The 112,660-nt window shown below is 45.0% G+C and carries 130 protein-coding genes and 5 pseudogenes (2 of these 135 only partly in view); 43 read left to right on the top strand and 92 right to left on the bottom strand.

Features of this window, described 5'->3' with window-relative positions:
* From JSY36_RS05390 to JSY36_RS05380, 3 genes are all read right to left on the bottom strand, one after another.
* On the bottom strand, window positions 1–116 hold the start of the coding sequence (locus tag JSY36_RS05390; protein ID WP_205165570.1) for a hypothetical protein. The gene continues 439 nt to the left of window position 1, outside the view; 116 of the gene's 555 nt are visible here — the first part of the coding sequence; the start codon lies at window positions 114–116; the stop codon falls past the left edge of the window.
* A gap of 220 nt (window positions 117–336) precedes the next feature.
* The gene (locus JSY36_RS05385; RefSeq protein ID WP_205165569.1) at window positions 337–1,191 is read right to left on the bottom strand and encodes an anti-sigma factor; all 855 of its coding nucleotides are present in this window, start codon (window positions 1,189–1,191) and stop codon (window positions 337–339) included.
* Complete coding sequence (locus tag JSY36_RS05380) at window positions 1,188–1,745, bottom strand: RNA polymerase sigma factor (protein ID WP_205165568.1); 558 nt, start codon at window positions 1,743–1,745, stop codon at window positions 1,188–1,190. Before JSY36_RS05380 ends, JSY36_RS05385 begins: the two co-directional genes overlap by 4 nt.
* Window positions 1,746–2,005: 260 nt before the next feature.
* Here JSY36_RS05380 and JSY36_RS05375 point away from each other — a divergent pair, with 260 nt between their 5' ends.
* Entirely contained in the window at window positions 2,006–3,400 is a 1,395-nt protein-coding gene (locus JSY36_RS05375; RefSeq protein WP_205165567.1) for a copper amine oxidase, read from the top strand.
* Between the two features lie 58 nt (window positions 3,401–3,458).
* Window positions 3,459–4,460 (top strand): class F sortase, encoded by a 1,002-nt coding sequence (locus JSY36_RS05370; protein ID WP_205165566.1) that lies wholly within the window; start codon window positions 3,459–3,461, stop codon window positions 4,458–4,460.
* 231 nt (window positions 4,461–4,691) lie between these two features.
* Here the strand turns inward: JSY36_RS05370 and JSY36_RS05365 are convergent, their stop codons facing one another.
* Window positions 4,692–4,910, bottom strand: a complete 219-nt coding sequence (locus tag JSY36_RS05365; protein WP_205165565.1) for a hypothetical protein — start codon at window positions 4,908–4,910, stop codon at window positions 4,692–4,694.
* Window positions 4,907–5,176: pseudogene (locus JSY36_RS05360) on the bottom strand (DnaB-like helicase C-terminal domain-containing protein); the annotation flags it as partial. The pseudogene JSY36_RS05360 and the gene JSY36_RS05365, both read right to left, overlap by 4 nt.
* A gap of 38 nt (window positions 5,177–5,214) precedes the next feature.
* Between JSY36_RS05360 and JSY36_RS20620 the strand changes: the two are divergent.
* Both JSY36_RS20620 and JSY36_RS20925 read left to right on the top strand, forming a co-directional pair.
* Window positions 5,215–5,346: a hypothetical protein gene (locus tag JSY36_RS20620; protein ID WP_272873252.1), complete on the top strand. Its 132-nt coding sequence runs from the start codon at window positions 5,215–5,217 to the stop codon at window positions 5,344–5,346.
* 241 nt (window positions 5,347–5,587) lie between these two features.
* Window positions 5,588–6,144, top strand: a pseudogene (locus JSY36_RS20925) (DEAD/DEAH box helicase family protein); the annotation flags it as partial.
* Window positions 6,145–6,472: 328 nt separating this feature from the next.
* Here JSY36_RS20925 and JSY36_RS05350 read toward each other — a convergent pair.
* The 6 genes from JSY36_RS05350 to JSY36_RS05325 form a co-directional block, all read right to left on the bottom strand.
* Window positions 6,473–7,480, bottom strand: coding sequence for a proline racemase family protein (locus tag JSY36_RS05350; protein WP_205165564.1), 1,008 nt, complete (start codon window positions 7,478–7,480; stop codon window positions 6,473–6,475).
* Window positions 7,481–7,502: 22 nt separating this feature from the next.
* On the bottom strand, window positions 7,503–8,783 hold the full coding sequence (locus JSY36_RS05345) for a TRAP transporter large permease (RefSeq protein ID WP_205165563.1): 1,281 nt from the start codon (window positions 8,781–8,783) through the stop codon (window positions 7,503–7,505).
* A gap of 1 nt (window position 8,784) precedes the next feature.
* Window positions 8,785–9,294: a TRAP transporter small permease gene (locus JSY36_RS05340; protein ID WP_205165562.1), complete on the bottom strand. Its 510-nt coding sequence runs from the start codon at window positions 9,292–9,294 to the stop codon at window positions 8,785–8,787.
* Between the two features lie 11 nt (window positions 9,295–9,305).
* Window positions 9,306–10,340: a DctP family TRAP transporter solute-binding subunit gene (locus tag JSY36_RS05335; RefSeq protein WP_205165561.1), complete on the bottom strand. Its 1,035-nt coding sequence runs from the start codon at window positions 10,338–10,340 to the stop codon at window positions 9,306–9,308.
* Window positions 10,341–10,365: 25 nt separating this feature from the next.
* On the bottom strand, window positions 10,366–11,082 hold the full coding sequence (locus JSY36_RS05330; protein ID WP_205165560.1) for a GntR family transcriptional regulator: 717 nt from the start codon (window positions 11,080–11,082) through the stop codon (window positions 10,366–10,368).
* A gap of 738 nt (window positions 11,083–11,820) precedes the next feature.
* A complete protein-coding gene (locus tag JSY36_RS05325) occupies window positions 11,821–12,987 on the bottom strand; it encodes an NAD(P)/FAD-dependent oxidoreductase (RefSeq protein WP_205165559.1) in 1,167 nt (388 codons plus the stop codon).
* A gap of 220 nt (window positions 12,988–13,207) precedes the next feature.
* Between JSY36_RS05325 and JSY36_RS05320 the strand changes: the two genes are divergently transcribed.
* The 5 genes from JSY36_RS05320 (at window position 13,208) to JSY36_RS05300 (ending at window position 18,861) form a co-directional block, all read left to right on the top strand.
* Window positions 13,208–14,245 carry a hypothetical protein gene (locus tag JSY36_RS05320; protein ID WP_205165558.1) on the top strand — a complete coding sequence of 346 codons (1,038 nt, stop codon included), beginning with the start codon at window positions 13,208–13,210 and terminating at the stop codon, window positions 14,243–14,245.
* 45 nt (window positions 14,246–14,290) lie between these two features.
* Window positions 14,291–15,703, top strand: a complete 1,413-nt coding sequence (locus JSY36_RS05315; protein ID WP_205165557.1) for a sodium/glutamate symporter — start codon at window positions 14,291–14,293, stop codon at window positions 15,701–15,703.
* Window positions 15,704–15,742: 39 nt separating this feature from the next.
* Window positions 15,743–16,777: a GntG family PLP-dependent aldolase gene (locus JSY36_RS05310; protein WP_205165556.1), complete on the top strand. Its 1,035-nt coding sequence runs from the start codon at window positions 15,743–15,745 to the stop codon at window positions 16,775–16,777.
* Between the two features lie 47 nt (window positions 16,778–16,824).
* Window positions 16,825–17,865, top strand: a complete 1,041-nt coding sequence (locus JSY36_RS05305) for an ornithine cyclodeaminase family protein (RefSeq protein ID WP_205165555.1) — start codon at window positions 16,825–16,827, stop codon at window positions 17,863–17,865.
* A 138-nt stretch (window positions 17,866–18,003) separates the two neighbouring features.
* Window positions 18,004–18,861, top strand: coding sequence for a MurR/RpiR family transcriptional regulator (locus JSY36_RS05300; RefSeq protein ID WP_205165554.1), 858 nt, complete (start codon window positions 18,004–18,006; stop codon window positions 18,859–18,861).
* A gap of 255 nt (window positions 18,862–19,116) precedes the next feature.
* On the opposite strand, the gene JSY36_RS05295 is transcribed toward JSY36_RS05300, so the two are convergent.
* Window positions 19,117–19,293 carry a hypothetical protein gene (locus JSY36_RS05295; RefSeq protein ID WP_205165553.1) on the bottom strand — a complete coding sequence of 59 codons (177 nt, stop codon included), beginning with the start codon at window positions 19,291–19,293 and terminating at the stop codon, window positions 19,117–19,119.
* Between the two features lie 96 nt (window positions 19,294–19,389).
* On the opposite strand from JSY36_RS05295, the gene JSY36_RS05290 reads away from it, so the two are divergent.
* Window positions 19,390–20,373 (top strand): HNH endonuclease domain-containing protein, encoded by a 984-nt coding sequence (locus tag JSY36_RS05290; RefSeq protein ID WP_205165552.1) that lies wholly within the window; start codon window positions 19,390–19,392, stop codon window positions 20,371–20,373.
* A 179-nt stretch (window positions 20,374–20,552) separates the two neighbouring features.
* Window positions 20,553–21,434 (top strand): AbaSI family restriction endonuclease, encoded by an 882-nt coding sequence (locus tag JSY36_RS05285; protein ID WP_205165551.1) that lies wholly within the window; start codon window positions 20,553–20,555, stop codon window positions 21,432–21,434.
* Between the two features lie 233 nt (window positions 21,435–21,667).
* Here the strand turns inward: JSY36_RS05285 and JSY36_RS05280 are convergent, their stop codons facing one another.
* From JSY36_RS05280 to JSY36_RS05270, 3 genes are all read right to left on the bottom strand, one after another.
* Complete coding sequence (locus tag JSY36_RS05280; protein WP_336511445.1) at window positions 21,668–22,573, bottom strand: branched-chain amino acid transaminase; 906 nt, start codon at window positions 22,571–22,573, stop codon at window positions 21,668–21,670.
* 888 nt (window positions 22,574–23,461) lie between these two features.
* The gene (locus tag JSY36_RS05275) at window positions 23,462–24,031 is read right to left on the bottom strand and encodes a hypothetical protein (protein WP_205165549.1); all 570 of its coding nucleotides are present in this window, start codon (window positions 24,029–24,031) and stop codon (window positions 23,462–23,464) included.
* Between the two features lie 199 nt (window positions 24,032–24,230).
* A complete protein-coding gene (locus tag JSY36_RS05270; RefSeq protein WP_336511444.1) occupies window positions 24,231–25,136 on the bottom strand; it encodes a branched-chain amino acid transaminase in 906 nt (301 codons plus the stop codon).
* 263 nt (window positions 25,137–25,399) lie between these two features.
* Between JSY36_RS05270 and JSY36_RS05265 the strand changes: the two are divergent.
* Window positions 25,400–25,870, top strand: a pseudogene (locus tag JSY36_RS05265) (DinB family protein).
* A gap of 172 nt (window positions 25,871–26,042) precedes the next feature.
* On the opposite strand, the gene JSY36_RS05260 reads toward JSY36_RS05265, so the two are convergent.
* The 6 genes from JSY36_RS05260 to JSY36_RS05235 all read right to left on the bottom strand — a co-directional run bounded on the left by JSY36_RS05260 (window position 26,043) and on the right by JSY36_RS05235 (window position 34,258).
* The gene (locus JSY36_RS05260) at window positions 26,043–27,128 is read right to left on the bottom strand and encodes a methylated-DNA--[protein]-cysteine S-methyltransferase (RefSeq protein ID WP_205165547.1); all 1,086 of its coding nucleotides are present in this window, start codon (window positions 27,126–27,128) and stop codon (window positions 26,043–26,045) included.
* Window positions 27,129–27,599: 471 nt separating this feature from the next.
* Complete coding sequence (locus JSY36_RS05255) at window positions 27,600–28,214, bottom strand: TetR/AcrR family transcriptional regulator (RefSeq protein ID WP_205165546.1); 615 nt, start codon at window positions 28,212–28,214, stop codon at window positions 27,600–27,602.
* Between the two features lie 97 nt (window positions 28,215–28,311).
* Complete coding sequence (locus JSY36_RS05250; protein ID WP_205165545.1) at window positions 28,312–29,700, bottom strand: MFS transporter; 1,389 nt, start codon at window positions 29,698–29,700, stop codon at window positions 28,312–28,314.
* The gene (locus tag JSY36_RS05245) at window positions 29,678–32,281 is read right to left on the bottom strand and encodes a PEP/pyruvate-binding domain-containing protein (protein WP_205165544.1); all 2,604 of its coding nucleotides are present in this window, start codon (window positions 32,279–32,281) and stop codon (window positions 29,678–29,680) included. Before JSY36_RS05245 ends, JSY36_RS05250 begins: the two co-directional genes overlap by 23 nt.
* Window positions 32,282–32,480: 199 nt before the next feature.
* Complete coding sequence (locus JSY36_RS05240; protein ID WP_205165543.1) at window positions 32,481–33,539, bottom strand: ABC transporter permease; 1,059 nt, start codon at window positions 33,537–33,539, stop codon at window positions 32,481–32,483.
* On the bottom strand, window positions 33,536–34,258 hold the full coding sequence (locus JSY36_RS05235; RefSeq protein WP_249414139.1) for an ABC transporter ATP-binding protein: 723 nt from the start codon (window positions 34,256–34,258) through the stop codon (window positions 33,536–33,538). Before JSY36_RS05235 ends, JSY36_RS05240 begins: the two co-directional genes overlap by 4 nt.
* A gap of 197 nt (window positions 34,259–34,455) precedes the next feature.
* Here JSY36_RS05235 and JSY36_RS05230 point away from each other — a divergent pair, with 197 nt between their 5' ends.
* Window positions 34,456–35,061 carry a TetR/AcrR family transcriptional regulator gene (locus tag JSY36_RS05230; protein ID WP_205165542.1) on the top strand — a complete coding sequence of 202 codons (606 nt, stop codon included), beginning with the start codon at window positions 34,456–34,458 and terminating at the stop codon, window positions 35,059–35,061.
* 712 nt (window positions 35,062–35,773) lie between these two features.
* Window positions 35,774–35,941, top strand: a complete 168-nt coding sequence (locus tag JSY36_RS20920) for a hypothetical protein (protein WP_205165732.1) — start codon at window positions 35,774–35,776, stop codon at window positions 35,939–35,941.
* 136 nt (window positions 35,942–36,077) lie between these two features.
* Here the strand turns inward: JSY36_RS20920 and JSY36_RS05220 are convergent, their stop codons facing one another.
* Window positions 36,078–36,401: a nucleoside triphosphate pyrophosphohydrolase gene (locus JSY36_RS05220; RefSeq protein ID WP_205165541.1), complete on the bottom strand. Its 324-nt coding sequence runs from the start codon at window positions 36,399–36,401 to the stop codon at window positions 36,078–36,080.
* Window positions 36,402–36,516: 115 nt separating this feature from the next.
* On the opposite strand from JSY36_RS05220, the gene JSY36_RS05215 reads away from it, so the two are divergent.
* A complete protein-coding gene (locus JSY36_RS05215) occupies window positions 36,517–36,786 on the top strand; it encodes a hypothetical protein (RefSeq protein ID WP_205165743.1) in 270 nt (89 codons plus the stop codon).
* A gap of 191 nt (window positions 36,787–36,977) precedes the next feature.
* On the opposite strand, the gene JSY36_RS05210 is transcribed toward JSY36_RS05215, so the two are convergent.
* Window positions 36,978–37,817 (bottom strand): MBL fold metallo-hydrolase, encoded by an 840-nt coding sequence (locus JSY36_RS05210; protein WP_205165540.1) that lies wholly within the window; start codon window positions 37,815–37,817, stop codon window positions 36,978–36,980.
* A 532-nt stretch (window positions 37,818–38,349) separates the two neighbouring features.
* Between JSY36_RS05210 and JSY36_RS20915 the strand changes: the two are divergent.
* The 3 genes and pseudogenes from JSY36_RS20915 to JSY36_RS05195 form a co-directional block, all read left to right on the top strand.
* Window positions 38,350–38,484 (top strand): annotated as a pseudogene (locus JSY36_RS20915) (KGG domain-containing protein); the annotation flags it as partial.
* 143 nt (window positions 38,485–38,627) lie between these two features.
* The gene (locus JSY36_RS05200; protein ID WP_205165539.1) at window positions 38,628–38,774 is read left to right on the top strand and encodes a hypothetical protein; all 147 of its coding nucleotides are present in this window, start codon (window positions 38,628–38,630) and stop codon (window positions 38,772–38,774) included.
* A gap of 406 nt (window positions 38,775–39,180) precedes the next feature.
* Window positions 39,181–39,783 (top strand): hypothetical protein, encoded by a 603-nt coding sequence (locus JSY36_RS05195; RefSeq protein WP_205165538.1) that lies wholly within the window; start codon window positions 39,181–39,183, stop codon window positions 39,781–39,783.
* 150 nt (window positions 39,784–39,933) lie between these two features.
* Here the strand turns inward: JSY36_RS05195 and JSY36_RS05190 are convergent, their stop codons facing one another.
* Window positions 39,934–40,779: an AraC family transcriptional regulator gene (locus JSY36_RS05190; protein ID WP_205165537.1), complete on the bottom strand. Its 846-nt coding sequence runs from the start codon at window positions 40,777–40,779 to the stop codon at window positions 39,934–39,936.
* A gap of 233 nt (window positions 40,780–41,012) precedes the next feature.
* Between JSY36_RS05190 and JSY36_RS05185 the strand changes: the two genes are divergently transcribed.
* Window positions 41,013–41,741 carry a class I SAM-dependent methyltransferase gene (locus JSY36_RS05185; protein WP_205165536.1) on the top strand — a complete coding sequence of 243 codons (729 nt, stop codon included), beginning with the start codon at window positions 41,013–41,015 and terminating at the stop codon, window positions 41,739–41,741.
* Between the two features lie 94 nt (window positions 41,742–41,835).
* Here the strand turns inward: JSY36_RS05185 and JSY36_RS05180 are convergent, their stop codons facing one another.
* From JSY36_RS05180 to JSY36_RS05165, 4 genes are all read right to left on the bottom strand, one after another.
* Window positions 41,836–42,045, bottom strand: coding sequence for a hypothetical protein (locus JSY36_RS05180; RefSeq protein ID WP_205165535.1), 210 nt, complete (start codon window positions 42,043–42,045; stop codon window positions 41,836–41,838).
* A gap of 63 nt (window positions 42,046–42,108) precedes the next feature.
* Window positions 42,109–42,564 carry a DUF2691 family protein gene (locus tag JSY36_RS05175; RefSeq protein WP_205165534.1) on the bottom strand — a complete coding sequence of 152 codons (456 nt, stop codon included), beginning with the start codon at window positions 42,562–42,564 and terminating at the stop codon, window positions 42,109–42,111.
* Between the two features lie 22 nt (window positions 42,565–42,586).
* On the bottom strand, window positions 42,587–43,174 hold the full coding sequence (locus tag JSY36_RS05170; RefSeq protein WP_205165533.1) for a hypothetical protein: 588 nt from the start codon (window positions 43,172–43,174) through the stop codon (window positions 42,587–42,589).
* Window positions 43,175–43,273: 99 nt separating this feature from the next.
* On the bottom strand, window positions 43,274–43,735 hold the full coding sequence (locus tag JSY36_RS05165) for a GNAT family N-acetyltransferase (protein ID WP_205165532.1): 462 nt from the start codon (window positions 43,733–43,735) through the stop codon (window positions 43,274–43,276).
* 121 nt (window positions 43,736–43,856) lie between these two features.
* Here JSY36_RS05165 and JSY36_RS05160 point away from each other — a divergent pair, with 121 nt between their 5' ends.
* The gene (locus tag JSY36_RS05160) at window positions 43,857–44,564 is read left to right on the top strand and encodes a polysaccharide deacetylase family protein (protein ID WP_205165531.1); all 708 of its coding nucleotides are present in this window, start codon (window positions 43,857–43,859) and stop codon (window positions 44,562–44,564) included.
* A gap of 1 nt (window position 44,565) precedes the next feature.
* Window positions 44,566–45,369 (top strand): nucleotidyltransferase domain-containing protein, encoded by an 804-nt coding sequence (locus JSY36_RS05155; RefSeq protein WP_205165530.1) that lies wholly within the window; start codon window positions 44,566–44,568, stop codon window positions 45,367–45,369.
* 121 nt (window positions 45,370–45,490) lie between these two features.
* On the opposite strand, the gene JSY36_RS05150 is transcribed toward JSY36_RS05155, so the two are convergent.
* Window positions 45,491–46,792, bottom strand: coding sequence for an amidohydrolase family protein (locus JSY36_RS05150; protein ID WP_205165529.1), 1,302 nt, complete (start codon window positions 46,790–46,792; stop codon window positions 45,491–45,493).
* Window positions 46,793–46,893: 101 nt separating this feature from the next.
* Between JSY36_RS05150 and JSY36_RS05145 the strand changes: the two genes are divergently transcribed.
* A complete protein-coding gene (locus tag JSY36_RS05145; protein ID WP_205165528.1) occupies window positions 46,894–47,769 on the top strand; it encodes a helix-turn-helix domain-containing protein in 876 nt (291 codons plus the stop codon).
* A gap of 230 nt (window positions 47,770–47,999) precedes the next feature.
* Here JSY36_RS05145 and JSY36_RS05140 read toward each other — a convergent pair whose 3' ends face one another.
* From JSY36_RS05140 to JSY36_RS05130, 3 genes are all read right to left on the bottom strand, one after another.
* On the bottom strand, window positions 48,000–49,754 hold the full coding sequence (locus JSY36_RS05140; RefSeq protein ID WP_205165527.1) for a M3 family metallopeptidase: 1,755 nt from the start codon (window positions 49,752–49,754) through the stop codon (window positions 48,000–48,002).
* Between the two features lie 402 nt (window positions 49,755–50,156).
* On the bottom strand, window positions 50,157–51,158 hold the full coding sequence (locus JSY36_RS05135; protein ID WP_205165526.1) for a DUF4003 family protein: 1,002 nt from the start codon (window positions 51,156–51,158) through the stop codon (window positions 50,157–50,159).
* Window positions 51,159–51,490: 332 nt separating this feature from the next.
* Window positions 51,491–52,060, bottom strand: coding sequence for a DUF3231 family protein (locus JSY36_RS05130; RefSeq protein ID WP_236784564.1), 570 nt, complete (start codon window positions 52,058–52,060; stop codon window positions 51,491–51,493).
* A gap of 256 nt (window positions 52,061–52,316) precedes the next feature.
* Here JSY36_RS05130 and JSY36_RS05125 point away from each other — a divergent pair, with 256 nt between their 5' ends.
* Window positions 52,317–52,937 carry a hypothetical protein gene (locus JSY36_RS05125; RefSeq protein ID WP_205165525.1) on the top strand — a complete coding sequence of 207 codons (621 nt, stop codon included), beginning with the start codon at window positions 52,317–52,319 and terminating at the stop codon, window positions 52,935–52,937.
* A gap of 116 nt (window positions 52,938–53,053) precedes the next feature.
* On the opposite strand, the gene JSY36_RS05120 is transcribed toward JSY36_RS05125, so the two are convergent.
* The 3 genes from JSY36_RS05120 to JSY36_RS05110 all read right to left on the bottom strand — a co-directional run bounded on the left by JSY36_RS05120 (window position 53,054) and on the right by JSY36_RS05110 (window position 54,648).
* Complete coding sequence (locus JSY36_RS05120) at window positions 53,054–53,620, bottom strand: DUF4256 domain-containing protein (RefSeq protein WP_205165524.1); 567 nt, start codon at window positions 53,618–53,620, stop codon at window positions 53,054–53,056.
* A gap of 229 nt (window positions 53,621–53,849) precedes the next feature.
* Entirely contained in the window at window positions 53,850–53,999 is a 150-nt protein-coding gene (locus tag JSY36_RS05115) for a hypothetical protein (RefSeq protein WP_205165523.1), read from the bottom strand.
* A 112-nt stretch (window positions 54,000–54,111) separates the two neighbouring features.
* Window positions 54,112–54,648 (bottom strand): GNAT family N-acetyltransferase, encoded by a 537-nt coding sequence (locus JSY36_RS05110; RefSeq protein WP_205165522.1) that lies wholly within the window; start codon window positions 54,646–54,648, stop codon window positions 54,112–54,114.
* 143 nt (window positions 54,649–54,791) lie between these two features.
* On the opposite strand from JSY36_RS05110, the gene JSY36_RS05105 reads away from it, so the two are divergent.
* Together JSY36_RS05105 and JSY36_RS05100 are read left to right on the top strand one after the other, a co-directional pair.
* Entirely contained in the window at window positions 54,792–55,277 is a 486-nt protein-coding gene (locus tag JSY36_RS05105; RefSeq protein ID WP_205165521.1) for a hypothetical protein, read from the top strand.
* A gap of 130 nt (window positions 55,278–55,407) precedes the next feature.
* The gene (locus tag JSY36_RS05100) at window positions 55,408–56,052 is read left to right on the top strand and encodes a hypothetical protein (protein ID WP_205165520.1); all 645 of its coding nucleotides are present in this window, start codon (window positions 55,408–55,410) and stop codon (window positions 56,050–56,052) included.
* Window positions 56,053–56,145: 93 nt separating this feature from the next.
* Here JSY36_RS05100 and JSY36_RS05095 read toward each other — a convergent pair whose 3' ends face one another.
* The 8 genes from JSY36_RS05095 to JSY36_RS05060 all read right to left on the bottom strand — a co-directional run bounded on the left by JSY36_RS05095 (window position 56,146) and on the right by JSY36_RS05060 (window position 60,926).
* Entirely contained in the window at window positions 56,146–56,688 is a 543-nt protein-coding gene (locus JSY36_RS05095) for a GrpB family protein (protein WP_205165730.1), read from the bottom strand.
* A 454-nt stretch (window positions 56,689–57,142) separates the two neighbouring features.
* Window positions 57,143–57,520 (bottom strand): hypothetical protein, encoded by a 378-nt coding sequence (locus JSY36_RS05090; protein WP_205165519.1) that lies wholly within the window; start codon window positions 57,518–57,520, stop codon window positions 57,143–57,145.
* A 19-nt stretch (window positions 57,521–57,539) separates the two neighbouring features.
* Complete coding sequence (locus JSY36_RS05085) at window positions 57,540–57,815, bottom strand: hypothetical protein (protein WP_205165518.1); 276 nt, start codon at window positions 57,813–57,815, stop codon at window positions 57,540–57,542.
* 140 nt (window positions 57,816–57,955) lie between these two features.
* Complete coding sequence (locus JSY36_RS05080; protein ID WP_205165517.1) at window positions 57,956–58,147, bottom strand: Rdx family protein; 192 nt, start codon at window positions 58,145–58,147, stop codon at window positions 57,956–57,958.
* Window positions 58,148–58,597: 450 nt separating this feature from the next.
* Window positions 58,598–59,194 (bottom strand): hypothetical protein, encoded by a 597-nt coding sequence (locus tag JSY36_RS05075; protein WP_205165516.1) that lies wholly within the window; start codon window positions 59,192–59,194, stop codon window positions 58,598–58,600.
* A gap of 399 nt (window positions 59,195–59,593) precedes the next feature.
* Complete coding sequence (locus JSY36_RS05070; protein ID WP_205165515.1) at window positions 59,594–60,085, bottom strand: GNAT family N-acetyltransferase; 492 nt, start codon at window positions 60,083–60,085, stop codon at window positions 59,594–59,596.
* 23 nt (window positions 60,086–60,108) lie between these two features.
* Window positions 60,109–60,387 carry a hypothetical protein gene (locus JSY36_RS05065; RefSeq protein ID WP_205165514.1) on the bottom strand — a complete coding sequence of 93 codons (279 nt, stop codon included), beginning with the start codon at window positions 60,385–60,387 and terminating at the stop codon, window positions 60,109–60,111.
* Window positions 60,388–60,398: 11 nt separating this feature from the next.
* Window positions 60,399–60,926, bottom strand: a complete 528-nt coding sequence (locus JSY36_RS05060; RefSeq protein ID WP_205165513.1) for a GNAT family N-acetyltransferase — start codon at window positions 60,924–60,926, stop codon at window positions 60,399–60,401.
* Between the two features lie 244 nt (window positions 60,927–61,170).
* On the opposite strand from JSY36_RS05060, the gene JSY36_RS05055 reads away from it, so the two are divergent.
* The 3 genes from JSY36_RS05055 to JSY36_RS05045 are packed head-to-tail and all read left to right on the top strand — an operon-like array spanning window position 61,171 to window position 62,064.
* Window positions 61,171–61,476 (top strand): hypothetical protein, encoded by a 306-nt coding sequence (locus JSY36_RS05055; protein ID WP_205165512.1) that lies wholly within the window; start codon window positions 61,171–61,173, stop codon window positions 61,474–61,476.
* A 17-nt stretch (window positions 61,477–61,493) separates the two neighbouring features.
* Window positions 61,494–61,802 (top strand): hypothetical protein, encoded by a 309-nt coding sequence (locus tag JSY36_RS05050; RefSeq protein ID WP_205165511.1) that lies wholly within the window; start codon window positions 61,494–61,496, stop codon window positions 61,800–61,802.
* Window positions 61,803–61,821: 19 nt separating this feature from the next.
* Window positions 61,822–62,064, top strand: a complete 243-nt coding sequence (locus JSY36_RS05045) for a hypothetical protein (RefSeq protein WP_205165510.1) — start codon at window positions 61,822–61,824, stop codon at window positions 62,062–62,064.
* 35 nt (window positions 62,065–62,099) lie between these two features.
* Here the strand turns inward: JSY36_RS05045 and JSY36_RS05040 are convergent, their stop codons facing one another.
* Together JSY36_RS05040 and JSY36_RS05035 are read right to left on the bottom strand one after the other, a co-directional pair.
* The gene (locus tag JSY36_RS05040; RefSeq protein ID WP_205165509.1) at window positions 62,100–62,447 is read right to left on the bottom strand and encodes a DUF4260 family protein; all 348 of its coding nucleotides are present in this window, start codon (window positions 62,445–62,447) and stop codon (window positions 62,100–62,102) included.
* A gap of 50 nt (window positions 62,448–62,497) precedes the next feature.
* On the bottom strand, window positions 62,498–62,968 hold the full coding sequence (locus JSY36_RS05035) for an NUDIX domain-containing protein (protein WP_205165508.1): 471 nt from the start codon (window positions 62,966–62,968) through the stop codon (window positions 62,498–62,500).
* Window positions 62,969–63,161: 193 nt separating this feature from the next.
* Here JSY36_RS05035 and JSY36_RS05030 point away from each other — a divergent pair, with 193 nt between their 5' ends.
* A complete protein-coding gene (locus tag JSY36_RS05030) occupies window positions 63,162–63,434 on the top strand; it encodes a hypothetical protein (RefSeq protein WP_205165507.1) in 273 nt (90 codons plus the stop codon).
* Window positions 63,435–63,482: 48 nt separating this feature from the next.
* Here JSY36_RS05030 and JSY36_RS05025 read toward each other — a convergent pair whose 3' ends face one another.
* From JSY36_RS05025 to JSY36_RS04925, 21 genes are all read right to left on the bottom strand, one after another.
* A complete protein-coding gene (locus tag JSY36_RS05025; RefSeq protein WP_205165506.1) occupies window positions 63,483–64,358 on the bottom strand; it encodes a S16 family serine protease in 876 nt (291 codons plus the stop codon).
* A 103-nt stretch (window positions 64,359–64,461) separates the two neighbouring features.
* Complete coding sequence (locus JSY36_RS05020) at window positions 64,462–65,148, bottom strand: SDR family oxidoreductase (protein ID WP_205165505.1); 687 nt, start codon at window positions 65,146–65,148, stop codon at window positions 64,462–64,464.
* 144 nt (window positions 65,149–65,292) lie between these two features.
* Window positions 65,293–65,748, bottom strand: a complete 456-nt coding sequence (locus JSY36_RS05015; RefSeq protein ID WP_205165504.1) for a DinB family protein — start codon at window positions 65,746–65,748, stop codon at window positions 65,293–65,295.
* A 29-nt stretch (window positions 65,749–65,777) separates the two neighbouring features.
* A complete protein-coding gene (locus JSY36_RS05010) occupies window positions 65,778–66,293 on the bottom strand; it encodes a VOC family protein (protein ID WP_205165503.1) in 516 nt (171 codons plus the stop codon).
* A 31-nt stretch (window positions 66,294–66,324) separates the two neighbouring features.
* The gene (locus tag JSY36_RS05005; RefSeq protein ID WP_205165502.1) at window positions 66,325–66,705 is read right to left on the bottom strand and encodes a VOC family protein; all 381 of its coding nucleotides are present in this window, start codon (window positions 66,703–66,705) and stop codon (window positions 66,325–66,327) included.
* A gap of 2 nt (window positions 66,706–66,707) precedes the next feature.
* Complete coding sequence (locus JSY36_RS05000; RefSeq protein WP_205165501.1) at window positions 66,708–67,130, bottom strand: VOC family protein; 423 nt, start codon at window positions 67,128–67,130, stop codon at window positions 66,708–66,710.
* 22 nt (window positions 67,131–67,152) lie between these two features.
* On the bottom strand, window positions 67,153–67,467 hold the full coding sequence (locus JSY36_RS04995) for a hypothetical protein (RefSeq protein ID WP_205165500.1): 315 nt from the start codon (window positions 67,465–67,467) through the stop codon (window positions 67,153–67,155).
* A gap of 98 nt (window positions 67,468–67,565) precedes the next feature.
* A complete protein-coding gene (locus JSY36_RS04990; protein ID WP_205165499.1) occupies window positions 67,566–68,015 on the bottom strand; it encodes an HIT family protein in 450 nt (149 codons plus the stop codon).
* Window positions 68,015–68,362 carry a VOC family protein gene (locus JSY36_RS04985; RefSeq protein WP_205165498.1) on the bottom strand — a complete coding sequence of 116 codons (348 nt, stop codon included), beginning with the start codon at window positions 68,360–68,362 and terminating at the stop codon, window positions 68,015–68,017. Before JSY36_RS04985 ends, JSY36_RS04990 begins: the two co-directional genes overlap by 1 nt.
* A gap of 17 nt (window positions 68,363–68,379) precedes the next feature.
* Entirely contained in the window at window positions 68,380–68,718 is a 339-nt protein-coding gene (locus JSY36_RS04980) for a VOC family protein (RefSeq protein ID WP_205165497.1), read from the bottom strand.
* A 27-nt stretch (window positions 68,719–68,745) separates the two neighbouring features.
* Window positions 68,746–69,123, bottom strand: a complete 378-nt coding sequence (locus JSY36_RS04975) for a nuclear transport factor 2 family protein (RefSeq protein ID WP_205165496.1) — start codon at window positions 69,121–69,123, stop codon at window positions 68,746–68,748.
* A gap of 132 nt (window positions 69,124–69,255) precedes the next feature.
* Window positions 69,256–69,966: a hypothetical protein gene (locus JSY36_RS04970; protein ID WP_205165495.1), complete on the bottom strand. Its 711-nt coding sequence runs from the start codon at window positions 69,964–69,966 to the stop codon at window positions 69,256–69,258.
* Window positions 69,918–70,301, bottom strand: coding sequence for a hypothetical protein (locus JSY36_RS04965; protein WP_205165494.1), 384 nt, complete (start codon window positions 70,299–70,301; stop codon window positions 69,918–69,920). The genes JSY36_RS04970 and JSY36_RS04965 overlap by 49 nt, the downstream gene beginning before the upstream one ends.
* A 25-nt stretch (window positions 70,302–70,326) precedes the next feature.
* Entirely contained in the window at window positions 70,327–70,722 is a 396-nt protein-coding gene (locus JSY36_RS04960) for an NUDIX hydrolase (RefSeq protein WP_336511443.1), read from the bottom strand.
* 26 nt (window positions 70,723–70,748) lie between these two features.
* Window positions 70,749–71,318, bottom strand: coding sequence for a nucleotidyltransferase family protein (locus JSY36_RS04955; protein ID WP_205165493.1), 570 nt, complete (start codon window positions 71,316–71,318; stop codon window positions 70,749–70,751).
* Between the two features lie 261 nt (window positions 71,319–71,579).
* The gene (locus JSY36_RS04950) at window positions 71,580–71,717 is read right to left on the bottom strand and encodes a hypothetical protein (RefSeq protein WP_205165492.1); all 138 of its coding nucleotides are present in this window, start codon (window positions 71,715–71,717) and stop codon (window positions 71,580–71,582) included.
* A 37-nt stretch (window positions 71,718–71,754) separates the two neighbouring features.
* Entirely contained in the window at window positions 71,755–71,952 is a 198-nt protein-coding gene (locus tag JSY36_RS04945) for a hypothetical protein (RefSeq protein WP_205165491.1), read from the bottom strand.
* A gap of 34 nt (window positions 71,953–71,986) precedes the next feature.
* A complete protein-coding gene (locus tag JSY36_RS04940; RefSeq protein WP_205165490.1) occupies window positions 71,987–72,247 on the bottom strand; it encodes a hypothetical protein in 261 nt (86 codons plus the stop codon).
* On the bottom strand, window positions 72,213–72,698 hold the full coding sequence (locus JSY36_RS04935) for an HIT family protein (RefSeq protein ID WP_205165728.1): 486 nt from the start codon (window positions 72,696–72,698) through the stop codon (window positions 72,213–72,215). The genes JSY36_RS04940 and JSY36_RS04935 overlap by 35 nt, the downstream gene beginning before the upstream one ends.
* A complete protein-coding gene (locus JSY36_RS04930) occupies window positions 72,679–73,392 on the bottom strand; it encodes a DUF1287 domain-containing protein (protein ID WP_205165489.1) in 714 nt (237 codons plus the stop codon). Before JSY36_RS04930 ends, JSY36_RS04935 begins: the two co-directional genes overlap by 20 nt.
* Before the next feature lie 113 nt (window positions 73,393–73,505).
* Window positions 73,506–73,835 (bottom strand): hypothetical protein, encoded by a 330-nt coding sequence (locus JSY36_RS04925; protein WP_205165488.1) that lies wholly within the window; start codon window positions 73,833–73,835, stop codon window positions 73,506–73,508.
* A 106-nt stretch (window positions 73,836–73,941) separates the two neighbouring features.
* Between JSY36_RS04925 and JSY36_RS04920 the strand changes: the two genes are divergently transcribed.
* The 4 genes from JSY36_RS04920 to JSY36_RS04905 all read left to right on the top strand — a co-directional run bounded on the left by JSY36_RS04920 (window position 73,942) and on the right by JSY36_RS04905 (window position 76,384).
* On the top strand, window positions 73,942–74,496 hold the full coding sequence (locus tag JSY36_RS04920; RefSeq protein WP_205165487.1) for a hypothetical protein: 555 nt from the start codon (window positions 73,942–73,944) through the stop codon (window positions 74,494–74,496).
* A gap of 431 nt (window positions 74,497–74,927) precedes the next feature.
* Window positions 74,928–75,248 carry an ArsR/SmtB family transcription factor gene (locus JSY36_RS04915; RefSeq protein WP_205165486.1) on the top strand — a complete coding sequence of 107 codons (321 nt, stop codon included), beginning with the start codon at window positions 74,928–74,930 and terminating at the stop codon, window positions 75,246–75,248.
* Window positions 75,249–75,252: 4 nt separating this feature from the next.
* Window positions 75,253–75,642 carry an SRPBCC family protein gene (locus tag JSY36_RS04910; protein ID WP_205165485.1) on the top strand — a complete coding sequence of 130 codons (390 nt, stop codon included), beginning with the start codon at window positions 75,253–75,255 and terminating at the stop codon, window positions 75,640–75,642.
* A gap of 34 nt (window positions 75,643–75,676) precedes the next feature.
* Window positions 75,677–76,384: an FAD-dependent oxidoreductase gene (locus JSY36_RS04905; protein WP_205165484.1), complete on the top strand. Its 708-nt coding sequence runs from the start codon at window positions 75,677–75,679 to the stop codon at window positions 76,382–76,384.
* A 127-nt stretch (window positions 76,385–76,511) separates the two neighbouring features.
* On the opposite strand, the gene JSY36_RS04900 is transcribed toward JSY36_RS04905, so the two are convergent.
* From JSY36_RS04900 to JSY36_RS04875, 6 genes are all read right to left on the bottom strand, one after another.
* Window positions 76,512–77,225 carry an AAA family ATPase gene (locus JSY36_RS04900; RefSeq protein ID WP_205165483.1) on the bottom strand — a complete coding sequence of 238 codons (714 nt, stop codon included), beginning with the start codon at window positions 77,223–77,225 and terminating at the stop codon, window positions 76,512–76,514.
* Between the two features lie 130 nt (window positions 77,226–77,355).
* Window positions 77,356–78,459, bottom strand: a complete 1,104-nt coding sequence (locus JSY36_RS04895; protein ID WP_205165482.1) for an ABC transporter permease — start codon at window positions 78,457–78,459, stop codon at window positions 77,356–77,358.
* Window positions 78,456–79,736 carry an ABC transporter permease gene (locus JSY36_RS04890; RefSeq protein WP_205165481.1) on the bottom strand — a complete coding sequence of 427 codons (1,281 nt, stop codon included), beginning with the start codon at window positions 79,734–79,736 and terminating at the stop codon, window positions 78,456–78,458. The genes JSY36_RS04895 and JSY36_RS04890 overlap by 4 nt, the downstream gene beginning before the upstream one ends.
* An 11-nt stretch (window positions 79,737–79,747) precedes the next feature.
* The gene (locus JSY36_RS04885) at window positions 79,748–80,680 is read right to left on the bottom strand and encodes an ATP-binding cassette domain-containing protein (protein ID WP_205165480.1); all 933 of its coding nucleotides are present in this window, start codon (window positions 80,678–80,680) and stop codon (window positions 79,748–79,750) included.
* Window positions 80,681–80,791: 111 nt separating this feature from the next.
* Window positions 80,792–81,427 (bottom strand): response regulator transcription factor, encoded by a 636-nt coding sequence (locus JSY36_RS04880; protein ID WP_205165727.1) that lies wholly within the window; start codon window positions 81,425–81,427, stop codon window positions 80,792–80,794.
* Window positions 81,420–82,562: a sensor histidine kinase gene (locus JSY36_RS04875; RefSeq protein WP_205165479.1), complete on the bottom strand. Its 1,143-nt coding sequence runs from the start codon at window positions 82,560–82,562 to the stop codon at window positions 81,420–81,422. The genes JSY36_RS04880 and JSY36_RS04875 overlap by 8 nt, the downstream gene beginning before the upstream one ends.
* Window positions 82,563–82,833: 271 nt before the next feature.
* On the opposite strand from JSY36_RS04875, the gene JSY36_RS04870 reads away from it, so the two are divergent.
* The 5 genes from JSY36_RS04870 to JSY36_RS04850 all read left to right on the top strand — a co-directional run bounded on the left by JSY36_RS04870 (window position 82,834) and on the right by JSY36_RS04850 (window position 87,235).
* Window positions 82,834–83,574, top strand: a complete 741-nt coding sequence (locus JSY36_RS04870) for a class I SAM-dependent methyltransferase (RefSeq protein ID WP_205165478.1) — start codon at window positions 82,834–82,836, stop codon at window positions 83,572–83,574.
* On the top strand, window positions 83,552–84,241 hold the full coding sequence (locus JSY36_RS04865; protein WP_205165477.1) for an HAD family hydrolase: 690 nt from the start codon (window positions 83,552–83,554) through the stop codon (window positions 84,239–84,241). The genes JSY36_RS04870 and JSY36_RS04865 overlap by 23 nt, the downstream gene beginning before the upstream one ends.
* Window positions 84,241–85,002, top strand: coding sequence for an alpha/beta hydrolase (locus JSY36_RS04860; RefSeq protein WP_205165476.1), 762 nt, complete (start codon window positions 84,241–84,243; stop codon window positions 85,000–85,002). Before JSY36_RS04865 ends, JSY36_RS04860 begins: the two co-directional genes overlap by 1 nt.
* 238 nt (window positions 85,003–85,240) lie before the next feature.
* Window positions 85,241–86,650, top strand: a complete 1,410-nt coding sequence (locus JSY36_RS04855) for a serine hydrolase domain-containing protein (protein WP_205165475.1) — start codon at window positions 85,241–85,243, stop codon at window positions 86,648–86,650.
* A gap of 153 nt (window positions 86,651–86,803) precedes the next feature.
* Complete coding sequence (locus tag JSY36_RS04850) at window positions 86,804–87,235, top strand: hypothetical protein (RefSeq protein WP_122900740.1); 432 nt, start codon at window positions 86,804–86,806, stop codon at window positions 87,233–87,235.
* Between the two features lie 19 nt (window positions 87,236–87,254).
* On the opposite strand, the pseudogene JSY36_RS04845 reads toward JSY36_RS04850, so the two are convergent.
* Window positions 87,255–87,645: pseudogene (locus JSY36_RS04845) on the bottom strand (VOC family protein).
* A gap of 21 nt (window positions 87,646–87,666) precedes the next feature.
* Window positions 87,667–88,134, bottom strand: a complete 468-nt coding sequence (locus JSY36_RS04840) for a DinB family protein (RefSeq protein WP_205165474.1) — start codon at window positions 88,132–88,134, stop codon at window positions 87,667–87,669.
* A gap of 142 nt (window positions 88,135–88,276) precedes the next feature.
* Between JSY36_RS04840 and JSY36_RS04835 the strand changes: the two genes are divergently transcribed.
* Window positions 88,277–88,924, top strand: coding sequence for a hypothetical protein (locus JSY36_RS04835; RefSeq protein WP_205165473.1), 648 nt, complete (start codon window positions 88,277–88,279; stop codon window positions 88,922–88,924).
* 299 nt (window positions 88,925–89,223) lie between these two features.
* On the opposite strand, the gene JSY36_RS04830 is transcribed toward JSY36_RS04835, so the two are convergent.
* From JSY36_RS04830 to JSY36_RS04820, 3 genes are read right to left on the bottom strand one after another with little or no spacing between them, the layout of a single operon-like run.
* Complete coding sequence (locus tag JSY36_RS04830; RefSeq protein ID WP_205165472.1) at window positions 89,224–89,526, bottom strand: hypothetical protein; 303 nt, start codon at window positions 89,524–89,526, stop codon at window positions 89,224–89,226.
* 13 nt (window positions 89,527–89,539) lie between these two features.
* Window positions 89,540–90,985 (bottom strand): sodium/pantothenate symporter, encoded by a 1,446-nt coding sequence (gene panF / locus JSY36_RS04825; protein WP_205165471.1) that lies wholly within the window; start codon window positions 90,983–90,985, stop codon window positions 89,540–89,542.
* A complete protein-coding gene (locus JSY36_RS04820; protein ID WP_205165470.1) occupies window positions 90,982–91,278 on the bottom strand; it encodes a YhdT family protein in 297 nt (98 codons plus the stop codon). Before JSY36_RS04820 ends, panF begins: the two co-directional genes overlap by 4 nt.
* 221 nt (window positions 91,279–91,499) lie before the next feature.
* Between JSY36_RS04820 and JSY36_RS04815 the strand changes: the two genes are divergently transcribed.
* A complete protein-coding gene (locus JSY36_RS04815) occupies window positions 91,500–92,717 on the top strand; it encodes a NupC/NupG family nucleoside CNT transporter (protein WP_122900730.1) in 1,218 nt (405 codons plus the stop codon).
* Between the two features lie 121 nt (window positions 92,718–92,838).
* On the opposite strand, the gene JSY36_RS04810 is transcribed toward JSY36_RS04815, so the two are convergent.
* Entirely contained in the window at window positions 92,839–93,489 is a 651-nt protein-coding gene (locus tag JSY36_RS04810) for an MOSC domain-containing protein (protein ID WP_419466028.1), read from the bottom strand.
* Window positions 93,490–93,592: 103 nt separating this feature from the next.
* On the opposite strand from JSY36_RS04810, the gene JSY36_RS04805 reads away from it, so the two are divergent.
* Both JSY36_RS04805 and JSY36_RS04800 read left to right on the top strand, forming a co-directional pair.
* A complete protein-coding gene (locus JSY36_RS04805; RefSeq protein ID WP_205165469.1) occupies window positions 93,593–93,937 on the top strand; it encodes a DUF3221 domain-containing protein in 345 nt (114 codons plus the stop codon).
* A gap of 127 nt (window positions 93,938–94,064) precedes the next feature.
* Window positions 94,065–94,574, top strand: coding sequence for a DinB family protein (locus JSY36_RS04800; protein WP_205165468.1), 510 nt, complete (start codon window positions 94,065–94,067; stop codon window positions 94,572–94,574).
* 11 nt (window positions 94,575–94,585) lie between these two features.
* On the opposite strand, the gene JSY36_RS04795 is transcribed toward JSY36_RS04800, so the two are convergent.
* On the bottom strand, window positions 94,586–95,755 hold the full coding sequence (locus JSY36_RS04795; protein WP_205165467.1) for an acyl-CoA dehydrogenase family protein: 1,170 nt from the start codon (window positions 95,753–95,755) through the stop codon (window positions 94,586–94,588).
* A gap of 255 nt (window positions 95,756–96,010) precedes the next feature.
* On the opposite strand from JSY36_RS04795, the gene mreBH reads away from it, so the two are divergent.
* Window positions 96,011–97,018, top strand: a complete 1,008-nt coding sequence (gene mreBH / locus JSY36_RS04790; protein WP_122900722.1) for a rod-share determining protein MreBH — start codon at window positions 96,011–96,013, stop codon at window positions 97,016–97,018.
* A gap of 138 nt (window positions 97,019–97,156) precedes the next feature.
* Here the strand turns inward: mreBH and nhaC are convergent, their stop codons facing one another.
* The 13 genes from nhaC to JSY36_RS04725 form a co-directional block, all read right to left on the bottom strand.
* A complete protein-coding gene (nhaC, locus tag JSY36_RS04785) occupies window positions 97,157–98,590 on the bottom strand; it encodes a Na+/H+ antiporter NhaC (protein WP_205165466.1) in 1,434 nt (477 codons plus the stop codon).
* A gap of 476 nt (window positions 98,591–99,066) precedes the next feature.
* Window positions 99,067–101,235, bottom strand: coding sequence for a YheC/YheD family endospore coat-associated protein (locus JSY36_RS04780; RefSeq protein ID WP_205165465.1), 2,169 nt, complete (start codon window positions 101,233–101,235; stop codon window positions 99,067–99,069).
* Between the two features lie 209 nt (window positions 101,236–101,444).
* The gene (locus JSY36_RS04775) at window positions 101,445–102,569 is read right to left on the bottom strand and encodes a YheC/YheD family protein (protein WP_205165464.1); all 1,125 of its coding nucleotides are present in this window, start codon (window positions 102,567–102,569) and stop codon (window positions 101,445–101,447) included.
* 455 nt (window positions 102,570–103,024) lie between these two features.
* Window positions 103,025–103,591 (bottom strand): class I SAM-dependent methyltransferase, encoded by a 567-nt coding sequence (locus JSY36_RS04770; RefSeq protein WP_205165463.1) that lies wholly within the window; start codon window positions 103,589–103,591, stop codon window positions 103,025–103,027.
* A complete protein-coding gene (locus JSY36_RS04765; RefSeq protein ID WP_122901400.1) occupies window positions 103,591–104,187 on the bottom strand; it encodes a carbonic anhydrase in 597 nt (198 codons plus the stop codon). Before JSY36_RS04765 ends, JSY36_RS04770 begins: the two co-directional genes overlap by 1 nt.
* Window positions 104,188–104,212: 25 nt before the next feature.
* Window positions 104,213–105,889 carry a SulP family inorganic anion transporter gene (locus tag JSY36_RS04760; RefSeq protein WP_336511440.1) on the bottom strand — a complete coding sequence of 559 codons (1,677 nt, stop codon included), beginning with the start codon at window positions 105,887–105,889 and terminating at the stop codon, window positions 104,213–104,215.
* A gap of 187 nt (window positions 105,890–106,076) precedes the next feature.
* Complete coding sequence (locus JSY36_RS04755) at window positions 106,077–107,210, bottom strand: MBL fold metallo-hydrolase (RefSeq protein ID WP_205165462.1); 1,134 nt, start codon at window positions 107,208–107,210, stop codon at window positions 106,077–106,079.
* Between the two features lie 385 nt (window positions 107,211–107,595).
* Entirely contained in the window at window positions 107,596–107,739 is a 144-nt protein-coding gene (locus JSY36_RS04750; RefSeq protein ID WP_205165461.1) for a hypothetical protein, read from the bottom strand.
* A 434-nt stretch (window positions 107,740–108,173) separates the two neighbouring features.
* Window positions 108,174–108,311, bottom strand: a complete 138-nt coding sequence (locus JSY36_RS04745) for a lmo0937 family membrane protein (RefSeq protein WP_122900711.1) — start codon at window positions 108,309–108,311, stop codon at window positions 108,174–108,176.
* Between the two features lie 277 nt (window positions 108,312–108,588).
* On the bottom strand, window positions 108,589–109,665 hold the full coding sequence (locus JSY36_RS04740) for a nitric oxide synthase oxygenase (RefSeq protein ID WP_236784621.1): 1,077 nt from the start codon (window positions 109,663–109,665) through the stop codon (window positions 108,589–108,591).
* A 24-nt stretch (window positions 109,666–109,689) separates the two neighbouring features.
* Window positions 109,690–110,055, bottom strand: a complete 366-nt coding sequence (locus tag JSY36_RS04735) for a thioredoxin family protein (protein WP_205165459.1) — start codon at window positions 110,053–110,055, stop codon at window positions 109,690–109,692.
* The gene (locus tag JSY36_RS04730) at window positions 110,043–110,471 is read right to left on the bottom strand and encodes a DUF1284 domain-containing protein (protein ID WP_205165458.1); all 429 of its coding nucleotides are present in this window, start codon (window positions 110,469–110,471) and stop codon (window positions 110,043–110,045) included. Before JSY36_RS04730 ends, JSY36_RS04735 begins: the two co-directional genes overlap by 13 nt.
* Before the next feature lie 266 nt (window positions 110,472–110,737).
* On the bottom strand, window positions 110,738–112,660 hold the 3' portion of the coding sequence (locus JSY36_RS04725; protein ID WP_205165457.1) for an NlpC/P60 family protein. Its footprint extends 396 nt past the window's final position; only the last 1,923 of its 2,319 coding nucleotides appear in the window; the start codon falls outside the window, past its right edge; the stop codon is at window positions 110,738–110,740.

The raw sequence follows: 112,660 nt of genomic DNA, 5'->3' as shown, positions 1-112,660 counted from the left end.
CTGATCGTACTCTCAATCAGGTCCTTATCCGCCCCCTGCAGATGGATTGTAATAAAGGCAATCACCCCAAGCAGCAGCGCAACCACGATCGTCCTCTTCCTTTTCGCCATCGCCATTCTCTCTTCCCCCTGGTCAGTGTCTATGAATATATTAACATATGAACCAGTTTTATCTATTTAAAATTCGTATGCCTGCCTTTTTCTTCCACCTTCTTCTGGTAGGCGGTGATGTGGGAGCTGAGGTCATTGTCTAGTCTGCATCGTTATAATGACCACGCGGGTAAACAATAATGGCTGTTGGGATTGCAATCCCAACAGCCAAACTGCTTTTTATATTTTACTGCCCTGACGATGCAAGAAGGATTTCTCCTTCAGGCAGTTCGTTGTTCGGCCGGGGCTCGAGAGTGATGGCAATTTGATCGACGTTGAGCTCTTCAAGGTCCTGCATGTTAAAAGCGACAGCGCCGTTACCGGTTTCGTCAATTTTAAAGCTTCCGGCAGGAATCGGGGTTTCCCCTTCGATAATCCATGCCTGATAAGCTTCGGTTCCTGAAAGCTCCGGCATATCACTTACCTGAATAACGAGCTGCACTTTATCCTGTTCGGTTATGAGCGTCGCAAATCCGTTGCTCGCTTCACCGAGGGTAGAGTCCAGTCCCGCTGACAGAACGACCTGTGCCGTTCCGGGGGCGGTTTCTTCATCAAGGGCGTCCCGGATCGCCGTCAGTTCCGTGACCAGTTCGTTGCGCTCTTCAGCCACCTGCTGAAATTCCCCTGCAAGCTGTTCGTTTTCCCCTGCCAATTCCCTGTTTTCTGTCCAGAGCCAGGTGTTGAGCCCGACAGAAAGCAAAAGTGATGCAGCGAGAGACCCTAAAAGGATTGGTGACTTTCTGCGGCTGGTGCCAGGTCCTGCAACAAGGTCGTTATTCTTTTCTTTATTATCCTCTCCTTCTTCACGGACGTTTTTTTCTTCATTTGCAAACACGTTGGCAAGTACACGCTTTTTCATATTTTCAGGAGGTTTCACCGGATCCGCAAGAAACGGAAGCTCGTCCGTCAATTCCCGCAATTCCATCAGCTCCTCCCTGCAATCCTCACACGAGGACAGATGCGATTCAAATTGTTTCTGCTCATTCTCACTCAGCTGCCGGTTGAAATAATCAATGAGACGATCACACTGACTGGTATTCATAGCTGGGTCCCCCTTTCCACTGAAAGCTCCTGGCGCAGATGTTTCAGCGCAAGCCGGATTCGTCCTTTGATCGTCCCAAGAGGCAAATTTGTTTTCTCTGCAATTTTTTTCTGTGAATACCCCTTGAAGTAGAAGAGCTCTACGATTTCGATCTGCTCCTTTTTCAGAGTCCGGATCGCTTTCTTTAATGTTTCTCCCTGTTCTTTCCACTCTATCATGTCTTCTACGCCGGTACCTGAGTCTCCCGGCTCCCACTCATTGGTTAAATGAACTTCCTGTTTATTCTGCTTACGGAGCTGGTCGATCGCCGTATTCCTTGTCATTGTCAGAAGCCACGAGGAGAATTTACCTTTCGTCTCATCATAGTGACCGGTTCCCCTCCACAGTTTCAGCATCACTTCCTGCACCACTTCCTCGGCTGCCTGCGGATGTTGAACCATTTTGAAGGCAAACGAAAAAAGAAGCTTTTCATACTTATCGTACAGTGCTTCAAGGGCAGCCTGATCCTGCTCCTGAATGCGCCTGTAAAGCTGTATATCATTTTTATTAGCCATTGGACGCCCCTTCCTGCCAAAATATACTCTCTTATTATAATTAACGGCTGTTTCAGGCAAATGGATCACTGTCATCTTCATTTTTTTTGCTTCCCACCGGCCAGACGTGGATTCAGTTTGAAAAAAACGCTGTCATAACAGGCCTTTCAGCTTACTCTTCAAAATAAATAATATTTTTTTCGAAAAAAGTGATCCATCCCTCGATCACTTCCGTTAGCTTGGGCAGAAACACAAACAAAAACAAAAAGGAGAGTTGAAACATGTTGAAAAGAAAAACAAAGGGAATTGCAGCTTTGGCGATGGCGGGGATGCTTCTCGTTCCGGGAAACGCACTTGCCCACGATCACAGCGATGACGGTCACGACCACGGGGACGGCTACAGTGAATACACCCCTCAGGTATCCACACCGGCTTCAGACCTGAGAACACATTTGGACCATCTTCTTTCCGAACATTACATTATTACCGTTGCTTTCATGCAGAAAGCCTTTGACGGCAGTGAAGACGCTGGAGAAGCGGGTGCGGCACTTGACGAAAACACGGCGGAACTCACCGCTGCCATCGAATCCGTTTACGGTGAAGAAGGCGCTCAGGAATTTGAGCGCATCTGGCAGAGCCACATCGACTTTTTCGGTGACCTGACAGTTGCCACTGCAGAAGGTGACATGGAAGCCCGGGAACAGGCGGAAATGAACCTCGAAAACTATGTAGAGGAATTTGCCGCATTTCTTGACGCAGCAACAGAAGGCGGCCTTCCGGCTGAAGCAGGGGAAGAAAATATCGCCGGTCACGTTGAGGACGTAAAAAGTGTCTTTGATGCTTATGCAGACGGGGAATTTGAAGAAGCCTACCACGGCATCCGTCACGGGATCCACCATATGTTTGATATCGGTGAAGCCCTGTCCGGTGCCATTGTCGACCAGATGCCAGAGGAATTCGACAATACAGAAGTAAGCACTCCGGCGGCGGATCTAAGAGCGGGTCTGAACCATCTGATGGCCGAGCACTTCGCTTTTGCGGTCCTGGAAATGCAGAAAGGCTATGACGGTGCGGAAGACTTTGATTTTGCCGGCTGGGCGCTTGATGAAAACACATCAGATCTCTCTGCCGCAATGGGATCCATTTACGGTGACGACGGCGCTGCAGCGTTTGAACCCGTCTGGCAGAGCCACATCGACTTCTTCGGTGACATGGTTGTTGCCACTGCAGAAGGCGACATGGAAGCTCGGGAACAGGCTGAGATGGACCTTGACGCCTATGTGGTTGAGTTTGCAGGTTTCCTTGATGAGGCAACAGAAGGACGCATTCCTGCTGAAGCCGGAGAAGAGAACGTTTCCTCCCACGTGGCTGATGTAACAAACACGTTTGACGCCTATGTGGATGAGGACTACAGCATGACGTATGATCACTTCCGTCACGGCTACCACCACATGTTCGCTCTTGGTGAAACACTGTCCGGCGCATTTGTGGATCAGTTCCCTGAAGAATTTAAAGCTGGCGACATGCCTGAAGAAATGCCGCAGACCGGTATGGGAGGCGGTGCCGGATCAAACACCGGCATGATGCTCTGGATAACAATCAGTGCCCTGCTGGCCGCAAGTGCCGCAGTATACTTCAAAAAAAAGAGCCGTACAGGCGTAACGGATTTTAAATAAATAGAAAAGGAAGAGGAGCCGCGTCTTCTCTTCCTTTTCCTGCTTTGGAGTGAGATACATGAAGCTGAGAATCTTCATCCTGTCATTGGGCCTCGCCATTCTGGCCGGTTTTACCTTCGTGTATGGAAGTAATGAAGGAATGACCGAAACAGAATGGAAGGCGGATCCTGAATTTGAAGGTGATCCTATTCAGAAGGATACTTCTGTCCCGGAAGAGGAAGAACCTGGCGCGATTGATCTGAACGACGAATTTGTCCGTCTTGGCGGTGAAGAGGACGATCAAGCAGACACTAAACCGGAACCGGCGCCTGAATATGGCATCGTACCTCTGAGCCTATCGATTCCCGCCATTGAGGTAGAAGCAGACATCGAACCTGTAGGCGTTTTGGATAACGGACAGATGGGCGTCCCGGCCGACGCAGAGGGTGTGGCCTGGTTCGAACCGGGCACAATGCCCGGAAACACCGGGAATGCGGTCCTTGCAGGTCACGTGGACAGCCGGACAGGACCCGCGGTTTTCTGGGACCTGAACAAACTCGAGCCGGGTGATGAGCTTCACGTGACCGGAGAAGACGGTGAACCCCTCACATTTGAAGTGCAGGTAACTGTCAGCTACGGCCGCAACGACGCCCCCATAGAAGAAATCTTCGGACCAACGGATAAAAAACGCCTGAACCTGATTACTTGTTCCGGCACGTTTGACCGCGCAGAAGGGACACATGATCAGCGGCTCGTCGTTTACACAGAACTGATCGAGCCTGAAGAACCGGCTGAAGAGAATACGGTTGAAGGCGAACCTCCTGCAGCTCCGGGAAACGTAACCGTCCAGCACAACCGTATTTCATGGCACGCAGTCCGTGATGAGGCGGTCATTGGTTACCGCATTTACCGTGAAAACAAAGAAACAGGGGCATTTGACCACATTGAAAGCGTATCAGCCCACGAAAGGAAATCCATCCAAAGCGAGGGGGCAGCCGATTACGCGTTTTATATTACGTCAGTTAACGGCGACGGACTTGAGTCAGATCCGTCTGAAATCGCCTCTTTTGGGGATGAATAACAACCAGGGAGGCTGCAGATTGAGCAGGAAGCGGCACTCCCCTGCTTCCCCTCTACGTCAAGATCCCGTATACAGCGGATTAATAAGTTGAGTGAGGCTTTTCATACAATTTACCTATAGAAGGCTTCCATGTTCAGAAGTCCTGCCTCTTGCAGGGCTTTTTTTGTGAGGGATCTGTCGATGCCCCACTGGGCCATCAGGTTGTTGCCGACGATACCTGACCCGTTTTATCTATTTAAAATCCGTATGCCTGCCTCTCTCTTCCACTTTTCTCTGGTAGGCGGTGATGTGGTGGCTGAGGTCCTTTCCGTAGGTTTCGAAGATGTAATCGATATTTTTGGCGTCCCGGTCCATGGAGATGCCTTGTTCATATCTGAGCCACTCGATCAGGTAAATCAGGCTCGTGTAGTTTCCGGCGATGGCAAAGTGATAGAGTTCCCTGATTGTCAAAGAGCATCGCCTCCCCTGCCTGACGGGCTTTCTTCTTTGTTTAAAAATAAGCTGTACTCTTTTTCGTAGGTAAGGGTGATTGTGCCTACGGGGCCTTCCCGCTGTTTGGCGATGATGATTTCCAGTTCTTTTTTTGGCGCGGCGGCCGGGTCGTAATAGTCGTCCCGGTATAACAGAGCCACGGTGTCGGCGTCCTGCTCAAGGCTGCCCGATTCCCTGAGATCGGCCAGGGTCGGGCGTTTGTCCTGGCGTGTTTCCACTCCCCTAATTACTTAATGGAAGAAAAGCGAAATGCTGAAGAAACGTGATCGGGCAGAACCTGAAAGGCTGGATCTTTAAGAAAGCCGAAGAGCTCTCAGAAGAGACGATGATGAATGTGAGCGGCAATGCTATGAGACGGTATCTCAAGAGTCTGATTACGTTGGAAGCGTTATAGCCATAGATAAATACCTTTGTATTGGATGGAGAATAACTTCTCCATCCTATTTTTGTTCAAATGAACCGCTGTAACCAACTCAACTATATATGGTAAAGTAGTAAAATATAATCATTGCATAAAATCCAGAACAGGAGGTTAGACAGTGTCCTATCAATCTGAAGCTAAACTCGAAGAAAACATGGTAAAACAGCATATCTATCAGGGCTAATAGCCTGTTAAAATACCAAGCTATGAATAACTGATTCATAACTTCCGAAATCAGATCAACCGCTTCAACGAAAAAAACCTTAACGGCACCCCGTTAAGCGACAACGAATTTAATCGGCTTCTCACCATCATCGATGGGAAGAGTATCTTTGATTCGGCCAAAATCCTTAGGGACAAACAAATCATCGAACGTGATGACGGCACACAGGTATACATAGAACTCTTAAACACCCGCGACTGGTGTAAAAACCTGTTCCAGGTGACGACACAAACCACCGTAACAGGTCGCTGGAAAATCCCTGAAGGTCATGAGGCCGTACCAGGTCTACGCCGTGGAAGCCCTTGTGAACCGGGCCCTTGAAACAAAAAACAACGGCTACATCTGGCACACCACCGGATCCGGAAAAACCTTAACATCATTTAAAACAAGTCAGATCCTCGCCAATGAACCGAGCATTAAAAAGGTGTTCTTCCTAGTGGACCGGCAGGACCCTGGACAGTCAGACAACAGAAGAGTTCAATAAATTCCAGGAAGGATCCGTTGAGGGGACCGACCGAACAGACATCCTTGTTGATCAGATCAGAGACCTTGTTGATTATGATACTTACCGCCTTAAAAAAACAATTGAACCTGAGTAACATTCTATAACAAAGAGTGCTGCGCAAATGATTCTTTTTCGCAGCACTCTTTGTTATTTTTGTCTTTATCTTCAATTACCTGCATCTTCGAGTTCTTCGTTTTCTTCATCTTCGGACTCTTTTTCCGATATATCTTCATTTTCTTCATCCAAATTGGGGTTTTTACTATACAGAGAACTATCCAGTTGTTAAGTCATCCTACATTCGAATTCATTAACTTGATGTCAAAAAGATAACCTGAAAACAATTTGAATTGAAAAATGCCTTAAAGATCTTACTAGTCTACAATAAATCCATGTTTAAATGGGTCGTTGGGATCGATCAGTATATTCTGGAATCCGTTGATAAATGCAGTACCGGTTATTTCTGTAACAACCGCATCTACGTCCCCAAGTTTTGTTCCTTCTACTGCCTTACCATTAAACGTGCCCCCGACAAACCCCTCGCAAACAACCTCTTCTCCTATCTGCAGTTCACCTCTGCCTACCATTCGGGCCACCATCGCGGTTGTTCCTGTACCTCCGGGTGAACGATCGGCCTGCCTGTCACTGAAAACGTGGACATTTTTATATGTTGCTTCAGGTATGGTCGGTTTTCCGTGAAAAGTAACAATATCAATCTTATTAATAAAGGGCTTTGTTGGATGTTGAACAGGAAACTGTTCATTAACCGCTTCTTTTATCTTTTTAGCATATTCTTTAAACTTAGTCCCGTTCGAAACATGAATATCCGTGTCAAGCTGCTCAACATCTACCCATGCAAAATAATTTCCTCCATAACTTATATCAACAGTTATCTTTCCTAAATCCTCCACATCAATTACAAGATCTCTTTTTTCTAAGAACCCTGGTACATTTTCAAAAGATACCGATTCAACTTTGTTGTCTTTCACCCTTACTGTCGGATAAACCAGCCCTGCCGGCGTTTCAAGTACGATCTTGGTTTCAGGTTCAACAGCTTCTACAAGCCCCATCTCTACTATGGCCGTGGCAACTCCAATGGTTGCATGCCCGCACATGTTCAGAAAATTGGTGTTGTCCATGTATATAACGCCAAAATCCACCCCTTCCGTAACAGGCGGCAGTAAAACAGCGCCAAACATATCTCGATGTCCTCTGGGTTCTCTTATAAGGGAATCCCGAATCCAGCTATACTTTTCAGCCATATAATCACGTTGCTCGGCAACTGTTTTCCCCTTAAGTTTTAACAACCCTCCGTTAATAATGCGAGTAGGCTCACCATAAGTGTGTGTTTCAATAGTTTGGAAAACATGTGAGAAATTCATCAAACAACCTCTTTTCTATATTTTAGGATATGAGAAGACGTGGAACATACAGCATGACATCCGGATAGAAGATCATAGCCATAAGGGTGAGAAATAAGACAAAGATGAACCAGATGTTATACCTGCTGACTTGAAGCATACTGACTTTCGCTATTGCTGTAGTAATGTACAACCCGCTGGCTACCGGTGGTGTCTGTTGACCGATTGCCCATACAATAATAACAACCATGGCAAACTGAAGCGGGTCAACAGCTGTGGCATTAACCAGTGGAAGGAAAAGCGGCACAATAACCAGTACCATAACGGTACCGTCGAAAATAAACCCGCCAATAAACAAAATCAGGGCTGCAATTAACAGCAGTATGATGGGGTTATCCGAGTAAGCCATAATAGGCTCCATCATCTGCCTGCCAATCCCCAGCAGGGAAAAAGAATAGCCCAGCAAAGTAGCCGTTGCTACAATAAACATGACCAGGGCCGTATTTCTTACACTTTCATTTAAAGCTTCGATGAAAGACTTTATTGTGAGCTCCCGGTAGATAAAGCTCGCTAAAAGCGCGCAAATTACAGCAATTGCTGCAGATTCTGTCGGTGTAGCCAAACCAGTCAGTATTGTCCCGAAAATAGCTATGGGAACAAGGAGAGCAGGAATAGCTAAAACAAAGGTCTTGAATATATCTCTTAATGAAAACGGTTTTTCTGTAAAATGGTAGCCTTTCTTTCTTGAGATTAAATACACCACAATTAAGTATCCAAACGCGATTGTTAAACCGATAGGAATTCCGGTTAAAAACAAGCTGGCTACTGATATCCCTGATATGGATCCGTAAAGAATCATGGGAACACTCGGAGGAATAATGATTCCCAAGGAAGAACCACCTGATGTAACTGCAGCCGAGAAACTCGGTGAATATCCCTTTTCTTTCATTGCAGGAATCATTATCTGCCCAACTGCCGCACTTGCACCGGCCGCAGTCCCGGTAATCGCTCCAAAAAAGATTGATGCTACCACATTCACCATAGCTAGTCCGCCCTTTACCATTCCTATAATCGAGAGTGCAAAGTCGATTAAACGTTTTGATATTCCCCCGTAGTTCATCAGAGACCCGGCGAGCATGAACAATGGTATTGCAAGTAATGGAAAACTATTGGTTCCCAGGTACAGTTGCTGAATTAACATGTTTAATGGGATGTCTGCATAAACGAAGATAAAGATCAGAGCTGTTATCCCCAGAGTAAATGCAATTGGAACTCCGAGCGCCAAAAGTAACAAAATAGATAAAAGCATAAGGAGTGGAAGCAAGTTACTTCACTTCCCTTCTCTGATTTTCTACTGCAGCATCACCACTGACGACTTCAATTAATTGCTTTACAATTTGATACACGACTTCAATAAGCATAAGAATACAACTTATCCAGATAAAGCAATAAGGCAGCCACATCGGCAGACCACTTACCGGCATACTGGTACCACCAACCTGTCCAATAAAAGAGAAACCTTTAATACTTATCATGACAAGGAAACCTGCAATCAGAATTTTTGAAAACACCTGAAAATACACCCTGTACTGATCAGGTATTTTAGTTTCCAGAAAGTCCATTTTCAAATGTCTGTTTTCTACTGTGAGCTGATAAGCTCCAAAAAAGGTAATCCAAATCATGCAAAGCAGAGCAAATTCTTCAGGCCACGGCAAAGGTGTATTTAAAAGTCTTCTTGTTACAACCTGCAAAATAAGCAGGCCGAACATAAGAAGTAAAATACTGATATTTAAATATTTGATTACACTAAAAAAATATTTTCGAACGTTTTTCATATCAATCACCCTTACTGGGTTTCTAATATACTGTTAATGATCTCTTCTGCTTCGCCTCCAAGCTCATCGGTTACAATGGACCATACGGGCTGGGTACGCTCCTGAAATGCCTGCATATCTGTAATTTCAGTGACTTCCATTCCGTTTTCTTCGAGTTCCTTTACTAAAGCCTCGTCCTGTTCCTGGTTCATTTCACGATTTACGTCGCGGCCCGCTGCAGCGGCTTCCAGAATAATATCCTGATGTTCTTCATCTAATTGCTCCCACTTCTCTTCACTCATGAAAAGTGTAGCCGGTGAGTAAACATGGTTGGTAATAGTTAAATACTCCTGGACATCATAAAATGATGCACTGTGAATGACTGACAACGGATTCTCCTGCCCGTCAATAGTACCCTGCTGCAAAGCGGTAAACACTTCAGACCATGCCATTGGCAATGGACTCGCTCCTAATGCATTAAATGTCTCCATACGAACATTACTTTCCGGTACCCTGATTCGCAGCCCTTGAAAATCTTCAGGACTGGTTATTGGTGTACGGTCATTTGTTACCTGTCTAAAACCATCTTCCCAATAGGCTAAATGTTTTAGGTTACTTTCTTCCAATTTGTCCCCCACTTGCTGTCCTATTTCTCCATCCAATACTTCCCACGCATGTTCCCGACTTTGAAAAATATAGGGGAGTGAAAATATATCAAGGGTGGGATTTAGCTGAGCCATCGGAGTGGATGAAATGCCGATGTCAATTGTCCCGACCTGGGCCCCTTCCTGTATTTCACGACCCGTACCCCCGAGCTGACCCCCGCCATAGAGTTCCACAGTAATTTGACCGTCTGTTTCTTCTTCTACAATTTCCTTAAATCGTTCAGCCCCATGTCCCCAGGGATGATCACTTGGTAATTCATAGGCAAAACTCAGCGTAACAGCCTGACCGTTTCCTTCGCTTCCTGCTGCAGATTGATTTTCAGTTGATTCTGAATTCCCACATCCAACCAGAACAGTTCCCGTTAATAAAACAGCAGATAGAATCTTCGTTTTCTTTTTCAACGTATCCCTCTCCTTTTCGGGCTTTTCATTTTCCTATCTTTGAGCTAAGGCTGTCTGCCTGCCATTCACCACCTTTACTTAACTTACCAAAGGTATCCTCAAGTACAACGCTTTCATATTCAGATATGCCTTTAAGGTGATTACGTACCAATGATTCTACTTTTCTCTTATCCTTACTCTCCAAAGCTTTCAGGATTTCAGCATGCTCTTGGATGGAGCGCTCTACGAGCTCACGGCGTGACAAGAATGAAAAACGAAAAGAAACAATATAGTCGTGCATATTTTCAAGGATTTTTACTACTCTTTTTAATTTAGAAGCTTTGATAATAAGCTGGTGGAACTCGTCATGTACCTTCATGAGGTTTGGCAGGTCCCCTTCGGAATGATAGTGAATGGATTTTTGCAGCAGCATATCCAAATATTTCAGATCCTCTTCAGTCAGGTGATCTACTGCATGACTCGAAGCAAGAGGTTCCAGCTCCGAACGAATCAAGTTGATTTCTGATAGACATTCCGGAGTAATTCCTATTACAAGACAATGTTTTCTCGGCTGAATCTCAACCAGTCCTTCAAGCTCTAATTTGTGTAAAGCTTCCCTTACAGGTGTTCTGCTTATTCCCAGCCTGTCCGCCAATTCTGCTTCACTCAATTTCTCTCCTGGCCTGAGCTGCTGATTTAGTATTTCTTTACGAATTTGCTTAAAAGCGTTTTCACGAATGGATAATGTGCTGATTTTTTCCATTATCTAAATCCTTTCTTCTTAATCAACTCTTGTGAAACATTGTATCCCAGTTAGTTTAACAAGTCAAAATATTTTAAATTTTTGTTCAACATGTGGTGACAAAGATTGTTTCGATGTTATAAAAGAAGCAAAATTAAATATAAATGCTTTGATACTATAATTATTGGCATAGTATTTTTCACAACACATTTGTTACATATAGCATTCTTCACTTGAAGTAATGAAACCTTGGAATATTTATTTGTTAATTTTCAACTCCCTTCCTAAATCTAAATTTCTTTCCTGATTAATCCTTCCCCCCACCTTCAACCTTACTTAAACTCACAGTTAAATCTGGGACGCATTCTCTATGTTCTAGACCTATTGAAATCTAATTGGAGTAGGGAGGGATAGTTTAGCGAGATAAAATATTATGACTCTCTGCTTAAATGGTGGATCCCATTGACATGTACATTTAAATAATATACCCCTCATTACGGAAATCCTTAAATTCACTTAGAAGATCTCCACGCGAAAATAATTATATTAATATAAAAACCTTACAGAGGAGAAGAAATTTTAAGGAATAAGTCCTTCGTAGATGAATATAGTAGTAAGTTGTCTATTAAACAAAAAAAGCTAAAGCTGATAAGGAGTCTTGAGATGCTTCCTAAAACTCCCGTCCATTGAAAAAAGAAAAAAGGCTGACACCAATTATATAAATGGTACCAGCCTAATTCGCTTATCCTGTTCATATACTTAACCAGGCATATTCTTTATACTTTCTTTGCTTGAATTCTTAGTTTCATAAGACCTATCGATGGAAAGTTCATCAATTGAAATGGATGGTGTTTTATTTTGAGCCATATCTGATAACACCTGTCCTACTCCTGGAGAAAGTGTGAACCCATGACCGCTAAACCCTGTTGCCAGTAGGTATCCTTCTATATTAGGAACCTTACCTAAAATAGGCACATGATCTTTGCAATAACCCTCTGCTCCGTAATAAGTAAAATCAACTTCAGTGTCTCTTAATTCAGGAAAAATAGATATAACCGTTTTGCGCTGCTCTAAAAGACTTTCTTTGTTAAAGGTTCCTGTAAACTCATCTGGACCAGGTTTGGCGGGGTATCCTCCGCCAGCTCTTATCCTTCCATCTACAGTTTGCTTGAGGGAAATCTTTTTATTTTTCGCACCTATTACGGGTCCGGGTAGTATGTTGGGAGCGGAATATGTAGCAGACATTTGATGACACCGAGGTTTAATAGGAAGAGTTGAACCTATTGATTGGTGAAGTTTGTCAGCCCAAGCTCCCGCTGCATTAATTACAACACTGCTTGCAATAAATCCATTGTTCGTATTGACTCCAATCACTCTATTATTTTGTATTTTTATTGATTGAACTTCCGAACCAGTTCTTATATTTGCTCCCATTCGCCTTGCTGCAGATGAAAACCCTATGGTAGTTAGCAAAGGATTTGCATGACCTCCGTCCATATAAAGTATTCCATAAGGATAATTAGCGGAAAGTAAAGGAAATAACTTTTTCAATTCTTCTTGCTTAACGATACGACCACGTATATTATTTTTTTTATCAACTGATGCCAAATGAGATATTTCTCGGTCACCATAAGATTTATCAAATAACATTATTTGCCCTGTTTCTCTATATTCCAAATCAGCTTCTAATTCTTCTTCAAGAAATCTCCAACGGGAAATACTTGCATGAGCTAAATGTATCTCACGAGTATCCCTATTATTCAGCCTTATTCCTCCTGCCGAAGCTCTAGAGGCGGATCCCTGATTACAAATACCCCCTTTTTCTAATTGAATTACGTTCACTCCATCTTTTGCCAAATGATAAGTGATTGAAGATCCTATTACCCCTCCACCAACTACAATTACATCTGTTTCCTCTGTTTTCAAATTTATCTCTCCTTAGTTTCTTTTATATAATAAAGTTTAAAACACAAATATTATGTTGACAATATTCAGAATTTATATACAATTGAATTTAATAAATCTTTTTTTTAAAAAAATAAATAATATTATTCAACATTTTCAGAAGGGAGTTAATCTTTAGTATGAGTAAGTAAGTTATTTAACTATATTGGTAATTCAGAAGATAATTAGGAGGAGTTTAACAATGAAAGCACCATTATTATTCTTAAATCAAAAAGAAATAAAAAAATGTGGCGGATTAGATATGAAAAAAACTATTGAAATAGTTGAAGAAGTCTTTTCAATCCACCAAAAAAAGGATTATGTTTTACCTAACAAAACTGTATTGCGATGGGGAGAGGTAGAAACCGAAGCAACAACAGGGAGAATTAATGGGATGCCTGGGTATATTGGAGGTCCATACAATCTTTCAGGTATAAAATGGATATCTAGTAACCCCAATAATCCTCGAAACTATAACCTTCCTCGCGCCGCAGGCACAATTATCCTCAATGATTCAGATAATTACCTTCCTATTGCGGTAATGGATGGCACTTTAATTAGTTCTATGCGTACTGCAGCCACGAATGGAGTTGCCGCCAAGTACCTTGCCAATAAGAATTCTAAAACAGTCGGATTAATAGGAGCAGGTGTTTTAAACCGTACTATCCTTCTAGCCCTTAACCAAGTATTACCTCACCTTGAAGAGGTAAAAGTTTATGATCTTAGCTATGAAAGGTCTAATAAATTCATTAAGGAAATGAAGTCTTATGTTCCATTAATTAACCTAAAAGTAGTGGATTCTGCTAAAGAAGCAGTTGTGAATTCTGATGTCTTTGTCACAGCTACTGTCACTAAAGAGCCAATTGTAAAAGCTGAATGGGTCGGTAAAGGTTCTCTATGTCTTCACGTAGGTGGGCATGAATGTGAATTTGGGGTTATTAATAAAGCAGATAAAGTGATCGTAGATGACTGGGATAAGATCAAGAGTAGAGGCAATAAGTCACTTGGCTTCATGTACGCTTCAGGAGAGTTTGATGAAAGTAAAATACAAGCCCAACTAGGAGAAATAGTAAACAAAGTAAAGCAAGGGCGAGAAATTGAAAGCGATTTCATCTATTTCACCAGTACAGGAATGGGCATCCAAGACATAGCAGTGGCAAAAGAAATTTATAATACGGCCATAGAAAAAAATTTAGGTGTGGAATTAGACCTATGGGGAGGCGACACCACTTTTATTTGATTAGTCTAATACATTTATAAATCTACATTATAGGAGGGAATTATTATGTTTCCGATAGAACCTGTTGAATCTGGTACCCTAGCTACGCTGCTTTTTTACACATGTTGCCTAGGAATACTCTTGCTGCTAGGAGTTATCATTCGAGTTAAGGTCAAGATTTTTAAAAGGTTTATTATCCCCGCTTCTTTAATTGCTGGTGTTTTAGGTTTAATTTTGGGTCCACACGGTGTCAACTTCATTCCAGCTGAAATGATGAGTACCTGGTCTGGTTATGCAGGAATACTTATATCAATAGTCTTCGCCCCTATGCTAATTGGATTAACCCTGAATTTCAAGCGTTTTAAGGAAACCCAAACTGTATCACAACTTATTTTTTCGTGGAACACTAGCTTCATACAATGGGGCATTCCTTTGATTATTACCGGATTATTCCTAGCTCCATTATTAGGTGTTAACCCCCTATTTGGTTCCGTGGTGGAAGTAGGTTGGTCAGGTGGACATGGTACTGCTGGTGGTATGAGTCAAGTATATGAAACTCTTGGTTGGAATGACGGTGCCTCTCTTGGATTGACCATTGCAACTATCGGATTACTAATTGGTATTGTTGGTGGAGTTATTATTATTAACTATGGAGTGAGAAAGGGATACACAAATTACGTAGGTAAGGAAGACACTCTGGTACAAGCAGATAAACCAGACTTAATACCAAGCAATGAGCAGAAACCTTCCTCTGTAACAACAATACAAAATGAAATTATAGATGGCTACGCTTTTCACCTAGCCTTAATATCAGTAGCAATATTTATAGGATGGATACTTCAAAGTATTCTAATTCAATATTTAGTGCCTAGTATGCCCCTTTTCCCAATGGCCATGATTGGAGGATTTATCGTTAGTATTGTTCTAAAAAGATCTAGCTTTTATCAAGCTGTGGATATTGAAACTTTCAGACGAATTCAAGGCTTAGCTTTAGACTTCCTGATCGTTTCAGCTGTAGCTACAATCAGTATTCCCGTGGTTATTGAATATGCAGTGCCTATCACAATAATTACAGTTGTGACGTTGGCCTCTATGTTGTTCTTCTTCTTTTATTTTGGTCCTCGCCTATTCGAGAAGGATTGGTTTGAACACTCGATTATTTTAATGGGTACCGCATGCGGAGTCGCTGCTGTAGGATATATGCTTCTACGAATGGTAGACCCGAAACTGCAATCTGATGCATATGTAGCATATGGCTTACGAGCTCCATTTTCTAGTCCTTTTGCTGGAGGAGGACTAGTTACGTCGGTAGTTCCTGTACTTACGGTCACTTTTGGTGCTTTAACAGTTGGTTTTACCAGTGTTGTACTAATGCTCTTAATATTTATGGTAGCAAAATTCTTTGGAATTTATGGTCGTCATAAAAACAGTTACTTCAATTATTCATTACCTAACTATGGAAGTAACCAGTCTCTTTAGTGTATTAACATTTTAAAGCTAGCTGGTATGGAGGATTTTATGATAATAGACTTAAGAAGCGATACCGTTACACAACCAACACAAGAAATGAGAGCTGCTATGAGCAATGCTTTGGTTGGTGATGATGTATATGAAGAGGATCCGACAATAAAAAAATTAGAAAGTATGTCCGCTAAATTATTAGGAAAAGAATCAGCATTATTTGTTACAAGTGGAACGCAAGGTAATTTAATAGCTGTTCTAAGTCAAACGAAAATGGGAGATGAAGTAATCTTAGATGAGAACTCTCACCTTTTCTTTAATGAGACTGGTGCACTTGCTTCTATTGCAAGTGTCCAATCCCGAACACTGAAGGGAAATAACGGAAAAATGTTAATCTCTGATATTATCGAGTCAATCCGCGGAGAAGATATCCATCACCCAAAAACTAGTTTAATATGTCTTGAAAATCCACATGCTCGTGCAGGTGGACGTACTCTATCACTAAGCTATATGAAGGAAGTATTTACACTTTCAAAGGAACAAAACATTTCAGTTCATTTAGATGGTTCAAGGATTTTCAATGCCGCTATAGAATTGGAAGTGAATCCCCATGATATTGCACAGTATACAGATACCGTTCAGTTTTGTTTATCTAAAGGGTTAAGCGCTCCGGTAGGCTCTGTTTTAGTTGGTCCAAAAGAAATTATTGTTCGAGCCAGAAAGTGGAGAAAAGCATTAGGTGGGGGAACAAGGCAAATTGGAGTCATCGGTGCTGCTGGAATTGTTGCATTGGAAGATATGATAAATAGACTTGTAGTCGATCATGATAACGCAAAAGAACTTGCTCTAGGATTAAAATCAATTGTTGGAGATGCCGTCAGCGTAGAAAATACAGAAACTAATATAGTAATGCTCTCTGCAAGAAAATTAGGTTTTGACGCTGCAAATTTCATCAATTTAATGAAATTAAGTGGGATTTTAGCAAACGCACAGGGAAAAGATACCGTTAGGTTTGTTACCCATCGTCACATCACGAAAAAAGATATTAAACAGACGATATCTATTGTAAAAAATATAATAAATAAAAAGTGACTGATTGTTAAAAACTTTTACATTTAAACCTTAAGGAGGAATTCACTTTGGAAAATAGCTTAGATATTTTATATTTATCCCAGGATGACGTTAAAAAATGCGGTGGAAGCGATATGAATTTAATTATTGAAGTTATAGAAAAGGTAATTTCATTACATGAAGAAAAAGATTACTCCCTACCAACTAAATCTACATTGCGATGGGGAGATATAGATGCTGAAACAACAAGTGGCCGGATTAATTCTATGCCTGGCTATATAGGAGGAGAGTTTAAAACTTCAGGGATTAAATGGATTTCAAGCGCTCCGAATAACCCTTTTAAACACAATTTACCCCGTGCAGCAGGGATAATAGTATTAAATAATGAGGAAACTCTCCTACCAGAAGTAATAATGGATGGTACTTTAATCAGCGCAATGAGAACAGGCGCCGTAACTGGTGTAGTTTCAAAACACTTGGCAAAAAAGGAATCAAGAGTTCTTGGTCTAGTTGGTGCAGGAGTACAAAACCGTACTCAACTCATGGCAACTTTAACTGTTTGTCCATTGATTGAAAGAGTTAAGGTGGCTGATTTAAACTTTGAGCGAGCTCAAACTTTTTGTAATGAAATGTCTCTAATATACAAAGATGTAACTTTTGATATTGTAGATGGTGCTGAAGAAGCTGTCAGAGCCTCCGATATATTCATTACTGCAACTGTCACGAAAAAACCGATTGTAAAAAAAGAATGGGTGAGTGAAGGATCTTTACATATTCATGTTGGTAGTCATGAATGTGAATTTGACGTTATTCATCAAGCAGATAAGGTTGTTGTAGATGATTGGGAAGAATTAAAGCATCGAGGTGTGGAAACAATATCAATTATGTATAAGGAAAAAGAATTCGATCCAAATAATATATACGCTGAACTAGGACAAATCGTTAACAAGAAGAGAAAAGGAAGAGAAAATAGCTCTGAAAGGATATACTTCAACAGTGTTGGAATGGGAATTGAAGATGTAGCAGTTGCTAAGTGTATTTATGATAATGCAAAAGAAAAAGGTATTGGTCAGAAATTAAATTTATGGAGTTCCCCTCATTTTGTATAATATATAAAAGCTCCTTTCTACTATAGAAAGGAGCACTTTTGTCTTAATAAGCAACGCTCATTAGTTGTAACGTTCTTATTCGCCGCGTTATAATAATTTCATGTATGTTTTTTGAATATTTAGTACTGGAGGTGCGAGATGAGTATAGAGAACTTCATATTAGATAAGATTAAGTCCTCAAATAATAAAATTACTAAGTCACAAACGTTAGTCGCTGAATTCATTTTGAAGAACCCAGAAAGGTCTACATACATGACAGCTAATCAGATAGCTATGGAAGTAGGAGTGAGTGACACAACGGTGATTCGTTTCGCCACAACGTTGGGGTATAAACGATTCACTGACTTGCAGGATGATTTTCGTAACATGATTATTAATAGAACGGTCCAACGACTCCAAACTTCAAATAATAAAGTTGGGGAGAATAATGCGCTTAGTGTAAGTTTTCAACAAGATATCGAAAACTTAAAAAGAACCTTAGAACAAATTGATGAAACCGAGTTTAACGAGGTTGTTGATTCCATAGGTACTGCAAATAACATATACATTATCGGGTTGCGATCTTCAACTGCTGATGCTACTTACTTAGGGTTTTCTTTGAATGCAATGTTAGGAAACGTCAGGGTAATAACTAATACTGGTATTGAATTAGAGGATTGTCTCTTAAATTCCTGTCAAAAGAGTATTATCATTGCATTCACTTATGGCCGTTTTACTTCTACTACTGTGGAAGTGTTACAATATTTAAAATCCAAAAAGAAATGTAAAGTTGTAACAGTAACTAATAGTGTTCATTGTCCTACAATCCCATTTAGTGATCACATTTTTTTAACTGAAATAGAATCTTTTACTCCACTTCAATCACATGTTTCCTCTATAGCATTGTCAAATGCGTTTATTTCTGCGATAGGGAAGAAACAAAGAGGAAAGGTCGAAAATAATCTAAATACCCTTGAGCAATACTTTAATTTGACCAGTACTTTTCACGAGAAATAAAGAATCATTTTTTCTATCTAAGAATTTTATTGGAAAAACAATTTCCTCATATACCGCATTTATATTTCAGAAATAACACTCTAATTAATGTTACTGAAATTTTCATTTGAAACTATAAAATTAAAACACCTTTTCAATTGATCACATTCATTTATACTAAGTGGCTTCATATGAGCTATTTTATTCCTTATATTAATAATATTATAAAGTTGTTGAATCTCTGCTAATGTGAAAGTATGCGTTAGTGGTTTATACTTAAATAATTTCATGAAAATGAAGATTATTAATATCCTTCTTTTCTTTTATAGTATGACCCCAATTAAGTCCATACTCATTTGTCATTTTAATCTTTATGTAATCTATTAATATATGATTCAAATTAAAAAGTATTTTATATGCTTCTGCCATTTTATTATCAATATTATTATTCAAGGGTGGTCCTCCCACTAGTTTTTAACATATAATTTAAATCAACAATAGCAAAAAGATATACAACAATCACTATTAAATAAATAGGTGGTTAAATTAATGAGCCATAAACTAAAAGAAGGTAAGCTTCGGAATGCTTACCTGACAAATGAAGAGATTTGGAGGATTTTCTCCTCGTTTTTGTCTTCCAAGTCTGTTAAATCCTCTACATACAAATATGTTCTCATGAAATCGATGATTGAGAACCTTTATGACGTTAATGAGAAGCTCGAGCTTTCCTATGACCAGCTGGCTTACACGTTTGCGAAGGTCTACTGGAATATGGTTGTGGTGCACGGGATCGAGAAGCACAATCCCGGCAGCCGGAATGCTGCGGCGGCTACGATTGTGATTGAAGAGCGGCAAACGTACGGGATTCCGAGTGACTACAGCTTCGATAAAATTGCCTCTTCCGTTCAGCTTCGAATGATTAAAAAAATCAAGCAGGCGATGAAGGTGAATGTTTTCGGTGCTCTTTTTGGCGATACGAAAGGGAGCTTTTATGAGTTCAGTCACCGGACAGAGTACTTCCGGTTCGATCCAAACGTTTATTCGTTTATGCTGAACTATCAGCTTCTTCTTACACAGCTCACAAACTTCCATATGGCCAAAAAGATTGAAGAACTGAACGGATGTTCTGTGGATCACGTCATTATGAAGGTGGAAGACATTACGAAGCGCGGCAATCTCAAGCCCTTTGAGAGAGTGCTTCTTCATTATTTTGAACAGCGCTGCTTTTACTGCGAGAAGGATCTCAGCCATGGGAAAAGGCAGATCCACGTGGATCACTTTGTCCCGTGGTCCTTTGTCCAGTCCGATCAGATCTGGAACCTCGTTCTGGCCTGCAGCACGTGCAACACTTCAAAGAGTGATAAGCTCGCCGATGTCCTGTATCTGGGTAAGATCAAAGAACGGAATGACGAACTGGTTACCCTAAGAGAGACGGACATTACACCTCTTCTTGAAAGCTACCGGGAGGAAAAGATTCAGAAGATGTATGTGTATTCGCAGAAAAACGGCTATGATCAGCTTTGGGCTCCTTAATTTTTATAAAAGAGTTTAGTAGTAAAAGTCTTATACAAAGAGGAGTTGCTGGTATAGCCTGGCTCCTCTTTTCTGTGCTTCTTCAAATAGTTTTCGTATACTACCTTTGCCTTTCAAACACAGTTGCAAATAAATTCAAATGATATAATTGTTAACACACTATAGTAGAGGTGCAAAAAATGAACAGACGGGACTATTTAGTACGAACGTTTTCCAGAACAAAACGTAAAGACTATGAAAACTACGTTTTAACAGCCATCTGGCACAAGCTTGATAACCTTAATATTTTACCGGCCAGTCAACAGTACATTAAAAGGGCAAATGGTTCATTTGCCTTGATGGATCTATACTTTCCACAATTGCATATCGGTGTGGAAGTGGATGAAGCGCACCACAAAAACCAAAAGCATATGGATGAGCTAAGGATGGATGACATCATTGCCTCGATTTCAGAGGAGGAGATTGATGATTTTCTTTGTTTAAGAGTGGACGTTACTCAATCTATTGAAGAAATTGACCAACAGATCCGGGAGGCAGTAACGATCATTCGGAAACGTGCCTCAACTATAGAGTTACACTGGTTAACTTATGAAGAACAACTGGTTGAACTGAAAGAAAAAGAAGTATTGAGCGTTTATGACGATGTCTCGTTTATGAACATTAAAGATATTGCCAATACCATTTTCGGTAAGCAGGCAAAGGGTTATCAGAGGAGCTGTTTCCGAATATATGAAAACACATGGCTCTGGTGTCCTAAGTTATCCATTGAGGTCGATGGCGTCAAAAAATCCGTTGCAAACGGCTGGATCAATACGTTAGCTTCCGACTGGTCTTACATAGATGAATCTCACGAATCAACTGAGATTGTGGAAGCGCGCAAAAACGGTTTCCAAAAAGAAGTGGAACAAAATCAGAAACGAGCTGTTTTTGCAAAGTACAAAGATATTCTTGGTCATAACAGGTATCGCTTTATCGGGATTTTTAAATGCACCGGTCTGGCTCCCGGTGATTCGACGACTATTCGGTATGAGCGTATTGAAGAACAAGTTTCAATATTATAATATAGCCATACAAAAAAGAGGATGATTTACCAGAACATAACCCTTCATGACAAAGTATTCAATTCTTAACGACTTTATAGGTAAGTTAGGTACTCATCGACCCGGCGTCCAATTATCGTTAAAAGATTGATTCCATACTTTAAGCGAATGAAAGCTCGATATGTCCGCCGATTTTTTTACATGAAGCTGATTTATTTTGCTGAAGATCAATCCGCACCTTTGCCTCCTTCCTTTTACCAGACCGGAGTGAGATAGCGGCGGTAGGCAGACGTTTGGCCGAGGACAATCTGACTGTACAGCTGCTGAAGCCGGGCGGTGACCGGTCCGGTTGAGCCTGTTCCGATCGTGCGATGATCCGTTTTAACGACGGAAACGAGCTGGATGGCGGTGCCCGTAAAAAAAAATTCGTCCGCTGCATAGAGTGCGGATTTAGGCAGGCTCCCGATATCCGTTTCCAGACCCAGTTCCTGTTTGGCGATGGTGATCACCGTGTCCCTTGTAAGTCCTGGAAAAATGTCATCAGAGGCAGGGGGAGTGAAGAGCCGGTTGTTGTTGACGATGAAAAGGTTGCTCGTGCTCCCTTCGCTGATGTTGCCGTCGCGTGTGAGAAAAATGGCATCGTCTGCTCCGGCCAGCACTGCATCCGAAAAGGCAAGGGCGGAGTTCAAGTAGCCGGAGATTGATTTGATGAACGGCGGGATCGTATTGGAAGAAATCCGGAGCCAGGAGGACGTGAGGGTTGAAAGTTCGTTTAAGGAATAAATCCCGGGTTCAACAAGAGCGATAAAAATCCCGTAGTTGCCGTTCACCAATGATGGACGGAGTGAATCTTCGTCAATATAAGCAACAGGGCGGATGTAAATATTCCCCTTGATGTTATTCAGCTTCAACAGGTCAACAGTAATCTCACACAGGTCACCGACAGAGTAAGGCAAAGTAATGTACAGCGTGCGGCAGGCGTCAAGAAAACGGGAATAATGATCCGCAAGGCGAAACAAGTACAGCTGTTCATGCTCCTCATTCCAGTACCCCCTGATGCCCTCGATCACACCGAGACCGTAATTAAGGGCTTTATTTTTCACCCCGACAACTGCTGTGCCGGCAGGTATGAATTCTCCGTTCATAAAGGTATACTCCACGGCCGCCTCTCCCCCGATTACGAATTAACGTTCTTCTTACATATATAGGAAAAACAATACAATCCCATGCAAAATAAAAACGCATGGATTGACTCGAAATTAAAGCAGGAAAGTGAAACTCTCCCAGCAGTTGAATTATCCCTGTTTTTCTATTTAAGATATGTCGAAAGGGACAAGGTTTTCCCCACTTAGCCATGTTGATGTCACAAGACGATAAAGTGTTGGATCAGAAACGTTTGTACCGGCGGTTGGGATTACGGGGCGTCGGAGCAGAATAAAAACTTCTCCCTCCTTTTCATCAGCGAACAAAAAAGGCTGAAGCTAATGATCTCCGCCTTACGATCATGCACTCACCAACTAATGTAAAAATCATCCACCTATTTTATACTTTCACTACGTCCACGATTTCGATTCCCTCTAAATCTCCTTCGATATCCCGTATAAAAAGAACTTCCTAACAGGTATTTGCATACTCCGCATACTCTTCCCTCCAATACGTAAACGAAAGCAGCCAATGATACGCCCTCCCCTCGCAAACGGCAGGTACCGGGATTGCGAAAGAAAGATTTTGGGGTTTGTCATTTGAGGATGGATCTCCGGCCGGACTCATGGCATTTATGAATCCGAAAGCTTGTTAATGAGAGGGCAAAATGAGGCTTTCATTTTACTAAAGACCACACTTAAAGGGACGGTTAACTATCGAAACCTCACCAGGAATGACTTTCTGCAGATTCCTTCTTTCGTTGGTTGGATACAAAGAAACAGCGCCCCTGACGCGGGGTGCTGTTTCTTCACTTACGTACCTATTCTAAGAGGGCTTCTTTCTTCGTTTGAACCACTACTTTATCAATCGTACCTACTCCTTAGACAATTACAATGCAAACTGCATTAAAAAGGAGTATAAGATAAACTGGCACTAAACGAGAGTTGGGTGATATCAGCTGCTGAAGGATTAGTCTCCTGAAGCGTCCTCACACGAATACCAATACGATCACCCTCAGCGACTTCCAATGAATCAAGATTAATATTCGTTGCTGTACGGAAACCGTTAGGGTTACCAGGTGTAATGACGTTATTCGGAAATCCAAATCTAACTGAGCTGGTTAGGGGAGTTGTCAAGTATGGTGATGAACTATGATCAATCCCGTTATTAGGAACTGAAGGTGCACGGAATACTGTAAAATCATATTGAAGACCCAGAGTATTTATTGAAGTAACAGCAGCAACCAATAAATCTGCACTTACTTGTAGATTTTGAACGGTACCGTCAAAGGGAATTGGGAAAGCAAAACCACCGGCTTCTGGTGGACTGGTTGATTCTCCAGCAGCGTCAATAACTTGAACCGTACTACTGCCAAAACCCATTAATCTCGGAGCTGCTGAGACTACCGTAGCACCACTGAGGATGATACCAGTTGAAAATGGAATTATTCCTCCTCCTGGGATAATTACTCCCATGATCTCACCTCTTTCTAAATTTGATTTAATTTATCATATTAAAAGTCTGTTTGAATAGAACACCGAAGTACCCGTTTAACCCAAAAAAAAGGAAAAACAAGTAATACATTCGGTTTTTTATTTGTACACACGATTCAATCCGGTCAGGTGTTCACCACAAGAGCTGGATGCTGATTTTTCGCAGTTTGCCTCTTCCCTTTTACCAGACCGGAGTGAGATAGCGGCGGTAGGCAGACGTTTGGCCGAGGACAATCTGACTGTACAGTTGCTGGAGCCGGGCGGTGACCGGTCCGGTTGTACCTGTTCCGACCGTGCGATGATCTGTTTTGACGACGGAAACGAGCTGGATGGCGGTGCCGGTAAAAAAAATTTCGTCCGCTGCATAGAGTGCGGATTTCGGCAGGCTCCCGATATCCGTTTCCAGACCCAGTTCTTTTTTGGCGATGGTGATCACCGTGTCCCTTGTAAGTCCTGGAAAAATGTCATCAGAGGCAGGGGGAGTGAAGAGCCGGTTGTTGTTGACGATGAAAAGGTTGCTCGTGCTCCCTTCGCTGATGTTGCCGTCGCGTGTGAGAAAAATGGCATCCTCTGCTCCGGCCAGCACAGCTTCCGAATAGGCGAGGGCAGAGTTCAAGTAGCCGGAGATTGATTTGATGAACGGCGGGATCGTATTGGAAGAAATCCGGAGCCAGGAGGACGTGAGGGTTGAAAGTTCGTTTAAGGAATAAATCCCGGGTTCAACAAGAGCGATAAAAATCCCGTAGTTGCCGTTCACCAATGATGGACGTAGCGAATCCTCGTCAATATAAGCAACCGGGCGAATGTAAATATTCCCCTTGATGTTATTCAGCTTCACCAGGTCGACAGTAATTTCACACAGGTCACCGACAGAGTAAGGCAAGGTGATGTACAGCGTGCGGCATGCATCAAGAAAACGGGAATAATGATCCTCAAGGCGAAACAAATACAGCTGCTCATGCTCCTCGTTCCAGTACCCTCTGATGCCCTCGATCACACCGAGGCCGTAATTAAGGGCTTTATTTTTCACACCGACAACTGCTGTGCCGGCAGGTATGAATTCTCCGTTCATAAAGGTATACTCCACGGCCGCCTCTCCCCCGATTCCGAATTAACGTTCTTCTTACATATATAGAAGAAACAATACAATCTCATGCAAAATCACTGGTTATGGTCTCAGAGAAGTTATTTCATAAATTGCTGAAAATAGGAGCCATTTGCTTTTGAAACCACTTCTCCCTTTGCGAGGGATTTTTTTGCTTTAGTATAAAAAAATAAAGTATGTTCGAATCTTGTAATACCATAGGGAATTCGTTATGATTAATAAAAACTTTTGGGAGAGGAAAAATAATGACACCTGCCAAGGATGTTTTGCTAGACCAATTACTTGCAAATGCGAATGATACCAGTGGGTATTTTTCTTTTGAATAAGCTGCTAATGGAATTACAGAAGAAGAAGCACATTGGAAACCCTCCTCAAAAAGTCATAGCATATTTGTAATCGTACAGCACCTTCTTTACTGGAATAAAACTTGGCAAAAAAGGTTTGAGCAATCTGATGTAAATGGAGTAAAAAGTATTGGAGATAACAAGGAAAGCTTCACTATAACAGATAGTACCAATTTTGTAGATTTGAAGGTTGAATTAATGGATACACTCCTATATTGGCAAATTTCCAGTGAACAAAAACTAGACTTTAAAGCTAAAGGATTTCCTGTTGAAGCAGAATGGTGGGCCCTTATTGCTAACAAAGCGACTCATAATGCTTATCACATCGGGCAAATTGTATACTTGAGAAAATTGTATAAAGAAATGGCTTAATGATTGCATGTGTATTCACAGTAAAACGGTTACATATAGCTTTGGTACCTTAATCTTTAAAAATTTAATAAAAGAAGTAATTTTCATATAGAAAGAGGAGCTGCAGCGTCAAGCACAGCTCCTCTTTCTCGATATCTGCGGAAATTCAATAAGGCTCTCTTTTACACAAAAGCTACATACTATTTTCGCAGGTTTCATTTGATTCAAGATAAGTTACTCCTTGTTTTTCATGATTTATCAGCCATTTTTTACGGGCAGTTCCTCCTCCGTACCCGCCTGTTTCACCGCAGGCTCTGATGACTCTGTGACAAGGGATAACAATCGCAATCTGATTGGCACCATTTGCATTGGCAACCGCACGTATGGATAACGGTTTTCCAATTGCGGATGCCATTTCAGTATACGTCCGTGTTTGACCATGAGGGATCTCCCGCAGTTTTTTCCACACCTCTTCTTGAAAGGGGGTGCCAATTGTCTTAATGGTTGTTCTGAAATCAGTCAGGTGACCCTTAAAATAAAGATCCAATTCCCTTTCAATCGAAAGCGTATGTTTGGTTTTGCCCGGAATAACCGCTGACTTGGTTTTATGCCTCAGACGTTCTACCTCACGCTCCAACCCTTTGCGGTCCATAAATTCCAGGAGATAAAGACCATCCTCATCTGCAATAATAATCATGGGACCGAGTCGTGTATCAAACCAGGAGACCTTTAAGATGTTCCTTTCTTCAGTTAACGAAGGGGCGTTTCCCATAATGCGGGAAAACGCATCTCTAAACCCGCTGCTGGATTCATACCCGGAGGACAACTGAGCTTCGATGACAGGTTTGCCCGCTCGGATTTCTTTCATCGCAATGCCCATTCTTCTTGCGCGGGCATATTCAACAAACGTCATACCAAATCTTTTTTTGAACTGACGCCGGGCGGTAGAGGGGTCAACAGATAATTCCTTGAAGTCCTTTTCTTTCCATCTTTTTTCCGGATTCTTTTCAACCGCTTCTACAAGCGTTTGAACTATCTCCGGTACATGATTAGGGTGGGACAAAGGCCGGCATCTTCTGCAGGGACGAAACGAAGCGAGAAGCGCTTGCTGCGCCGTTAAGTAAAACTCGCAGTTTTCGAATTTAGGCTTTCTTGCAGGGCATGTCGGTCTGCAAAAAACAGACGTTGTTTTGACTCCTACGAAGAAAACACCATCAAATTCTGTATTTTTTTCGAGAAACGCTTGATAGAATTCCTCTTTACGGTGTAACGAAATCACTTTACCACCAGCCTCCACTTCTTACTTTGTTTGGTTCTCCTTCTATTATAGAGATCCATTTCAATCATGCAGCCGATATTCAGGCATTGATTTTTAAGTTTACTCCTTTAAGCTTTAATTCCATGTGAAAAGTAAAGGTAGTGTTACAATATCCGATTCTTCATACTAATAAAAATACGTGAAATAAACCCTTTATCCTTTATTATATAAACGGATAATCTGTACTCTTCCAACAAAAAACAAAGCGGTAACATCTGATTTCAACTAAAAAGTATTAAAGAGGTTGAAAAAGAAACCCATAAAATACCCCTTCCAAAGCAGTCCTGTGGGCAGAGTTGGTTTCGAAAGGAACGGTTAATTTGCAAGAAAATGTCCTATTGTAAGCAGGAAAATGAAAACAAAAAAGCTGCCCACTTTAGCAGCTTCTTTCTTTACAGCTTTTCCTTTTTTGGGGGAAGTGTTAACGGCGGCCTAACTACCCGGCTTATTAACTACTCCGTTTAAATATAAGTCATAAAACTGCCTTATAAATTCTTTCAAATTATCCTCTTTAGTATAATAAGGCGAACCTTGGAGTGAACGGATCATGGCATGTCGCATAGCAAGTGTGTACTGAATTAAAAAGTCTGTGTCAATATCAACCCTGATGAGCCCGTCAACCTTAGCCATACGCATCAATTCCTGATACTTGGGCAAGCGTATCTCTTTTACCCATTGTGTATAAAGCGTAACCATCTCCGGATAGTCTTCCCTCAGTTCTTCTATGAAGCCTGATTGAAAGAACTCTTCATACTCATCCATGTCAAAGACACTCATAAAAGATTCATAGGTGAGTTTATGGTGTTTTCCACTCTCCACAACAGTCTCCAGCTTTTTAAAGTTTGTTTCAAAGACTTTTTCAAGAACGTGTTTAATAATGTCTTGCTTATCTGCAAAATATTTATAAAATGTCGCTTTACTTACTTTCGCCTCACGCGTAATTTCTTCTACCGTTATAGAACGAACCCCTTTACTGAGAAATAATTTCTCAGCGGTAAATAAGATCACTTCAAGCTTTTTTGATTTCCGATTGGAATCCTTTAACATTTTCCGGCAACCTCCCGCTATTTTCCACCAAAAGCTGTCTTCATATCAGCTATAAATTCACTTCAATGCTTTTGATATTATTCAAGGCATGAACTGCTTATATAATATCATGTGACCGAAGCCAGAAAAACGAGATAGTAAAACCAATGAAGGAACTGATACTCAGGAACAGAAAAGTAAAGGTAAAATGATTAATACCCGCCGGTTCAGATGAACCTAGTGACAGGAAAACGGTCAAGACTGGAATGCCAATTCCTCCCCCTAAATTTCTTGCTAACTGAATAACCCCTCCTGCTACAGCCTGCTCATTTTCACCTGCTGCATTTTGAGCAGAGGTAATAATTGACAGTGAAAGTATACCGATTCCCAGTCCGATGAATAGGATAATTAAAGCCGCCCAACTATTAACCATACCTGATACGTTCATCACAGAAAAAATTACTAACCCTGCATTAACAAGAATCCAACCGGATAAAATTGCAGTTCTATCAGTAGTTTTTTTCATTATCATCCCGCCAATAAGGGACCCTCCCCCTACACCGACCATAAGAGGTATCAGAAGTACACCCGGATTTGTTTGCAAGGGTCCCTCCAACACACTTACTGCAAAAAGAGGGAGAATAGCAATTATTCCATACATCACCATACCGCCCAGACAGGCATTTATTAAAGAGAGACTAAACAATCGTTTTGAAATCAGCCTCTTTGGAATGATAGGGGCGGGGTGCTTTCTTTCATGCTGTATAAACCAAAATGCGGTCACAAAACTGGAAACAAAAAACACAAAAGTTAATAGACTCCATCCTGTATGGCCTAATCGTGTCAACCCCTGTACCGTCGCAATTACAGAGATCCCCAATAACAAAGCTCCCAAATAATCAAAACTTTTTAATGCGCTGCTCTGCTTTTGTATCCGTTCTCCTGAGTGCCGCGACAAGTAAATAAGGAGGAGGGAGAGGAGACATACCGGCACGATGATGTAAAAAGCCCATTCCCAGCTGTATAATCGAGCAACTCCCCCTCCAACCAAAGGACCAGCTATGTTTGCAGTCATCTGTGTAATACCGTATAAAGCCAGGGCTTTACCGCGATTACTTCTGGTAAAAAGTGTGCTTATTAAAGCAATGGCAGCAGGGGCAACCGCCCCGGCACCCACTCCCTGAATCACTCTGCCGGCAATTAACGTTTCAATGGACTCAGCCATACCACAAAACAAAGTACCGGCTGTAAAAACCATAAGACCAATAGAAAACAATTGCTTGTGACCATAAATATCAGCCATTTTTGAGAAGAATGGGATGGTAACTGTAGATATAATTAGAAAACTACTGAAGACCCACCCATATAAATGAAGTCCACCTAATTCTTCAGTAATACTCGGAAGGATAGTAGCAATAACTGTTTGCATCATCATGTTCGCAGCAGTGCCAATAAGGACTCCTATATAAGCAGTAATGATAAACTTACGCATGGTTTGCTTCTTCAAGCAATAAAACCTTCCCTGAACTTCCGTTAATCATTACTTTATCACCGGTCTTTAATTTTTCACTTACTCGTTCAATACCGCTTACTGCCGGAAGTCCGTATTCTCTCGCTACAATCCCCCCGTGTGAGGCTGTACCACCCGTTTCCATAATTAAAGCACCAGCTGTAAGAAATAAAGGGGTCCAGCTGGGGTCGGTACTGTGTGTAACAAGGATTTCCCCTTCTTTTAACTTAGCGTTTGCAGGATCATGAATGACCCGGACAGTACCTGTGTATTCACCAGATGAGATAGGAACGCCATGCAGCCCGTCTTCGTTGCTTGAATCAGCACTTTCATACAAACATTCGCCTGTATTGGTCATAAACCGGGGAACGGTTTTTATTTTCTTTTGCTTGTAAAAGGTCTTCTTGCGCTCTTCAATAAGTTCGTATAGAGGGACTGACAGACCTCTCACTTCAGACCGCTCCAAATAAAACACGTCGTTTACTTCTTTAATAAATCCATTGTTTACTAACTCCTCGCCGGCCTCCTGCAGGATTTGACGGATCAGGGCAAATGAGCGAATTAAATCAAATTTCGGTCTTTCACGCAAGCCCAGGGTTTTACGCATATAGAGGCAGTCTTTTTCAATTTGTCTCGCAGCGCGGGCGCCTTTTTTCTCCTTCACTTTCGTAACAATCGAAGAGATTGCCTTGTCAGCATTATCATTATGTTTGTTTAGTTTGGCATGAAGAGATTCTGTATCCATTTCCATATATGACTCAAGCAGGTTCATAATATAGTCCGGTTTTTCTCTCCAATTTGGATTTCCCACATCCAGCTCCACATTCGACCGGTGACCGTAACTTTCTAAAAAATGCATAATAAAAGGGTGTGTAACACTGAGTTTCTCATTCTTCATTTTGAGTTCATAAGCAATTTCCATGAGCCGGTAACCCATTGCGGAGGTAGGGCTGTTTGGAAGACCCTGAATAACCGGTGCCATATAGTCATCACTTCCAAGCCATTCCCATAAACGTTTTCTTGCTCTTTGATCCGCTTTAAATCCCGGAAGAAAGTAGGCACACTGATGAAGAATTACCTTCATCGCACTCTCCATAATCGTATCAATGAGCTCTATCTTTTCAGCTGGGGTCTTGCATTTCAAAGCTTTTTCATTCATTGTTTTCAAATGATTTTCTGCGAGCGTAATACACCGTCTTTCTGCATGTTGAGGCTGGATAAACGCTCCTGCTGTTCTTAACGCAAATCGGCTTGCTACAAGGAGGGATTTTGGAGGAAAAGGCAGTTTACTCCTTTTTGAAGTGAGCTCACCTTTATTTCTTTCTACAAATTCCGTCAGAACTTTTCCTGCAACCGGGTCTTTATCACTAATGTTTTCAGCTATTTTCTCAGCACGCTTAGGGCTCCTTATGAGTTCGGTAAAATCCCAGTAAACCCTGCCCGCTGCGGTCTTAAACCCTCTTGGTTGTTTCTCCACTTTAATACCCACTGTTTTTAGAGCTGCCCACATTTCCAACCGTTGAATCTCTAATCCCATTGGGGTGAATGGTTCACTGATGCCTTGAGCTACACGCGTAAAGGAAAAGTAAAAACGAAGTCCATACTTCTTCGGATCGTCATTTTTAACCGGCATAGGATGAAGACCGGTTACAGGTCTGGCTTGAACAATTTGTGCCGCACCCTGGCCGATGACCCATTCTGTGTCCATTGGCTGTTTGTAATACCTGTCAACAGCTTGAGCCATTTCAAATAGTTGCTTTAGCTCCTTGTGGTTTAGACTTTCCTTCCGCTGAAGTAATTCCGGTACGGCTGTTTTCACATTTCTGCCGTTTGACCTTATCATCTGGGTTTCTTTTTTTTCAATTACAGACGAGATTAATTCCCCTGTCTTTTTATCCAATACGAACTGGTCAGGGGTGACTATGCCCGAAACTACCGCCTCTCCCATTCCCCAAGAAGAGTTAATATACAGTTGATCGCGCCGGTTGTTCATAGGATTGACTGTAAACATCACTCCTGCACTATCACTGTTAACCATTGCTTGTACAACGACAGCAAGAGACAGCACCTTATATTCTTGTGGCACATCATGCATCATTCTGTATGAGATGGCCCGGGCATTCCATAGGGACGCCCAGCATTTTTTTACAGATAACATAAGCTTCTCTTCCCCGGTTACATTTAAATAGCTATTGTGTTGACCTGCAAAAGACATATCCGGTAAGTCTTCTGCTGTTGCGGAGGATCGAACGGCTACAAATGGGACACCCAATCCGTTATATGCCTCAACAATTTGGGAGCGTACCGCTTCGGGAATGAACGCCTGATTTATGAGAAGTTTAATTTTATATGACACTTCTTCCAATGCATTCATGTCATCAGCAGAAACCCCTTTAAGCATAGCGGCAATCCTGTCCCCTAATTGGTTTTCTTCAATAAACTGATCGTAGGCCTTCGTTGTTACGATGAACCCGTCCGGGACAGCTAACCCTCCCTGAGTCATCTGTACCAGGTTCATCCCCTTCCCTCCAACATCATTCAAACTTACCTTTTGTGTCGTGGAAAAATGAGTAATCATTTACTTCACCCCGCTTTTATATTTACCATTACTAAACGATTTTATATAAAAACGTTTATTTTGTAAAGGATTCTCCTTCTTACGAGCATTATTTTGTCTTTATTTGAACTAAAATAATTAATTTCGTACATTTTCATTAAGGTTTGCAATCTAACGATTAATAAAAAGCGCGAGAATTATACGTCTCGGGCTTCAACAGTTACAACTTGCGATATCTTTTTAACGCATAGATATTCAGTACAATAAAAACGATCGAAAACAAAGCTAAAACGTACAGACTTCCACTCACATCAGTCAGGCTGAGTCCTTTATACATGACTCCCCTCAGAGCATCGGCACCATAATAAAGAGGCATAACTTTCCCCAGGGCCTGCAGCCAGTCTGCCATACCTTCAAGCGGAATAATTCCCGAGAAAAAGATCTGGGGAATAACGGCAATCGGGATAAACTGTACCATCTGAAACTCCGAAGCCGCAAAGGTGGATAATAGTGTTCCTAATGAAAGTGCAACCAACGCAAGTAATAAATTAATAAAAACAACATGCCATAAAGAACCAACAAGTACTATATCCAGTACTAACACCGAATATAAAACAACGATAACCGTCTGGATAATGGCAAATATTCCGTACCCGATCAAATAAGCAGTAACCACCTCTCCCCGGCGAATCGGTGTCGACAGTAACCGTTCAAGCGTGCCGGAGGTTCTTTCTTTTAATAATCCTATCCCTGAAATTAGAAAGACAAAAAAGAATACAAAGAAACCAATTAAGACAGGACTTAATATATCAAAGAAATCTGAACTTTCACTTCCGTATACGTAGTCTTTTGAAATAGTCGTGTCAACATCTGCCTCTGTACCCGTTCTTTCCATCAGTTCCTGCTGGGCTTGTAAGGACATTGCCTGTTTAACTTTCATTTGTAAAGCTTGTGAGGCAGATGGATCGCTATTTTCTAATACAAGTTCAGGGGTACCCGCACCCATAATAAGCATCCCGTCAAGACCTTCCGAAACAATCAGACTTTCAACATCGGATACTTCTTCGAACGTTTCTACAGTGATTTCCGACTCTTCCAATACGGTAACGATACGTTCATCTAAACCAAGGCCTCCTAAACGAGGGTCTCTATCTTCACTGTTAAATAAAAAATACATAAGAGACAAAATCAGCAGCGGTGCGACAATCAGAAGTGCTAACGTTCTTTTATCACGGACCATCTCCTGACAAATTCTTTTAACCATGGCTTGTATTCTCATTGTTTGCTCCTTCCGGCATTTAAAAAGACCTCATCAATATTTTGGGCATGATATAAGTCTTTTAATTCAGATGGAGTGCCGTTTGCTAATATACTTCCGTTTCTGATCAGGGCGATAAAGTCACACCTCTCTGCTTCATCCATTACATGTGTGGTTACAATAATGGTTTTTCCTTCTTCTTTTTTCAGGCGCAGCAATTCGTTCCATATGCTTAACCGCAGTTCGGGGTCAATTCCTACAGTAGGTTCATCCAATATAAGGATTTGGGGGTCCTGCAGTAATGAAATGGCAAGAGATAACCTTCGTTTCATCCCTCCAGAATAAGCCGCCACTTTTTTATCTAAATCATCAGTTAAATTTACCAGTCCTGCAGCGTAGGATATTCGGTCCTTTTGTTGTTTTTTTGTAAGTTTAAAAAGGCTCGCAAAAAAAGCGAGATTCTCCTTTCCTGTGAGCTGCAAATACAATGCGTCTGATTGAGCCATATATCCTACATCCTGCAATACCGGAAGACTGGGCATTTTAGACCCGAGTACATAAACCTCCCCATCATCAACGAGCTCCATCCCTGCGATTAATTTTATCAGTGTCGTTTTCCCTGCTCCGGAAGGTCCTATAAAGCCATATATTTGACCTTTCTCTACACTCAGACTTACCTCATCGAGTACTTTCGTTTTCCCGTACCCCTTTTGGATGTGATTTACTTTAATTACACTCACCTGTAATCCCCCCTTTAAATAAGGTTCATGAGTTTTAATCGATAACCTGTTGATTAACTCACTCACTGTTCATTATAATAACCAAATACAGGAATACAATAATCAATAAATGAAGGTTTGTTCAGTAAACAACAGAAACGGTCGAAGTGTCTTTTAACTAACGGATTTCTTAACGTTTTTTGAATGGGGATGATTACATGACAGAAAAAATGGATCGAAGAAAAGTACGGACTCAAAAACTCATACGGCAATCCGTGATGAAGCTGATTGAGGAAAAAGGAGTTAAGAATATCACCGTAAGTGATATTACTGCATATGCGGATATTAACCGAGGAACCTTTTATTTGCATTTTAGGGATGTGAATGACTTATTAGAGCAGTACCAAAAGGAGTTTCTTGTGGAGATAAAGGCAAAAGTAAAAGACATAGATATCTTTGAATTTATAAAGCACAGAGAAAGTAAAACTGCTTATCCGGTTATAATGACTGTCCTTGAAACGATCGCAAAACATGCTGATTTATTAAAGGTACTCTTAGGTCCTAATGGTGATCCTGCCTTCTCAATCAAATTAAAAGAGTTTGTAAAGGCCAGGATCTTAGATAAATTAACTTCTTCCAATTTCAAAGAAAATAACATGATGGTACCTTCCGAATATTTAGCAACATTTATTGCTTCTGCACACCTTGGAATCATTCATCACTGGATTGACACCGGGATGAGACAAACGCCGGAAGAAATAGCATCTATCATCACACATATTGCCGTCCAAGGTCCATTAGCTACTCTGCGATTTGAGAAGTAAAGTATAAAGATTGACTCTAGGGAGAATAGCAGAAGGTTTTAAAGTATAAGCTGTCTATGAAACAATGACACGTAAACAAAAGTAATAAGAGAAGTAAATTCAAGAGAAGATAGGAAAAAGCAGCTGCGGTGCGGCTGTTTTTTTCTTGCAAGGACCGAATAATCATCAGACTCTTTTATGCTTTTCCGGTTCACTTCCTAACTGGACTGGGGTTTACCTTCTTTTATCTCCATTTTCTTTTGTTTAATCCCCGGCACCGTTTATTGTTGAATCATAAATACAATTGATTCGTATACCTATAGTAGAATTTAAAAATGCGTTATTGGAGATCAAACCAGGAATCATAACTGGTATATTTACATTATCTGTGTTGCCGTTTTTACTTTTGTTGGGCTTACCACTTTCGATAACATTGCCTCAGCACTTATATTGGGAATTGGCAGCGGCGGGATCTTCGGATGGGTTATATCATCCTTGTTTAAGAATAAAACGGAGAGGCATTAAAACGGCTTGTGTTGGCAAACTCATCCCTCAGAGAGGCAGTAGTATTTACCCGGTTCAATATTTCTGAAGGTGAACAAAGTAATAACGGACGCCGGGACCCAGGAAAAATCCTGAAAAAGTAGTAGACAGCAATTCCTAAAATTAATTAGTCGTCTTATATAGATGAATCTCACAAATCGGCTGAAATTGTGGAAGTGCAGAAAAACGCATTTCAAAAGAAGCAGATCAGAAACGAGCTGTTTTTGCGAAGTACAAAGATAATCTCGGTAATAACAGATATCGATTTATCGGTATTTTCAAATGCTCGGGACTTGCTGCTGTTGATTCGACGAGTATTCGGTATCAACGTATTAAAAAACAAATTTCAATTCTATAATATAGCCGCACTTTATTCAGATAATAGAGAAGTACCTTCATGACAAAGTACCCAATTCTTAACGACTTTTTTGGTAAGTTTTTGTTTAGATGAAGTGTATTCACAGAAAAAAGCTGGAACTCTTCCAGCCTTTTTTCTATTCTATTACCTCCCTCAAAAACACCTTCTCCTTAAACGATCCTCTCTTCTCCGCCTTCTCCCTTCGTACAACTTCAAGCTGGTCGACCGTGCTGTTGTGCTGTTTGGCTAAGCAGTAAATAAGCTCTAGGAGGTCGGCCAGTTCTTCCACGGCTTCTTCGTCGTTTTCGGCTGCCAGGTATTCTTCGAGTTCTTCCTTCATTTTTTCTTTTGCACAGGACAGGTACTGTTTATCAGTCAGGGTTTCCCAGACGGCTTTTTTGCCGGACTGTTCGATCACTTCCGGGATCCGGTCCCGGACGAGTTTGTTGTAGACAGGCATAGGGTCACGCTCCTCATATGTAAATATCATCCACTTCTATCATAGCAGAAGCAGCTTCTTCCGAGTTATTTCTCTGTAGGTTTAAGTACGTGAAAGAGAGGAGGGAGCCACCTGAATGAATGCCGTATACCTCCCTGAATTTCCAGTAATTGCGAATAATTATAAGGAAAGTGTTCACTCTACACTTTGTAAGGAAAAAATCAAAAGAACGGAGAGAACGTCTATGTCCTACACTGAGCCTTTTAATAATAAAACAGCCACTAGAAAGCCTGAACATTATAACCTTGATGAACTGTTTGTGAAACCACTCATCCACCGTGACATTAAAGGGGAAAAGGTGTATCAGCCTTTAGATCTCGACCGTCTTTGGAATCAGCCAAAATAGAAATGAATCAGGTTTGGGAGCGGCTATTACAGGACAGCTTCTCCTTGAAATACAGCAGGTCAACTCAGACCTGGACGGACAGAATCGGCAAGTAAAAGCAGCGTCATTTCTGACGCTGCTTTCTTTGTCTTTCTTCCTGGTCTGCCATCCCCCTTTTAATCAGGAAAAGGAACAGTCTCCTGGATCCTTGACTAATGAGTAAAGCGCCCGTAATCCGGTACAGCCACATCCTTAAAATGAGCAAGAAGAGATTCAAGCTCTTCTTTCAGCGTTGGTCCGCCCAGAGGAGGTCCGTGACCTGTAACAGCCACATTGGGATTTACATCAACAAGCTTTTTTAAGGAGAGATAGGAAGCGTCCCAGTCTGTCGTGAAGTATCTTGGAGGTCCGCTCACTTCCCCTATTTGGCTCATCACCTGGTACAGAGAGTCCTGCCTCACCGTTACAAAGGCATCTCCTGCAATCAATAGTCCGTCTTCTTTTCTGAAAAAAGACACATGACCGGGCGTATGGCCTGGTGTATGAATCCATGAGAAGCCTTCTAAAAACGGCACCTCTCCGTTTTCAGGCAATGGCTTGACATGGTCTCCAAGCTGAATGGCTTCGTTTGGGAAGAAACGGGAGATTTTTGCGACCATTCCCCCTTCTACAGAGGAATCCGGCTCGGGGTAATCTTTTTCTCCTGTTAAGAAGGGCAGCTCCAGTTCATGAGCAAAGACAGGTATATTCCACTTCCTTACAAGATCAACGACTGTTCCCACGTGGTCAAAATGGCCATGCGTTAAAAGAATAGCCATTGGTTTTGACCCTGTTCCATACCGCTTCTCTATAACCGAGATCACCTTTTCGGCGGATTTTGGCATTCCCGTGTCAACCAGCACACAGCCACCCCCGGCTTCCACGATGATCACATTGACAATCTGGTCCACGTAACACAGCACACCGTTCGTTACCTCCAAAAGATCACCGTTTTTAACAGAGATGGCTGGAATGAATTTGTAATCATCTCCATACGTCATTTCGTTTTTCATTTCGCACCTCCATACGTTTACCCGCTTATCATTTGCCTCCCTTCCCCTATTATGTAACGTTATCCAAAAATCACTCCGTAACGCAAACTCCTTGGACCTAGAAGAAATTTACTTACATTGTCATATATGTCAGTATTTATCCCGGATCTGCTGAGAATGAAATAGACATTGCTTCCTAACTTGAAAGATTTTTCTAAGATAGGTTTAGTCAGGAAGCTAAGTTGGCAAAGGGATGACCATAAGCTTCAAAGAAAGCTTAAAAAACGTTTAGGAGGAGATTCAGATGGCACAAAACCAATCCAACAACTCAAACCAAACCATGAGTCGTGAGGAAGCTGCCAAAAAAGGCGGCGAAGCAAACGCAAGACAGCATGATTCCGAGCACTTTGCAGAGATTGGTGAAAAGGGCGGAAGAAACTCTTCAGGAAATCAATATACAACGAGCAGCAGCAGTTCCAGCACCAATAATTCCAACAATAACAACTCCAACAGCAGTAACAATTCAGGCAGCCAAAACAGCAGCTCAAGCGGAACCATGAGCCGTGAAGAAGCCGGAAGAAAAGGCGGCGAACAGACAAGCAAAAATAAAGATAAAGAGTTTTACCAGGAAATCGGGCAAAAAGGCGGCAAGAATTCAGGCACCCAGAATTCAAATAACAGCAATTAATGATTGCTGTCAGAAGAGGTGGCAGGCATGACTAAAAACACCAAACAAGATGAGCATTCTCCCGAACAAAGAGAAAAAGAAAAGCGTAAAGAGAAGGATTTTGAACCCCAACCAGAACAAAAAGGGAAAAGAAGATAACCCAGATGATCACGAATAATCGTCTGAACCCGGCCAGAGCGGCCGGCTTTTTTTTTTGTGACAAAAGACAATGCGGTCTTATGAAAGGGATGATTGAGGACGATTGTGCGGGGATGCAGGCAGATTCATCGGGGCACGGTCATTTTATGTAAAAAATAATCCATTATTATAACAGTTAAAGCGGGCCGCCTTTCCACGTTATTCCCCTGGAGGTTTGTGCTCGTGCAGAAGCGGAAGTCCCCCTGATGCGTCATTCCAGGGAAAACCCTCCTTGGTTCAGACAGACATCCCACTGCCAATGGGTGTATGGAGACAGGTGCAATGGGCGCTTGCGGTATTCATGTTGCCATGGCTTTCGCAGGTGAACCTGTATTTACAAATGCCGAAATGGGAGTAATCAGGTTAACCAGTTTTTTCAGGTGAAATGGTAATCCGTGCTATTCTTGTTAGTATTTAGTAATTGGAAGGTCTTGGAATGTATAAACCTTAGTCATTTTTCAATACTATTAACTGTGCTTAATCAAGAGTTGAGCATTCAGGGTTCAGGGAGGCAGATATATGTATGTAGTACTTTTACTCTCAGCACTTGCTCTCGTGGTGGCGATCGTCTGGATGACACTCTCCAGGCCAAAACCAGCACCAGCCAAAGTGCCGGTAAACCCAAGACAATACAAGGAGGAATTTGCAATGGAACGTGAAACGAAGGAAATTAAGGAAGAAAAGGCAAGGGCACAGCGTTTGTCTAACGCCGAAATCGAGAAAGTGGTGGACAAAGAAATCGGACAAGAACTGGCTCCTCTTAAACAACAGTTGGAATCCATCCAGTCTACACTTAACCAGTATCAAGCTGGACAACAACAACAAAAGCAAAACGGTTCTTCTAACCCGATGCAGGAGATGTCTTCAGAGCTTTCCTCCCAGCTTCAGCAATTTTCGAATCAAGCTCAGCAACAACAGCAGCAAACGTTTCAACAGTTACAGCAATCGCTGCAACAAGCTACGCAAACACTTCAGGATGTCGGGCAATCACTCCAGTCTTTTAATGTGTTAAACCAAATCAATGAGCAGATGCAACAGTCTAAAGACCAGCTCCAGCAGCAAAATCAGGGTCAGCAGACTTCTGCACAAGCTGCAACGGAGCAGCAAAAGAACCAGCATTGATTCATCTGCCGGGGAGAATACACTTCTCCCCGTCCCCTTACCAGTCATGTTGGGCTCAGGATACGCTTGAGCCTCTTTGCTATTTCTTCGAACCTCACAGACTCCGATCGTAAAGTCATCAGGAATGTCATTGTCTGTTATGATTTTTCGTTATTTCTCCGTAATCGGGATCCAGATCTCACTTTTCTCATCTTTGCTGGCCAGTATTTCCGGTCCTTGTGCCAATTCGCAGGATGATGAGGGCAGCCATTCGGAATAAATCCGCTGCCAGTGGTCTTCAACCTGCTCCCAGTCTCCTTCGACTTCAAAGACGGCCCACGTCAGGGCAGGTATGTCTAATACGGAATAGTTGGCTGACGGTGCTTGAGTCACAGCTGCCCCGATGTATTGATCAAAAGCTGCCTTTCCTTCCGCGCTTTCTGAATAATTGGCCGTCACATGAATGACACCCCGGGGCTCCCTGGTTGAGTCTGCCTCCAATTCTTTCATCCTCTCATCACTGATGGCGGAAAACATCTGCTCATAATCAGGTGTGAGCACGCCATTGACCATTTCCACCTCATATTTTACACCCGCCACTTTAAATGCCTCTTTTTCAATAATACGGTACTTCATTTCCGTCCCTCCTTTAATTGTTAATTGAAAGGTCATTCGTGGATATGCCTTTAGATTCTGCTCTGTATGCCGGGCTTCTGAAGGAGTAATGCCATGATAGCTTTGAAAGACACGTGTAAAAGCATCCGGAGACTGATACCCATAGCCAAGTGCCACATCAATCACTTTCACTTTTGATTCCTTCAGTTCCATTGCTGCCAGCGTCATACGCCTTCTGCGAATGTACTCTGTGATCGTAATACCGGATAAAAGCGAAAACAGACGCTTAAAATGGTATTCCGAGCAAAGGGCAATCTTAGCCACTTCTTTTAAATCAATGTGTTCGCCCAGATTCTCTTCGATGTAACTCAATGCGTCGTTCATTCCCTTTAACATATCCATGAACCTGCCTCCTTCCATTCAAATAATAAAGGATGAAGCGGCATCCTACCCGACTTTTTGTGCTCCGTTCAGTCGGAAGGTGTACCGGCTTATAACTATACCAGCCACTTTACTTACTTTATACTGTAATTAAAATGAGGTGATTATTATGAAATCTATGATGTTTTTGAATAACGTAGCTGAATTAAAGATGAAGCGACGTGATAAACAGAAATGAAGGAGGCAAGATAATCTTGGCTGACAAACTCTTTGAAGACCAAAGACTCGCCGATGTTTATGATTTTTTTGATTCGGCCGAACGTCCGGATCTTGACCCGTATATCAAACTGGCAGAAGACTTAAATGCCCGGACCGTCATTGACCTTGGTTGTGGTACCGGCAACCTTGCGAGCAGACTGGCCGCACTTGGGAAAAAAGTGATTGGCGTCGATCCTGCCGCTGCTTCTCTTCATGTAGCGAAACGAAAAGCTTACGCAGACAAGGTGAAGTGGGTTAACGGAACCATCGCCAGACTCCCTGATGATGTGAAAGCGGATCTCGTTACAATAACAGGAAATGCCGCCCAAGTCTTCCTGACTGAAGAGGAGTGGATTTCCACTCTCAGAAAGTGCCGCAGTCACCTGGTTCCGGGAGGCCGGCTCGTTTTTGAGGTCCGAAACCCTGAAAAAGAAGCGTGGAAGGAATGGCATCGGTCCTACGACGTGATCGAAGTACCTGAAAAGGGGAAAATTGAGACGTGGATTGACCTTCTCGATGTCCAATTCCCTCTCGTTACCTTTCGCCATACCTTTGTGTTTCACAGCGATGGTACCGTACTTACTTCAGAATCGACATTGAGGTTTCGCACAAAGACAGAGATTATGGATTCTTTGTCCGAGGCAAACCTGGTTGTGGAGGATGTTCGGGATGCACCGGATCGTCCCGGCTTGGAATGGGTCTTTATCGCACGTAACCCGGATTAAACAAAGCAGGGCCGCTTTCTCTGGAAAGGGGTCCTGCTTTATTTTCCTAACAAAAAGATGCAGGGTGAAAGGAAATCCTTAAATAGATGCTTCATCAACCCTTTTTTACTGTCAACAAATACACGAGCATACCTGTGAGCATGCCTCCTAGCAATCCAAATCCAGGGCCGGCAATTTGAATAAATCCAATTTCTCCCGTCATTCCAATTATACTCACTGCCGAGCCCACTAATAATCCAAAAATCATTCCGTACACCATATAGGTTTCCAGTTTAGGCTTCTTTTCATCTTCATCGTCAGACATGCCTCTCCCTCCCTGCACGTGTGGAATTATTTTTATAATGATGTGATACAGCTGCCATTCAGGTTAAAACGCGATCAACGTTGTTCTTTCATCATTTTCATCCGTAATATACTCGATTTTTTTATAACCAGCCTCAACCGCTTTGGAAAAGAGATGCTTGATCGTGGACTGGTCTTTTGAATAAATCGTTACATAGGACGAATCGATTACCAGCAGAACAAATTGACACTCACTCTCGACAAATTCCTTATAGGTTGTAATCTCTCTTACGTCTGATTTTTCGGGAAATCCCTTAAGATCAGCAAAGATAAGATAATAATCTTTTTTTGAAACTTCCTTAAGCAGCACGTCCTCTTCTACTATGCAGGCGGAGGGAAACAGGGGAACTCCCAATGTTTCGTTTTCAATCACGTATGATTCTCCATCGCCAATTTTCCAGGTGAGTCCTTTAACTCCATCCAATATCTCAGATAAATAGTGGCCATATGCGTTTGGAATTTCAAAGGTTATGCCTCTCACTTTGGAACCCCTCCCTTCTGTTTCACCGCACTCCGCAGGATAGGTCTCTTATACACTCTTCCCGTATCTCCCATAATCTGTCCGCAGTCAATTTCCGGCTCAGTCCTTGTTCCCGGAGCCATACAGACAGATACTCCCGGTGAAAGTCTAGTTTATAGCTTCCAATCTGGGAAGGAGTAATCTGCTCTTCAGCCATAAAGGCAGTAATGGGGGCTCCCTTTGTATCGGGCATCGTAAAATCATACCTTTTTTCCTTATGCTTTAAATAACAATGGGCTTCCGGAATCGCTTTTAAACCATATTGCTTCAAAACATTTCCCACTCCCGGCGTATTGCTTTCATTCATTTCATAGATGCCGGTATAAAGCTTTACCTCTTTAACCTCATGTTCAATGCATAATTGGGCAAGGAGAGCGTGCTTCGTGCTGCACGTGCCTCTTTTTTCAGGTAACACTAGCTCATACCGGCTTCGATCACTGTTTCTTCCATAAGATAAATGACCGATGAATGTGACAGCACTGGAAAAGTCGTGAATATCACGTTTAAGAAACGCTTCTGAAATTTTACCTTTTGGATTGATTTTAAAGTCAGGCAGTTTCCCTGAGCACATAATCAGACTCCTTTCCAAGGAATTTGAGTGTACTGTTTTTTCTCATTGAAAACTGTTCTACACTCCTTCACCTTCGTTTAACGAACATCCCAGTCAAACTTAAAGCTTTAATTTCAGCCCTTCATGGGTTGCTTTAAAGCCCAGCTTTTCATAAAATCTCAGCGCATCAGGCCGCTCTTTATCTGTTGTAAGCTGAACTAAGTGACAGCCCCGTTCTTCTGCACGCTTGATTGCCCATTTTATCAGTTCCGTCCCTACGCCTTTACTGCGGGAAGCAGATGCCGTTCTTACCCCTTCGATTGTCGCTCTCCAGCCGCCCTGATGTGTGAGATAAGGAGTGAAGGTGATTTGTTGAACGCCAATAATATCCTCCCCTTGGCAGGCTGCGACTAATTCATTGTTCGGGTCTGACGTAATCGCTTGAAACGCTTTTAAGTAACTGTCCGGGAGTGGCTGCTCATATCTCTCCCTCCTGCTGCCTAATACATCATCAGCAAGCATTTCTACAATTTTATCCAGATCTTTTTCTTCTGCAAGTCTGAATCGAATGTCTTTTTCCATATGTGATTCCTCCTAAATTAATGTTTGAAATACCACCTTTTCCAGCTGGGAAAATAAAAACTGAAAGCTCGGTTGAAAAAATAGTATCCTTGTAAAAAGACCATTTACCCGGGGGACAAAAATGAAAAAGAAAATCAAAGTTACCGGTATTGCAATCCTGGCGGTAATCGCTGCACTTTATTTGATAAATGAATTGTCAAAGTCACGGTCGTTTCAGTTTTTTGGCGGGCTTGTGACGAGTGTGGAGACAGACGAAAAAACTGTCGCACTGACCTTTGATGACGGGCCGGGGATAAACACGGATGACATTCTGGACATTCTCGGAAAACATGATGTTAAAGGGACGTTCTATTTAACAGGTTCTGAGATTGAAAACGCATTTGATGATAGTGTTTCCATTGTACAGGAAGGCCACGAAATTGGAAATCACTCCTATTCCCATCCGCGGATGGTCTTTAAATCGCCAGCCTTTATCAAGGAAGAAATTGAAAAAACGGATGCGTTAATCCGGCAGATCGGCTATGAAGGAGAGATCACATTCCGTCCGCCTTATGGAAAAAGGCTGGTTGTGCTTCCCCATTACTTATCCAGAAACGATAGAGACACGATCCTGTGGAACATTGAACCCGAATCCTTTGTGTCAGGCTCGGAGGATATCGTTCTTCATGTTACCATCAAGCCCGGCTCCATCATTTTGCTGCACGTGATGTATGAAAGCAGAAGAGAATCACTCGATTCGGTGGAAGGAATCATCGCGTCATTAAAAGAGAAAGGATATACCTTTGTAACGATATCCGAGCTGTTGGAATACGGAAAGGATGGGGAGTAAAATGAACGATCTGCGAGCAGGCTATGGCCTTGACCGTAATGGATTTATTGTAAGCGACGTGAATAAAAACAAGATTGAACACGCTTATTGGCCTTGTATAAAAGAGTCTGTTGCGGAGCTTGTTCAGTTGTTTCCAGACCGGCTCCACAGCGTGTATGTGTACGGCAGTGTAGCCAGAGGTGAAGCCACAGTCCAAAAATCAGATTTGGATCTAATCGCACTGTTTAATGGCCCGTTGAGTCCCGTCAAGTCGGCTGATTTAACGGAGCTGGCCAAAGATCTGTCCAAAAAATACCGTTCTCTCGTTCGCGAGGTTGGCATTGCCGCCGCCTTTTACGATTATACTGTCGATCCGGCTAACTACTATGAGCAGGCTTTTTTGAAAGAGATTTCTGTTTGTGTCCATGGCGAAGACCTGGGAGATCGGTTTGGTCCGTACAGACTCTCACCGGAGATTGCCATAAGCTTTAACGGAGATATCGGCGACGTCCTTACCCGGACACGGAAAAAACTCGATGCCTCTTCCGAGAAAGAGTTTAAAAAAATCACACAGAACTTTGCCCGCAAGCTCATACGAACCTACTATTTCATGGTGATGGTCCGTTCCCGGATCTGGTCCACGCGCCTTCATGAGCAAGCCGACATTGTGATCACCCATTTCCCTGATAAAAAACCGGTTGTCCGTACCCTCGAGAACTGGCTGGAGGACCCGCCCGCAGACCGGGATGCTGTCCTTGAGCTCATTAAAAAAGAGGGGAAATGGGCAAGTGACAACTTTATACGTGAAGTGTACGTTTCTTCCTAAAGTTGAATTTGTGCCTGTCACCACCCGGTTTTTGTCGAATCGATAGGTCTTTCCCCTCCACTTAAAGAAGGCGAAAACGGCCTATGATTTCGACACCGTACGGGTGGTGACAGGCACCGTTTTAAACAGGCACCGCCTTAAACTTCTTTTCAAACGCTTTGGATTTCTTCTCTAAGTACTCCTTACTGGGAACTGCTTCTAAAATGGCCTTTTGATCATATATCTTTCCACCCTTGATAATTTTGAAAATCTCCTTTGTATTTTCAATATTTTCCAGTGGGTTCTTCTCCAGGATAACAAGGTCAGCTAGATAATTCTTCTTTATCACCCCGACCTGCTCTAAAAAAATCGACCGGGCTGCTTTATTCGTTGCGGCTTGTAGGGCTTCCATCTCCGTTAATCCCATTTCCACAAACAGCTCCAGCTCCCGGTGCAGACCCATCCCGGGGAATGTCCACACACCTGCCGGGGAGTCTGTTCCTGCTACAACGGTTCCTCCAAGATCATGATACGTTTTTGCTATCCGCTTAATCGCATTGTTTAAAAATCCCATATGTTCTTTATACATTTCTTCATTCCGGGCTAACTCTTTCCAGTGCTCCGTTAACCCGCACGTTTGCGTGATCTCATTTTCAGGATCCCACGAATTTGGCAAAAGTTGAATTTGATCGAACACCGTTAAGGTTGGGCAGAGCTTCACATTATAGGCCAGTAACTTTTCGCACACGTCATCAACCTTCTCCTGGTTAATATTCTCCCAGTCAATATCAAACCCTTCTGCCTGCATGTGCCAGCCTGGATACATTGCCTGCACAATCCCTGATGCATGTTCAAACCATATAACCCCCAGTTCAGCCGCTTCCAAGGCGTTGATTGTTGAGTGGATAAGATCACAGCTTACTTCCAGATTAAACGTCTTTGCCTCCTCAACCACCGCTTTCATCACCGGCTTTGATAACAATCCATAAACCTTGATAAATTGTGCCCCTTCACGAACCTGCCTTCTCACTTCTTCTCTGCCTTCTTCAGGGTCTTCTGTTACGAAATTTGCAACACCTGTCGGCCCCCACAGTCCGGGTGCTCCGTCAATCATACGATCTGCCGAATACACACGTGGAGTCTGTGCATCGCTTTCAGCATGGATTAAATCTTCCAGCTGAATAACATTTCCAGCTGTATTTCTGACGGCCGTGACACCGGAAGCGACGAAGTGCGGGGCAAATCCCTCTTTTATATGACAGTGCATATCCATTAATCCGGGAATCGCAAACCTGCCTTGCATATCATACGTTTCTTCGTATTTTTTACTCACTTCACCATGGAATATCTGTGTTATTCTCTCACCTTGAATTTCAATTGATCCCTTGATGACTTTCTCTGATTCCACATCTATAATCGATACGTTTTTCAATAAATATCCCATTGTAAATCCCCCTTACGCTTGTGTTAGTTCCATCATAAGGTACAATGGTTTTTGACTGGATATAATTCTCATATAGTGGAATTTCTTGAAAGGGGAAGCGTATGGAACGGTACGGACAGACTTTGAGGAAAATTAGAAAACAAAAGGGATTATCAATGAAAGAGCTGGCCAGAGACTCTCTCTCTGTTTCTTTTTTATCTAAATTTGAAAGAGGTGAATCAGATATCTCCCTAACATTAATGGATCAGCTGCTTTCACGATTGCATGTTTCTTATGATGAGTTTCTTTATATTCATCATGATTATTCTAACCGGACAATCGATTCCTTTTTTCACCGCGTTAATCAAGCTTATATGGAACAGGACATTGGAAAGTTGGAACAATTGGCTGAAGTTGAAGAAAATCAAAATCACCTGATCTTACTTGAACTCTACGGGAATATATTAAAAAACGAAACCAGTGATGACATAAAGCTTAATCCTGACTCATTATTTGACTACCTTTTCTCAGTCGAAGTGTGGGGTTACTATGAATTGAAGCTGTATAAATCAACCATGTTATTAATGAATTCTGACATGGTATTGAATTTATCCCACACCGCTTTTAAAAAAGGGAAGCGATACCACTCATTTAAAGATTATAAAAACGTGATGGCAAGTATCTTCTTAAGTACCATCATTTATTTAATGGGGCCTGTAAATAAAGGTGATGAAATGGTCACCAAATACAATGAGGATATCCTGAAGTTCTTTTCATATATTGAGAGTCTTAAGCTGGAAGAACACGAAACTCACCTAAGAATACACGTGAGATACGTCAAAGGCATTTATATGATTAAGAAGGGACAGGTGAAAGAAGGCACAGAACACGTTAACCGCATGATATCTCTATTAAGAGAACTTGGCTGTGAAAAGAATGCGGCCGATTTTGAACGCTTCCTGAAATTAGTTACAGCGGGAGGATCGAAAGATGCATGAATGATAAGGAGGGGCTGCTTGTTAAAGCACATTACTGAGGAAACATTAAATCTGATAACGAGGAATATGGTAAAAGGTATCACCACCTTTGCGCTTTGCGATTTCTTTATCAATAAAAAATACATTTCGAATAAAAAAAGCCCAAATATGCATTAAGTAATGCATATTTGGGTTTCTTTGAAATTAAAGATTGTGTTACTAACGCTCCCCGTTTGTTTAAGTACGTCTCTTCACAAAGTCTTGTTATACTCCTCTATATCTTTAATTACACTCTGGATTGACTGTTGCCAAAAATCTGGTTTTGAAATTTCTATATTGAAGTGTTTCTGAATAAGTTGTTCAAGTGGCATAAATCCAGTCTCACTTAGAAACCATTGGAATTTTCGGTCAAATTGTATATCCTTTTTAGCAAGGTTTAACAGTCCAATACTCAACAAGAAGCCAAAAGAGTAGGGGTAATTATAAAAAGGGATATTCGCTTGGTAGAACTGTACATATTTAATCCATACAAAAGGTTCATATTCACTTAAACTATATCCATATGCTTTTTCTTGACATTGCAACGAAAGTTCTTCTACCTGATTAGCATCTAATGGTCCTTTTTTTCTATGACCATAAAACTTATCTTCAAATAAGAAGGCTCCTCTAATTGACATTAAATAATTTAAACTCCGCTCAATCTTAGCACCAAGTATAGCTTTTTTGACTGAAACATCATCAGTATTTTGAATTACATAATCAATATATGCTGTTTCAAAGAAAATTGAGGAAGTTTCAGCCATTGTCATTTCGAATGTATCATCTGAAAAAAATAGAGATGGAACGTTTTTCATTTGTTTAAAATGCCAAGCATGACCTAATTCGTGCGCAAGTCTTCTAGCACTGTCTATACTATTATCATAATTCAATGATATTCGTGATTCACCTTCTGGAATAAATGGAGCACAAAAGCCTCCTGGTGGTTTTGTTTTACGTTGTTCTGAATCAACCCATCCCTTTGCTATTGCTCCTTTTACAAATTCACTCATATTGATGTCAATATCAACAAGGGAATCAATAATTCCCTTACTCGCTTGTGAGTAAGTAATTTCGTTAGACACCTCCTGAGATGAAGTCATCAATTCATGCCAAGAAATTCTTTCTTTCCCTACTTCCCCTGCTTTTATTTTTAAATATCTCGAAAGAGAATGTATATTGGTATCCACTGTATCCCACATTGTACTAAGCGCTCGTTTAGATATACCATTCAACCTTAAAGACTCGTCAAGGTAATCTGTATTTTTCACCATATTCTCTTTAAGTCTCAACCCCACCATTGAATTGTAAACGGATGCAAAAACCTCTGCTTGCGTTTTAAGTGTTTGGTTAAGTTCCCTGAATGCAAAACGTCTATTAGATTGTTCTGGATGAGAAAGAGCCAAACTACTAGCTTCAGCAAAAGATATTTCGTTTTCATCTTTATCAATGTTGCCTTTTACTTTCAAATTGTTTCGAGCTTGCACATAGATTTCTTCCATATTACTTAATGTTTCTCTAGCAAAATTTGAAATAATCTTTTCTTCTTTACTTGTTCTTTGTGTATCCATTAATAATTCCTCTATAAAAACTTTTTGGTTAATACTGTTAGACCAAACTGAAAATTGTTTTTCACTCATATTACCGATTCTTTCTTGCAAATCCGACACAATAAAACGGGCTTGCGATTTTAACATCGAAATACTTGTATTCAATGATGTTAATAGAGAAGGCTCTACGTCTTCTGTTGTTAAACAATAGTAGAAAGATTCTGCTGATTCAACATGTTTAATTATTTGTGAAATTGCATTTAATTCACTTTCATTCAGTGGATTTAACTTCTCACATTCCTCAATTTCTAACAAATTTGCTTTAATACAACTAATATAATTCTTAAATTCTTCCAAGTCTGAATCACACTGAAGAAGGTTATTTAAATTCCATCGAGTTGGAGTAATGAATGATTCCATATCCTTTCCCTCCTTCTAAATTGAAGCCTAACATTAAGTCCTAAATCCTAGTTATACTACTAAAACCAAGAAGTGTTATTTAATGAACCTCCCCGTTAGCTTAAGCACATTACTGCACATTCTCCTTCCCTTTGTCGTTATGGAAATGTGGGACGTTCACTTTCTTTATGAAGCGAAAAAGATGCGTTTTTCAGTATCTGATGAATGGTTCGTCTCTTTAACAAAGAACGAGCTCTTTTAGTATTGAAAAGCGTGGACGGTTCTCACGTAACAAAAGGGCCTTTCAGTCTGAAATGTTACGTGAGAACCGTCCCTATTAATCACTTCTTCTCCGCAGCTGAATTTCTGTGTGAAAATCACTGCGTTTTTCCTGATTATTTGATTCTGGCTGACGCCAACACTTTAGTTCCCGCTCGTCGTCGCAACAGTCACCGCGCCGACTGTAGCCATCATCATGGCCATTTCGGCCTGCTGGAGGATCGCGAGGGTGGTCATCATATGCTCTGAGACCGGGGATTCTTCCAGGTCACTGCTTGCGGTAAACTGGGCGGCGATCATCGTGCCGAGCTCCTTGTTCCAGCGAAAGGCAGGTAAGGTGTTGATCCGCTCTTCCAGGTCTCTGACGATCGTAATGTCCTGGGTGATGGCACTCCGGACGGTGAGAACACCGATCTCACTATAAAAAGCAGGCTTTACCCGTCTCAGCTCCCGCTCCCACGCACCAAACAGGTCGTTGGCTCGTTGCACGTGTTCGTCCACTGACTTTTCCGTGTCAAGGGCGAGAATATGGGTAAGGCCCTGTAAGTCGTTGCCTCGTTTCCAATGCCCTTTTCTTAACCGCTCGTACGTGTCGTTCACTTCCCGGGCAATGGCCTCCATCGGTTCTTCCCTCCCGGCAGCGAGAAGAACAACAAGGGGATAATCGTATTCGTTCGTACTGAACATCCGGTCATTTCGGATCGCTTTATAAAGGGCAATAGCACGGTCTGCCAGCCGGCCCCGTTCCTCGTCACTAAGCTCAGGTGCCTGCGTCGTCACCGCAAGAGCAGCCAGATACGTCACATTATGACGCCGGAACCCCGAGTTGATCAGCTGGTCGTACATCTTCATCATGCTGTCAAAGGCTTTCTTCGGGTCAGCAGTATAGAGCATAAGATTGGCAGCGACGGAGAACCGAATGTTGGTTCGTAAATATGACCATGCTGAGGTCTGCTCTTTGATCCAGTCGGCCAGATCTTTAAATGCGTCCGGATCCACTTCCTGTTCCTTGTTGGCAAACATCGCGGCAATGAGGAGCCGCGTTTTCGTATCCAGTCCCGTCCAGGCACTTGCTTTCTTTACGGGCTGTTCGTTCCGCTCCAGAAGGTCAATCTTATCGGTCACGTTCATAGCACGTTCCTGCATGTACACCCACTCCTTTAAAAGGTTCGTTGGTTTATGTACGAAAGCAGGAAAGGTTTGGTTCCCGTTTTTGTGGCGCCTGTCTTTTTGTTTTTCGGTGCCTGTCACTCCCCGGTTTTTGTCGAATGCGTAGGTCTATTCCCTGGACTTAAGGAAGGTGGAATCGGCCTATGATTTCGACACCGTTCGGACAGGCACCGCTAGCCAAAAAGACCTTGGTTGCGTGTGCATACCAAGGTCTTTTAATCGGTTCCTGTCAAGGTCAGTGCCTGTCTCTCGCCGCTTTATGTGAATCGACAGGTCTTTTTCCTGCTCTTAAGGAAGCTGGAACCGGCCTATATTTTTGATACCGTTTTAGTGGTGACAGGCACCGCTTCTAAATGTTTTTGCGCGTGCAGTGGCGGCGGTACGAGCCAGCCTTTTTCTTTGTTCATTTTGAGCATTTTTGCTCCGTTTTGAGCTTTAACGGTGTGGAACTGGCCAAACATCATAGCGATATCTTCTCTCGTGCACTGGCCCATCGCCTGGCTGCATGCCACAAGTCCGGCTGCGATATCTTTGGAAATCGAGAGTGCGATTTCCGCATCATTGATTCTTGCCCCTACCGGGATGTCTTCCAGCGTTGCTTTTGACCGCTCCGGCGGGCTCGGTGGAAGAGCAATGCCGTTTTCTTTCAAAAGAGTCACGACTTCTTCTTCCTCTTGTTTTCCTTGTTCAATTAGTGCTTTGATCATTTTTTTGAGGTCTTCGTCTCCGCAGTGGTTCTCCTGCGTCTGATAGGCGGCAACCATCGCTTTGATTCCTGCCAGGTAGCTCCACGTACTGAATACTTCACCATAATGCATCGGTTGTTCTTTTGGGTTTCCAGACATAATACCCATAATCATCCTCCTTAGGTTCTTCATATGTTGGTCTCCTTTATTGACTGTTGATGACCATTGTTATTTTGAAACAAAAAGGAAGAATTATACCTGTTTTTTTTGTTGGGTGCCTGTCACTCCCCGGTTTTTGTCGAATGCGTAGGTCTATTCACTACACATGGAGAAGGCGAAAACGACCCATGGTTCCGACAGAATCCGGGTGGTGACAGGCACCACCTGGCCCGCCCATGGGAATTTATGTTAATCTGACTGTAGGTTTCTTTTTGGAAAGGTGAGGTCGATGAAAAAATATATGGTTATTGTGGGTATAATTGGTGCGACTGTGCTTGGGGCCTGCTCGGTTGATTCCGGGGGAAACACTGCGCCAGAAGGAGCGCTAACAGAAGCGAAGTTAACGGAAGCATCACTAACAGACCGGGAAGAGGCGATTCTGTCCGGGTCGGAGGATGCCTTTGTGTTTGATTTTGATGTGGACGAGACATACAGTGAGGTGACGGTCCGGATGGTGAAGTATGAGTTCGGCGCTCTGGTGGATCATCATGTGAGCGCACTTTCAGCTCCGGTGGATGGAGAGGGATCGATTGTGTTTACGGCCTCGCGTCTGATCAACCAGGAGGATGCCTTGTTCACGACGAGCGTGTCCAGCGGTGATTCAATTGGAACACACCAGACCGTGGAAACGATCTTGCGGGACGGATCAGAGGGTATGGCGAAAATCTCGGAAACCCACCTGGAGCCGGAAGTTCCCATCAAAGGTGACATGGTTCTGGCAACGATCGCGTATTCTTCTGAGGACGCGATGAGTTCCCTGCCTGCCAGTTTTTATGACGATCCTGAGGCTTATGAAGATGTTTTTGGAGACTATGACATTGTGTATGTGCTGACGAGTGAGTTTCGATAAAGGGGGTGCCTGTCACTCCCCGGTTTTTGTCTAATCAGCAGGGCTGTTTCCTGCAACAATAAAGAGGCAAAAATGACCCATCGTTTCGACAGAACCCGGGTGGTGACAGGCACCGCTTAAACCCTCAGCGAGCCACGGAAACCCCTGGCTGCATAGTAGGAATCTGCGCCGTTGTGGTACACAAACACAGTGTTGTAGCGACGGTCACAAAAGAGAGCCCCGCCACGTTTTCTGATATCAGCAGGTGTTTTAACCCAGCTCGATGTTTTCGTATCAAAATCCCCAAGTTTCTGGAGCTCCCGGTATTCTTCTTCCGTTAAAAGGTCAATGCCCATGGCAGCCGCCATATCCATCACGCTGTTTTCCGGTTTATGTTTTTTCCTTGACTCCAGCGCTTCACGGTCGTAGCAGACACTTCTGCGGCCTTTGGGACTTTCCTTTGAACAGTCATAAAAAATGTACTCGTCCGTCTCTTTATCATGACCAACCACATCCGGTTCGCCGCCGGTTCTTTCCATTTCACTCAGGGACCACAGTTTTTCCGGATCCGCTTCCAGCTTTGCCCGGACTTGAGCCCACTCAATTTCATCATGGCGGTTTGTGTTTTTCTCAAAACGGCCTTTCAATTCTCTGAGTAATTCTTCACGTTGTTCCACTGACAGATCCGTATTTACCTTTGGCATATTCGTTTCCTCCTGAGTTGTTTTAACTTTACTTAACGTTTGCATCACATTCTGTTGCTTCCCCATTTATTTTAGCATAACTATTCCAACCCTCTCGTTTCTCCTTAAGTGGAAATATGAACCTCGGTAAGGTGTACAACCTAAAAAGCACATGGGATTTCCTGTGTTAAATCCCATCTGCTTGCTTGTAAATGGCTTGTTTACATCTGGCAGGGCGCCTGAGAAGACCTCACTGATTCTTTCTGAATAACCTGACGAAAACTTGAATCATCCGATAGAAACCAATACGTTCACCTATGTAGGCTGCGGCTTTCATAAGAAGCCCGATAACGAAAATATACATAAAAATGATAAACAGGTAATCCGTTATGCTCCCCATACTGCCACCTCAATCATAATCTGTTTTATATTCACATTAACATAATGATCCATAACAGAAAAAAAACGCATGTGATCTCTAATCAATGCGTTTCCGTTTGGCGGGAGCCCTTTCAGTCTGCTGGTACCTCTTTTATTTCCTTGTTTTCTTCCGTCATGGAGACAGACGCTGGATTTTTCACCTCAGCACTGCCGTTTCCCTTATGTATCTTTATTTTCTTTACCGCTTCAAGTCCGTAAACGCTGAAGTCATTTTTCTTATAGAACGCCACGTTCCGGTTGTAATTGTGAATGTCTTCCGAGGGAAAATGACTGACGATTTTCTTTATTTCGTACTCCCTGGCATATTCTTCGGCAATTTCCAGAAGAAGACAACCGTATCCTTTTCTGTACTGGTCATCGTTCAGGAATTCCATCTTGATGATATAGAGGGTGTTGCCCCGGATTCGGACAGTCATCTGATGGCGCTGGTAATAGTCTTTTCCTGTTAGTGTAAACAGATAAAAAACGGTGCTGTGACTGCTTGTGAATACAGACAATAGTACCGGTTCCTTCTTGGCGGTGTGGTGAATCACAGGCTGTTGGTAGTAGCGGTTGTTTTCAAAGGCCGCTTTCAAATGTTCGAGTTTTTCCAGGTTCTTTTTGTACATAGTTGGAATGGCCCCCTTAGTCCTGATTCAATCTCTCTACTTTTTCCATACCCTGTATCGGGACTTTCTAATCTATTCCGGCGTACTAACTTGAAACTTTTTCCTTTTTTAGGCGTCCTTATCTGTAGAGAAGGAGGGGGACGATGAAACGGATGGTGTTTATGGTGATTGGACTTCTGGGCCTTGCAGCCTGCAGCAATGAGACATCGGCGCTTCCCGGTGAGATGCCGGAGGACTTTGATTTTTCCCTGCGTTTTGGGATCGGGTCTGCCAATGAGCTGAATACGTTTGAGGATACGTATACAAAAGACTTGATCGAGGACGGCCGGGAGACGACGGTAATGGTGCTCACAGAGGAAGAGATGGCGTTAATCTATGAAGAAATGCGGGACGCAAACGTGCTGGATATGTCAGGGAACGCCGGCGGGGCCGCATGCTCTGACCCCCACAACAGCTACCATTTGTCTTTGCAGGCCGACGATGAAACCTACAGTGACGTGTGGGATACGTCGTGCGAAACAAGACATACAAAGAAGTGGGAATCATTTATGGCTTTTCTGCTTACGGAGATTATCCACCCGAAACCGGAATATCAGGAGCTGCCGGAAGCCCGGGGCGGGTATGATTAAAGCGGTGCCTGTCACCACCCGAAATTTGACGAAAGAATGGGTCTATTCCATCGAATCTTCTATATAAAAAAGACCTACGAATCCGACAAAGTTCGAGGAGTGGCAGGCTCCCCAATGGTGGTATACTCCTATGGAAGTAAATAATTGGGGGAATCGAAGAATGCGGGTCTTGGAATTCATTTTCGGCCGGAGAAACAGGGAGAACCGGTTTCTTGGGGTCGTCTGGTGGTTTTTTGCTGGCTATTATATGCTTATGCTGCCTTTTGCCGTTGCGATGCCGGTAAACTGGATCTCTGTCCTTGCCTTTGCGGTGTTGTACCCTGTACTGTTCCGGGTTGTCTACTATTTGAACAGCGCCATCTTAACGAAAAAATGGAGCAAAAAAATGCTTGTTGCCGGCGGCAGTGTGATTGCAGTTTTGATTATCGGTACAACCGCAACCACGTTCTTTTTTGCTGACAATGTATCGGTCAATGCCACCAGGACCGCAACATCGGAAGGTTATCAGCTTTCGGTCGGCAGCCTCAAAGGAAACTATCAGGTGGCGGATTTCGACGTAAGCACCGAGGGGGTGGTGGTCATTCCTTATCAGGCTTCCGTGGGTGAAGGAAGCATGACCCTCTATGTTGAGAGAGGCGGACGCATCATCTGGGAGAAAACCATCCTCTCCTCGTGGGGCGGAAACATCGAGTTTCACGGGGAACCCGGTACATACGACATCAAAGTGAAGACGGAAGAAGCTAAAGACGTGAATGTAAAACTGAAGAATGAATAGATAGAAACAAAGATGGCGGCCCAGGATGAGCCGCCCTCTTTGTTATGGAAAAGACCTACGATTCCGACAAATTCCGGGTGGTGACAGGCACCACTAAGACAAAACTCTCGCAACAAACGCTCCCTTCGCATCCGTATACTTTTCCCGATCATCCGCATACTGCTGCGAAAGCTTTACTTTTAATTCTCCGTATTCCTTCGCAAGTTCTCCATCTACTATCAGCCTGTCCCGGAATTGAATTTGATTCGTCCACCTCTGATCACCTTCTCTAATCAGGTGAAGATGAGCCACACGCTTATTGTTCTTTACTTTTACAAAAAAACGCCGCCACGGCCGGTTGTCCAAATGAGGCGGAACGTAATGCCAATTCTCTGGTTCAAGTAAAGATAAAATGTCCTCTATCGCGTCAAATGAATGGACCTTTCCCATCAGATCGATAATCGGCTTTGCAGGTAAATGCGGGATCGAGGTACTTCCGATATGCTCCACCTGCAAAACACCAAGGGGCGAAAGCAAACCCGTCAGCCTTTCTTTTTCTTCCGATCCTTTTTTCAGCCAGCGGGCATCCGGTTCTGCGATTTCAACCGTTTCAGTCGCCCATGCCGGCCACTCACTTTTACCGTGTTTGTTCTCCATCATATCAGCCCCATTCATCTTCAAGGAGTCTTTCCATGCTTCTTGTAAAAACCCAGGCTTGAACCCGGAAAAACGGCAGCCTGTTTATGTAACCTCATCTACCCAGACGAATCCTTCACGTTTCTTTTCTTTAACCTATTCAGACCCAAAAAAATCAGCCCTATAATCATTAACGAAAACAGCATTGGAAATATAAGTCCGTTCCAAACACCCACTTCACTCATTTCGCCAAATAAATAGTTTAAAAGATCACCGTAATGGGGCACTCAGAATCGCCCCAGAATTCTCGGGACAAAAATCCCTAACAGCACACCGGCAAACACAGGTCCCCAAAATGACTTCTTCCTCATATCAATTCCCCTTACCCCATTCACAATTTTCTTTCTATTAAGGGTAACATCCTTTTTCCATAAAGTGGGCAAATGTCAGGGGGATTTATGGCCGGCTCCTGAAGTCAGTTATCGTTCCTTCTTTCTTTCATGTAAGCTCTATTGCTTAACGTAAATAATAGAAACGTGAGTCCAAGAATGAGATAAAAGACGCCCCAGGAGGAATAAAAAACAAAGTCTCCCGCCCGAAGCTCCAAGATGAGCCCGATTAACCCGGCAGCAAAAAAGAGAATACTTGATATAAGACTCACTTTTCCGTAAACAGACAACACGCTAAACCTCCCCCTTTCCTTTCTTTTTCCTTTTCGAGGCAATGAACTCCCCATCATCCAGCCACCGCCGACAGCCATCATTGTTCCAACGGCAACCCACGCCGTGGTCATGAGGGTGGAGACCCGGATTCCTGAGACAAACAGCACAAATCCAATGATAAAAAACGTCATCCTCGTTCCTCCTTCATGTTTACGCCACAAGCGGTATGTAGGCAAAGAGTGGGATGAGGAGAAAAACGGCCGCGATCATGAGCTGTTCTCCGTTCAGCTTTTTCACCTGACTCAGATACAAAAGCATAAACAACAGATAGAGCGGATAAATTACGGAAATAATGAACAGAATCCCCATCATCACTCCGGCGGCGCTCGTACTCAGATGGGTGATCACCGGAATCGCCAGCCACTGAAACGTCACGAAAGCAACAATGGACAGCCAGAACCCCTGTGGCAGATAGTTCAGGAACATGGACCTCTCCTCCTTTGTTTTGTTTTCGGTGCCTGTCACTCCCCGAATTTCGTCGAAACCGTAGTGCTTTTCCCTCGATATAAGTTTCGTAGAAATGACCTATGAATCTGACAAAATCCGAGGGGGTGACAGGCACCTCTTCAACGCCGCACACCAGACTCCTTTTTGTCCCACATCAAAGTACCGAGGATAAAAAACACACCCACCCCTAAAAAATACAAGACAACATTGGCAACCTGAGACGGATACGTAAACACTGCGATAAAGATTAGAACAGCGAAAACCGTAAGTTGATACATAAGCATACTTTTCTTTGTTTTAAATAGCGGCACTCAAATCCCCTCCTCAAGAGGATGTTCTGTTTTCCTCACAAACCAACCCAGCATTTTCAATAAACCTTTTGACCGTATTCCCGCCAACGACCCGCTATCCTTCACCGTCACTATGAAGGTCATTCTCATCTGTATAGATCGTATACCGGTTCCCCTATCCGTTTCCACATCAATGATGTAGTCACAACTCCAGGGGCCCCGCTCCCGGCCCGCAGGTTCATACCGCCCTATTCCTCAAATAAGGAGTCACAGAACTTCCCATCCGCACTGGCTTCGCTTTTGATGTACGCGTCACCCTCCACTTCCCGGTGCGTGCCGTTCCACCGTAGCTGCTTCCTCCAACAGGCTTTCAACAACCTCTTCAAATGAAACCACGGTAGCCTGCTGCCAAATAAAATAAACTCCCAACACCAATCATCCAAGCCAATCCGGCTAAAACCAACTTCCGATTCACGACTCTTTCCCTACATTCCTGATGATCTCTGCGGCAAACACCTTCGCTTCTTCTTCTGTCTCATCGTCAATTAAAAGATACTGAATGGTATAGCCAAAATCATCAAACTCCGTGGCCATGATGACCACTTCCGTGTCCCGTCCATCTTCCTGTTCGAGGAAGAGATACTGAACCTCGTGTCCTTCAATCTCGATCGCTTCTGATTCTTGAATGGTACCAACACTCCCTTTATAAATCGTCACATTCGCAGCCTCACGATCCAGATATGCTTCCCCATAGATGATTTCCATCCGGTTGTTTTCTTCCAAGTGCTCCCTTGAAATATTGTCCAAAACCTGATCCTGCGAAATCATGTAATAAAGCTCCACTTTCACTGGGTCCCCCTTCACCGCTTCTCCGTCTTCCACCTTAAAATCATACTTCATCACTGCCGTCCCAAGGGGATAAACGGGATGCTCCGGAATGTAAGGACTGATCCCCAGACCTTCTTTTATCCTGCTTTCAATACTCTCTGCTGCACTTGATTCCCCGCCACTACACCCGCCGAGGGCCACAGCCATTGCGATTACGGCAAAAAGAACGAATCTCTTCATAATCCCCCCGTTTAACGCCTGATTTTATTTAAACCTCTCTTACTCTATTATTCTAACTTCAACATAAATATCCATTTATTATTTGAAATCACGATTTCCCATCCCCAAAAAAAGAGTGCACTTCCTTCCTATTAGAGAAATGCCCTCTTTCTAAAACAACCCGGTGATAAATGATAGAATCCACAAAACATAAATCATGGAGACCCCCAACACAAAGCTTAGAACCACAAGCTTTAACGGTCCTCTCTGACTCATCAGTGCAAAAACAAGTGAAACGGTAAGACCGCTTACCAGCAGCACAGTACCTGTTCCCCCGCTCATTGGAGAAGTAAAAGAATCATCAAAAAGAAGATTCCAACGGCAATAATAGAAAAAGATTTACGCATCATACCCTCCTATTCAAAGCACCTTCCCCATCACATATTCATCAAAATACTCCCCATTAATAAAAAGAGTCTGCCTTTTCATCCCTTCAACCTTAAACCCGCTCTTTTTATACAAAGCCACGCCCGCTTCATTTTCCGTAACCGCCGTAAGCTCCAGCCTTGAGACATGATTGTCCCGGGCCCACTTCTCCACTTCCTGAAAAAGACGCGTTCCGACTCCCTGTCCGCGGTATGCTTTCAAAATCCCGATTACAAGATAAGCCGCATGCTTCGTCCGCCTGGCACTCCCGCCGATGGCGAACAGATAGCCTTCCAGCGTCCCCGCATCCTCCGCTACCAAAATCGTGCTGTTTGTCTGTAGATGCTCAATGTACTTTCTCTGCTGTTCCGCTGTCGTGTTCCTCTCCCCAGCTTCCATGAGCATAAAATCCGCTTCAGATTCAACCTGCCGGATCAAATCGATAAGCTTTTCTGCGTCATCCTGCTTTGCCGTACGAATAATCATGGTGATCCTCCTTCTCCTGTGGCCTAAGATCTAGTCAGTAAAACGATAACGGCGATAACCATCAGTACAATAATATGAATCCAGACCATCAGTTTTACGATATACACAGCCCAGATCTTTCGTTTCAGGCTAAAATACAGAAAAAACACGTATGCAACGATCGCGACCGCTGCCTGCACATTCTCCTCATTCAATACAAACAAAATGGTGTTCACAACAGCAACCACGATAAACAGAACGATATAAACGGCGAATCCGCGAAATTCATTTTCATGTTTACGCCTCATTGCGACCTTCTTCATTTCCGTATTCATCACCCGTTATGAATCCAAAACCGCTTCACCACATTGCCGTCTTCTTCGATGTAATCCTTTTCCGGAATCCCACCGTTCTTCACGATTGTCCTGAGGGATCCTGTATTACCTTCATCGCAGACAACAAGCACATTCTGAATCCCCAAGTCCTTTGTTTTTTCCAGACTCAATGCCAACAGCTTTGTCGCATAGCCTTTTCGTCTTTCTGAAGGGCGGATGCCGTAGCCGATATGCCCGCCCCCGTTTAACAGAAATTCGGTGAGGCCGTGACGGATATTCACCGCGCCAATGACCCGCCTAGTGTCGTCCACCAGCCAGAACGTGGAGTCGGGCACCCATCCTTTCTTCAGGTCGATCCCCTTCGCCTGATTATGTAAATCACGAACCATCTCCTCAAAGTCCGCCGGATCCTTTTCAATCACCCACGGGATCATGTCCTCCCCGCTTTCTTTCCATTCCTCATAGAATGAGAGGTACTCTTCTTCCAGCTCCACTGTCGGGCTGACTAAATACACCGATTTCTCCATACGCCGCTCCACCTTTATCGTTGTTTTGATAGATTTACTTTAACATAAATATCCATATTGAGTGGTGCCTGTCACTCCCCAAATTTCGTCGAAACCGTAGTTCTATTCCCTCCAAAAAAGTTTCATAGAAATGACCTATGAATCCGACAACGTTCGGGTGGTGACAGGCACCGGTTTGCCGTTTGCAATATTTGGAAGCAGGGTACAGACCTTAGAGACCTGTTTAAAAAAGGAGCCGGAACGGATGACGATTACCCAGAACTTTTTGTTTTTCATTGGAGTGACAGTGATCGCTTATGCCCTTGTCTTCTTTAAAGGGGATGACACGAGGAAAAAGAATTTCTTAAAGCTGCTTTTACCATTAACCATACTTGTCATGCTGTACCTTCCTTCCGCCCTTATCAATCAGGAACCGCCGGGATATGTTCAAGGGATTGCACTAGTTGCTATGTTATCCATGATTCTCGTCCACAGACGCCGGCTGTATTTACTCGCTTCAACGGCAGCATTCTTCGCTCTTAGCGGGTACTATCTTATGGAGGTATTGTAAAGGAAGGGGCAGGTCATTTGGTTATCGAGATTCTTCTTTCACTGAAATTTCTTATCACCCTTTACTTCTATTATGAATTAAGGAAAAGAGGACTGCCGTTCAGAGCCAGATCATTTGTAACGGTATCATTTCTTATTATCCAGCTCGTCTTTGCAACCAGTTACTTCACTAAGAACCCCAGTCTTTTCCTCGGGATCATCATTTCCGTTTTATGTGCGGCGAATATCGGCTTTTCCCTCAAGGAAAAATACCCTGTCAGCTACATTCTTTTTTTCCTTATAGGAATCGCATCCGCTTTCTATCTCCGGCATCTGCTTCAACTTTGAAAAAGGGAGGGATATCGAAATGGGCAAAACAATCGGAGGATCGATCTTAATTTTAACCGCAGCCGTTCTCGTCATGGGGCACTACCTGATCGCCGCCATCCTGGCAAACGGACAGCTCAGCAGCACGCAAAACATGGCAAGCATCCTCAACTACTCCATGGCCGAGTACATCCCGTACCCCTTTTACCTGTCCATCGCCTGCCTCATCGTCGGAACCGGACTTTTAAGCTGGGGAATTGTCGAGGAAAAAACAGCAGCATAAACGAAGGCATGGGAACTGTTCCCCATGCCTTCAGCTTACACGCGATTCAAATGAGTATCCTGAAATGCCGTCGGATACTTCAATCCATACCCGAGCATCCTATCCATTCCAATATGGGCTGACCATATTAAACCGACCGCCAGAACAATCGGGTTTGCTAACAGAAGTCCGCAGATCACTGCACCTGCAGATAAACTGTACGTATGAAATAAATTATAAAGAAATGCCCCGGCTTTTTTATTAAGTAAATAACCAAGCATCGATATGTCCGGTACAAACAACAAAATAAAAAACAATAACCAGCTGAGCCCGCTGTTACCGTAAAAGTAAAGACTTAATACAAGAACCGCAAACCCTTCCAGGTGTAAAAATGTTTTATTCACTTTTCATCCTCCAATGCCTTACAGGCTGGCCCATTTGGGCGCAATCCTCTTCAATTAACATCTCCAAGATAAACAGGGGCTTCTTCTTTGTTAGCATATTTTATAATATAGTTTCTAATCTCCTTCGGGTACAGTCTGTACCGTTGCAAATCATTTACATTTACCCACTCTGTCCCTACTTGATGACTGTCAGGGTTACTGGGGGTTAGGACGTTAATCGCATCGCCTTTCCATTCGGCCGCAAAATAGTATTCAACCTGGTGAACCTCGTAATCAAAATGAGCGTGCTCATGATTTTTTCCGATGTATTCCCGTATGTGTACGAGCTCGTCAACCTCGATAACGTAACCAACCTCTTCCAGGCATTCTCTCTTTAGCGCTTCGTGAAGTGTTTCGCCATGTTCCTGACCACCGCCCGGAAATAGAAAAAAGAATCCTTCTTCGTCCTGGTTTTTTGTCAGCAGCACTTCAGTTCGATCTCTGTTAACAATAATGGCTTTAGCTGAATTTCTTATGTTCATTGCACACCTCCGGATTAATACGGAACCTCATCTATCTTTACAGGTGTCTTCGTCCTTTGCTCCCAATCCTTTCTGATAATTGCGTAGATTAAGGAAAGTATTCTGCTGCCAGCCTCCAAAACCCTTTTTCTGGATAATATAAGATGTCATTTTCCCACGTTGTGGTACTATGATACACAAGGAGGGATTAACTATGTCCAAAAGCAAAGCCAGAAAGAAACGGGAACACGCCGTCCGAAACAACAAGCGGGACGCCGCCCTTTCCAGAGGAACCGTTACCGGATTCAGCACCCACGTAAGAAAAAGCAAAACCAAAAAAGACACGCTTCACCGAATGGATTCGAAGCACAAAAAGAAACCCGGCCACCAACAAGGAAATGTTGATGACCGGGATTTTTTATGGTGCCTGTCACCACCCGGATTCTGTCGAAACCGTAGGTCTATTCCCTTCAAAAAAATCAAATGAAATCGTCCTATGAATCCGACAACTTTCGGGGAGTGACAGGCACTTTTATCATCGGGTACGGTTCATTTCCCGAATCACTTCTGCTGCCTCTTCAATGTGGTCCACACCGGCAATTTCCACGTCTAATCCTTCGCTCTTTTTAGCCATTTCTGCTTCCTCAAGATTAGCTTCGGGGAGAATAACATGAGTAAATCCTTCCGATTCCGAGGTAAGCAGCTTCTCCACGATTCCACCCACTGCAGATACAGAACCATCGGCCTCAATGGCCCCGGTAATCCCTATCGGCACAGTATTTTCAAGCTCCCCCCGTTCGTACATCGCCTTTAAACCTATAGCTAGTCCGGCACTGTTTCCTTCAAGATCTTCCCGTTCAAAAAAATCATCAGAAAATGCAAGGTTACTGTAGCCATAGGAGATAAGATTTTCTTCGGTTTCGGCCAGACCGTCCGGGAAAAAGCCCCCTAAGGCTGCCAATCTCCTGTTCTTGCTGATGTAACGGTCCAGGTTCGTTACCGGTTCAACATGATAAATGTCGATATCATTTGCTTCGAAACCTTCCAGAAGCCATTCCATATCCTCAATGAACGCCACTGGCTCAATTCTCACCGGAAGTACATGCAGACCGGAGTCCTCCAGCAGATCAATCGGTTCCATGTAACCGGTGGCTGAATAGGTTGCTGCCTCATATTCAATCACTTGAAAATCAAACACGAGAAGAACCAGAAGAATAACTGCAGCTGAGATAAAAAACCGTATCTGTTTCACCCCGTGGTTTCTGTAAAAAAAGAAAAGAGCCGTCGTAATAAAGCAGAGTAACAGGAGAGACCCGATAAAAGCAAAACCGTTTATCACATTATTTATGTACAGCAAAAAAAGAGGGGTATACAGGATTGCGCCGGCAAACATTCCTGCTAGTATTGGCATGACGGGGCCTCCTTAAATCTCATTATCTTCCATACTAACACGAAAGAAATTGATCAAGGAAGTTGTCCCGCTCCCAACACCCCTCTTTTTTTACCGTAACCTCCTACTTCCTCGGCTTCACAATCACATCCACCGATCCAGTCTCATCCCCGGTTTTAATCGTCTGGATAATATGTGACGCAACCGTTTCAGGTGTAAGACCTGCTTCTTGCTTTTTCTCCGCTTCCACACCGCCAAAGTCTGTGGCCACAAGTCCCGGCGAAACGGTGGATACGGTAATGCCGAATGGCGCTCCTTCTTTTAACAGCGTTCCCGTAAAGCCGAGAAGGCCCCACTTACTCGCACAGTAGGCGCCGCCCCGTTCAATACTCGTGTAACCGAGATCCGACGCCACATTGATGATATGACCCCCGCCCTGCGCTTTCATTTTGGAAAATACAGCTTTACTCGTCAGGAATACCCCTTTTAAGTTCGTATTGATCTGTGCGTCCCAGTCTTCTTCGGTCATCTCCTCGACCGTTTTCCAGATGCCGACGCCGGCGTTATTGACGAGAACATCGACCCGGCCGTATTCGGACAAAATGCCTTCCATCGTCTCATTCACCTGCTGTTCCACGCTCACATCACACACATATGTACCCGCTTCAGGTACGTCTTTCTTTAATTCCGCGAGAGTCTCTTCGCTTCTTGCTATCGCCACAGCTTTTGCCCCTTCTGCCGCGACCATTTTCACCGTACTCCGTCCAATCCCTCTCGCCCCGCCTGTCACGACCACAACTTTGTCTTTCATGCCAGTCACTCCTTTATTGTTTTTTTGGGGGTGCCTGTCACCACCCGGATTCTGTCGAAACCCTAGGTCTTTCCCCTTCAAAAAATCAGATGAAATCGGCCTATGAATCCTACAATATTCGGGGAGTGACAGGCACCAATCCAATCATCCCTTTAAATTCTTCTGTATACTCTTCATTACACCGAGATGGTAAGTTTCGTGACTGATGAGGAAAACGAGCAGTTCCTCAATTGTTCTTTCAAGCGGTAATGGTTTAGGCAATTCTTCTGACAGCCGACCGGCAAAGCGTACTTCTATCATTGACGCCTGGCTCTCAAGTTTTTGCAGAATGTCTTCTATCGCCGGACGGTTCTCCCCCCAGGATGCAGGGCTCGTACCTGTCGCAAACCACATTGAATACTGCTGGTTCAGTTGCTTTTCACCATCAATAGTGAAAAGGTACTCATCATACGTAACAAGCAGATGCCCAGCATGCCAGAGCAAGTTATTCGAAAAGTGTGGAGGTGTGACATAAAGAGTTTCTGCTGCAGTCTCATGAAGTACTTCCATTACAAATTTCCGCCAGAAGTTCATCTGGCCGAACAGATTATCTTGATTCATTTTATATAGCCTCCTGTATAGTTTAGTTCCTAGTGGTGCCTGTCACCACCCGTATTCTGTCGAAACCATAGGTCTTTTCCCTTCAAAAAATCAAATGAAATTGGCCTATGAATCCGACAATGTTCGGGGAGTGACAGACACCTCCTCCCTCTCCTCTCCGTACACGTAACCTCAATCGTATTGTTCATAGGATCCAAAACAGGAAAACTCCAATACCCCTTCCATTCAGGCTCAGAAAAAAAGCTCCTTATTCCGTTTCTCTGCGCGGCTCGAACCACCGCCTGGAAATCATCTTTATCACACTCCAAAGACCAACTGGTTCTGGGAGCCTTCCCTCCCTGCCAACCGGGCTGCATGGCAAAATCGGCCGTTGGTGTCTCCAGATCTTCCTCGAGCTCCACAGCCAGTTGATGTCCCCCTATTTTAAAGGCGACAGAACGACCACTCTCCCATATGAGAGGCAGATGAAGAATGTCCTTGTAGAACCACGTCATTTTATCCAAGTCGTTGCAAAACAGGTAAGTGAAATTGAATCGTTTTGCCATAGAGACTCCCCTTTTCCCTGGATCATGAACCTTACGACTTCGTCTCACAAAACATAACCTTATTTCCCTCCGGATCCATCACTTCAAAAAATGACACGTCTACATGACCTTCAATTTCTGAAACGCCCCGGGCGTTTTTTTGTTTTACATAGTCATACGTCCTTTTTATATCATCCGTCTCAAAGAAAAATAGATGGTTCGGACTTGGGGTCAACGTCTCCCGGTGCATGCTGTCCAAAATCAAATCCGTTTTCCCCATGGAAATCGAGTAGATGGTCCGGCAGTCTTCAGCCGTGTTTTTCACAAATGCCTCGTCTGGTTCAAGGCCGAGAATGTCTCTGTACCAGGCCACTGCCCTGGGCATGTTTCTCACAATCACAAACACTCCGCCGATCTGGTGCTTTACCGGCATGATCATGCCTCCTCCCGGGATTTTGTTTCCTTAAAAGCCTCCTGCCCTTCATGAAGCACATTCGTTGCACTTAACAGGTGCCCGTCGGGATCGTAAAAACCAAACCCGCCAAATCCTCCGTTCATCAGGTTCAGCTCACCGGTCTTAACTCCTTTTGACCGGAGCTCGCCGTGTGCTTTTTCCAAGTCGTCAGCGAAAAAATCAATCATGCTGTGCTCAATCCCTGTATTCATATTTGAAAACGAGTGGGAATGTACCGTTTCTGTTTCAACCAAAAAGATCGTCGGACTGCTGTTATGAAACGACAGCATCGCATTCTTTTCACCTTTAAATACACAGGTCAGCTCCAGGTGCGTCGTGTACCACCCGATGGAGCGCTCCAGATTCGATACAGGAATTTCAATTGTCGCAATGTGCTTGAGCATTCTCTTCTCCTCCTCAACCTCGTTATTTTAGCAAAACAACCTTCGTTGATTTCACAATCGGGGGATCGGCCAGAGCCACTAGCCGGCTGAACGTGACCTTCACCTTATCCCCAACCTGAATGTCTTCTATATCAATCACAGCGTCTTCCCTGCCCCGAATCTCGGCTGCCTCTGCATTGACCCTCACCGTCCGGAAAGTAGGATTCAGTACCTTGCTGCTTTTAACAGTGAACAGCCCCTCCTCTAATCCGGTGACTTTAAAAGTTTCCTCAGATAAAAGATCGTACCCGGCTAAAAGAAGCAGCAAAACAAACGCACCAGTAAGGATCTTTTTCATCTGCCTCCCCCTCCTCCTTCTTCTTCGCGGTGCCTGTCACCACCCGGATCTTGTCGAAACCACAGGTCTTTTCCCTTCAAAAATTAGATGAAATCGGCCTATGAATCCGACAACGTTCGGGGAGTGCCAGGCACATGTCCTTGCCCTCCCCTTCGATTCCCGTCGCTTTTAAACAAATACCGGATCCCTTTCCCCGCCATCAGCTCATCGTCATACCTCGGCAGCACATGAAAATGGGCGTGGAAAATGTGCTGCCCGCCTGTTTCCCCGCAGTTCCACCCCAGGTTGTAGCCCTGGGGCTGATGCTTTTCATCTATGTAGCTTTTCACTTCATGCAACAGGGTGTATGTAGCCCGCCACTCCGCAGGTGTCAAATCAAACACTGTTTCTCTGTGCTCTCTCGGGACAATCAATCCGGCACCTTCAAGCTGGCTTCCTTTTTCTCCGGCCTCTTCCAGCTGTAAAAACAAACAATGCTCATTGCTGAAAAGAATCCTTTGATTCGCAAGCAAACCAGGCTCGCAAAACACACACTCCTTCTTTCCCATCAGCACTGGCACACCATGAGCACATTTTCGTCCGGATCCTTGAACGTGAACCAGTGACCGTTCTCAACCTCTGATGTGACCTCCACACCTGCTGCCCTGCATTCTTCGTACGCCCGCCGGATATCCTTCGTATTAAAATGAAACAACGGCGCAGTCCCCTGGGATCTCCGGTCAAAAATTTTACTGTCCAGCACCACATTCGTCCCCGGAATCACATAAATATGGCCGAATTGAATTTCCCCCTCTTCCATTACACCGAGCAGCTCCCTGTACCAATCCCGTGCTTTTTCCACATCCTTCACAGGCACAAAAATGGCACCCACCTCTTTTTCAATCGCATTCACCATCGTCTTCCCTCCCTCATTTATTTCTTTGAAAAGTCGATAATCCGTAATGGATTGCCTGAATTGTCTTCGTATATGGCGTAACGCCCAGGAGGAATGTCCACAGGCTCTTTAATAAAGGTAAACGTGTCCCTCTTATCATTAAAAAAACCATCCACACTGTCTACAAGATAAACGCCTCCAGGTGAAAGATCTCGCTCCTCTTCCTCAATCAAAAGCTGGACTTCCGACTCTGGAATCTGAAGGGCAATGGTCCCCTCTCCTTCTCTCCACGCCTCTTCAAAGCCGAGCTTTTCCTGATAGAATTCAAGAGATTCCCGAACATTTTTTACGGGATGGTACATAAAAATAAGCTTCAACCTGACTCCTCCTTCTGTTAAAATTTCTTACCTCTCAAGCTCAATATACTCCCTCACAAGCTTCCACCCATCCTGTTCCTTTCGCCAGACGAACATGCACTCGGCCGAATAGGGAACGCCCTGGATCAGGTTTGTTTCTCTTCCTAAGACAAGGCATTCCACCCCCTCTTTCCGCGTTGTGATCGAGACGGTTTCAAAGCTTTTACGGGCATCGTCCATCTGCCTTAGCACAGCATCGAGGTCGTAGTCGTACCCGTATGAATCAGGTTTTTTTATCTCTGAGTGAGCCCAGTAACCAGCAAAATCCCGGGACATAAAACCCCTGATCCCCTCACCGTCCTTACTTTTAAATCCCTCGTTCCACGCAGAAAAATATTCATCCAGCACTCCTTGAATTTCTTCCATACTTCCGCCTCCTTTTTTTCACAATAATCAAACTTCTTACCGCGCAGGTAAGCACATATCAGCGCTTAAGTGTCACGTTCCTCATCCTTATCGATGTATTCAAAAAAGCCAATGCCATTTCCCCAAGGATCCTTAAGCGTCCCCATGGACAGATACATTATTTTTTTTCTTCCTATTTTTTCGTTTATTATGAAGTTGCAAAACCTTCGTTTTATAATATCTTTCTAAATGATTTAAACCTTGAAGCATTATGGGTTCTTCAATTTCTTTATTAAACTCATATCTCCACAAAACCCTATATTCTTTCTGATAGGAATATCTTTTATCCTTAACAAAGTAAGGCTTATTAAGGACAAACTTTTTTCCTTGATCCGTTAAGTCAGAAGCATCAAATTTTTGTTCTCTTTTTGGTAGATAAATACACGGTCCCATATCATGAATGACTATCGATTTCTGTTGCAAAGCAGATGTTAAACCTTTTATAAAATTTGGGAAATCAAAAATCTCTTGGAGACCATTACCGAAATGCTTTTGTACACCTTTACTATTTTCCAAACAAACACAGTACACAAAATAATTTGTATCTATAAACGTTGTACTCAGTGTTACGTTAGATAGAGAAACAGAAGATGTAGAATCTACACTAATTCCATGCGCACTTAATATTTGTCTTTCTAAGTCTGATGTTTGACCAGGCACAACATTGTATTCATCAAGATATATAGACGATTTCGTAATTCCTTCAAAATTCTTAAGAAAGTTAATTCTAATATCTGCTGTTTCTCTAAGGAGTTTTAGATACTTCGGCTCCATAAATTTATAGACCTTATCCGGCATTTGCATTGAATCCCCCCATTAATTTCGTCCACCAATAACCTATCTATTTTTTTATAATCTTTGTCAGTCAATAATCTTCTTTCTTTTTCTACGTACTCTCCATAACCCCAGTTATACATAACAGCATACACATACTCGTTTTTATCAATTCTTAACTTTTTCACATTGTGCATCACAAATCCTGCAATAATCCCGCCTGTGGCAACCCCCAATAAGTTTGGAACATACGACACCAGCCCCACCTCGCGGCCGCGGAAAACATCCGTCAGCACCAGCATCACCGTAACAAACACCGGCAATCCAACCACATACCATACCATCATCTTTGCAAAACTGCTCATCAAATCCCCCTACAATAGAATCGACCTATGAATTCGACAAATTCCGGGGAGTGACAGGCACCAATAACGCTTCCGCCACTTCCCTCGGTCTCACATCAATCCCACCCAGGCGGTCCAAAGGAACCCACATCGGCTCATATGTACCTCTTTTTCTCTCCGGATCCGTGAATTCCTCCCCGTCCCCGGTCCCAATTTCTCCTTCAATCACCTCCGCCAAAAAGAACGACTGCCTCCCGTTGTACTCCACTTCCTTAAAAAGCTCCCGAATACTCACGCGGACGCCGAGCTCTTCAAACGCCTCTCTTTCTGCCGCCGTCTCTGCCGTTTCCCCCGCTTCAATGCCGCCTCCCGGGAACACATAATACACCTCGCCGTCCCTCGTCCGTTTGATCAAAACAACCCGGTCATCCTTTACAATCACAACAGACCCTCTGTTTCGCAATGCGCTCACCAGATGTGGTGAACGGTAATTTTCGGCCAGATCGATTTCCAATCTTTTTTCCCAATCCGCTCCTCGTAAATCGCAGCTCTTGCCTCAGTCCCGGTAAAAAACGGTGTCGGCTTCACTTCCAGATTGAGCACATCCTCAAGTCCACACGGCGCTGTAAGAACCACGTTCTCCTCATCATCCAGCTTCACCCCGAGGGCTGTTGCTGTTTCGGGAAACTTTGAAATCGCATCAACCGACGATTCATAAGGCTCAATATCATTCACCATATGCATCCGCGCTTCGTTTTTCACTGACCACGGAACGCCGGGGAGCATGCGGTTCAGCTTCTCCTCCAGGTCCTTTTCCGTTCTTTCATCCACTTGCGCAGGATCAAAATAGATCACATCCACATCGGGTGTCTCCGTTCTTTTTTCAAAGTGATGGAGAGTGTCCCAGATTTTTGCCCGCACAAAGCCGGCACAGATCCACCAGTCCGGCAGATCCAGCTTTTTCGCCGCCCGGAGCATCTCCATCATGCGATCATCCTCTGCAATAAGATCGATCACGTCCTGTTCTGTTTTGAGCATTCGACGCCCTCCTCTTTTTTTCCGGTACCTGTCACCACCCGGATTTTGTCGAAACCATAGGTCTTTTACCTGTTACGATGTTATGGTAATCAAGGGTTCCAATAATTTCTATACCAACACAACCAGCCCAAGCACCAAAAAAACAACGGCCAGTGCCACTTCCAGCGTCACTTTTCTTTTCGCTGTCACCTTCCGCTCAAGTTTTCACTGTTTCTTTTCGGAAAAAATAATCCCATATGTAAGTCTCCTAAATCTAAACTATTATTTTTTGTCCCGTATTTCCTCCAGAATCTCAATCGCACGGTCGTTCTGTTCCTCGATTTTCTTCAGCCTTTTCTCCACGATTGTCGATGAGAAAAACACAATCAAAACAACCGCGATTCCTGCAAACCATCCCAATGATCATACCTCCAACGCTCATTTCAGACCACGCCCTTTACGTAGCCTGCCTGCCTCTCTCGAGGGCTTTTGTAAGCCTGATCAACCAATACAACCCCACCCACGGAAGAACATACTTTGTTGCAAACTCTGCCAATGGGAAAAAGTAAAATGGGTGATATCCCATGTTTGTCATCATTAGAAACACAAGCATCCCCAGCAGAAACGCCCCGACAACCATCAATGATTTTTTCAAACTTCTTCGCTCCTCTCCTCATAAATCACGGTTTCTACAAAAAAGAAATCATCACAATCAATGTCACCACAAGTACACCCAGCTTGATCCACCTGAATTTTTTATCTGATCCGGCCCTCTCCTCCAGCTGGTACAGATAATTAAGTGTCAAAACAAAACCGAAAATAGCAAGGATCATGAGCAAGAAATCATCAGACATTGCCGCATATCTTACAAGGCTCACCGAAATCAAAATAACACCGAGCCAGCCCGTGATCATATTAAAGAGAAGAACATTCCCACTGTCTTTCTTCATCACTTTCCCCTCTCCCAATCACACCTGCGAGCTCCTTCGCCGTCTCTGCCAAACGCCCTTTCTCCACATCATTATCCAAAGGCACGTCCGAGTAAAAGTCCGCAAACCGCTGATCCCGGTACCTGGGCACGACGTGCATATGAAAGTGCGTCAGTTCGCTGAAGATTCCGCCATTTTGGCAGATGGTAATTCCATCGGGCTCATAAAGCCTCTTCAGTGCTTTCGCCACCAGCCCTGCCGCTTCCATCACCCGATTCGCCGTTTCTTTATCCAGTTCATCCACATCCTCCACGTGCCCCTTCGGCAGAACCATCACATGCCCTTCATTGAACGGCTCATGATCGAGAATGCAGCACACCGCCTCATCCTCATAAACAACATGCACCGGTTCCAGCCCATTGGCCAGCCTGCAGCCCAAACACGCCACATGATCACCCTCCCTGCAAAACATCATCGTACTTCCATCGGTAATGACCGGCAATCGGGGTTGAAATGGACGTAAGTTTAATTTCAGCCGCGAACGGATACGTGTTATGAATCAAATAGGGCGTACCGTCTCTCGCACGTTTATCAGAAACAATACCCACGTGATGAAACCCATCAAGGTAAAGAACAATATCTCCCGGCTGCCATTCTTTTAAATTCTCCACATCCCCCGGGATCACATCCGTCGTTAACGATTCCGCGAAGCGCTCAAAAAACACGTACTGATTCGGCACCCGGCGAAAATCAATGTTCGGATCGGGATTCCCTTCCACTCTCGGGTACAGTTCCGGATTCACAGCAATATCCTCATCCATCAGCTCTTTTAACGAAATGCCGCTGCCCATAAGCCCGCGCCATACAACGTCCGTACACACACCTTCATCCTCAGGCGGATAGCCGCCATCATAATACGCACTTTTATACGTCGTCCGCTGATCCACTTCCGTACGGGCAGCCAGGACAATATCCAGGGGATCGGCCATCCCGTTCCCGTTTGCATCCACAGCTGAAAACACCTCGGGAATCACAACATGTTCCCCAAACGGAAGCTCAATCCCAATTCCCGCAAAATCCATGACAATCCCATCCTTAAAGATAAGCAGAAAATAAAAGAGCACAAGAACCAGCAGGGGCACAAACAGCATTCGCTTTTTCCACATAGACGCATCTCTCCTTCTTGATCGGTGCCTGTCACCACCCGGATTCTGTCGAAACCATAGGTCTTTTCCCCATAATTCAAAATAGAAAGTAACCTCTTAATCTACCACTCACATTAAAAATTCAACCAGCCGTTCCTGAAGATTGTTTTAATATCCGTACTGTGAACGAAGAACGTTTCACCGTCCCTTTCAAATTCCTGACCGCTGCCCATTCTCTGAACCTCTACCCAACCTTGCTCTACCATGTATTCCTTAAAGACATCAAACTCGGTTTCTCCCTCTCCCACCTGTGCATAATATACATCCAAAAAGGCCGCTTCCATGACTTTTGCTTCCGTGAAATATAATGTACCGACAGGAAATAAAAACAGGACCAACCAAGCAAAAGCCGCAATCATCGCAGCATATAAACCGTATTTCTTCATTGCGCCCAATCCCTCCACAGACCAGCCCCCTAAACGATTATGGAATTTTATGTTAAAATCATCGTATCTTGACCTCAGCAGTTGGTCAAGCAAATCTGCAAATGAATAGTCAGGACGTGGGTAAATGATTCTATTACTCGGAATGATTCTAATATTACTGCCTCTAACAGGTTATTTTATCTACAGCCATTCCAAGCTTACGGGCACTGTTTTTATGTCCGCCCCCCTTGTTTTCGTTCTTTTTCTGGCAGGCTGGTGGGTGATGTCAGTCAATCACCACTTCGTTTCTTCTACTAATCTTGAAGAGGAATTCCTAGGTCCCTTTCAACTGCAGAAAAGTCTGTCAGAAGAAAAATTTGATGAATTTGGCTCCTATGAAAAGAGAGAACAGGACGAAGGATACTCTTATTCAGCCGAAGACTTCTTTCTCAAAACAGACAAAGAAAATATCATAGTTTCGTTATCAGCAGGCGCCATGCCTGTCGAAACCTCCTCCGGCCTCAAACCCGGGGACTCGCTCAAAAAAGCCAGGCTTATTTATGGCGAAAAGTATTATACCTACCGGGAGATGGGACTCGGCAAGGCAACCGTCTATGTAGATAGAGCTCAACGTCACACACTCACAATATGGAGCACAGATGACGCTACAGTCTCGAACATCTGGTTCTCGCAATACTAATGGTGCCTGTCACCACCCGGATTCTGTCGAAACCATAGGCCTTTTCCCCATAATTACCAAATAGATAATAGACCTATGAATTTGACAACGTTCGGGGAGTGACAGGCACCGCCTCAACTCCTGCTCTTCAGCTAATCCTTTATGTACTCAATCTCATTCATAAACCCCCAAGGAAAGCGGTAATCATGCACCCGCATGAAATACTCGTCGCCAGGCGACACTTCATCAAGCATATCTGACACTTTCATTTCTTCAGTTTCCGGCAGTTTAATTAAAGAAGAATGAAAAGAGAGACCTGTTTACTCATGAACAGGTCTCTCTTTATTATCTCGGAAAATAACACCAGGAAAAAGCAGTTGACCAGACACCAATTAGTGTCATATAATAATGTCACCAATTGGTGTCGTATTTTATACACGGAGGGAGGATATATGAACCAGGCTTATCAAGAGCGTGACGTTTATACAGCGATTGCAGATCCCACAAGGCGAAAATTAATACGGCTTCTTGCAGAAGCAGATGAGTTGTCTCTTTACGAAATAACCCCGCATTTCCAGATAGGACGGACGGCGGTTTCTAAACACCTGGCCATCCTGAAGTCAGCTGATTTAGTAACGAACCGTAAGACAGGCAGAGAAACAAGGTATCAGTTAAATGCAGCGCCATTGCAGGAAGTGAAGGACTGGTTATCATTTTATGAACAGTTTTGGAATGAAAAAGCGAAATTACTAAAAGATATATTGGAGGAATAGATAAATGGCTGATTTATTACTGGATTTTCAGTTTAAGAGCCCAATCAACAAGGTATGGGACGCCTTAACCCATTCAGAAACGCTGGCCCAATGGGTAATGGAGAATAATTTCAAGCCGATTGTCGGATACAAATGCCAGTTTCGAAATGCTCAGATTGGTTTGGTTGTAAACAGCGAAGTACTAATCGTGGACAAGCCCAATAAGTTATCTTACACATGGGTTGGCGGACCGATAAACACCATCGTCACCTGGACATTAAAGCAGGAGGGTGAAATCACCCACCTTCACCTTGAACAATCAGGGTTTGAAGAAGAAAACCAGGCATATCATGGTGCAAAATTCGGCTGGAGCAGTATGGTGGATGAACTGAAGAAACAGTTGGGTGAAAAGTAGATAAAGACATAGACAGATAAAGGGGACAAGGAACATGAGCTTCTTAAAAGATACACTCTCTATATTCAAAAAAAATGAACTTGCATTTATCAAAAAAGATAAAGAATCCGAAGAGGTTTATACCTTTCTTTTCGAAAAGGTAAAAGACGTAACATGGCATGCAGGACAGCATGGTTTATTCACCATCACCCACAAAAAGATTAAAAACGGTACACGGCCGCTGAGTGTGGCCTCTTCCCCAACCGAGAATGTCATTAAAATTACAACTAAAATCAACGGTAACCCCAGCGAGTTTAAACGAGCGTTGATGGAATTAGAAAAAGGAATGACAATCAGTATGAGTGGTCCGGTAGGCTCCTTCTACTTAAAAGACAGCGGGCCCACGCTTTTCATTGCAGGAGGTATCGGCATTACACCCTTTCGTGCTATGGCTAAAGAATTGGAGGCAGAAGACAACGCAGGTGGTAAGCCAATGAAGCTGCTCTATATTGACAGCGAAAAAGAATATTTATACAAAGACGAACTCGATGAAATTGAGGCGAACACCTCAGTGGATGTCACCTATCCACAATCAAGGGATGATTTATATCAGGAAGTGGATCAGTTTATTTCCTCCTACGGGAATAATGCCAAATACTTCATTGCGGGACCGAAGTCCATGACAGACTTAATGACCACTTATTTAAAAAACAAAAAGATCTCCAAACAAAACATAAAAAAAGATACCTTTACCGGGTATTGAGTGAGGTGCCTGTCACCACCCGGATTCTCTCGAAACCATAGGCCTTTTCCCCAAAATCACCAAATAGATAATAGACCTATGAATTCGACAACCTTCGGGGAGTGACAGGCACCGCCCAAAACAACCACTACCCCTCCAAAATCTCCCGCAAAAATTTCTCCCTATGCTGCAGAAAGTAACTCGTAATCTGGTAATGATCCGTCATCTCATAATCAATCTCCGTAATTTCCTCCTCATCGAAGCTGAGAATCGCCGCATCCGGGTATCCTAGCAGAATTGGTGAATGTGTCGCGATAATAAACTGCGCTTCCCCCGATGACGCCAAATCATGAATGATCCGCAGAAACGACAGCTGCCGCTGAGGGGACAAAGCAGCCTCCGGTTCATCAAGCAGATAAATCGCCGGCCCCTTAAACCGGTTCGTAAAAAGCGAGAAAAACGACTCCCCGTGGGACTGGTGGTGCAGCGACCGCCCCCCGTAAGCCTCCCTGGCCCCGACATCATCAATATGTGAGGCAAAATGATAAAAAGACTCTGCCCGGAGGAAGAATCCTTTCGTCACCTTCGGAAGCCACGAAAGCCGGATATAGTCTCCCAGCGCGGAATGAGAAGCATGGAGATCATACGCATTGTTCCGTCCTCCCCCCGCCTTATTAAATTCACACTTATCCGCAATGCCCTCAAGAAGCGTCGACTTCCCGGACCCGTTTTCCCCCACAAAAAACGTGACATTCTTCGTTAATTTCAGCTGATGAAAGCTCTTTATCGCCGGAATCGAAAACGGGTACTCCTTATATGACGAAATGCGTTCCCGCTGAAGGTCTATTCTCTTTAAAAACATCCGAGCACCTGCCAAATAAAATTGGTTTATTCCTTCTTTAGTTTACCAATGGCCGGAGATCAAAAGAAGAGCAAAAAGGTGACAGCCACCTTTTTGCTCTCTTCCCTGAATCGATATGCTTTCTGTCACTTTATCCCCTGCGCTCCATCAGGTTTATTCCGACTCCCATACAAATGACACCGAACAGGATCAAAATACTAAGAGACTGTGTGATCGCATCGAAGCTTCTTTCATAAATGGCAATTTGTTTTAAAGCATCCATCGCGTAAAGAATCGGCATTCCCTGGGAAAAGAAGAGCACAATCTCATTTGAAACGACCTCAATCGGCCAGAAAGCGCCACCGAGCATAGCCATCGCCACGGCTACGATCGGGATTACTCCATTAAGCTGCTGAGATGTTTTTACGAGTCCTATCAAAAGCGTGCCTAATGCCACAATTGCAAAACAATAGCACCCGATAATCAGCAGCACCATACCGAACTGCTCCCCGATATCGAACCCGAATCCAAATGTAAACAGCATAAAGATGAGAAGAATCTGGGCATAGCCTATCGTAAAGGTAAAAACAAGATGGCCGGTATACATCTGGAATTTCCTCAAAGGCGAAATGATCATTCTGTCCCACGTACCGGTACGTTTCTCCTCTGCAACGTTAACCAGACTATACATCATCGTGTAAACGGAGAAGAAGAGGGTCATGCCAAACAAAGTCTGTAACTGACTATCAAACACAAAAGTCCCGTCTGCTCCCTCAATGGTTTTCGTTTTCACTTCCAGTACCGGATTTTCCATAAAAGCGTTTAAAGCCTCCCGGAAATCCTCTCCTTCAGATGCCTCCGCCTCTCTCAGACGCAATTCTTCACGGAACACCGAGTCCACATAGTTTTCTACAGTAAACACCGTACCGTCATCTGTTGCCACAATGAGCCGGTAATCTGCTTCGTCCAGGACAAGAGCCACATTCACCCTGCCATCACGCAACCTGTCACGAACCTCCTCCTCTTCACTCAAGGTAAAGGTCATCCCCTCCGATTCGTTTAACCGATCAAGCCACTCCTGTGCTGCTTCATCAGAGACACCTTCATTTACAAAAGTCTGAACCGTAAAGTTTTGGTCCGGTCCCGTCTCTCCTGCAAGTGTAAAAACAAAAACGACCGTTAAAATAAAGAACGACAGCACAAGGATCGGAGCCCGGCGAAACCGCTGCCACTGGTGTAAAAAAATAGATTTCATATCCCCTCCGACCTCCTTTTAGGAAAAATAAGGACACTCGCGATGACAAGAATAACGGTCATCAGGACAATCCGTAAAAGGGAACCAGTGACTGTTTCCATGCCATAACCTTGAATCCACTGAAGATATGCAGTCAACCCGGCCCCGTTCGGAGTCCAGCTGCCAACTGTTGTAAATAATTCAGGCATATTTCCGGTAGGAAAATAGCTTCCCCCCAAAAAAGCAAAGACAGAGACAATTCCGCCGGCAAAAATGTTTGACACAGCATCCTGATTAAACCGGACTGCAATAGCCGTCAGTAAAGCTGCAAATCCTCCCACGCACAAAGATAAAACCGCTGATATTCCTGCCATTCCGGCCCAGAACCCCGTGGAAGTAAAAGAAAAAGTCTGAAACAACAAAGAAGACGTTAAAAACAGAACAGCCAGCTGAATAAAAGCAGCTACGGAAGCCGAAATAAACTTTCCGCTCAAATACGTCATAGGATCGGTGCCGGCCAAAAGGATCCGGTCAAACACATGCTGCTTTTTTTCCACAAATGCCTTACTCGACAATGTGGAACTGACGTAAAGCACAAACATGACGGCCATTCCAAGAGCATAATACTGCATAGCGTTCACTGGTTCAGCAGCCATCACCGATTCCACTCCGCCAATATCCCCCGCTTCTGCCTCAGCCACCGGTGCTGTCTGACCTTCAGATACACGGGCGATCGCCGTTTCAACGTTCATCTGCCTCGTAAATTGATGCATGATATCGTTAAAAATTCTTGCATGGATCGCCCCATATTCATTTACCGTCACCTCAAACGAGCCCCCTTCACCTTCATCCAGCATCATTTTTAAGAGGGTGTTGAATGTGAATTCCTCGGGAATCGTCAGTACTGCAGCGACTTCCTCATTCAGGAGATACGTCTCTGCTGTTTCGGCATCTGTGTGTACGACCGTGATCATGTCTGCCAGCTCTTCCTCCAGCATAGTGCGGAGTATTTCACTCGGGTTCATTGTTTCACGCGCCGCGCTTTCAAGATCCAAAAGCTGCTCCTGGGGAACGCCCCTTTGTTCAAGTTCGTCAAGAAACATCTCTATACCGGCTTCTTCTTCATCAATTTGTACGACTGCCACATCCATCTCCAGAGAGGCTGTATCACCATCAAAGATGCCCCGTAAAGCAAACCCTAAAATACCAATTAATATAAACGGCATCAAAAGCAGGATGAGCAATTCTGTCCGGTCCCGGATGAGGATCCTTAAATCTTTAAGAATAAAAGAAAACATCCCGTTCCCTCCTAATCTCTCAGCTTCCTGCCGGTTAAATGCAGGAAGACATCTTCAAGTGTAGGCACATGAACAGTAATGTTCAGAATCTGAGCCTCGTGACGCTCGGCGATCTGGAATATTTTGCTTAATAACCGGCTGCCCTTTGGCACGATCAGTTTCAATCCCCTTTCAGTCTCTACCGTCTGGAGAATCGCATCATCAGAAGCAAACTCCGCCGCCAGCTCAGGGTCGTGTTTTTCAAGGTCAATCAGAATGGCCTCCTCACCCGACAAAATACTTTTAAGTTCTTCTTTTGTTCCTGAAGTAATTACCCGGCCGTGATCCATAATATAAACGCGGTCACAAAGACGCTCCACTTCTTCCATGTAATGACTTGTGTAGAGCACCGTTACCCCCTTCTCTTCGTTCAATTTACGGACCATATCAAGAATATAGCTTCTGGATTGAGGGTCAATTCCCACGGTCGGTTCATCCATAATCAGAATCTGGGGATCATGAAGAAGGGCAGCGCCGATGTTCACCCTCCTTTTCATACCTCCTGAATACTTCGACACAGCCTCATTCCTTCGATCAGACAACCCGAGCAGTTCCAGGACGTCCTGAATTTTTTTCTCTAGCACCTTCCCTTTTAACCCATAAATCCGCCCAAAAAAGCGAAGGTTTTCAACTGCAGTCAGTTCATGGTACAGGGCGATTTCCTGAGGGACGATACCAAGCACACGGCGAAGCTCATTCGGATACTTAAGAATGCTTTTTTCCTGCAGCCGGACATCACCCGAGGTTGGTTTAATAAGAGAAGCAATCATGGAAATCGTAGTCGATTTTCCCGCTCCGTTCGGGCCAAGCAAACCGACTGACTCTCCCTTTTCCAGAAATAAATTAACCCCCTCCACTGCCACTGTTCCTTTATATTTCTTATACAGCTCTTCTGTTTCAAGCACATTTCTTCCCCCGTTTCCCTTGTGATGGTTTGATTATAAAAAAAAAGAGCCAGTACTCCTACTGTCTCTGGTCATTACTTTTTGAGCCAATCATGACTTTAGTCATTTTGTTTATACAAGATGGCGGCGTATGGCATAAATAGCAATCTGCGTCCGGTCACGGAGCATTAATTTCTCCAGGATCACACTGATATTATTTTTAACCGTACCTACGGAAAGACACAGAACCGAAGAGATCTCCTGATTGTTTTTTCCCTTGCCAATCAGTTTAATAATGTCAATTTCTCTTGGGGTCAAACGCGGATCGGGTTCCTCTTTTTCCTGAACCTGTTTAAGAAGTCGCGGCATAACCTTTGCTGCCACGTGTTCAGCAAGGGGAAGTCCGCCGGACAAGCAGCTGCGGACAGCCCGTGTCAGGTCCTCTGCTTCAGCATCTTTCAGCATATATCCACTCGCCCCGCTCTTTAACGCCTCCAAAGCATAGTCATCGTCATTAAAGGTCGTTAGAATCAGGATTTTCACGGCAGGCCAGCGTCTGCTGATTTCTCTTGCAGCGGCAAGTCCATCCATAACAGGCATTCTGATATCAAGAATTACCAGATCAATAACAGAAGCTTCACATGCTGCCACCGCTTCTTTGCCATTCCGGGCTTCCTTTACGACACGAAGATCAGGGTCTGTTTCAATCATCATTTTTAAGCCCTGCCTCACCATACTCTGGTCCTCTGCGAGCAATATTTTAACCATCATTACCACCTTTCCTTGTAAAAAGCGGAAAGGTCCCCCTGACAATAAAGCTGCCTGAATAGTTTTCCGCTTCGAGTCCGCCGCCCGCTTCTTCCATTCTTTCACGCATGGATATCAAACCAAACCCTTCTTGAAACGTCTCATCCCTCCACGTTTTATGCCTTACTTCAAAGCGGAAGACCGTCCCCCCGGGAACTTCAAAAATGATGTCCACTTCTTTCGTACCGCTGTGTTTCATCATATTCGTCAACGCTTCCTGAACGGCCCGGTAAACAGCAATGGCCTGATCATTTCTTAATGGGGCGGTTAATGCCCCGTGGTTGATTTTAAAATGGACCCTTAGAAAGCTTTCCGCTTCAAGCTTCCTGATCAGACGAATCACCGCAGGCAGGCCTCCAGCTTCATCTTTCTTCAACGCTTTAACCGCATGGCGGGTTTCCTCCAGACTATCCCTTGCCAATTCTTTTAACTTTATTACCGTATCTTTATCCTTTTCAGCTGCCTGAATACGAAAGACTTCCAGCTGCATGAGAAGAGCAGTCAGCTTATGCCCTACCGAGTCGTGTATTTCCCTTGCTATCTGCGTCCTCTCTTCCTGCCTGATGTTTGCTTCCCCCGCCGCAGCCGTCCTTTTTAATTTGCGAAACTCAATCAGGAGGGCTTCATACTGATCATTCAGCTGCCTGGCATTCTTTATTCTTTCATATATCATTACCGTTCCCATAACCAGCAGTGCAGCAAAAATACCGATGAACGGAAGTGACTGACCTGGCACTCCTGCCAAGGCAGGCAAAGCAAGCCCCAGGAGTAAAATACTTTCAACAGCCATTACATAAAAGAGACGGAGTCGGTAGACCGCTTCACCGGAAATCATTACAACTATCATAATATGATAGACGTTTATCCCCCAGTCAGGTTCCGGCCAGAATACACCAGGGAGAAGACCTGCGCCAAACAAGAATACCCCCAGCTGCAGCCCTTCCTTCTTTCTAAAGAGAGGCAGCAAAAAATACCCGGTAAAAAACAAAGTACTCAACGCCAGGCGAAGAGGGTCCCCCAGCAGGCTGCCACTGGCGTAATTCAGCCCGAACCCCCACATCACTATAAATAATCCGATCCATAAAACCAAACGCATGCCGCTATGCACCTGCTTCCTGTATACGGTGCCTGTCACCACCCGGGTTCTGTCGAAACCATAGGACTTTCCCCCACAATTCCAAAATAGAAAAACGACCTATGAATTCGACAACGTTCGGGGAGTGACAGGCACCAGCTATCTATTCTTTTAAAATACCATAATTCAACCCACACATTGGGAGAATACACCAGTTTTTTACCCAGACCCGTTCATTCACCCTAGTCCCGTGATAAGCTAATAGAATCATATATCCAAAAGGAGGCCCGCCATGAACGACCGTGTAAAAAACGTCTACAACGAGCTCGCACACCATTACGAACATCATGTGGATCAGAAAAGCCTGTACAACACCCACTATGAAAGACCGGCAATGACCGCCCTCTTCCCTCCGTCTCTTGAAGGTAAAGCCGTCTTTGACGCGGGCTGTGCGGCAGGATGGTACACAAAGGAACTGGCCCTCCGCGGGGCTGTGGTCACCGCTTCAGACCTCAGCCCTGAAATGGTCGCCGCCGCCAAACGGAGAGTAGGCGATGCAGCCGCGATTCACCAGCTGGACCTGGAAGAGCCCCTTCCTTTTGAAAACAGCAGCTTCGACCTTATCGTGAGCTCCCTTGTTCTTCATTACATCAGCGACTGGCAAAACGTATTCAAGGAGTTTCACAGAGTGCTGAAGCCCGGAGGCGGACTTCTCTTTTCCGTCCACCACCCCTTTATGGACCTGAAGCTCTCCCCCGGCGAGGATTACTTCCTCCATGAGCTGCTACTCGATGAGTGGAAAACAGACCGAGGCACGTTTACCGTCCCTTTTTACCGCAGGCCTCTTACCGATATTATGAATGACACCCTCACGTACTTTGCCATAGACGAAATCAAGGAGCCCCAGCCGGTCCCGGATTTCCAGAAGCGGGACCCGGCCCGGTATGAAAAATTGATGACGAACCCTCACTTTCTGATTGTGAAGGCGAAGAAGTCGAAAGGAACCAGCCATGCCCAAAATAATCCTGTTTGATTTAGACGGAACGCTCTCCGACCCGAAGCAGGGCATTACGAAGTCCGTTCAATATGCCCTTGCTAAAATGGACATTCATGAACCTGACACTGATAAACTGGACGATTTTATCGGCCCGCCGCTCCACGTCTCTTTTGCCGGGAAATACGCTTTTGATGACGCTCAAACCCAAAGAGCCATCGGCTTTTACAGAGAGCGGTTTAAAGAAAAAGGGATGTTCGAAAATGAGCTGTATCCCGGCATCCGCGCCCTGTTAACGTCCCTGCAGAACAACGGCTTCTCCTTGGTCACAGCCACCTCCAAGCCCACTGTCTTTGCCGAAGCGATCCTGGCGTACTTTGAGATCGATCAGTATTTTGACCCCATTGTCGGCAGTCATCTTGACGGTACGCGGTCGTCGAAAGCGGAGATCATCACCTTCATTATGGAAACGTACACCGACCATACCCGCGATGACTTCATCATGATCGGGGACAGAAAGTACGACATTATCGGGGCAAATACTGCGGGAATTGAATCCTTCGCCGTTACATACGGATATGGCTCGGAGAAAGAACTGCGAGATGCCAGTCCTTCTCTGATCGTCCACACCGTGGAGGAGCTAAAACAGACGCTGGAAGCAGATCTGCCGGCAAAAGCAGACACGCGTGTTTTGGGGGAAAAGTAATGCTGGAAACCCATTCAATTGTAAGCTCCGCCTTCCAGAAACCGAGGCAGATCAGAGTCTGGCTTCCTGAGGATTACAAAGAAAACAGCGGGAAACGCTACCCGGTTCTCTACATCCACGACGGGCAGAATGTGTTCCGGGATGAGGATGCCATTGGCGGCGTCTCTCTTAATCTCGAAGCTTATTTAACCGATCATCCCCGGGACTTTATCGTCGCAGCGATTGAACAGAACCCTGAAGAGCGGACCGATGAATTCTGCCCCTGGCCCAACGGAAAATACAGCCGGCGCTTTCTAGGAGACACACCTTCCTTTGGCGGAAAAGGCGAAACCTACCTGCATTTTATCGTCCATGAAGTAAAGCCGTTTATGGACCGGCACTACCGTACGTTAAAAAACAAGACTGCCATGGCCGGCATTTCACTGGGCGGCCTGATCACGGTCTTCGCCGCGTGCCGGTATCCTCACGTGTTCAAAAACATCGTCCTCTTCTCCTCCGCCTTTTATCCAAACCAGGAGGAGCTTGAAGCACTCCTGAAACAAAGCGATCTATCGGCGGTCGACACATTTTACATGGACTGGGGAACGAAAGAAGCCGGTGACGGCACCGAGATGAGCGAAGCCTTCTCAGTCTCAAATCAAGCAATCTATGAACTGGTGAAAAAGAAACTCCCTTGCGCAGAAGCCAAAGTGATTGAGGGCGGAGAGCATCACTATCTGTTTTTCCGGGACAGGGTTCGTGCGTTGTTTTCATTTTTATAGTCAAACTATTCTTGCAATTGAAGTGACAAACCAGCATTGTTTATTGAGAGATATTGGAAGGAGGTCCTCATCCAATGGTGACTTTGTAATGGTTATTGAGTAAAAGTGGACAGCCTTGTTTTTTGAACAAGGGATTCGTATGCCCTTTTCCCATTATGAAGATCTTTTATCGTGCCATGCAGGGTCCTTCAACGGATCACTGCCACCACTGGGAAGGGATAAAACCTGGGAGGATAGGATGAGCCAAATTACCGGAGAATTAACACGTTTGCTTGAAGATTTCGTTTCCCGGGAACCAATCCCCGGCTTAGCTGTTGGGGTTATAGCGGACAAAAAAGTCATCTTTACAAAGGGGTTTGGTGTAAAGAACACCGAAACAAAGGACCCGGTTACAGCGCATTCCCTCTTTCATATGGCCTCTGTGTCCAAGACATTTGTGGCTCTGGGGATGATGCAGCTCGTACAGGACGGGAAACTCGGGCTGGAGGATTATGTGAAGGACCACCTGCCTTATTTTACGATGAAAGACCCCCGTTACCTCAAGATCACAATCAGGCAGCTCCTGAGTCATGTATCAGGCATGCCCGATGAAGAAAGCTTTGACTGGGCAAATCCCGAGTATGACGATGAAGCCCTTGAGCGCTATGTGAAAGGGCTGTACAATAAAGAACTGCTGTGGGACCCCGGAAGCGGATCCGCTTACAGCAACATTGCCTACGAGATACTCGGGGATGTGATTCAAAAGGTTTCAGCCACGCCCTTTGAGACGTATATGAAGAGAAAGATTCTTGAGAAGTTAAACATGAAAAAAAGCAGTTTCCTTAAGGCCGAGTTCAATACGGAGCTCCTCACAACACCTCATGTTCTAAATACAGACGGGTATTACGGCCCCAGAGTAAGTAAGATCTACCCTTACCACCGTGCACACGGTCCGAGCTCTACGCTTTGCTCCAATGTCGTTGATATGTGTTCCTACGCACAGGCCGTCTTAAACAACGACAGCGGACTGCTGAAGCACGACTCATTTGCCAGGCTTTTTGAGCCTCACAGCGGGACCCCATGGGGAAAAGAAACATCAGAAAACGGTCTCGCCTGGTTTTTAGGTGAGTATAAAGGCAGAAGAGTAGCTTCACATGGCGGACTTGATACAGGTTACCGAAGCAACCTCGTCCTTCTGCCCGACGATGGGATCGCTGTCGTTCTAATGACAAACGCCGATTACATTGGAACGAAAGTCATCTGGAACACCATCCTCGACGTTATTTTCGGTGAGCCCGTCCAGCGAATCAAAAACTCCCTTGCCCGCCATTTAGCCGGTCTCTTTGTTGAATCCGGACAAAAAGAAGCGTTTGAAGAATACAGGAAAATAAAGGAAAACAAGTTTGACGGCTTTCTCCTCATCGAAGGGGAATTGAATTTTGCCGCCTACGAGTTATTCGAAGCAGGGAAGGTGGATGAAGCCCTCGGACTTTTACTGCTGGCCATAGACCTTTATCCCGAGTCTTCCAACCTCCACGACAGCGTCGGGGAAATGTATGAAGCTAAAGGCAGCAACAACGCAGCGGCCGGTTATTTCTCAAAAGCAATTGCACTGGACCCGGACAATAAAGATGCCATCGCAAACCTTGAACGGGTAAAAAAACAGTAGATTTCAGGGGAACTCATATGTCGGAGTTCCCTATTTTAAACCAGAAGCAAAGATGAATAACACTGATAACCCATAAATATTCCCCTACCCTGTTTTAAAAACCGCCCGATTGCTTTATGATAGGGGACACATGAACGTGAGGTGAAACAGCACATGCTTTACATATGGCATATTGAGGAAATCATTAAGGATACACTGGACAAACATGAACTATTGATCAATTTCGAAAGCAACAACGATCTTGAAACACCGATGAGCTATAACAAATCCACGGATACGATCAAGTTTAACTACCTTCAGATGAACGGCTACCATGCGAAAATGACCCGCGCGGCAAAAGTGTCCGAAGAGGACCTGGTCAGAATCACTCTGTATCATCAGATCGGCTATCATCTGGACTTTAAGCATAAGTTCTATGATCTCAGAATTCTGATGTACGGCGAAGATAAGGAGCAGGAAGTGCTCCGGGCTAAAATTGACGGAAATGCCTGGGAAAGAGGACGCACCCTGGTTCCTGAGGAACTGCTTTCATCCTATGACAAAGTACGAGAATTAGAGCAGCCACCGCAAAAAAACAAGGCGTAGAGAAGTGGTTCTCTGCGCCTTACTTTTTATAGTACGGACTCAACTCACTCCACACATCAAACGTATTCCCGTCCGGATCAGAAAAAACAAAGTTCCTGCCCGCATGCCCTCTGTCTTCAATTTCACCCACCGTGATTTGTTCCCCCGCAAACTCCCTGTGAAGTCCCTCTAAAGCTTCCAGCCCATCCACCTGTCATGGAAAAATGCTCTTCTCCTGAAATGTCCTTAAAATTAGCCGTTTCACCTTCCCGAGCTTTTACGAGAAACGTGCTTTGTGCGGCCAAATCAAGAATGGCTTTGCTCTCATCCTTATACTTCAGCTCGGCCCCCAGCTTCTCCACATACCACTTTGCAGAAACATCCACATCCGTCACCGGAATATACGTTGTCCCAACCCGAATCAGAGCCATTTTACCGCCTTCCCTTCCTTTTTACTCAAACATGAACACTTTCGGATCCCTGTTACAGCAATGGACAAGAATCGCATGCAGCTGACCCCTGTGATGATACACGTGAGCCAGAATCTCCAACAGCCACTCATAACGCGAATAGGTGACACCCCAATAAGAAGTGACTTCTTCTCGAAGCTCCTCCTCCGTATACGCCGTGTACCGTTCCTCAAGCAGCCGGTAGTTCTTTTTTAAAGTACTATTCAGCTCTTCGATCGTTTTACAGCATACAGTCGAGTAGTAGCAGCTCATCTCCTCTTTTGTGGCCCCGTTTAAAATAAGCAGGTCAGCTTCACAAACAGAGACCAGATGCTCCAGCAGTTCGCCGACAGATTGTTTAGTTGAGGTCGGCTGCTTTTGCAGATCCTCCTCTTCCAGTTTTTCCAGGATCTCAAGCGTGGTGGAAATGGCAATACGGATTTGATTCAAAGCACTTGTGCAGTCCGTCATCTGTACACTCCCTATATTAAATCTCAGCTCATTCTCCCCTTCACTTTAACATAAATATCCATATCCTGACGCTGTGAAAGGAAAAACGCCGCCCCATGTGGAATAGTCATTAGTAGCAATAATAAAGAATCAGGAGAAAAAGATGAACCTAATTAAAACCTTTGCCCTTAATAAAAGCCGCTTATTAAAAGCCCCAGAGCTGGACCTGTCCGGCGAAGCGAAAAGCGAATTTGACGCCATTTACAACGACTGGATCACCAAAGGGAACGGTGCTTTCATCCCATATGAAAGCAACTACCCGGTATCCCTGTTCCTCAATTACATCATCGAAACGAAAGACATCCTCGTCCACGGCTCCAATAACCCGTCGATTGATTGTTTCGAACCAAAAGACAGCACTCTTTTTAACGGGAAACCGGTGAAAGCTGTTTTCGCCGCCTCAGACGGAAACTGGTCCTTGTTTTTTGCTGTGCTCAAAAAAGAAGGGTACTCCGGCTCGATCCGAAACCTCTGCCTGACCGCTCCCACGAAAAAAGGAGTAAAGCGTTACTACTATTTTTCCGTCAACCGGAATGTCCACTGGACGGACGGAACGATTTACTTTTTCCCGAAAGAGCCATTCAAACAGGGCGGTATTCGAAACGAGTGGATCTCCGAATCCCCCGTCGAACCTCTCGCGAAGCTGGCTGTTAAACCGAGAGACTTTTCTTATCTGGATAAAGTAAGCCGTCACTTGGAGACAGAATCTGCTTTAAAAACAATCCTGAAAGCTTTTACCCTGCGAAAGTGATACCTTAAAACAGATAAGTCACATAAAAAGAACATAACCCCCATCCCCCTACAATTAAAACCGATACAACAAACGAATGCCGCCGGACCTGCACTCCCCGGCGGCTTCAATTTACGTTTTTTACACTTACATCCATCATTTTTACGTTTAGCTCGGGCTATTTTACACTTAGCTCCGCCTATTTTACGGTTAGAGCACCGCTTTTCACACTTCACAGCCGGTTTCTTACGTTTAGACGATTTCCTACCGCTGACGGGCGATGAAAAACGCCCCAGCAAACAAAACAACCACGGCCAAACTTAAATCCCCAGCAGTGAAAACACGAGCCCGGCGGCCATGGCAAGAATGAAAACAGCAGCAAAAACCTCCAAATAATACGTTTTCCCTTCTTTTTTTACCCGCATCCGGTACACCCGCCATCCCACTACGGCACCGATAAAGCTGCCGACGATGCTGTAGCGGAGCACGGTCATCACGTAATCATAAACCGGCACATATGTCACAGACGGCCCTTCCGCCACCCTGTAATCCACAAACAGGATCGCCATGGCGAGTGTGAGAAAAAATCCGTATAGAGCTGACTTCACGATCAATCGTTCCACTTGTTTCTCCTCCTTACGCGCGGGCCTCAAGATTATGTTTTGGCTGAGTGACAAGAGTAGCCGCCACAAACACAACAAACGACAGGACAACCGGCAGCACGACCGAGTGCATGCCGAACGGATCCGGGTAAAACTGATGAATGATCACGTACGAGAACACGCCGGCCACCATGGACCAGAGCGCACCGTGCTTATTGGCACGGTTCCAGTAAAGACCGAAAATTACCGGCCAGATAAATGCTGCTTCCAATCCGCCGAAAGCGAACAAATTGAGCCATATCAACAGATCAGGCGGGCTCAGAGCCAACGCAAACACCGCAACACCGAGAACAGCCGTCACCCCGAAGCTCACTTTCTTTACCCGCTCAATGGACGCATCGGGCTTCACGTAGTTAATATACACGTCTTTTACCACTGCCGAACTCACCAGGAGAAGCAGGGAATCCACCGTACTCATGATCGCAGCCAGCGGCGCCGCAAGGACAATCCCTGCGAGCCACGCCGGCAGAACCTCCATGGCGATCATCGGCATCACCTGGTCCGGCACGTCCACACCCGGCAGTATCGGACGGGCAAAAACCCCGATTAAATGCATCCCGAGCATGATAAATCCGACCACAACCGTACCGACAATCAGCGCCCGGTGCATCGCCTGGCTGTTTTTATAGCTCATGGCCCTAACCGTCACCTGGGGCAGCGCCACTACTCCCACGCCCACAAGAATCCAGAATGACGACACATACGCAGGCGTCAGGCTTCCGTCATGTCCGAACGGCGTCACAAGGTTCGGGTTTTCAGCCATCAGATCGCTCATGATGTTCCCAACACCGCCACCGGCAATGATCGTACCGACAAGAATAATGAGCGTTCCGAAAAACATCACCACGCCCTGAACCGTGTCGGTAATCACAACGGCGCGGAACCCTCCGATAATCACGTAGGCAAGCACGGCCACGGCAAAAATAAACAGAGCCGATGTATATGTAAGACCCGTCAATGACTCAATGAGCCTCGCTCCTCCTACCCACTGGGCCGCCATTGCGGAAAACAGGAAAATAATAATACTGAACGCGGAAAACAATGCGACCCACTTGCTGTTGTAACGGCTCCTTAAAAAATCAACAAGCGTAAGTGCATTGTACTTCCTCGCAATAATCGCGAACTTTTTCCCCAATACCATAAGTACAAAATAACCTGTTGCCACCTGGGCCATGGCAAGAAGCACCCATCCGAGTCCCTGGGTGTAGGCAACCCCGGGACCGCCGATAAAACTCGAGGCACTCCCGTATGTAGCAATCATCGTCATGGCGAGAATAAAGCCGCCGAGCTCCCGGCTGCCAAGGAAGTACTCCTGTAAAAAACCGCTTCCTTTCCGGTTTACGTTCCTGGACGACCAGAAACCAATCGCAAAAATAAGCACTAAAAACCCGAACAAGGAGACAATCACCGGAATATTCATGAGTTGTGCTCCTCCTCATCAAAAGACACATCTTTAAAAAACACTTTCACCACAAAAATTACGAGGGCCACCATGAGCAGAAACCCGCCGATGCAGCTGAACACAAACCACGCAGGCATGCCAAAAATAAAGGTATACTCCTCCACCGGGGCGGATCCGAGCCCGTAGGCAAATCCGAACCACCAGACAAAGTTAATCACCACAAGCGCAAAGCCGATCAACGCTTCACGGTTGGCAATTTTAAATCGGGGATCTGTATGTAAATCAAGCTCATCTTTACCATTTTCTCTCATCTTTTAACCCCCTTCTGACTAATTTACGAGAGGTTCGTACCTATTTTTCATTATAACATTTACACGCTTACATTCCTTTGGTACGATTTCACTTATGCGTCTATTTCATAACATAAAAAATCGAGTTTTGTAAACGTTATTAATATGTACACTACATAGCCATTTTTTTCAGTATGAACAGACGCTTCGATTTTACCATGACTTAACAGGGAGTGAACATCGTGAATATTTTGTGGGGTATTTTTGGGATTCTCGTCGTTCTTGGAATCGCTTTCCTTCTTTCCAACAACCGTAAAGCGATTAATCCACGGACGATTCTAGTAGGACTTGCCATTCAGATTTCGTTTGCCTTCATCGTTCTGCGGTGGGACGCAGGTAAATTTGCATTGGAGCAGTTAACCTTCGCCGTTTCAAGCATCATCGACTTTGCCAATGAAGGTGTAGACTTTGTTTTCGGAGGTATTTTCGAATCCGAAAACGTCGGCTTTATTTTCGCCTTTGAAGTACTGCCAATCATCATCTTTTTCTCTTCACTGATTTCCGTACTGTACTACATCGGAATTATGCAGTGGGTAGTAAAACTCCTCGGTGGAGCTTTGGCAAAATTACTCGGCACAAGCAAGACCGAATCTTTATCGGCCGCTGCGAACATCTTCCTGGGGCAGACAGAAGCACCTCTTGTTGTTAAACCGTATATCGCAAAAATGACAAACTCTGAACTTTTCGCCGTTATGACGGGAGGTCTTGCATCGGTTGCCGGGTCTGTACTCGTAGGCTATTCCCTGCTCGGTGTTCCTCTTGAGTATTTACTTGCAGCGAGCTTCATGGCCGCTCCTGCAGCCTTGATTATGGCAAAAATCATGGTTCCTGAAACCGTTACAAAATCAGCAGAAGACGATGAGCTGAAACTTGATAAAGATACAGAATCAACAAACGTCATCGATGCAGCCGCACGCGGTGCAGGAGTCGGACTCCAGCTCGCCCTGAACATCGCCGCCATGCTCATCGCTTTCATCGCATTGATCGCCCTTCTTAACGGAATTCTGGGCCTTATCGGCGGCGCGTTTGGTGCCGGAGGTCTGACCATTGAATACATTCTCGGATTCCTGTTCGCACCGATTGCCTTTGCCGTTGGTGTACCATGGGCAGAAGCCGTCTACGCCGGTGGCTTTATCGGTCAAAAGCTCGTTTTAAACGAGTTCGTGGCCTATCTCGCCTTCGCACCTGAAATCGAGAACCTGACACCAAAAACTGTAGCGATCGTTACGTTCGCTCTTTGCGGATTCGCCAACCTGTCAAGCCTTGGAATTCTCCTCGGCGGACTTGGTAAACTCGCTCCAGAGCGCCGCGGCGACATCGCCCGCATGGGTGTCCGCGCCGTTGCAGCCGGTATGCTCGCCTCACTCCTGAGTGCAGCGATCGCCGGTATGCTGATTTAAGTGAATGCTGAAAAGACAGTGCCGAATCGCACTGTCTTTTGTATGTTTTTCGGGGAAATTTCGACTTTCACCCGCGTTTTCAAACATTTAATCTGGATAATCACCCATTTCACCGGGAAAATCACCCCTCAAGCTTCCCCAGTTTCTTCTCCACCCCTTCACGCCAGCTCTCAGCAAGATACGGCAGCTCCGCCAGCTGTTTTAGCCCCTCCACATCGTCTGCGTCCTGAAAATTCAGCCGGTTCACCCGGGCAATCGTCATCTCCGTATGGCGCTCCTTCAGCCTCAGATCCTCCTCCGCTGACACATGCCCCTCTTTCAGCACGCGGAAATAAAACCCGGAATAGCCCGACTCTTGAACGTACAGGGGCAACTCTTTCACATCATGACGCTTCGCAAGCTTATAGCACGGGTGACGCGGCTGGCTCACCTGCACAACCGCCTCCCCCCACTCAAACGTATCGCCAATGCACACCTCCGTCTCCACCAGCCCGGACACCGTCACGTTCTCACCAAACGCCCCCGCATCGATCTCTTTTCCCAGCTTCTTGTGCCAGTACGGGTAATGCTCCGCCGGATACACACATACCGCCTTGTCCACACCGCCGTGGTGAACCAGGTCCTCCTGCTCATCACCTTTAAGACCCACGCTCGTTAAAAAAACAGACCCTTCCACCGGACGCTTAATAATCCCTGAAGCCACTTCCTTTTTCCCCGAACCTGCAATGACCTGCACTTTCCCAGTGTTAAGTGAATGAACCTTCCCAGTCATCATAGCCACTCTGCACCCCTTCTTGTTTTTTTACCATTTTATACCTTGCCCCATGAAACAACAAATCATAACTGTCGTCTATACAGGAAAAGGAGGTCAAATCATGAATCCAAAGTACTCTATCCTCTTTATCGCAATCATTTTTTTAACAGCCTGCGGGACAAATGGAAGCAGCTCAGAGGGGTCGGCAAACGTTATCGAAGGACGAATTGTGGAAATTAAAGAAACATCTATTTTGGTAGTCGAAGACATCACTGAGGCAAAAGCTATTGAACTTACAAGCGACACCCTCATGGACGCCGAAGCCGGGGCCGCCTACTGGTTCAGCGATGCGGAAAATGCACAAGAGCTTCAGGAAGGCCTGCTCGTCCGGGTAAAAACCGGCGCCATCGCCGAAAGCTATCCCGCCCAGGGAGAAGCCCTGTCAGTGGAAGTTGTAGAGGAATAAAAAAAGGACAACACTGATCCCGGTCAGGTTGTCCTCGTCTTCATTATACCACTGTTTTTTCCCCATTATCAGTCTTTACCTTCTCCATTTCACTGGTACAGTTAGACGTAGAAATGGAGTGGTGTTCATGATTGACTACAGAATTGTTCCAAAAGTAAATTACACCGAAAAGATTGGCGTGCTCGTTTCGATGCTTGAACACACGAGAGCTGTAACCCTCAATGAGATTGCCGGTCTCACACAGCATCAGCTCGATCACATCCCCGGTGAAAATACCAATTCAATCGGCTCCCTTTTGCTGCATATCGCCTCGATCGAGTTTGTTCACCAGATCGTCTCATTCGAAAAAAGAGATCTCACCGAAAATGAATACGCCCTCTGGAGAACCCCTCTTGAACTCGGGGCAGCCGCCAGAAATAAAATCAAAAATAACCCTCCTGAATACTACCTGAAGAAGCTAAGTAACGTCAGAGACGAAACACTGGCCCGGCTGAAAACAAAAGACGACCGCTGGCTTTTTGAAGATAACAAGTGGGAAAACGGTGTGGCCTACAACAACTACTACCTCTGGTTTCACGTATTGGAAGACGAAATCAGCCACCGCGGGCAGATCAGGACCATAAAAAAACAGGTATAGAGAGTGGCTCTCTATACCTCTGGGTCGTACGCTTTTTTCCCGAGAATCATCATCGTAATGTCATCTGACGGCGGGTTGTAAAGGCCGGCCCGCACGTCCCTGTAATAGCGTTCCAAAGGATTCGACTTCTTCAAACTGTGCCCTCCCACGATACGCATGGCGATATCGACTACCTCTACAGCTGCGTTTGTGGCGGTTGTCTTCACTGCTGCAAGCTCAGCTCCAAGATCCTGGCGCCGCTCAGGATACTCATCCCAAAGCTTCGCCACGTGATACATAAAGTGCCTTGCCTGCATAAGCTTCAGGTCCATCTCCGCCGTTTTACGCCTTACTTCGGGTACTTCTTTGATGGGATGATCCAGGCTGTTCGGCTGATATTCTTTGGCGAAACCGACCGCTTCGTCCCTGGCAGCCTTTGCAATGCCAATGTAACAGGCAGGAATGTGCAGAAGCCAGCCCTGCGGTCCGCTTCCGTGCCCGGGGTGACGTTTCGCAACCCAGGCATCCTCAGATACCCGGACCCCATCCAGAATCAGATCGTCACTTCTCGTAGCCCGCATCCCGAGAGTATCCCACGATTCATCAATGCGGAGTCCAGAGCTCTCCCTCGGAACAAGAAACTCTCCTACAGCCCCGTCCGGTTCCACAGTTGCCGTAACGATAAAGTAATCAAGAACCGGCGCCAGAGAAGCGAATGTCTTTTTACCGGTAATTTCATACCCGCCATCCACCGGGCGTGCTCTTGTTTCAGGCTTTCCGCCTCTTGCCGGACTTCCCGTCGCGGGCTCGGTTGCAATTGTATTTACGAGCACACCATTCTCCATCACTTCCACGCAAAGTTTCGCAAATGTCTCTTCAGACCACTTCCCCGTTTCCCTCAGCTGCATAATGAGTCCGTTATGCCAGCCGAGACTAAGCCCCGTGGCACCATCGCCTTGCGAGACTTTTTCCTGTACGAGAAGATAGTCCGTAAGAGACGCTTCCTCACCACCAAACCGATGCGGCACCACCAGTTTTGTAAGCCCTGCTTCCTTTAAATCCGAGAAGTTTTCAAACGGAAACTCCGCTTTTTCATCCAGCTCCTTTGCCCGTTCTTTAAATAGCGGAAGAAGGGTTTCAATCGTATCGTTTCGTTTGATTTGCTCAGTGGTTAACAAAAACAAGTCCTTGTTCTCCTTCATCCGATCACCTTCTCTGCATAGTTAGTTAAATCATATCGAAAAAGTCGGTTTTTTGCCAAAAAGGTGCTTATCTGACACCGTTTCTACTAATATTTTATATGAATACAAAATAGTGGGAAATACCCTTGTTCTTTTCCCGGGAAATGACATGATCTCTGACATTTTTCCATAATTTAATCGCTTTTCAACCCCTACAAATCTGTTAGGATACAAGAATGTATATAGTATACGTAAACTATGCTTGGGGGATTTTAAATGTTTTCAACTACTCAGATTGGTATTGATTTAGGGACGGCTAACATTTTAGTATATACAAAAAATAAAGGAATCGTTCTTAATGAACCTTCCGTTGTTGCTATTGATCTTAACACAAAAACGGTACTTGCCATCGGTAACGAAGCGAAAAACATGGTCGGAAAAACACCCGAAAACATCGTAGCGATCCGCCCCCTTAAAGACGGGGTTATTGCTGATTACCAGGTAACGACTGAAATGCTTAAAGAAATTATGAAAAAAGTAAGCAAAAAGCTCGGGTTCTCTGTGCGTAAACCGAGCGTTGTTGTCTGTACCCCATCTGGTTCAACTTCCGTAGAGCGCCGGGCGATACACGATGCGGTTAAAAACTGTGGTGCAAAACACGTGGACCTTATTGAAGAGCCCGTTGCTGCAGCGATTGGTGCCGATCTTCCTGTTGAAGAGCCGATCGCCAACGTCGTTGTTGATATCGGTGGCGGTACAACAGAAGTGGCGATCATCTCCTTCGGCGGCGTTGTATCCTGCAATTCCATCCGTGTCGGTGGTGACCAGATGGATGAAGACATCGTTCACTATGTGCGTAAACACTACAACCTTCTTATCGGAGACCGTACAGGTGAACAGATCAAAATGAACATTGCCTATGCCCTTGTTGACCATGAAGAACTTACCATGGACGTTCGGGGCCGTGACCTTGTAACCGGGCTTCCGAAGACCATTTCACTAAGTTCCACTGAAATTCAAGGTGCCATTCGCGAATCCCTTCTTTCAATTCTTGAAGCGATCCGTGCTACACTTGAAGACTGTCCTCCGGAGCTCAGCGGTGACATCGTTGACCGCGGTGTCATCCTTACAGGAGGCGGCGCATTATTGAACGGCATTCAGGACTGGCTCAGCGAGGAAATCGTTGTCCCTGTTCACGTAGCACCAAACCCACTGGAAGCTGTCGCAATCGGAACCGGACGTTCACTAAACGTCATCCACAAACTTCAAAAAGCAGTACGCTAAAAGTTCGGGGGTCTGTCCCCCGAACTTTTTTATATTCTATTGACATTTCAGTAGTATCTTCTCCAACCCAAGAAGAAAAGGCCTGCCCCGTGTCAAGAGCAGCCCCCGAATTGTACGGGGACAGACCCCCGAACATTTTTATGCTGTTGCTTTGTGTTCCGTTTTGGCAGCTGAAGCGCCTCCTCCACCATCATTCATACTGATCCCTGTAAAGCCGTAGATGATCGTAATCACCGGGCACAGGAGGCAGAAGAACGCAAACGGCAGGAATGCCATAACGGGAACTTCAAGGACACTCGCCATAAAAACACCGCTCACCCCGTACGGAATAAGTGGGTTGACCACGGTGCCTCCCGCTTCCAGCGTTTTCGACAAATGCTTTCCTTTCAGCCCAAGCTCCCGGTACTGCTTCTCGTATGCCTCACCTGTAAGCACCACACTCATGTACTGCTCCCCAAGGCTTACGTTAATACCGATCGCACTCAAAGTCGTAGAGAGAACCGCTTTTCCCCTGCTGTTTACAAGTGAACGGATCGCACTGATCAGACTGTCAATAATGTTCAGCCTTGAAAGAACACCACCCATTCCCAGCGCAAGAATGAGAAGGGACGTGGCCCACATCATGTCCTGAATACCACCACGGGTTAGCAGCGTGTCAATGTCCTCCGTACCCGTAGACGCAGTAAACCCGTCCTGTACAAGGACCATCCAGTTCGCTGCAGCCAGCTGCCCGTCTAAAATAACAGCCACAATAAATCCGCTTACGATACCTGCAATCATGGTCGGTATCGCAGGGGTCTTGCGGATCGCCAGCACCCCCATCACAAGTGCAGGAATAAGAGCAATAACTGTTACGTGGGTGTTCGCTGCGAGCGTTGCAATCCACTCATTCACTTCAGAAGTAGCCGTAGTTTCCTGGACCCGTCCGATAAAGAAGAACAATACCAGACTGATCAGGAAGGCCGGCACCGCTGTCCACATCATATGACGGATGTGTTCAAACAAATCGACCTTACACACACTTGACGCCAGGTTCGTCGTATCAGACAGCGGGCTCATTTTGTCACCAAGCAGGGCACCGGATACGACCGCACCGGCCACCATGGCCAGATCCATTCCAAGAATCGACCCGAGCGTCATAAACGCAATCCCGATCGTGGATGCTGTTGTAAACGAACTTCCCACAGCCATCCCGACAACAGCCGTCACCACAAACACACTCGGCAGGAAGTACTCCGTGGAAATCACCTGAAAGCTGTACGCAATCAGTGTCGGTATGGTTCCCGCCTGCATCCATACTGCTATTAATATACCAATAAGCATAAAAATGATTATCGGAATAATCCCCGACTTCACACCTTTGATAAGACCCTCTTCCACAAACGCCCAAGGCTGCTTCTTTGCTGCGTTAAACAACGCCAGCAGAAGGATGACCATAAAGATCGGTACATGAGGCTGAGCGCCAAGATAGACGAGTGACACCCCAATCGTTCCTAAAATCATTAAAATAACAACCACAGCCTCCAGGCGGCTCACCTGCGGCTCACGCTCTTTTTTATTCACCGTCTCCACTATCTCAACATCCTCCTTTTCTCACAAATTGTCGGGGGACAGACCCCGCACAATTTCCCGCAATTCCGCGGGGCAGACAAAAAACTCCCCTGTCCTGGTTAGGGACGGAGAGTTTCCGCGGCACCACCCTATTTGACTAGACGTTCGCAGACCTTGCTCAACTGGCTCCATAAACTCTTCTCGGCTCTACTCTGACTGACTGCGCTGTCTTTGTCCACTTTGGTTACGTAATCGCTTGTAACTAAAAGTGTACCACATGGTTCTGCCCGGATTTCCAGCTCCCATCCGGTCTCTTTTTGCTGCTCGAACCACTGCTACTCCGCTTTTATGCGATCGTTATGTCTTTTTCCACTTCAATTATCACACTTAGACGCTTAAACGCTTTTAAGTGATAAAGTGATTATCTGTTTAACAGCATAATACGCATTTCTTTTTTTGTCAACAGAAAGACTAAGAAAACACCAGCTCCTCCATGATCAATTATCGGCCCACCTGTATCCATTCACCACCTTCATCCGCATGACCAGAAGGTCTTTACTCGTAATCCGCTTTTTCTGATTCTCCTTCCGGCTTTTCAGCATCTCCTTTTGTTGTTCACGAATCATCGCCAGTTTCTCAGAATGCTTGACAGATTCCTCCTGTTTTTTCACACGATTTTTTCTGCGTCTGCCTTTAATGGCACCTCTCTCTGCTTTCTGTTCCTTCACTGCCTCAAAAGATACGACATTATCTTGTTCCACTGTTCTTTTCGTACTTTCCGACTCACTTTGGACAGACTCATCTTCCTTTGCAGCTGTCTCTTCCACTCCTGCTTCTTCTTGAACAGCTTCCACATCTTTCTGCTCTTTCAGCTTTTCTCTCTTAAGCCGTTTACTCTTTTTCCCCTTACTGCCCTTTTGTACCTTCTTCTCTGACGCTTTGACTGCTTCTACAAGGTCTGTTTCCACTGGCGCCTCTTCAAGATCCTTTTCATGCCGCTCACTCTTTTTCCCCTTACTGCCCTTTTGTACCTTCTTCTCTGACGCTTCGACTGCTTCTACAAGGTCTGTTTCCACTGGCACCTCTTCAAGATCCTTTTCATGCCGCTCACTCTTTTTCCCCTTACTGCCCTTTTGTACCTTCTTCTCTGACGCTTCGACTGCTTCTACAAGGTCTGTTTGCACTGAAGCCTCTTCAAGGTCCTTTCCATGCCGCTCACTCTTTTTCCCCTTACTGCCCTTTTGTACCTTTTTCTCTAACGCTTCGACTGCTTCTACAAGGTCCGCTTCCCCCGGCGCCTCTTCAAGGGCCTTTTCATGCCGCTCACTCTTTTTCCCCTTACTGCCCTTTTGTACCTTCTTCTCTGACGCTTCGACTGCTTCTACAAGGTCCGCTTCCCCCGGCGCCTCTTCGGTCATTCTCTCATTTTCATCCTCAGCAACCTTCTTGCGTCTTCTATTGTCCTGATCTTTTTTTACTTTCTTCTTTTTCTTCTTTTTCCTTCTCTCCTTCTTATTACCTTCTTTCAGAGATTCATTGGCCGGTTGAACTTCTCCCGTCTCCTCTGCTCTCTGTTTTTCCATGTTGCTGCACACAAACTTTGCATACTCAAGTATCATCTCATACGCTTCCTGCAGCTTCTTTCTGCCATAGGCTTTTACAAGGGATACCTTCAGGCTTCTGGAATTACTTTCAATAAACCAGAGCTTCTTATTTTTATCCACACCGAGGTCAATGCCCACTTCTCCGCAAGGTCCGTCATGCTTTTCCAATTCATTAATGACCGTCTTTACAAGATTATCTATTTCCGATGTTAACCGCTTAATCTCCTTCTCACTGAACTTAAGCTTCTCTTTCAGAAATGTAACCAGAGGGTAGCTCGTAGCGTGTGTCGTAATCGGCGCGTTACTGTTTCCCAGCCGCACACAAGGAGACACGGCATTCACCCTGTTCATCCCGTCTTTTTGAACTTCAACCCGAATATCAACCAGCCGCTCTTTAAATGTCAAAAGGTTAATCGGCTCCTGGATAATCACCTTTTGTTTTCTGTAAAAATTCCTGATCTTCTTCATAAGCAGAGAGAATGATTTTACCCTCTCCTTTACGAGCTCCTTTTTAAATACACTGTATTCATATCCACCCCCGGTCGATTCTATCATCATCACCTGTCTTCCGCGACCGCCCTGGACTCCCTTTAAGTACACACGATTATATTTATCAAGCATCTTCTTTACATCAGAAGATTTATTGAATAAAATCGTTTCCGGCAAAAATGGACGGATGTCAGGAGAAAAATTAAGCTTTTTGTGCACACTCCATTTATTAAATCCACTGGCTCTGTTAATAATGTGGACCTTATGCTGTTTCAGTAATTCCTCTAATTTCGAATCTCTTTGAATGATTGCCCCGGCTACCCTCCGGTACAACACTTTAGGAAATTGAATTCCCTTTTTCTGAATCCAGCATTTTTTTTCATGATCGTAGCAAGTTCCTGTCACAGTCCCTGCCTCATGATCAATACTTTCAGGTGAAAAAAAATAAATATCAATCCCGACCTTCTTACTGGCGGCAATTAAATCGTGATCTCTCTCAATCGCATTTTGTTCAGCTACCATCCTATTCAACACATTCTTTGTTACCATAACTCCAAAGCAGTACGTTTCCATCCTCGCTCTCCCTTTCTTTCAAGTTCAGCTAGTGTTAATGTATGTTACACTTCACTTTAGGACACGGGTAAACAACCAGACTACCCCGGACTTGGGAATCAAAATGCAAATGATCCATGAATTAAAACAAAAAAACTCTCCGGCCACCTGAGTGATCGAAGAGTTTTTCATACCTGAAACAGCCTGCCTATTCCACGCTGCTGCTTACACTATTTCATCTTGTTTTGTTCACCCAAAACGAGGCTCCTCCCATAACGGAGAGGATTTTTGAACACCTTTTCCACTACTTCATCCCCATAAGCTTTAACAACCGATACTTTAGCCGAATGGGCATTAGACTCAATGAACCAGATCCGGCCATTCCGGTCAAGGGCAAAGTCAATTCCAAGCTCCCCCACTTCACCGTAATGCTGCTCCAGCACCTCATAACAATCGGTTAAAAAAGCCTTGATCCGCTTATCCACCTCAAGGAATTCCTCTTCAGAAAACTGCAGGTTCTCCTTTAAAAACTCATCGTAACGAAAGCTCTCGGAATGGGTCGTTATCGGCGAGCCCTCCTGGGAAACCCGCGAGCAAACCGCCACAATTTCCAGTTCATGATCTCCGTTGCGCTGGAGCTCCGCCCTCATATCCGTCACCCGGTTGTTGAAACGCATCAAATCAATTGCACTCTGAATCAGAAACGGTTTGTTATTAAGAATCCCACTAAGACTCTCATATAACTCCTCCAAGGTAGCCGCCCTTCCAGTAAAAAGCTGCTCCTTATAATACCGGTAAACAAAAGAAGGGCCCTCCTTCTCGACTTTAATCACCTGCTCTCCCTTGCGCCCGTTAAACGACTTCACATACCCTGCATCTTCTTTTTCGAAAAAATCAGTGAGTACCCGAATGTTGCGGACTCTTTTCGTTTTAGGCAGAAAGGAGCGGAGATTCCGGTCCTTTTTAAGAAGCTCATACACTTCCATCTTATTAAACCCTTTGAGGTAATTGATGGATGGAATGTTTTGTGCTGCAATCTGTTCCTGAAACTCCTTTGCCTTACTGCTCGCAGATGAAAAAATCCCCCCTCCCCCCCGGTTGTAAATCACATCCGGATACGGAAATGCCCTCGTCCTCCAGTCCTGTTTTTCCATGTCAAAATAAACCCCATCAATCGTCTCATCTGCTACATTTACACAGCTTCCGTTAAAATAAAAAACAGACAGTCCTTCTTCCTGACCGGCCTCCAGCGTTTTTAAAATACGAAACCCCGGCTTCTGCTTCAACAGATTGCGAAGCGCCCGTCTCCCAACGGTAATTCCAACGGTGACCATATCCATTACCTTCTCACTCACGCCATTCACCACCACCATGATAGTCTATTCATCATATGACCGCCGGGATAAAATGTACCCCGGGAGAATTCCCAAAGCCGTCAAGTTAAGGAATAAAAAACTAAATATTAAAGCTGAAGACCCAGGATGAAGCCGGAATATCCCTCGCTTTTCACAGGAGGTGCCGGCGAGCCTCCTCACTTCCTTCCACTCGTACCAGCAGACTGCGGATATGACGCTTGCATCGATTCTCATTTAGTAACGGCAGATACCATGTTGTTGAACCGTTCCTGGAAACCTAAAGCTTCAGAACAATACTCTCAGAGGAAGAAGCAGAAGAATATTCCGCGGAGACTCAGCCGTTGTTAAACAACGGCCCTCAGAATATCAGATGTCAAATGCTTGGTATTGCCCTCCTCTCCGCTCATTCCATAAAAAAAGCCCTCCTGCACTCAGAAGGGCTTCGCTCTTTCTAACTAATTACGAATTAAAATCACATACACATGATCCAGATTAATGATCTCTGACACCGTCAGGTCCGCTTCGTGGGCTTCCCTTACCAGCGTGTCAGACTCCAGCCGCTCGTGAAGGGGCGGCCCTTTCGTGAATTCTTCTCTCTTCCATTCCACGATGGCCCCTTTTCCTCCGGGCTTCATCATCCGCCTCATCTCAGCGAACGCCTTCACCCGGTCAGGGACCTCGTGCATCACAAATGCCGCTACAAGACCATTCACGCATGCCTCCGGAAGAGGAATGTCCTCCAGGGTGGCTTCAAGAAGGCCCACATTCTCAAAGCCCCGATCCATAGCGCGGACCCCTAGGAGGCCGAGCATCTCCGGTTCAACATCAACGGCATACACATCGTTTTTTGTACGGGACGCCAGGGGCAAAGTAAAATAGCCGTTTCCGGCACCAAGATCGGCGGCGGTATCCCCTTCTTTTATTTCAATCAGATCAGCGACCCACTCCGCATCAATCATTGCTTTCCGGTCCGGTGCGAGCAGCCGGTCTGCCTTTGCCGGATCAAATCGTTCCCCTGCCATCAACGTTCCTCCTCTTTTTTACCCGCAGCCGAAATCAGCGTGTCCTGGTCGAACACGTCAAGCTCGCCGCTCGCCAGGTTGTAAAGGGCACCGATGATCGGCACACCCTGACCGTGCTCCTGATACACAGGGTGCTCCTTGAGCTTCGTGACCTGGTAAAGAACGTTGTACTTACAAAGCTTCTCAGACGTCCACTCACGGCTCTCACGGTCAGTCGGAAGGCTTTCTTTCACATGCTTGAGCCAGTTCTGAAGACCTTCTTCCCGGTTGTCGTTCCACGCCGCCTGGACCCCGCCGCAGCCGGTGTGTCCTTTAATCAGAATGTACTTTACTTTCAGGTGCACAAGGGCGTAGTACAGGCTCGCCCCGAAGCTGTCATCGTCATGAACAACCTGGTTGGCAATGTTTCTGTGAATGAACATATGCCCCGGTTCCGCGTCCATTACCGTCGACGGACACACGCGGGAGTCACTGCAGGCAAGAACGAGAAACTCCGGATGCTGCCCCTCATTTAAGCGTTCAAAAAACTCAGGATCATCTTTCAGCCATTTCTCTTGAAATTCAATGTTTTTACGTTTCAGATCTTTTAATTCCACGTTTATCAGCCCTTTCACTGTCGCTTTACTGCTGTTTTACCTGAAGACCGGTCAAAGCCTGGTCGATGGACGGATACTGGATGCCCGGACCGAGTTTGTTCACCCAGCCCGCTTTTGCAAGCAGGTCTCTCACAGGACCTTTCACATTCACCAGGGTCGTTTCCACCTGATGGTTCTCCCGCTCCGAGCGGATCCACTCTTCCAGTTCATCGAGGGCAATGGCATCCACATCGTTCACCCCGGAAAAATCAAGGATCACGTGTTTCAGGTCTGCCTTTTTGACCATCTGGTCGTGCAGATATTCCTTTATAAACTCCATATTAGCAAAATAAAGCGGCGAATCAATCCTTAAAATCAAGGTTTTTTCAAAAGTACGAGCTTTATCAAACCGTGACACGTTCCGATACAGCCCCAGATCGTCCACGTAGCCGAGCTCGGCAATGTGGGGCTTACTGCTCTGGTAAATAAAAACAAGAAGTGAAAAGGCTATCCCCGCAGCGATCCCCCACTCGATTCCAAGGATAAGCGTCGCGGCAAACGTAAGGGCCAGAGTGACCCCGTCAATACGCTTCACTTTCCAAAGGTGAATCGCTTCTTTCACATCAATGAGCTTGTAAACCGCCACGAGAATGATCGCAGCCAGCACCGCCTGAGGCAGATAATAAAACCAAGACGTGAAGAAGAGCAGCACAATCACAATCAAAGCCGCCGTAATAATCGATGCCACTGGTGTCCGGGCACCGGCGTCGTAGTTCACCGCCGACCGGGAAAATCCCCCCGTTACCGGAAAGCCGGAGAAAAAGGCCGCACCGATGTTGGAAAACCCGAGTCCTTTCAGCTCACCGTTCGCGTGAACACGGTACTTCTCTTTCGCCGCAATCACATTCGCCATAGCATAGGATTCCACAAATCCGATGATGGAAATCGTAATCGCCGTCGGAAGTAAAGCCAGAACCAGCGACGGATCAAGCCCCGGAATCGTCAGTTCAGGCAGTCCTGCAGGCACGTCTCTGATAATCGCCACGCCGTTGTTATGAAGGTTCAACAAAACAACAGCAAGCATACTCAGTACCACAACAGCAAGCGGTCCCGGTATTTTCTTCACCCACCTTTTCACGAAAATAAGGACGAGGATACTTCCCACACCGATTCCCAATGTCGGCAAGTGAATCTCACCGGCTCTCGCACTTATTTCCCCCACGATGAGAAAGACGTTCTTTGAACTCTCAAGGTCGATCCCTACCAGGTGCTTCATTTGACTAAAACCGATAATAATAGCAGCCGCACTCGTAAAACCTGATATCACACCGTGAGAAATAAACTTCGTCACGACACCAAGACGCAAAACGCCCATGGCCAGCTGAATCCCACCAACCATGAGTGCAAGGAGAAGGACCAGTGAAATGTACTCCTGACTCCCAGGCTCGGCAAATCCCGATACACCGGAAAACACCAGGAGCGACACCATCGCCACCGGTCCGACCGCAAGCTGGCGCGACGTCCCGAACAACGCATAAATCAAAATCGGCACTGTGGCCGCATAAAGCCCCATCACCGGCGGAAGCCCCGCCAGCATGGCATAGGCCATCCCCTGAGGCACCAGCATAATTGCCACAATTAAGCCGGCGTTCAAATCTCCCCGTAAATCCTGTCTCAAATCATAACTCTTCATCACACCCAAAATAGGCAGCCACTCTCTCACACTTCCCACCTCCCAAAGGGTCCCCTTTCAACCGGGGTCTGTCCCCTGAACAATTGTGTAAATTTCAATGATAAGCAGGATTTTGCAGCGCCTATGATAGATGAAGGCACCACGAGGCAGGCAAGAGGGGTTTTTCTGTCTGTGTTCCCCCTTGCCTCCTCAGTCCTGTTCTTTTTATAAACCAATACTACGAAACAGCGCAGTTGTTTGGTCCGACTTCCATCTCCGCCTGTTCATCTTCATCTGGGTCGTGCTGCCCCATATTCGTTTTCCGAATCTTGTCATGATCATTCGGCTGAGGCGGAAGATTCTCTGTAACCATCTTCCTGAACTCTTCCTCCTCTTCAACCTGAAGCCCGCTGTTCTTTTCATACAGCTCATCCAAGCGCGCCATCACACGGTCCTCCTCGTCAATTTCTTCCGGCTTCGCGTAGTGGGCAGGCAGCACTTGAAGATCACCACTCAGCTCTTTATAACGTCTGTACAGGGTCTCCCGCAGATCCCCTACCCAGTCTTCCGCTTTGCCGGCAAGATCTGGCCGGCCGATGGAATCGATAAACAGAATATCACCGCTCAATAAATACGTATCATCCACGATGAGGGACGTACTTCCGATCGTATGCCCCGGCGAGTACGTCGCAGCAATCACAATCCGCGTCGTGCCGACTTTGATTTCCGCTCCGTCCTCCAGCGGAGCATACTCAAACGTCACCTCTTCCGCATCTTTCGGCGGCAGCCAGTACTCCGCTCCCGTCGCCTCTCTCAGCTTACGGCCGCCGGAAATGTGGTCGGCGTGCAGGTGCGTATCAATCACACTGCGAAGCTTGAGCCCTTTTTCTTCAAGAAACGATTCATAATGGCCAGTCATCCGGTTCGCATCCACAATCGCCGCAGAGCCGTCGGACTCAATTAAATAAGACAGACATCCTTTCCCAAGACGGAGAAACTGATAAATCGTACCCCCGCTTGGAAGGTCACCGATTTTCACCGGCTCCAGGTGCTCACTCCACCCTTCCATACCGCCCTCCAGAACATACACATCATGCTTACCTACATTATGAATCTTCTCACCAATCACTCTTGAAGACTTTGCCTTCGCACAAACGACAACAACCGGCTTCTCTTTTGGAAGCTTTTCGAGAAGATCGTCAATGCCATCTTCCTTCAACTGCTTATAAGGTTCATTAATCAGCTCGACCGAAGGACCCTCAATATGCCAGTCCTCCACGGCATCCGGTTCCCGGATATCCAGCACCACCATCTCATCACGGTTAAGCAGCTTCTTCGAAAACGTAGTCAATTCGATCTCTCGTAAATCCATCACTAACAGCCTCCTTTAGAAATTTCTACGGTGTTCCATACCCGCCAAGGTATCATTCCAATCACTTTCCACTCTCATCTTCTAGCGTCCCAAAAACACGCCCCCGCCATACCGTTTCCTCCTCGGAACCACCTCGGGGTCTGTCCCCCGAACAATTGTGTAAATCTTCATTTCAGGCAGGAGCAATTGTTGAACAAATCTCCCTTGTACTGTTAATTACCCCATAGGGTATAAAGAAAACCAAAAAAATTTGGTGTCATCACATACCCCTATAGGTATATATTATCTCACTCTCCCACTAGTGTCAAATAACAAAAAAGCTTGTCCCACCTGAGAAAAGTCCCCTATCCCCAGTCTCTACGCCAGCAAAAGCCCAGCACACCAATCACTTCCCCGCATAAGCAAAAAATCGAAAAATAAAATACAACAGCCCGAGCACGATGAGCACCTGCACAAACCCGCCGATCACACTAAGCAGCAATGCCACCGCCCAGAACAAAATGAGCAGCCCGATCAGTCTTCCTACCATCACGATCCCTCCAGAAAATATTCTCCCAATACTCTATTCACTGACATAGGATCTTGTCTCCGCAGCCGCTCATCGTTTTATGGCTTTTGCTCAACGAGTTATCGGTTCCCTCCTTACTTCATCTGTTTTAATCACTCTTTCATAGAAAATAGGGGCACCCTGCCCTCTTTTCTACACTTCCTTCGCACTATTCTACGGATAGCCGCTGCCATTTTACACTAAAAGCGCGATATTTAACGGATTACCGTCCCTTTTTTACACTTCCGCTCCCTCTTTTTACGTTTAGCAGTTCCAGCCCCCGCCCCTCCCCATCACTTCTTCTCCTCCCTTTTTAAACACCCCCCGCCCCAAAAAACCACAACAAAAAGACCCCTCCATCCCCGGAGAGGCCCTTTCAAAATACATTCCACTCTTCAAAAATCCACTTACCTTAACTAACGCCCGCGTATCATATTGATGATGAACACGACCAGGGCAATGACAAGCAGCACGTGAATGATCCCGCCTGCTACATCGAGTAAAAACCCGAATAACCAAAGCACAATTAAAATACCAATAATAGTCCAGAGCATGTGATTGTCCTCCTTTGTAAGTATAGAACTGCGAATACGTCTAAGATCATAAGCAAATGTAAGAACGTCGCTAATCCTACTTTTCCCCAACCCTCAGAAATTAAAACAATCACATCTCAAAAACCCGCAGACTAGCCCCATCCACCTGCAAAAAAACCATTAAAAGTCAACCACAAAACCAAAAAGTTACGGGGACAGACCCCGCACAATTTCTGCAAACCTCCCCCGCCCCCAACAACGAAAAAACAAAACAAAAAAGCCTCCCACGGCACCGCCGTCAGTAAGGCTTCTCCTGATAAAAATAATTCGGCAACACAATCTTATCCTCATACCCCCTGTGAAAAATATGCGTCGTCGCCGGCGACACCGGCGGAATCAGCCAGTCCCACCGCCCCGTCAGCTCACGTCCGCAGCCCTCTTCCCGCTTCTCAAACTGCCGGAACTGCTCGGCTGCCGTATGATGATCCACCACACTCACCCCATCCGCCTTAAACGAATGAAGCACAGCCCGGTTCAACTCAACCAAAGCCCGGTCCTTCCACAACGTCGACACCCGCGACGTATCCAGACCAAACACCTCCGCCACCCGCGGCAGCAAATCATACCGGTCCGTATCCGCAAGATTCCGAGCCCCGATCTCCGTCTCCATATACCACCCGTTAAACGGCGCCGCCGGATACACCAGACCCCCGACCTCAAGCTTCATATCCGAAATAATCGGCACCCCGTACCACCGGACACCAAGATCCGCCACACCCGCCTCTTCCGGATGCCGCACCTCGACCTCCAGCACCAGTTCCCCGGGAATCTCAAACCACACAGGCTCACGACCATCCACCTGAATCACAAGAGGCAGCACATCAAAATCCGTACCCGTACCACGCCAGCCAAGCCGCTCACACTCCCGCGTAAACGCCACCGACCACGAATCCCCGACAACACCATCCTCCGTCTCATAACCCGCATACCGGATCAGCTGGTGATTCCAAATCCGCACCCGGTCACGCCCGTCCGCCAGACGCGCCGGAAAAATCGTAATCGTCGGCCGGATCCGACCGCCATTCGTCGCATACTCAATATGCTGGCACAGCGCCTGAAACACCGCCTCCTCCTCCGACAACGCCCGCGCATCAAACACATCAAGCATACTCCAGAACAACCGCCCAATACACTTATTGCTGTTCCGCCACGCCATCTTCGCCCCATGCGACAGCTCCTCAGCCGTCTGGATATACGTCCCCGTCTCAGCGACCTCCCGCTCAATCTCCTCAAGCCGCACCGGAATACTCTCCTCCTTACCCAGCTCACGGTAACACACGTCCACAAACGCCCTCGCATCCTCCAACACTCTCATACAATCTCCACCGATCATTTACAATTAGCCTCCATTATATCCCATATCCGGCCCCCGAACCAAGCCCAAAGCCTCAGTCACACGATCCAGTTCCTCCCACCGGATAAACCGCGAACCCCGCCAGACCTCACTGCCATTATGGAAAAAAACAAGCGTCGGCGCTGCGAACACGGTCCACTGCCCGGCGGCCTCAGGCACATCTTCCATCTGCAGGCTCCTGATCCTCACCTGGCGGTTCTTTTCCCGCCACTCAAGAAGCTGCACCTCCACCGCGTCGCACACAGAACAGCGCCGCGATTTGACCAGCACCAACACCGGATCCCCGTCTCTCACAACACCCTCCGCCTCTTCATACGATGTAATCTTCTCCAACACCATCACCTTCTCCATTCCTCATTCAGTTTTCGGATCCCGGCCTTACAAACCCCGTAGGAAAGCCAGCTGCAACCCTTACAAATCTGGTCCAGATCCTCCGGCCCAAGGGTCCTTGCCGTCCACTCCACCAGCTTGCTCTTCCGGTAAAGCTTCCCGTCCTCCAGCTTAAGATGCGCGATTGCCCGCTCATCCAATCCCTTCACATGGGCATCAGACCCCGCACTTGCCGCACAAAAAGACCCGCCGTTATGAGGACAGGCCATACACGCATCATCCAGATCCACCACAACCCGGATCGGGAAATCCTTCTCCGGATCACGGATATCCTCCACAATCGTCTCCATCTTTTTCACAAAACCCGGACTGTACCCCATCCCCTGAAACCCGTGCACACACAGAAGATGATGCCCCCGAAGCGTACGAACCGTCATCACAAACACCCCGCAATCAAATGTTAACCACGTATCATATATAGTTAACATTCTAACATTTATGTGAGAAGCCTCTCCATGTTTTTCTATCAGATCACTAACGGTTCACAAAAAGATAATACATTAGAATAAAAGCGAAAAAGGATATCGCCCACTTCAATGCCTGCCCGCTGTCCCCTAATCCTGCAACTCCGGGCCGATTGTATGGCAGTTCTCAGGCGAAAGGGCTTCTGCCCATTCTCGGCAGAAACCCTTTCTCATAATGGTTATTCTGTAATTCGCCTTCCTTCTAATAATCGATTAATCCAATATTCATCTGTATTCATTTCACGGATGCCAACTTTTCCATCTATAACGGTTGCGAATCTGCCTTCTCCAAGATAAAGGGCAGCGAGCTCCGCAGCGTCTCCTCCATCTTCCCCGGCAAAGAACAGCAGGTCCCCTCTCTCGAGTTCTTCAATATGAATTTTTTCGCCGTATTGGCGAAGCATTTCAATTGTTGCAGGTAAGGTCATGCCAGAGCCTTCTTCAAAGAGGTGTTGAATAAATTCTGCAGAGGTCCCTTCATACCCTTCGCCATTGTAATCTTCAGCAAGCTGTGCCTCTATGTTTTTTTCCTGAGGTCTTTCATAAGTCCTGCTTCCTACATACCGCGGTGGCCAATAAGAACTGGTAGTCAGATCTACGATGGCTACGCCAGAGGACTGGGTGGCGACAATGATTTGATTGTTGCCGATATATACAGCAGGGATTAAGCTGGATCCTTCAAAGAACATTAAGTCTCCGCGTTCAATTTCATCTGCAGATATTTCGGTACCTTCCTCCCATTGCTGGTTTCCATAGCGCGGCAAATCGATATTCAGGCCATTTTTATAGACGTACTGGACGAGACCGCCCGTGTCAAAGCCTTGTTCCGGCGAAGCGCCTCCGAGATTGTATTCTGTACCAAGAAGGTTATAAGCTTCAAATACCGCTCCATTATCATATTGAATGGTTAAATCATCAAAGCGCTTTACTCCCGTAAAATGCGCCTTCCAATACTCATTCATATATGAAATGGTCGTTTCTCCTTCTTCTCCTGTAGCATGGACAATGTGATCATCACCAAGATAAATAGCGGTATGAGAGATTCCTTCCTGCCACGTTCCAGAAAAGTAGAGCACATCTCCGGGCCTGATATGATGATCGAGTTCAATTGAATCTATATCTGTCCCGGCCTCCAGAATGGTTTCTCCAACCTCCCATTGTTTGTAGCTAATCCGTGGCAAATAAACATTTATTGCTTCTCTAAATACGGTTTGAATAAAGAAGGAACAATCAAACGCATCCAGTGTGCTTCCTGTCATTAAATACGGCGTGCCCATATATTTCATCGCTTCTTGTATTATGGGGTTTTCATGATCCGCGTAGGTATCAGGATTGGACTTTTCCAATAATTCGTTTGAATACCGAACAGCGCCTTCATACCGTTCTGCAAAATATGTGTGATGATCTAAATGCCTCTCCATTACTCCGGATGAAGCTGCAATAATAAACTGGCGGTCTCCCGTGTAAATACCGGAAATCAACCCTTCACTGCCTTCAAAAAATACCAAGTCTCCTGGCTGCAGCTCGTCCTGACTGATTTCTTCCCCCGCATCATACAGTCCGGCAGGCCTTTTCGAAAGCCAGCTTCCGGTTACCTCTTTAAACACATAATGAACGAGTGACCCGGTATTAAATCCGGTCTCAGGATCCTCACCGTCCCGGTTATAAGGGCTTCCAAGGAGAGCTCTTGCCTGTTCAACAATGTCATTGTCCGAAGGTTCAGGATCAAGGTTTTCTGCTGTGTATCTTTTTGCTCCTATGTATAAGCCAGACCAGTAATCGCTCGTCTCCATATTTCTTTCTGAAATGCCGTCGCTTGTAACGATTACAAACCGGCCGTTATCGATATAAATGCCTGACATTAAAAACGTGCCTTTAAAAAACACCACGTCCCCGGCCTGTAAATTCTCCTTTTCAATACTCTCTCCGAGCAGCCACTGATCCGCTGCATGCCTTGGAAGAGAGATATTCTTTGTATTATCAAAAACATATTGCACAAATTCAGAAGTAATAAAGTCTTCACTGTTTTCCCCGACACTTTCAAGCGCAAATTCCGCAGCCGGGTCATCGACCGTAAAATCTTCCTCTGTATACCGGCTTGC

The organism is Alteribacter salitolerans (assembly GCF_016901055.1).
Taxonomy (GTDB): Bacteria; Bacillota; Bacilli; order Bacillales; family Salisediminibacteriaceae; genus Alteribacter; species Alteribacter keqinensis.
The sequence above is the reverse complement of the archived record's forward strand: the minus strand, read 5'-3'. Positions and strand labels throughout refer to the sequence as shown.

Excerpts from the sequence above, each read along its gene's own strand:
- JSY36_RS05385 (WP_205165569.1), bottom strand. The coding sequence starts at position 1,191 with ATGAATACCAGTCAGTGTGATCGTCTCATTGATTATTTCAACCGGCAG.
- JSY36_RS05380 (WP_205165568.1), bottom strand. The coding sequence starts at position 1,745 with ATGGCTAATAAAAATGATATACAGCTTTACAGGCGCATTCAGGAGCAG.
- JSY36_RS05375 (WP_205165567.1), top strand. The coding sequence starts at position 2,006 with ATGTTGAAAAGAAAAACAAAGGGAATTGCAGCTTTGGCGATGGCGGGG.
- JSY36_RS05370 (WP_205165566.1), top strand. The coding sequence starts at position 3,459 with ATGAAGCTGAGAATCTTCATCCTGTCATTGGGCCTCGCCATTCTGGCC.
- JSY36_RS05350 (WP_205165564.1), bottom strand. The coding sequence starts at position 7,480 with ATGAATTTCTCACATGTTTTCCAAACTATTGAAACACACACTTATGGT.
- JSY36_RS05340 (WP_205165562.1), bottom strand. The coding sequence starts at position 9,294 with ATGAAAAACGTTCGAAAATATTTTTTTAGTGTAATCAAATATTTAAAT.
- JSY36_RS05330 (WP_205165560.1), bottom strand. The coding sequence starts at position 11,082 with ATGGAAAAAATCAGCACATTATCCATTCGTGAAAACGCTTTTAAGCAA.
- JSY36_RS05320 (WP_205165558.1), top strand. The coding sequence starts at position 13,208 with ATGAAAGCACCATTATTATTCTTAAATCAAAAAGAAATAAAAAAATGT.
- JSY36_RS05315 (WP_205165557.1), top strand. The coding sequence starts at position 14,291 with ATGTTTCCGATAGAACCTGTTGAATCTGGTACCCTAGCTACGCTGCTT.
- JSY36_RS05310 (WP_205165556.1), top strand. The coding sequence starts at position 15,743 with ATGATAATAGACTTAAGAAGCGATACCGTTACACAACCAACACAAGAA.
- JSY36_RS05300 (WP_205165554.1), top strand. The coding sequence starts at position 18,004 with ATGAGTATAGAGAACTTCATATTAGATAAGATTAAGTCCTCAAATAAT.
- JSY36_RS05290 (WP_205165552.1), top strand. The coding sequence starts at position 19,390 with ATGAGCCATAAACTAAAAGAAGGTAAGCTTCGGAATGCTTACCTGACA.
- JSY36_RS05285 (WP_205165551.1), top strand. The coding sequence starts at position 20,553 with ATGAACAGACGGGACTATTTAGTACGAACGTTTTCCAGAACAAAACGT.
- JSY36_RS05275 (WP_205165549.1), bottom strand. The coding sequence starts at position 24,031 with ATGGGAGTAATTATCCCAGGAGGAGGAATAATTCCATTTTCAACTGGT.
- JSY36_RS05255 (WP_205165546.1), bottom strand. The coding sequence starts at position 28,214 with ATGTTAAAGGATTCCAATCGGAAATCAAAAAAGCTTGAAGTGATCTTA.
- JSY36_RS05245 (WP_205165544.1), bottom strand. The coding sequence starts at position 32,281 with ATGATTACTCATTTTTCCACGACACAAAAGGTAAGTTTGAATGATGTT.
- JSY36_RS05240 (WP_205165543.1), bottom strand. The coding sequence starts at position 33,539 with ATGAGAATACAAGCCATGGTTAAAAGAATTTGTCAGGAGATGGTCCGT.
- JSY36_RS05230 (WP_205165542.1), top strand. The coding sequence starts at position 34,456 with ATGACAGAAAAAATGGATCGAAGAAAAGTACGGACTCAAAAACTCATA.
- JSY36_RS05220 (WP_205165541.1), bottom strand. The coding sequence starts at position 36,401 with ATGCCTGTCTACAACAAACTCGTCCGGGACCGGATCCCGGAAGTGATC.
- JSY36_RS05215 (WP_205165743.1), top strand. The coding sequence starts at position 36,517 with ATGAATGCCGTATACCTCCCTGAATTTCCAGTAATTGCGAATAATTAT.
- JSY36_RS05210 (WP_205165540.1), bottom strand. The coding sequence starts at position 37,817 with ATGAAAAACGAAATGACGTATGGAGATGATTACAAATTCATTCCAGCC.
- JSY36_RS05200 (WP_205165539.1), top strand. The coding sequence starts at position 38,628 with ATGATCACGAATAATCGTCTGAACCCGGCCAGAGCGGCCGGCTTTTTT.
- JSY36_RS05195 (WP_205165538.1), top strand. The coding sequence starts at position 39,181 with ATGTATGTAGTACTTTTACTCTCAGCACTTGCTCTCGTGGTGGCGATC.
- JSY36_RS05190 (WP_205165537.1), bottom strand. The coding sequence starts at position 40,779 with ATGGATATGTTAAAGGGAATGAACGACGCATTGAGTTACATCGAAGAG.
- JSY36_RS05180 (WP_205165535.1), bottom strand. The coding sequence starts at position 42,045 with ATGTCTGACGATGAAGATGAAAAGAAGCCTAAACTGGAAACCTATATG.
- JSY36_RS05170 (WP_205165533.1), bottom strand. The coding sequence starts at position 43,174 with ATGTGCTCAGGGAAACTGCCTGACTTTAAAATCAATCCAAAAGGTAAA.
- JSY36_RS05165 (WP_205165532.1), bottom strand. The coding sequence starts at position 43,735 with ATGGAAAAAGACATTCGATTCAGACTTGCAGAAGAAAAAGATCTGGAT.
- JSY36_RS05160 (WP_205165531.1), top strand. The coding sequence starts at position 43,857 with ATGAAAAAGAAAATCAAAGTTACCGGTATTGCAATCCTGGCGGTAATC.
- JSY36_RS05155 (WP_205165530.1), top strand. The coding sequence starts at position 44,566 with ATGAACGATCTGCGAGCAGGCTATGGCCTTGACCGTAATGGATTTATT.
- JSY36_RS05150 (WP_205165529.1), bottom strand. The coding sequence starts at position 46,792 with ATGGGATATTTATTGAAAAACGTATCGATTATAGATGTGGAATCAGAG.
- JSY36_RS05145 (WP_205165528.1), top strand. The coding sequence starts at position 46,894 with ATGGAACGGTACGGACAGACTTTGAGGAAAATTAGAAAACAAAAGGGA.
- JSY36_RS05140 (WP_205165527.1), bottom strand. The coding sequence starts at position 49,754 with ATGGAATCATTCATTACTCCAACTCGATGGAATTTAAATAACCTTCTT.
- JSY36_RS05135 (WP_205165526.1), bottom strand. The coding sequence starts at position 51,158 with ATGCAGGAACGTGCTATGAACGTGACCGATAAGATTGACCTTCTGGAG.
- JSY36_RS05130 (WP_236784564.1), bottom strand. The coding sequence starts at position 52,060 with ATGAAGAACCTAAGGAGGATGATTATGGGTATTATGTCTGGAAACCCA.
- JSY36_RS05125 (WP_205165525.1), top strand. The coding sequence starts at position 52,317 with ATGAAAAAATATATGGTTATTGTGGGTATAATTGGTGCGACTGTGCTT.
- JSY36_RS05120 (WP_205165524.1), bottom strand. The coding sequence starts at position 53,620 with ATGCCAAAGGTAAATACGGATCTGTCAGTGGAACAACGTGAAGAATTA.
- JSY36_RS05115 (WP_205165523.1), bottom strand. The coding sequence starts at position 53,999 with ATGGGGAGCATAACGGATTACCTGTTTATCATTTTTATGTATATTTTC.
- JSY36_RS05110 (WP_205165522.1), bottom strand. The coding sequence starts at position 54,648 with ATGTACAAAAAGAACCTGGAAAAACTCGAACATTTGAAAGCGGCCTTT.
- JSY36_RS05105 (WP_205165521.1), top strand. The coding sequence starts at position 54,792 with ATGAAACGGATGGTGTTTATGGTGATTGGACTTCTGGGCCTTGCAGCC.
- JSY36_RS05100 (WP_205165520.1), top strand. The coding sequence starts at position 55,408 with ATGGAAGTAAATAATTGGGGGAATCGAAGAATGCGGGTCTTGGAATTC.
- JSY36_RS05095 (WP_205165730.1), bottom strand. The coding sequence starts at position 56,688 with ATGGAGAACAAACACGGTAAAAGTGAGTGGCCGGCATGGGCGACTGAA.
- JSY36_RS05090 (WP_205165519.1), bottom strand. The coding sequence starts at position 57,520 with ATGACGTTTTTTATCATTGGATTTGTGCTGTTTGTCTCAGGAATCCGG.
- JSY36_RS05085 (WP_205165518.1), bottom strand. The coding sequence starts at position 57,815 with ATGTTCCTGAACTATCTGCCACAGGGGTTCTGGCTGTCCATTGTTGCT.
- JSY36_RS05075 (WP_205165516.1), bottom strand. The coding sequence starts at position 59,194 with ATGAAGAGATTCGTTCTTTTTGCCGTAATCGCAATGGCTGTGGCCCTC.
- JSY36_RS05070 (WP_205165515.1), bottom strand. The coding sequence starts at position 60,085 with ATGATTATTCGTACGGCAAAGCAGGATGACGCAGAAAAGCTTATCGAT.
- JSY36_RS05065 (WP_205165514.1), bottom strand. The coding sequence starts at position 60,387 with ATGAAGAAGGTCGCAATGAGGCGTAAACATGAAAATGAATTTCGCGGA.
- JSY36_RS05060 (WP_205165513.1), bottom strand. The coding sequence starts at position 60,926 with ATGGAGAAATCGGTGTATTTAGTCAGCCCGACAGTGGAGCTGGAAGAA.
- JSY36_RS05055 (WP_205165512.1), top strand. The coding sequence starts at position 61,171 with ATGACGATTACCCAGAACTTTTTGTTTTTCATTGGAGTGACAGTGATC.
- JSY36_RS05045 (WP_205165510.1), top strand. The coding sequence starts at position 61,822 with ATGGGCAAAACAATCGGAGGATCGATCTTAATTTTAACCGCAGCCGTT.
- JSY36_RS05035 (WP_205165508.1), bottom strand. The coding sequence starts at position 62,968 with ATGAACATAAGAAATTCAGCTAAAGCCATTATTGTTAACAGAGATCGA.
- JSY36_RS05030 (WP_205165507.1), top strand. The coding sequence starts at position 63,162 with ATGTCCAAAAGCAAAGCCAGAAAGAAACGGGAACACGCCGTCCGAAAC.
- JSY36_RS05025 (WP_205165506.1), bottom strand. The coding sequence starts at position 64,358 with ATGCCAATACTAGCAGGAATGTTTGCCGGCGCAATCCTGTATACCCCT.
- JSY36_RS05020 (WP_205165505.1), bottom strand. The coding sequence starts at position 65,148 with ATGAAAGACAAAGTTGTGGTCGTGACAGGCGGGGCGAGAGGGATTGGA.
- JSY36_RS05015 (WP_205165504.1), bottom strand. The coding sequence starts at position 65,748 with ATGAATCAAGATAATCTGTTCGGCCAGATGAACTTCTGGCGGAAATTT.
- JSY36_RS05010 (WP_205165503.1), bottom strand. The coding sequence starts at position 66,293 with ATGGCAAAACGATTCAATTTCACTTACCTGTTTTGCAACGACTTGGAT.
- JSY36_RS05005 (WP_205165502.1), bottom strand. The coding sequence starts at position 66,705 with ATGCCGGTAAAGCACCAGATCGGCGGAGTGTTTGTGATTGTGAGAAAC.
- JSY36_RS05000 (WP_205165501.1), bottom strand. The coding sequence starts at position 67,130 with ATGCTCAAGCACATTGCGACAATTGAAATTCCTGTATCGAATCTGGAG.
- JSY36_RS04995 (WP_205165500.1), bottom strand. The coding sequence starts at position 67,467 with ATGAAAAAGATCCTTACTGGTGCGTTTGTTTTGCTGCTTCTTTTAGCC.
- JSY36_RS04990 (WP_205165499.1), bottom strand. The coding sequence starts at position 68,015 with ATGGGAAAGAAGGAGTGTGTGTTTTGCGAGCCTGGTTTGCTTGCGAAT.
- JSY36_RS04985 (WP_205165498.1), bottom strand. The coding sequence starts at position 68,362 with ATGGTGAATGCGATTGAAAAAGAGGTGGGTGCCATTTTTGTGCCTGTG.
- JSY36_RS04975 (WP_205165496.1), bottom strand. The coding sequence starts at position 69,123 with ATGGAAGAAATTCAAGGAGTGCTGGATGAATATTTTTCTGCGTGGAAC.
- JSY36_RS04970 (WP_205165495.1), bottom strand. The coding sequence starts at position 69,966 with ATGCAAATGCCGGATAAGGTCTATAAATTTATGGAGCCGAAGTATCTA.
- JSY36_RS04965 (WP_205165494.1), bottom strand. The coding sequence starts at position 70,301 with ATGAGCAGTTTTGCAAAGATGATGGTATGGTATGTGGTTGGATTGCCG.
- JSY36_RS04955 (WP_205165493.1), bottom strand. The coding sequence starts at position 71,318 with ATGCTCAAAACAGAACAGGACGTGATCGATCTTATTGCAGAGGATGAT.
- JSY36_RS04940 (WP_205165490.1), bottom strand. The coding sequence starts at position 72,247 with ATGAAGAAAGACAGTGGGAATGTTCTTCTCTTTAATATGATCACGGGC.
- JSY36_RS04935 (WP_205165728.1), bottom strand. The coding sequence starts at position 72,698 with ATGTTTTGCAGGGAGGGTGATCATGTGGCGTGTTTGGGCTGCAGGCTG.
- JSY36_RS04930 (WP_205165489.1), bottom strand. The coding sequence starts at position 73,392 with ATGTGGAAAAAGCGAATGCTGTTTGTGCCCCTGCTGGTTCTTGTGCTC.
- JSY36_RS04920 (WP_205165487.1), top strand. The coding sequence starts at position 73,942 with ATGATTCTATTACTCGGAATGATTCTAATATTACTGCCTCTAACAGGT.
- JSY36_RS04915 (WP_205165486.1), top strand. The coding sequence starts at position 74,928 with ATGAACCAGGCTTATCAAGAGCGTGACGTTTATACAGCGATTGCAGAT.
- JSY36_RS04910 (WP_205165485.1), top strand. The coding sequence starts at position 75,253 with ATGGCTGATTTATTACTGGATTTTCAGTTTAAGAGCCCAATCAACAAG.
- JSY36_RS04905 (WP_205165484.1), top strand. The coding sequence starts at position 75,677 with ATGAGCTTCTTAAAAGATACACTCTCTATATTCAAAAAAAATGAACTT.
- JSY36_RS04900 (WP_205165483.1), bottom strand. The coding sequence starts at position 77,225 with ATGTTTTTAAAGAGAATAGACCTTCAGCGGGAACGCATTTCGTCATAT.
- JSY36_RS04895 (WP_205165482.1), bottom strand. The coding sequence starts at position 78,459 with ATGAAATCTATTTTTTTACACCAGTGGCAGCGGTTTCGCCGGGCTCCG.
- JSY36_RS04890 (WP_205165481.1), bottom strand. The coding sequence starts at position 79,736 with ATGTTTTCTTTTATTCTTAAAGATTTAAGGATCCTCATCCGGGACCGG.
- JSY36_RS04880 (WP_205165727.1), bottom strand. The coding sequence starts at position 81,427 with ATGGTTAAAATATTGCTCGCAGAGGACCAGAGTATGGTGAGGCAGGGC.
- JSY36_RS04875 (WP_205165479.1), bottom strand. The coding sequence starts at position 82,562 with ATGCGTTTGGTTTTATGGATCGGATTATTTATAGTGATGTGGGGGTTC.
- JSY36_RS04870 (WP_205165478.1), top strand. The coding sequence starts at position 82,834 with ATGAACGACCGTGTAAAAAACGTCTACAACGAGCTCGCACACCATTAC.
- JSY36_RS04865 (WP_205165477.1), top strand. The coding sequence starts at position 83,552 with ATGCCCAAAATAATCCTGTTTGATTTAGACGGAACGCTCTCCGACCCG.
- JSY36_RS04860 (WP_205165476.1), top strand. The coding sequence starts at position 84,241 with ATGCTGGAAACCCATTCAATTGTAAGCTCCGCCTTCCAGAAACCGAGG.
- JSY36_RS04855 (WP_205165475.1), top strand. The coding sequence starts at position 85,241 with ATGAGCCAAATTACCGGAGAATTAACACGTTTGCTTGAAGATTTCGTT.
- JSY36_RS04850 (WP_122900740.1), top strand. The coding sequence starts at position 86,804 with ATGCTTTACATATGGCATATTGAGGAAATCATTAAGGATACACTGGAC.
- JSY36_RS04840 (WP_205165474.1), bottom strand. The coding sequence starts at position 88,134 with ATGACGGACTGCACAAGTGCTTTGAATCAAATCCGTATTGCCATTTCC.
- JSY36_RS04835 (WP_205165473.1), top strand. The coding sequence starts at position 88,277 with ATGAACCTAATTAAAACCTTTGCCCTTAATAAAAGCCGCTTATTAAAA.
- panF (WP_205165471.1), bottom strand. The coding sequence starts at position 90,985 with ATGAATATTCCGGTGATTGTCTCCTTGTTCGGGTTTTTAGTGCTTATT.
- JSY36_RS04820 (WP_205165470.1), bottom strand. The coding sequence starts at position 91,278 with ATGAGAGAAAATGGTAAAGATGAGCTTGATTTACATACAGATCCCCGA.
- JSY36_RS04810 (WP_419466028.1), bottom strand. The coding sequence starts at position 93,489 with ATGACTGGGAAGGTTCATTCACTTAACACTGGGAAAGTGCAGGTCATT.
- JSY36_RS04805 (WP_205165469.1), top strand. The coding sequence starts at position 93,593 with ATGAATCCAAAGTACTCTATCCTCTTTATCGCAATCATTTTTTTAACA.
- JSY36_RS04800 (WP_205165468.1), top strand. The coding sequence starts at position 94,065 with ATGATTGACTACAGAATTGTTCCAAAAGTAAATTACACCGAAAAGATT.
- JSY36_RS04795 (WP_205165467.1), bottom strand. The coding sequence starts at position 95,755 with ATGAAGGAGAACAAGGACTTGTTTTTGTTAACCACTGAGCAAATCAAA.
- mreBH (WP_122900722.1), top strand. The coding sequence starts at position 96,011 with ATGTTTTCAACTACTCAGATTGGTATTGATTTAGGGACGGCTAACATT.
- JSY36_RS04780 (WP_205165465.1), bottom strand. The coding sequence starts at position 101,235 with ATGGAAACGTACTGCTTTGGAGTTATGGTAACAAAGAATGTGTTGAAT.
- JSY36_RS04770 (WP_205165463.1), bottom strand. The coding sequence starts at position 103,591 with ATGGCAGGGGAACGATTTGATCCGGCAAAGGCAGACCGGCTGCTCGCA.
- JSY36_RS04755 (WP_205165462.1), bottom strand. The coding sequence starts at position 107,210 with ATGGATTTACGAGAGATCGAATTGACTACGTTTTCGAAGAAGCTGCTT.
- JSY36_RS04750 (WP_205165461.1), bottom strand. The coding sequence starts at position 107,739 with ATGGTAGGAAGACTGATCGGGCTGCTCATTTTGTTCTGGGCGGTGGCA.
- JSY36_RS04745 (WP_122900711.1), bottom strand. The coding sequence starts at position 108,311 with ATGCTCTGGACTATTATTGGTATTTTAATTGTGCTTTGGTTATTCGGG.
- JSY36_RS04740 (WP_236784621.1), bottom strand. The coding sequence starts at position 109,665 with ATGAGAGTGTTGGAGGATGCGAGGGCGTTTGTGGACGTGTGTTACCGT.
- JSY36_RS04735 (WP_205165459.1), bottom strand. The coding sequence starts at position 110,055 with ATGGAGAAGGTGATGGTGTTGGAGAAGATTACATCGTATGAAGAGGCG.
- JSY36_RS04730 (WP_205165458.1), bottom strand. The coding sequence starts at position 110,471 with ATGACGGTTCGTACGCTTCGGGGGCATCATCTTCTGTGTGTGCACGGG.